Origin of the sequence: Dactylosporangium siamense (genome assembly GCF_016862795.1) — a bacterium.
Lineage (GTDB): Bacteria > Actinomycetota > Actinomycetes > Mycobacteriales > Micromonosporaceae > Dactylosporangium > Dactylosporangium siamense.
In genome coordinates this window covers 55,256-153,247 of sequence record NZ_BONQ01000047.1, presented here as the reverse complement: position 1 = coordinate 153,247, position 97,992 = coordinate 55,256, and the positions used below count along the sequence as shown (strand labels likewise).

Genomic DNA, 97,992 nt, shown 5'->3' with positions numbered 1-97,992 from the left:
AGTCCGGCGGCAAAATCGCGGTCCGCTACATGCCCACGAACTGCTCGACCACCAACCTGCCCGTCTCACCGCAGGCGAACACACTGCGGTGCATGCCGGTCAAGGGCGTCGACGAGGCCTACCCGAACCGCATCGACTGGTTCCACAAGTACGTGGTCGACCGGGTCACGCAGGCCGACGCGTACAGCGGCATGCAGCCGGTCGTCACCGACTACGAGTACGTCGGCGACGCCGCATGGCACTTCGACGAGATCGACGGCATCGTGCCGATCGAGGACAAGACGTGGTCGCAGTGGCGGGGCTACGGCACGGTCATCACCCGCACCGGCGACGGCACCGACGGCCTGCGCCGTAAGACCGAGACCCGGTTCTTCCGGGGCATGAACGGCGACCGCAACGGCTCCGGTGGCACGAAGACGGTCAACGTCCTCGACTCCCGCGGCGGTTCGGTGCCGGACGAGGAGCGGTTCGCGGGCATGACCCGTGAGTCGACCAGCTTCCTCGGCGAGACCACCCGGCTGAGCACGACGATCGACGACCCGTGGGTGTCGGCGGCGCAGGCGACGCAGACGAAGCCGTGGGGCACCACCAACGCCACGAAGGCCGACATCGAGGTCAGCCACGGCTACACGTACCTGACCCCGACGAACGTCCGGGAGACGAAGGTCGTCAAGTCCTTCGCCGCGGACGGCACGGTCACCCAGATCGAGAACCAGGGTGTGGTCGGCGACGGTAGCGACGACCAGTGCACGAAGTACACGTTCGCGTCGAACACCGGCAAGTACCTGATCAACCTGCCGATCCGGGTGCAGCAGCTGTCGGTGCTCTGCTCGGTGACCAACCCGGCCAAGGGCGACGTGCTGGCCGACGCCCGCAACTACTACCAGTCCGCGACCCTCGGCGTGATCGGTGACCGCGGGCTGGTCACCAAGGTCGAGGAGGTCAACGGCTACACGGGCGCGGCGGCGAGCACGGCGACGTACCAGACGAAGTCGACGGCCGTCTACGACGCGACGGGCCGGGTCACGGACTCGACCGATGTCAAGGGCAACCTCACCCATAGCGACTACGTGCGGACCGGCAACGGCCCGATCACGCGGGTGATCACCACCGACCCGATCGGGCACGTGACCTACACCGACAACGACCCGGCGTGGGGTGCGCCGGTGAAGATGGTCGACGACACGAACGACGACGTGACGACCGAGGCGGAGCTCGACGCGCTCGGCCGGGTCATCAACGTGTGGGGGCCGACCCGCAAGCGCGGCGTCGACTCGCCGAACAGCACGTATTCGTACGTGATCAGCCAGACCGGCTACTCCGTTGTCATGACGTCGACGCTCCAGTCGCCGTCGCCGTCGCAGGTGCCGGGGCAGCCGGTGGGCACGTTCGCGCCGCAGTACAGCTCGAAGTACGAGCTCTACGACGGCCTGTTGCGGCTGCGGCAGACGCAGATCGCCAGCCCCACCGGTGGTCGTTCGGTCAGCACCATCGAGTACGACACCCAGAACCGGATCGTGAAGCGGTCGGGTCCGATGACCAACGACGCCCCGCCCGGCTTCACATTCCTGCCGGTCAATGAGGCGTCGCTGCCCAACCAGGTCCGCACCGAATACGACGCGGCCGGCCGCACCACGGCGGAGATCCTGTACGGGCACACCGCCTCCGGGCTGGCCGAGAAATGGCGCACCACCACTGCGTATGACGGGGACCGGGTGACCGTGACCCCGCCGGCGGGCGGCACGACCACCACGGCGACCTACGACGCGCGGAGCCGGGTCTCGAAACTCTGGCAGTACAAGGCGCCCGGGGTCTACGACGAGACGAAGTTCAGCTACGCGAAGGACGGGCAGCAGAGCGTCGTCGAGGACTCGGCCGGCAACAAGTGGGAGTACTTCTACGACGACCTGCACCGGCCGAACCGGGTGAAGGAACCGGACCGGGGCGAGTCGACGCTCACCTACAACCAGTACGGCGAGGTCGCGACCACCACCGACGCCCGCGGCAACAAGCTCGGCATGTCGTATGACGCGATCGGCCGGCCGACCGAGGTCAAGGACATCACGACCACGCCGGAGAAGAAGCTGACGAGCTGGGTGTACGACACCCTGAAGCTCGGCCTGCCGACGTCGTCGTCGCGGTGGGTCGGCTCCGACGAGTACCGCACCTCGGTGGTCGAATACGACCTGCTCCAGCGGCCCACGACGACCCGAGTCTCGATCCCGATGATCGAGGGTGGGCTGGCCGGAAACTACGACTACTCGGCCACGTACAACTTCGACGGCACCCCCGACACCACCACGATGCCGGCGCTCGCCTCGCTGCCGGCGGAGACGCTGACCACCCGGTACAACGCGTGGGGTCTGCCGATCTCCACCGTGGGTGCGTCCAGCTACGTGCAGGCGTCGGCGTACAACTCGTTCGCCGAGCCGCTGAGCGTGACGGTCGGCGCGACCGGGTCGGGCAAGAAGTCGCTGCTGCTGCAGTTCACCTATGAGGAGGCGACCCGCCGCCTGGTGACGGCGAGCGCGAAGCCCAACGGCGGCGCGAGCGTCTACAACGCCACCTACACCTACGACGCCTCCGGCAACGTGGTCTCGGTCTTCGACCAGCCGACCGCGTCCGGGCAGGCGGCCGACTACCAGTGCTTCAGCCACGACTACCTGCGGCGGATGACCGAGGCGTGGACGCCGTCGACGGCGAGCTGTGCCGCCAGCGGTCGCACGGTCGCGAGCCTGGGCGGCCCGGCGAAGTACTGGAGCAGCTACACCTACGACAAGACCGGCAACCGGACCACCGAGCAGCGCCACGAGCTGCCCGGCGAGCCGACCACCACCTACAACTACGCCACCGCCGGGCACCGCCTCGACACCACCAGCGTCGGGGGCAGCACGCTCACCTCGTACCAGTACGACGCGAGCGGCAACACCACGCAGCGGGTCGTCGGCGGCGCCACGCAGGACCTGCAGTGGGACGCCGAAGGCAAGCTCAGCAAGGTCACCGAGGGTTCGAAGATCACCCGGTTCCTCAACGACGCCTCCGGCAACCGGCTGATCCGGCGCGACGACACCGGGACCACGCTGTACCTGCCCGGTCAGGAACTGCACCTCAGCACCGCCAACGTGAAGTCCGCGACGCGGTACTACAGCCACGGCGGGATGACGGTCGCCGTTCGCACGAACGACGGCAAGCTGACCTACCTGGCCTCGGACCCGCAGGGCACAGCGACGGTGGCGATGGACTCCGTCACCGGCACGGTGCAGAAGCGGCGCTCGACGCCGTTCGGTGAGGAGCGCGGCACGGCGGTCGTCGGCTGGCCCGGTGACAAGGGCTTTGTCGGCGGTACGAAGGACCAGTCGACGGGCCTCACGCATCTCGGTTCGCGGGAGTACGACCCGAAGCTGGGCCGGTTCGTCTCCGTGGACCCGTTGACGATCCCGGAGGATCCGCAGCGGCTCAACGGCTACGCGTATGGCAACAACGCGCCGGTCACCAACGCGGACCCGTCCGGTGAGGCGTTCCCGGCCGACCCGGACGCGTTCCCGCCGCCGCCGGCCCCGCCGGCGCCGCCGGGTGACCCGACCGGCAACCCCGGCGGGCTGTCCGACGAGGACCAGAAGGCGCGCCTGGAGGCCGAGGCGCTGAAGAAGAAGTCGATGATGGACATGCTGGTCGAACAGGGCCTGTCCTTCCTGCTCGACTTCCTCGGCATCACCGACATCGTCAACTGCATCACCAAGGGCGACGTCGGGGCCTGCGTGAACACCCTCATCGGAATGATCCCGTGGGGCAAGATCTTCAAAGCGGGCAAGGCGATCGTCAAGGGCATCAACAAAGCGTTCGTTGCATACAAGTCATGGCAACGGGCGATCAAGATCGCCGACGACGTCATCCGGCGCACCGACGACCTGATCGCCGCGGCCAGGAAGAAGGCCGACGAACTCGCCCAGAAGGCCGGCGCCGGGGCCAAGAAGGCCGACGACGCACCAGGTGGCCTGGCCGACGACGCGGCCGGCGCCGGGGGGAAGAAGGCCGACGAGGTCGCCGACGCCAAGAACGGCGGTCGTCCGTCCGAATCCACGGGATGTCCGACACACAGCTTCGACCCCGACACACCCGTGCGGATGGCGGACGGTTCGTCGAAGCCGATCCGGGATATCAAGGAAGGTGACGAGGTCGTCGCCACCGACCCCGAAACCGGCGAGACGACCGCGCGGGTGGTCACGCGCAAGCACGTCAATCTCGACACGGATCTGACGGATCTTGTCGTGGCCGACTCGGAAGGCGTCGAGTCGCTGCACACCACGCAACTCCATCCGTTCTGGTCGGACACCCGCCAGCAGTGGGTGCCCGCCTCGGAACTGTTCGTCGGCGAGCGGGTCAGGACGATCGGCGACGACATCCTGACGGTGCTGGAAAACCGTTCCTACGAATCCACCAAGGTCATGCAGGACCTCACCGTCGACGAGGTCCACACGTATTACGTGCTAGCCGGTGGTTCGCCGGTGCTGGTGCACAACTGCGACCTCGATCTCGGCGAGGTGGACGACTATCTCCACGAACAGATTCAAGCGGTGGTCGACCACTACGACGAGCACAGAAGGCCGCCGGAAGGCGTGCAGCAGGGCGGCAGGGCGGGGTACCCGCCGGGCACATACGGCGGCCACAACATTCCCAACGGCGGACATCTGCGGCCGATCGGATACTGGACCGAAATGGATGTATGGCCCACCGATCCGGGTGCCAGAAGCCGCGGAATGTCACGTATCGTGATCGGCCTCGGCGGCGAGGTCTATTACACGCCTCACTACAGGCCCGGTACCTGGTCCTTGCTGCGGGCCGGCTGGTGCACCTGCAGGAGGAGATGACCCGGTGAAGCCGGTCGGGCCCGTTCCCAGCGCTGGGAACGGGCCCGACCGGCTTCACCGCGAAGAATGCCGGCTCAGGTCGACCGCGTGCGGTCGTGCTGGAACCACTCGGCGTTGTCCCAGGTGACCGCGGTGGCGCCGACCGGCGGAAACGAAATGTCGGGATCATCTGATTGCAGGAGGCACAGGAGCCGGTTGCCGCACAGCATCGCGGCCCGGGCGCGCTGGGCGAGCTCTTCGATAATCTCCCAGGCCAATTGGGCGTCGACCTTGACAAATGAGTCGTATCCGGTCATGACGATCACCACGCCCGCCGCGTCGGGTCGGAAGATGTAGCCGTCGGCGACGGCATTGCGAAGGCTGTCGCCGAATGCCGGCACATTGGCGCCGTAATAGTCGGGGAAATCCAACGCCGGTGCGATGTCCTGATGGAAAGCCTCCTCGCTGTCCCAGCGGGTCGCGTCGAAGGTGAACACCTCGTAGTTGTGCGATGACAACCAGGCGGTATCGGCATCGAGTAGTGATCGTCTGTAGAAGATCCTCACGAACGAAGGGGCCATCAGTATGAGCGCGAGGTCTTCTTCATCGGATTGGTCGGCCATGACGGTCGAGTATACAGCGCGCCATTTCAGCGCCTGTGAATTTAGGTATCCATACGCATGAAGCAATACGGGAGGACGCGCCATGGCGCGGTCGATTCTGCGCGCTGTTTGAGATCCATTGCCGGACGTCCGAAGATGGCGGCGACGAGCGGTCGGAGCGACGGCCGTGACGGTGTCGTTGTCGCTGCTGGCCTCGGGGCTGGCGACGCTGCCCGCAGTGGCGGCGCCGGTGGATCCGCGTCCAGGGGTGTTGATGGCCGGACGGTTGGGGTAAACAACCAGGCGTCGCGGATCGGGAAGGGCTTCGAGTTCGCGCCCGGCCAGCTCGAGCGGCGCTACAAGCCGTGCGCCTCCGATGTGGAGGGTACGCGCCCCTGGCCGAGTTGCACGCCGACTGCGGTCGCATCGGCCGATCGGATGGGACCAGGCGATGATCGGCTATTTCCATGTGCGAAGGACCGTCCGTAACGCCTAGGAAAGAGCCATGGCCAACGAGGTAACCGTCCCCCTGCTGCCCTGCGCGTCGATCGACGACATCGTCACCTTCTACGGGGCTCTCGGCTTCAGCACGACGTACAAGCAGCGCAAGCCCAACCCCTGCGTGGGACTGCAACGTGAAGACCTGCACCTGCAGTTCTTCGAGATTGCCGGGTTCGACCCAGCGCAGTCCTACGGCTCCTGCCTCGTGATCACCTCGGACATCGCGGAGCTGCACCGGGCTTTCGCCGCCGGCATGCGGGCCGCGTACGGCAAGGTCCTGGTGTCCGGAATGCCGCGGATGACCCGGCCCAGGGCTCGGAAGAACGCCGACGGGCTGGGCGGATTCAGCGTCATCGACCCGGGCGGCAACTGGATCCGCGTCTTCCAGAACGCCGCCACGACGCCCACTCCAGCACCGGCACCCGCCGGACGACTCGCCAAGGCGCTGGCGAACGCCATCGTGCTGGCCGACTCCAAGGGTGACGTCGGCCAGGCAGTCCGCATCCTCGACAGCGCGTTGGCTCGCCCGCAGGCCGACGACGACCCCGTCACCCACGTGGAGGTTCTGGTGTACCGCGCAGAACTGGCGATGGCGCTGCATGACCGGGAAACCGCAACGGAGATGCTGGCCCGCATCGAGCGCATCGCGCTGAACGCGGACCAGACCGGAAGGGCGGCACCGACCTTCGAGATCGCTGCCGACCTCGCAGCGGCGCTGCGATGAGTTCGGGGGTACGGCGAAGATGTAGACGATGCCCTCTCATCGGCGAGAAGCGCGCGTCGACGTTCTGCTCCAACATCGCGATCGGCGTCTCCGCAGGGCGACAAAAGGGATCACCAACCTGCTCGGCGGCGTAGTCGCGCAGGTTGTCGCGGACCGCGCAGGCAACCGCCTCTGAGTGGTAGACCGCCGCCGGATCCCGGCCGGATCGCCTGGCTCGTGTCCGACGGGCCGGTCGGGAACCCTGCTGACATCAGGGTCAGCTCGGGGTCGCATCCCGGAGGTGCCCTGCTGGCACCGGTGGCACGATCTTGCTTCGTGAAGCGTCGTGATCTTCTTGCATTGTCGGGACTGGCCGCACTCGCCGGATGCGGCAGCCCTGGAGCGGGTCCGACGGGCAACGCCGGCCTGTCGTTCGTCAATCGACTGACCGTGCCCCCGCTGTTGGCGCCCACAGTCTCGGCGGACGGGACGAAGCAGTTCTCGCTGACCATGCAGGCGGGGCGGACCGCGATCCTCCCGGGAAAGCCGACAGCGACGTGGGGCTTCAACGGGGCTTTTCTCGGTCCGACGGTACGGGTGGCGCGCGGTGACCGGGTCGTCATGCGGGTGCAGAACAACCTCGGTGAGGCGAGCACCGTTCACTGGCACGGCATGCGGCTCCCCGCGGCGATGGACGGCGGACCGCACCAGATGATCGCGCCGGGAGCGTCCTGGACGCCCCACTGGACGATCGATCAGCCGGCGGCGACGTCCTGGTACCACCCACACCCGCACGGCAGCACCGCACTGCACGTGTATCGGGGCCTGGCCGGCCTCTTTCTCGTCGACGACCCGGAGACGACCGGCCTGGGCCTGCCGTCGACGTACGGCGTGGACGACGTCCCGCTCATCCTGCAGGACAAGATCCTCGACGCGGACGGTGCGCTGTCGGAGAACCCGAAGCCGACGTGGGGTCTCATCGGCAGTCAGATCCTGGTCAACGGTGTCTACGACCCGTACTTCGAGGTGACCACCACGTCGGTACGGCTGCGGATCCTCAACGGATCCAACGCCCGGATGTACAACGTTGAATTCGCCGACCGGCGCCGCTTCACCGTCATCGGCACCGATGCGGGGCTGCTGAGCGCACCCGCGGTGGTCGACCGGGTGCAGCTGAGCCCCGGCGAGCGGCTCGAGATCGTGGCCGAGTTCGCACCACGCGAGCAGGTCGTGCTGCGCAGCGTCGCCGGTGACAACGGGATCGACGAGGGCGAGCATCAGCTGCTGAAATTCGTCGCGGCGGAGCAGCTCAAGCCGGGCAAACCCGTCCCGCAGCGGCTCGCCGGCACACCGCGCATCGAGGCGACCGCGGGGGCACACGAGCGCCGGTTCCGGCTCAGCGGCAGCGACGAGATCAACGGTCGGGAGATGGACATGACCCGCATCGATGAGGTCGTCCCCGCCGGCGCCACCGAGATCTGGCACGTGCAGAACACGGTGTACGCCCACAACTTCCACATCCACGAGGTCGCATTCCGGGTCCTCGACGTCAACGGCAAACAACCGCCCGCATACCTGCAGGGCCCGAAGGACACGGTGTTCGTCCCGGGCAAGTCCACTGTGCGGCTCGCCGTGCAGTTCGGGCACCACACCGATCCGACGGCGCCGTACATGTACCACTGCCACATCCTCAGGCACGAGGACAAGGGCATGATGGGCCAGTTCGTCATCGTGGAGCCCGGGACCGAAGCGGCGGTGCCACGCACCCTGTCGAGCCACCACCATGGCTGAGCCCGACCGCCCTGACCTCGCCAGACCTTGCCTTGTCCGTGGGCACACGCAGCCGGTCGGCGACGACCCCGCGCAGCGGGGGCATTGTCGCGTCCGGGGCATCCCCGCCACATCAATCTCGTCGGTGGATCAGGGCTGAGCTCGCCACCGACGCCGCCATCACGACCGGCCTGTTCACGGAGCCAGGCTACTCAGGCGGAGATGGCGATCGGGCTGCCGTTCGGGCCGAGCACCACGCGACCGCCGAGCGGCTCGGTCAGGGTCACGTCGTAGTCGGTCAGGCGCAGCATGTCGTCGCCGGCGCAGTTGGCCCGTGTGGGTGCTGCGGTACGCGTCGGTTCGATGTGGACGGCCACCGCCTGCCGTGACGTCAGCGCGACGGCGTGGTAGGTCACCGCCGGGTCGTCGCAGGCGGTAGGTGCCTCGGGTAGGTGCAGGGTCAACGTCCGGCCGTCCGGCGAGACCCGGCCGGTGCGCCCCGAGTCGGCCAGCGCACCGAGGTGCCAGATCGCCTCGGGCGCCACAGCGGGCCACGCGATGCGGTCGAGCAGGCCCGGGCCGGAGAACAGCCAGGCCGGCAGCGTCGCCGCGCCGCGGTCGGTCCGGAACTCGGCCGTACCGAAGGAGACGCGGTCCAGGACGAGCGGCGGATACGTGCTCGAAGGCTTCGGCTCGCTGCCCGGCAGGAGGCCGGAGCGCGACAGCGCCGTGAACGCGTCGGCGGCGGCGACGATCGGGAGGTCGGCCGCGCCGTCGGGCAGTTGGACGCGGGCGGTGGGGTTCGGGGCGGCCGGGGCGGTGGCGGTCAGCGTGAAACTGCGCGCGGCGAAGGCCTCCTTGCCCGCCACGTCGGCGAAGCCCCGCCCCACCACTGCCGGGTCGCCCAGCAGCACCACCGGCCGCGGATGCCGGTCGGCCGGGAAGTCCCGCCAGGCGGCGAGTGCGTCGGCCGCGGAGTCCCCGACCGCCGGATTCGGTCCGCCGAAGCCGACGGTAGGGGGCTCCTGGGCATCGCAGCCGGTCGCCGTCAGTGCTGCGGCGAGCAGGATCGCGACGCCCAGGGCACGCATGGCGGGTCCTTTCAGCTGGTCAGCAGGTAACCGGGGAGCGTGGTGTACGGGTCGTAGATCGTGGCAGGGGTTGGCGGTCGCCGCTGTCGTGCCGCCGCTGTGGATGCCCTTCGCCGCGATGCCGCCGTCCGACCGTACGGTGTACACCGGAGCGCCGGAGTCACCTTCCAGTGTGCGGCTGCCGTTGCGGGTACCGTGCACCACGTTGTCGTCGACGGTGAAGTTTGTTGGCGGCACCCGGGTTCGTGATCGCCTGGATGCCGGTCAGGATGGAGTCGTGACGGAAACCGGTCGTCGGCGAGCCCGCTGACCGACCGGGCCATGATGCCCGCCGAGCGAGTCGTGGCGCGTCGACCGCGACCGGCCGGCGTAGGTCGTCAAGCAGACGAAGGCCGAACTGGAGGTGAACCTCGCGAAGGCGATCCGCACGGTCTGAACGCAGCCGAACGGCCCGGACCGGGCCGCCGCCGTGCTGCGGCCCGGTCCGTGGGTGGCGCGTCAGCGTGTCTTCGGCAGGTCGAACTGGTCGGCCCGTTGGCAGTCGCTCGAGCCTCCGATGCCGGAGGAGCCCACGCGGTCCAGGGCGTCACGAGCGTTTTCGCGGCCGAGGTTCCAGCCGTACCACGGGTCCGGCTCGTCCAGGTCGGCGACGATCCAGCTCAGCGTGCAGCGGCGGACCAGGTCCGGGAGGGTCGACAGGGCCGGGGTGGCGTCGGAGGACAGGGCGCGCAGGTACCAGGCGTCGATCTTGCCGGTCTCCTTGTAGCGCGCGATGTTGCGGCGGGCCGCGTAGTCCTCCGGGTTGAGCACCGCGAGGGTGAGCAGCATGACGACCGCGAGACCGACGCTCGTCGACGGGATCCAGGCGCCGCGCCACCGGATGCCGGCCACCATGATCATGATGAACACGGTGCCGAGGAGCAGCTCGAACGCCATCACGAAGATGCGCTCGCCGGTGAAGCTGTAGACCTTCTGGTAGGCGTACATGCGGGACAGTGCCGACACGACGATCACGATGCTCAGCGACGAGAGCAGGCCGAGCAGCGTGCGCAGCAGGATGCGGTCGACCCGGTCCTCGCGGCTGGCCCAGCGGGTCACGCCGCCCAGCACGGCGATCGTCAGTACCGTGACGGTCGCCAGCTGCCAGAAGCCGCTGCGGGCGTATTCGGCGTAGCTGAGGCCGGCGGTCTGCAGCACGTGGTGCTGGCCGCCGAACAGGACGGTGGCCTGCACGACGACGAATCCGCTGTACAGCAGGACCAGCGCCCCGATCGGCAGTCCCCACTCCAGGCGGCGCAGCCGCGCGGTGCCCGGCTTGTCGATGGTGGACAGGTCCGGCGGCGCGGCGACGGTGTAGACGGCCGCGACGGCGATCAGCGCGCACATGATGAACAGGAACACGCGGCCGACGCTGACCGTCGGCACGATGGCGGAGAGCACCTGCGAGAACGCGGCGTCGGCGGAGGAGAGCAGCGCGCCGAAGACCAGTACGAACAGGACCGTGATGATGGCCGACCAGACGACGCGCTGGGTGTGGCGGGGCGGCTCGCGCCGGTCGCCGGTGGCGCTGAGGTGCTTGGCCACCCACGGGATGCCGCGCAAGGCCGCGAACGGCGCCGCCACGAGGCTGAACAGTATGGAGCGGACGCGTTGGCCGCCGACGATGGCCAGGGCGGCGCAGCCGAGCGCGCCCAGCACGCAGAACGTGACGAGCCACCAGGCGTTGCGGAACGCCAGCACCGACAGCAGGACGACCGCGGAGCCGGCCCAGACGGCCCGCATCGCACGGTCGGCCTTCGGCAGTGCTGCGGCGGCCGGCCAGATGCCGGCGATGACGGCGGCGACGAGCGCGAACCCACCGAGGAACCAGCCGATGCCGACCCGCGTGCCGGGCAGGACGATCGCGGCGACGAGTCCGCCGACGAGCACGGCGACCGGCACGCGCCAGCCGCTCGCCGGCTTCGGCCCGGGCCAACGTGCTTCCAGGAACCCGGGCGCCAGCGGTCGCGGCGGCCCCATGACCCGCGGAACGGTCTGATAGGGCCGGTACGAGGGCGCCGCAGGCTGCCGCGGGAAGGGTGAGCCCGGCGGCGGGAGGGGCGCGCCAGACGGCGGTGCGACAGCCTCGTCGTCTTCGTCTTCGTCTTCGTCCTCGTCCTCTTCGAGCTCGTCGTCGGGCAGTTCCTCAACAGGCGCGGCGGCTGTGGCCACAACGGGCGTGACTGGCTTGGCCACAACGGGCGTGACTGGCTTGGCCACAACGGGCGTGACTGGCGCGGGCTCAACGGGCGCGGCCGTCATGCCGTCGACAGGCTTGGCCTGCGCACCCGGGACCAGGGGCACGAACACTGCGAATCCCGGGGTTCCCGCGGGAATCGTCACCGGAATCGCCCACGTCGTCTGCCCCTCGGCGGTGCCGGGCCAGGCGACCGGCTGCGGCTGTCCATCGCCGCCGGGCATGACCAGCAGATACGGTACGGCCACGGGCGGTTGGACGGTCGGATCGACTTCGTCGGGTAGGGCGTCGGTCATTGGGTAGCTCCACGTGTCGGTGGACAGTTGCCGGACCACACCCGTGCTCACCGTCCGTCGCCGTCCCGCCGATCAGCCCAGATCGGCGGGTCGTCACAAATAGTGACGGTGCGTAACACGGCAGTGTGGAGATGGCGGGGCGTGGCGCCAACTGGCGCTTTGGTCCGGACCGCATTTTCCCTGCACGGCCCGGCGGCAGGGAGCATGGCACGGCGGCCCGGCCGCGGACCAGCCCGTGGCGCACACCTGGGACGGTGGGACGTTGCACCACCGTCTACCTGCGAGGACGCGGCTTCCCGGGACGAGGGGCCGGGCAGTCCAACGCGCAGAACCGGCGGTGTCCGCCGGCAGGTTGCCGCCGTCACTACCGTGATCCTCTACGCCACCGTGGAATGACCGCCCCCGGCGGTCAGCACGCGCCGCGGGCGAACTTCCGGTACGCGGCCTTCGACATCTTCTCCGCCGTCTTGCCGGGCCGGGCGAGCACCTCGTCGGGCCCGAGCTCGCGCAACTGCGGCGCCGTGAACCGCACCCCGGCGACCGGCGGGTGTCCGCTGATCTCGCCCAGCACGGCGTACGAGGTGTCGTCCCGCAGCTCCCGCAGCTCACCGATCGTCTGCGTCCACCCGGCCGGGGTCGAGAACACCGGGAACTCCGCGTAGTCGACCCCGGCGTCGTTGGTCACCTCCCACGCCGACCCGGACTCCTCGTACAGCGCCACCTCGGTGACCTTGCTGCCCTTGCACGGCGCGAGGACCACGACCGGCTGCCCGTCGCTCCAGCCCGCGGCCGCCAGGAACACCTCGCGCGGCGTGCACCCGGCGACCGCGGCGAGCGCCGGGAGCAGCGCCACCGCGACCAGGAACCGGAGACCTCTCATCGACACCATCCTAGATGGGCACCGTGCCGCCGCCCGGCCCCGTTTGGTTGGGCGCGCAGTCGGGCTGGTTGAGCGGGCACGGCGCGAGGAACTGCCAGCCGCTCGAGGGGTCGTCGGTCAGCTGCGACGGGCAGCCGCCCGCGCCGAATCCCACCATGGCCCGGTGACGCTGCCGTCACGCTGAGCGCAGGACCTGCCACTGGCTCCAGGCGAGCTCCGGCTCGATGTCGGCGTAGCCGCGGGTGCGTTCGAGGTGCTGCGCGTCGCCGTACTGCATCGCCATGCAGGCGCCACCACTGGTGAGGCGTTCCACCTCATCGCGGTGCAGTGGGCGGCCGGCCTGCCGCTCGGCGGCGGTGAGCACGGCGACCAGCGCGGGGACGAACACCAGCCGAAGCTCGCGCCGCGGATCCGCCACGCCGCCCTCGGGGCCCAGCCGCCAGGCGCCGAACGGGTTGTGGCAGGCGTGGTCCTGCGGGTAGCCGGCGTCGGGCCAGCGTTCGAGGCGGCGGCGTGGGGTGTCCATGTCCGGCTGGAAGGTGTCGCCGGTGACCAGGACCGGGTCTTCGGCCAGCTGGTACACGTTGAACACCCCGAGGAGCCGGTTGGCCTCGGCGGGCGGCGCCTCGACCTCCGCGTCCGGCAACCCGAAAGCGTGCATGCCGCAGGAGCGCGACACTCCGCCGTCCTGCAGGACCACGACGGTGCTGCGGTACAGCAGCCACGGGTCGCCGCCCTGCAGTGCCTGCATCCAGCGCGGGACGGTCCAGCCGAGCTTCGACTGCTCCAGCCGCACGCCCAGCGCACCGGCGTCGCCCAGCGCGGCGATCAGCGCCGCCACCTGGTCCGCCGCCGCACCGAGGTACACCGGCAGATCCAGCACCAGCGCGCTGCCGGCACCGGCGATGGCGCGCTGCTCCTGCGGCGTCACCGTGCCGTAGCCGAACGAATCCCCGAACGAGCCGTCGTTGGCGACCCACTCCGCCAGCGCGCGGAAGCCAAGGTGCTGCGACGTGAGCGAGTCGCCGTCCAACGTCAGGCCGGACCGTCCCAGGGCGTCCTGCCATTGGGTCGGGTCGGCGGCGGTACCGGGGACGAACAGCCGCACCGCGTACACAAGATCGTCAGCCATTCCGCAGAGGGTAGTCAGCCCGTCCGGTCGGGCGCGGGGGAGTGGGGCCGGGATGTGCGCCGCGATCATCTGCTCGGCCGGGCCGGAGTGCTGCGCCGCACGCCGTGCCGAGGCAGAAGCAGCCTGGCCAGCATTGATTGATCATATTCGGCGGGCCACCAGCGAGTGAGCCATTCCAGCGCTGGGAACGCGCAGGTACTCGTGACGGACTGATCACGGGCTGATCGTCGTCCCGTGGTCGTCAGCGAGGTCCATGAGGAGAACACCGAGCAAGGACTCCTCGTGGACGGCCAGTCCACGAGCCTGCATGGCGGCGCTGAGCGCGGGTTCCCATGCGGTCGGAACGGGTTTGCCGGTCAGGGCGATCGCGTGGTCGGGGTCGAGCATCGCTGCCGCCGTTCGGTAGTCAGTGGCCGACATACGCCAAGGCGAGGCGCCGAGGCTGATGATGCGCCCGGCGATGGCGACGCCGGGCCAGTCGAAGTCTCCGTGGTACCGGACAGGGTTCCCGGCCGAGATCAGTGCTCGCAGCAGGCGCGTGCCGACGGTTGCGGGGTTGCCGGACAAGCAGATCAACGGCGCCTCGACGCCGGCGTGCGCGGCAGCCTGCAGCACTTGTGGGTTCTCGCAGACGGAGACGACCTGGCCGGGTCCGGCGTAGGACACCGCACCCGCCCTGTCGAGTTCGTGCAGGGTGAGATGGGTGATGAGGCCGAGGTTGGCCCGGTCCCGCATCATCCTCGACCAGCGGTCCTCACTGGGTGGTTGGAGCCGCCAGGTGAGGACCGTTCCGGAGACCGCGTCGGTGGCGACGCCGAGGAGCTGCCAGAGGTCCCGCCGTTGGGCGGCGGTTTCCGGCACCGGCCTGTCGTGTGCGAGTGCGGCGGCGCGCAGCAGCACCAGCGACGCCAGCGTCGTGTCGTCCAGCCCGTGGGCGTCACCAGTGACCCGGCTCGCCAGGGCGGCGAGTTCGACCGTCGGCCGGTCCGCGGGCGGCAGCAGGACGGCGAGGGCGGCAACCGCGTGGTCCAGCGCGCGGTCTGCGGCGTCGATCCCGGCCCGGGTGAGGACACCGGTGCTTCGCATGCCGGCGATCCAGGCGGGAACCCATGCCGCGTCGGCCAGTCCGGCGCCGGCCAGCGCCGCGTCGAGCCGGAGCCATACTGCGTCCCACTGTGTCTGCACGTCCCGGCGCGCCGCGCGATGGTCGGTCACCGGCCGGCCGTGGATGGCCTGCAATGCGGAAACGAGGCCAAGTTGGGCTGCGGAGCGGCGGAGCGCCTCATCGAGGTCGGCGAGCTTGACGGGTCGCCCCGGACCGGTTTGCAGCGGCCGGCTGAGCAGGCCGGACAGGCGGTCGGCCGCGGCGGCGTCGAGGTCGACACTGATCGTGCCGGTGATCTGGAGGCCGTTGCGCTCCAGCCGGGCGCGGGCGGTGGACCAGACACCCGCGAGCTCCGGGCCGGTCAGATATGCGCGGAGGCCGGGCGGCAGCGGTGGTCGGTGATCGCTCATGCGGTGTGCAGGAACTGTCGGTTACGACCGTCCCAACGGACGTGGGCGGTCGCGGCGGGGGTGCCTTCCTCGCGGCAGATCTCGTAGATGTCGAGGGCCGGGACCTGCGGCACGCAGCCCCACAGTGCGTGGCCGGTCATCGCGAAGTCGACGTCCAGCCGGACCAGCAGGCCGAGCAGTTCGGCGATGGTGGGTTCGTCGACCTTGGCGAACGCGTCGTCGAGGAGGATGAGCCGCAGTGATGTCGCCGGGTTCTCCAGGCCGGACAGGTAGGCGTCGATCGCGGCGAACAGCGTCACGTACGACACGAACCGTGTCTCGCCCTGGGACAACTTCGCCCGGCGGCTGATCCTTCGCTCGCGACCTGGTTCCGGGCCGGTGATGAAGACCTCGACGGTGTGCCAGGCCCGATAGTCCAGCGCACCACGGAGGTGAATGGCGTATCCCGCGGTCGGATCCTGCACGGCTTCGGCGGCGACCCGGGCGGACAGCAGCGCCGTGAGTTCCCGGTCCTGCATCGCTGTGCGGACCGCCGCGGCAGTCGTGATCAGCTCCTTGATCCGCGCGATGTCGCCGCTCGCGTCATCGGACAGCTTCCAGGTGAGGCGTACCCCGATGCCCTGGCTGGTGCGGATCGACCGGAGGCTGCCGTTCATGGCCGCGATCAGGTGCGTCGCCTGACCGAGCCGGCGCCGCAGTTCCTCACCGACCTCACCGAGGACGAAGTCGGTGAACACCTGCTGCTCCCGTGCCGTGAGCGCGGCGCGGCCGGCCTCGCACTGCTGCTCGACCTCGACGGCGGCCTGGGCGAGCGGCCGCCGGCCGTCGGCGTCGATCAGCTCGAACAGCCTGATGCCTGCCGAGACGGTGGCGGAAACGTCGTAGCTGCCGGAGATGGCCTGCTCGAACGCCTGTTGAGCACGGAGGAGGGCGTTCTCGTCGGCTTTCGCCCGTCGCAGGCCGGCCAGCAGCGTCGCCGCGCTGGTTTCGACGACTTCTGGTGCTGTGTCCGCGAACATGGACTCGGGTCGGGTCGTGAAGGCGGTTTCGATGACCCCGGGCTGGCTGAGCCTTTGCAGTACGGCTGCGGTGTCTTCGGCCAGCGCTTCCCTCAGTTCGCGGACGCGGCCGAGCGCGTGCCCCGCTTCGGCGGCGGCGGTGGCAGCCTCGCGCGTCAGGCGCTGGACCGTCTCGGTTGCGGCGCGCAGCTGGGTCCTGGCCTGTTTGAGGGCTGCTTCAGTCTGCGCCTCCTGCCGCTGGACGGTGTCGGCCTCGGCACCGACCGCGTCGCGTAAAACGTCGAGTCTCGTCGCCTCGCTGCGCCACGTCTCCCAGGCGTTCCCGGCGTCCTGCTCCGCATCGGTTCGGCGGGCGGCCGTGTCGGCGACAGCCTCGACGGCCGACGCGTACCGGCGCAGCACCTGGCGCACCCCGGCGGCGCCGGTGCCCACGTCGGCGCACCCGACGACCACCTTGTCTGCCCGGCGCCGCAGCTCGAGCAGCGGTTCCTCGTCGGCCGGCAGGGCGAACTCGGCGCAGACGCGCCGGTGCTCCCGGTCCTGTTCAGCCCAGGCGCGTACCAGCCGATCGGCCTCGGCCCGGAGCGTTCCCGCGCTGGCCGCCGATCGGCTGGCTTGTTTGACGGCCGCAGCATACTCGGCCCTTGCCTGGGCTAGCACCATAGACCGCGGCGCAGACCTGCGGAGGTCCCGCAGTGCCAGCCGTCGATGCCGCAGCTGCTCGCGATCCCGGTCGCGGAGCTCCCGGGCGGCCTCCAGGTCGGCGAGTTCGGTCGCGATCTGCGCCAGACGGGCGGCCCGTGCCGCGGCGCGTGCGGCGGCGCCGATGTGCCGGGCCGCCGGGACGGTGTGGCGGCCGCGGAGCGGGCCGTTGCCCCAGCGACCGTCGTCGCCGACCCAGGTTCCCGCACCCGGGTCGTTGAACGCGATCCGCTCGATGAGCGCGGCGACCGCGTTGGGCGCCACCGGACCGTCCGGGTCGGCGGTGAGCACTGCGGACAGCGGCCGCGTCGCCGGCCCTCCCGTCGGCGAGACGAGCAGCTGCCCGTCGGCGGTGGTGAGCCGGCCGTCCTCGTCGACTTCAGCGACGAGGAGACCGGAGGCCAGCAGCGCCGCCTCGATGCCGGCGCGGCGCTGGTCGTCGACGCCGTCCGCGAAGTCCAGGCATCGCCACAGCGCAGCGCCGCCGGACGGCCGCACCCAGCTCGGTGGCTGCGGCTCGGGATCCTGCGCCTCCAGGAGCTGCTTTCGCTCCGCGGTGAGTCGCCCGACGGTCTCGGCGTCGGCCCGGTCGGCGTCGTCGAGCCGTGACAGTGCGGCCGCCACGTCAGCTTCGGCCTCCGACACCGCGTCGTCGGCGGCGCGGTCCAGCTCGGGCAGCGTGACCGCTGGTCGCCCGTCACCGCACAGCGCCGTCCGGTCGGCGAGGATCGCGCCGAGGATCGGGTGTGCCGGCCAGTCGGTGGTGCCGAGCAGGTCCGTGGTGGCTCGGGCGGTGGTCCATGTGTGCCATGCGTCGGCCAGCGCGATCGCGGCGTCGTCGCGCTGCTCGGCGGCCTGTTCGGCGGCCTGCTCGTCCTCTACGGCTCGCTGCTCGGCGTCGCCGGCCTTGGTGGCGGCGGCGTCGACCCGCTGACGCTCGTGGCGCAGTCTCCGGGCGTCGGCCGCCCGGTTGGCGGCCTGCGCGGAACGCGCCTGTGCTGCGGGCTCGACCTGCCGGGCGGCCTCGACGATGTCGCCGACGTCAGCCGGCACGAGCGTGAGGGTGTCAGCGGCGGGACGGGCCAGACGCTCCGGGTCCTGTTCACGGGATGTCCGGACCAGATCGGTCGGCTGCGGTCCGGGCCCGCGATCCACCTGGACGGCGGTGGGCAGGCCGTGCGTCGCGATGCCGATGCTGGGCAGGAGCACCTGCAGCCGCTGTACGGTGTCCGACAGCGCCACGACGGCCGATGCGACGTCGTCGGCGACCGGCCCGGCCTCTCTGGCCCGCCTGGCTTCGTCGTCGCGCAGCTGGGCGGCGTGATCGAACGCCTTGTCCGCCGTCGAAGCGAGTGTCCGCACGACCGTCGTCAGTTGCAGCAGGTCGGACGCATTGCGGTAGGCGTCCGACTCGCGCAGCGCGGCCAGCGTCGCGTCCAGCTGCTGGACCTGCTCGTCGAGCGCGGTTGTGCGTTCCTGCGCGTCGGCGGCACCACGTTCCAGCTTTTCGGCGGCGGCGGCGAGCCGCGCCGCGTCCCCGGCGGACTGCCGCACCACGGCGGCCCGGTCCTTGACCGAGAGCAGCGAGGCGCTGAGCACGCCGGTCACGTACTTGCGGTAGACGTCGAGGAACGTCGTGATCTGCTCGCGGGCCGCCTCGAGGCGCTCCTGGTCCGCGCGGGTGCTGGTCAGACCGTCGAGCTGCTGCCCGGCGTCGGTCAGCGCGTCCTCGGACAACGGCGGCAGCGCGTCGGCGAGGATCGCCGGCAGCCGGCCCTCCTCGATCCGGTTGCCGACGTCGGGCGAGCGGAGCGTGTGCAGGAGCTTGAGCAGCCCGTCGAAGCGTTCCTTGCCGAGCTGCCCGGTGAGTCCGAACACCTCGGCGCGGACCCGCTCCCGGTGCTTTTCGGCGACGTCGGTGATGCGCTCCTCGGTGACCAGCTCCGCGAGGTCCCGCCGTGACAGCGGCTGCCGGTCCCGGCCGAGCAGCGGCAGTTCGTCACCGACCCGCAGGGGTGTGGTGAAGTACCAGACCTTGGCTTCCTTGGTGCTGATCGCGAAGCGGACCAGCGCACCGAGGGTGAGGTGCTGCGGCTCGCCGCCGCCGTCGAGGGCCGGGTCGGGGTCGCGGCGTAGCTCCAGCCACATGTAGCCGAGCCGGTTGCCTTGCTCGCCCGCCCCGGCGTTCATCAGGTCTTCCATCCGGACAGACGACCCGGTGCCCATGTTGCGGCGGTCGGCGTCCAGCAGGAACGGCAACAGCATCTCCAGCGCACGGGACTTGCCCGAGCCGTTGGTGCCGCGGAGGATGAGCCGCCCGCCGGAGATGTCGAAGGTGGTCTCGTAGTAGTGCCAGACGTTGACGAAACCGGCCCTGGACAGCCGCCATCGGTGCGGATGGTGCCGCAGCGGTGTCCCGTCGAACGTGTCGCTCATGCGAACTCCAGCTCGCCTTGGTCGGCCAGGCGCCTGGACGCTCTGGTCGGCGGCGCGGACAACGGCTGAGGACGATAGCGGGCGGCCGCCGGATGGATCAGCAGCCCCGCGTCGCCGGCGGTGGCCAGGCTCATGTCCACTAGCAGGGCGACGACCTCGTCGCGCATTCGGAGGGGTTGGTCGACCAGAGTCGAGCCCCAGGCGCGGCGATGCCGGTCGGTGAGCCTCGCCAGCGCTTCGTCGACCGTGTCCCAGCCAGCGACGACACCGGGCGTGGCCCTCGCGGCGTGGTCCGGCTGGCCCGAGTCGATCAGCTCGGCCAGCAGGAGCAGCGCGGCCTGCTTTACCGTGCCCGTTCCCGGGAACGTGATGTCGGTGAGACTGCCGCCGGCGTCGTAGGCCAGGACGCCTTCGGCGCGGACCTCGACGGTAAGGCCGAAGTGCTCATCGAGCATGCGGGTCAGTTCGCCACGCTCGCGGGACAGGACGTCGCGCTCGGCGTCGGTGAGGTCTTCGCGCCGCACGAGCGGGTTCTCGACGAGCTTGCGGCGCAGCGACCGGCGCGGCTGGTCGGCCACGGCAGGGTCGGTGGCCAGCAGGTCGTCCGGGTGCGACAGGCCTGACAGCGGTCGGGCCAGGAGGTGGGGCAGCACCGCGCGGTGGATGGTCAGCAGCGCCTCGTCGCGCCGCTCGCTCCAGCCTGCCGCCGTGCCGTCGGTCTCGGACAGCACCCCCCAGTCGATGAGGTGCCCGACGGCGGTCACCAGTGCGCGACGCTCTGGCAGCGTGTCGCCGATGCTGACCCCGATTGTCGCGGCGTCCGAGCGGACCTGGTCGATGAGGGCGGAGATGAGCGTCTGCTCGCCTGTTCCAGGAGCCAGCAGCGCGGCGCAGAGCAGTGCCAAGTGGGTGTACGTGATGGGCGTCCATGCGCTGTGGTCGGAGCGGCGCGCCGGTCTCGCGGGCGCGTCCTGGCTCAACGGGCCCTTGACCAGTCTTGCGAACGACGACTCGATGATCAAGTTGTACCCGAGCAGGGTCTGAAACGTGCCGCGCAGTGCGGGGGCGTGCAGCCGCACGAGGGCCAGCTCCTCCGCCTGCGCTGCGGTGAGCAGCGGGTTGGCCAGCAGGGCCCGCGCCGCGTCGACGCGTTCCCGCGCCGACTGGTTCGCGGTGGCGAGGTTGCGGCCGCTCACCCGGCTGCCGCCAGACGGTGCGCGGCGCCGGCGATGGGGACCGCGACGAGCTGAACGTCGTGGATGGTGATGGCGCCGTCGGCGCTGGTCACGATGGTGGCGTCGCCGTTGGCCGGGGTTGCTCGCAGCATCAGGCCGAGGTCGGCGTCCTGGTGCTCGATGGGGGTCGCCGAGGTGGACACGGCGGCGAAGACGGCGGACAGCTTTTCCAGCAGCAGGTCCCGGGCCGCCTTGCTGAGCCGGCTACGGTGCAGCGGACCGGCGGCCAGGAGCTCCGCCGCGGCCGCCCGCCTGGCCGCGTCGCGCTGGTGAGCCAAGCCCACCAACCGCTGCGCTTCGGTGCCCGGGTCGGGCACGCGTGAGCTGCGCCCGCGGGCGGCCCGGTCGCCCCGCTCACGCAGCGACACCGGCACGTTGACCGGGATCGACTCCCACCAGGACGTTCCGGGGCCGGTCGCCGTGTCCGGCTCGTCAGGCCCGAACAGCAGGTGCCGGGCGGGGTAGCAGCCGAACGCCGCGTCGTAGAGCCGGTGCGCGGAGTCGCTGTCGGCGCTGTGGAACCAGGCCGCGAGCTTGAGCAGGTCGGCACGCCGCGACAGCCCGGTGCCGGTCGCGGTGAGCATGCGACGGGCGTTGGCGATCAACTGGCCCAGCGCCTGCCGAGCGGCGGCCCGCAGCTGATCGGGGCCGGACCGGCTGCCGGACGCTCCGTACCAGGCGGCGAGCTGCTCCCAGTCGGACAGGGCCCGGCCCGGCAGCCGTTCGATCGTGAACGCCTCACCATCAACCGTGGGCACCGCAGGGAGGTGGTCGAGCACCCGGTCGATGAGCTGCAGCAGAATCCGCAGCCGCTCCAGGATCTCCGGCGCGTTGCGGTTCACGTCGGCGCCGATGAGGTCGACGTAATCCAGCAGGAGGCCTTTGAACTGGGTGTACTCCTCGCCGCCCAGGTCATATCGGGTCAGCACGCCGGACAGGTAGGCGTAGAAGTCGGTGACCGACTCGTGGAACATCTGGTGGTCGTTGAACACGCCGGTCACCGCCCCTGCAAGCGCCTCCACGTCGATGCGCCGGTTGACGTCCCCGACCTGCAGGAGGATGTGATCCAGGCTGTCGACGATGCGGGCGAGCAGCTCCCGAGCGACCTCGCGGGCACCGTCGACAGCCCGGAAGAGCTCTTCGGCCTCGCGATGGAGCCGGCCACCGAGCTTCGACACCTGATAGCGCGACCGTGATCGGTGGTACGCCGCCACGGTCGGCACCCGGGTCTCACGGACCGAGCGCACCAGATTGCCCCAGTCCACCAGCTGCCGGCAGCGACTCTCGACCGTGTCCGGGTCCAGGACGACGCCCCGCTCAGTGAGCTGACTGCCGACCTCCTCGGCCGACAGGTCAGCGAGCAACGTGCCGGCGAAGAGCCGCATGATCGCGATGTAGTCGTCCGCTGCGTCAGCGGTCAGATAGGAGAACAACGCGCGGTGGTCCGGAGCGGGGGAGCGCTGGTCCGCTGACAAATGGCCTCCTGTAGTGGGTCCAGGTCGGAGAGTAGTTGACAGTCGATGTCGAACGCGAGGATGGCCTTGCGGGTGCGGGTCATGGCGGTTTCCGTCCGTGACCTGCTCGCCACCGTCGACGTGGCACCCCGAACGGCAGCGTTCCACGAGGGTTCAACTGCGCCGGTCGATCTGCCCGGATGGCATCTTCGGCAGGCACAAGGTCGCCGGTGGCGCGCGGCCGTGGGCCCGGCCCGGGCGGCGCGGCACCCGGCGGTGGCCGCGTACCTCGCCGACCGCCTGCCGCCAGAGCCGGGTCCAGCCGGGTCAGGCGGTGTCGCGCACCACCGTCACGTCGTGCTCGCCGGAGCACAGCAGCCAGGTCGGCGGGATGGTCACCGTCTCGCGGTTCTCCCGGCTGGCGACGGACACCCAACGGTCGGCGCCGGTCCGCAGGTGGACACCGAAGCCGGTGCCGGCCAGCACCTCGCCGGCGGACACGGTGACCGCCTCGACCGGGGCGAACCGGGTGCGGTCGCGTAACGGCAGGCCGCAGGTGATCTCCGGCGACCGCCAGCTCGGGCTGGCGGCACCGGTCTCCAACCGGAGCACACCCGCGTTCTGCGAGGCGGCCAGCACGGTCGGGCCGTCGAAGGCCAGGTCCCAGCAGCTGCCGCCGCTCCAGCCGCTGGACACGGCCTGCCAGGTGACGGCGGCCTCGAAGAGCCGGGCCCGCTGCGCGCCCACCCCGGGACGGCGGGGGTCCGCCTCGGCGACGCCCGCCCACAGCACCGTGGCTGCTCCGTCCTGCTGCACAGCCAGTGTCCGCACGTCCACATTGGACAATCCGACCGGGGTGAAGGTACCGGCCCGGCCGCCCGCCGTCGACAGGTACACACCCTGACGCGCCTGCGCCGCGACGGCGACCCCGGTGACACCCCCGGCCGAGACGAACGCCGAGATGGCGTTGAAGCCACGGTCCGCGTCGGCCGGATCGACGAGCACCTGCACCGGAACCGCGCCCGGCTGCGGGGACAGTTCGTAGAGGCCCGTATCGGTGGCCAGCAGCAGCACGGCCGCCGCGCCGCGATCCACCCACGCCGCCGCGGTCACCGCGGCTTCCAGCTCGACCGGTTTCGTCCACCGTTCGCCGAGATCTGCTGACAGGTACACCCGAGCGTGCAGGTCGCCGGTGACGGTGACGACCGCGACCGACCGGTCCGCTGCCGGCACCACCCGACGTACCTCCTCGCCGGAGAACCGGCCGACCGCCTCCCACCCCGACCCGCCGTTGGTGGACCGGAACACCACCTCGCCGCTGCCGGTGAACCAGGCCCCGGGTTCGGCCGGGCAGCCGGCGAGGGTCCGGATCCGGCCGTCGGGTGCATCCAGCACCACGAACCGCAACTCCTCCACCCGCGACCCGACGGGCGCGGCCTCCGCCACGACACCGGCGACGGCGGACGCCCGCAACGGCTCGCCCAACGGCCAACCGTCGGGGCTACCCAGGGTCGGCAGCGGGCTGATCGCCTGGAACAGGTGCTCGTGGACGCGGGCACGGACCGCGTCCGGGTCCTCCCCGGCCGCGACGACCACCCGGCCACGGACCGACACCGGTTTGTACCGCGCCCAGCCGGTGTGCAGGCTCGTGGCCAGCGACCGCCGGCCGTCCAGGTCGCGCCGGGCCGCTTCGAGCACGTCGTCCGTCTCCCGGCCGGTGAGCACCTCGACCGGCAACCGCCAGCCCGGCCGGTCCTGCGGTGCCACGTCCGGCACGAGCACCGCCTCGATCCTGCCCGGCTGCCCGGCCGAGCAGGCGTCCGCCCGGCCGATGCCGTCCAAGCGGGCGGCGAGTGCCCGGAAGTCGCGGGCGGAGACGGCTCGCCGCGGTGCGAACGACTCGTACGGCGCCCGGCTCAGGGCCGCCGCCACGCTTTCCAGGCCCTGCCCGCCGCGGGCCGGCGCCGGGTTGGTGACGCGCACCCCGGGGATCCGGTCGCGTAGCGCGGTCAGGGTGTTGGCGGCGATGTTGCCGGCGAGCCCGCCCCCGGTCCAGTACCACATACGGATCTGGGCCCGTGCCGGTGGCACCGCGTCCGCCGCCGGGGCGAAGGTGACCGTGCCCGCGACCCGATCCAGCAGGTACTCCCGGCCGGTGCCGGTGAACGTCTCCACCGGCCGCCACAGCTCGTAGGTGACCCCGCGGAACTCGCGGACCGCCGGCCCGCGGACCGCCGCCGGCGGCACGGCAACACCGAGCAGGACGTCGTCGGGCGCGTAGGTGCGCACGATGGGCGCCCCCGCTGCCCGCAGGACCTGTCCGGGAACACCGGTGCCCTCGCCCACCAGGTCGCCGTCGACCGGTACCCCGTGCCAGGCGCGCACGGTGACCGCGGTCTGGCCCGGCTCGATCGTCGCTGGCGCGGCGGTGGCGAACACGACGGGTTCGCGGCCACCCGCCGCCCCCACCCGGGTACCGGCCGGGATCGTGACGCGTTCGTCGCCGGTACCGACCCGGGTGAACACGAGGTCGGCGGCGGCCGCGGCCGGCGGTCGCCGGGTGACTCCCAGCAGGGCAAGCAGATCCACGTACACCTTCTCCGGCAGCCGATCGGGATTCGGTAACGACGTGGTCAACACGCACCTCCTGTAGGCACCGGTGTTCGGACGGTCACTGCATTATCGGATCGGCGCCCGTCTCCGGACGCCCCCTGTTCGAACGACAAGACCGGGACGCCAGGACCGCACCCATCGACGAAGAGGCAACCGCGCGCTGGTGCATCTGTCGATCGGAGGGGGCCTCAACGAGGACGGGGTTCCGTGCCCGTCGCGGGTGGACCGGGGAACGCAACCCGCATCGCTCGGGTGCCGGGTGGGCGTTTGACGACGGTGCGGGCGGTGCTGGGCAACGCGAAGTACACACCGGCAGGCAGGTGTGGAACCGTCAGCCGGGGCGGTATACGCCGCCGCATCCGCCAGGCCCGTTCAAGGCGCAGCCGTGGGCCGGCACTGATCAGTGGGTGATCTCCAGGCAGCTGGCCCATCCGGCACTGGTGTCGGTGGTGGACTTCATCGACGCGCAGCACATCACCGCGCTTCCGGCGCCGCGCGATGCTGGAGCCCGGGACTACCGGCTGGAGGGTCCGCTGCACTGCCGATCGTGCCGGCACCGGCACGATTCGTGCTGGTCGCACGGCCGACCTGCGCACCACTGCCGTCAGGGCTGCGCCAAGGTCGTGAACCCGCTGGAGCCGATCCTTCCGGCGCGACCCCCTTGCGGAACTATGTCCGCTGGTGGGAATTAGTGTGTCGAAGGGGGGACATTAACCCCCACCCATAGCATCCCTGCCCGAAGCGGGGATTCATGTGTTGAGCCTATCGACGAAAGACTGCTTCTTCAAGTGGCTAACCCGTGACCCCGGTTGCGCTCCGAATAGCCCAAACGGCACCTTCCGCAGCCAACTTCCGCGCCGTGAGTGGGCTGCTCGGAGGGTGGCCGGCACCGACGGGACCAGGGAAGGTCCCGTCGGCGTTGCTCCGGATGGCTGTGCGATGCCGCGGATGCAGTCAGCGTCCGGGCGACGGTTGAAAGGCTTGGCTGCCTCTCTTCCGCTTAGCCTACGGCCCGCTCGTTTGGCGATTCGTTTGGTGCGGGGTGAAATCGCAGCGCGGTGCGCCGGTGCTATTCGGCCCGGTGTGGTGCGGGGAGTTCGGGTCGCATGCCGCCGTATTTGTGGAAGCGTCGCATGAATGCTTCTTCGCCGCCTTCGAGGACCTGCCGGATGTGGGTACGAATAGTCAAGTCATCGATGGAACCGTGACTGGTGACGACCATGCCCGCGTTGGTCGCGTCGAGGACGGCGACGAGTTCGGCGTCGCCCAGCATCGGGATGTTCGGGTTGTGCGTGGCGGCGATGATCTGGCGGTCGTGCCCGTCCGGCGTGAGCGCCTTCTGCTGGCGGATGATGGCGACGACGTCCTCGTAGGTGAAGCTGTTGTCGAGGTCGTCCTCCGGCTGGTCGAGCAGCATCGGCTTGCCGTCGACGGCGAAGATCAGCAGCAAGATGGCGGCGGCGCGTTGTCCCGTGGACAGTTGGTCCAGGTCGCGGCTGCCCTCTGCTTGGTGCGCAGGCGCACGACGACGCGGTCGCGAGGTGCCATCGCTTCGAGTTCGGCGAGTCGGTCGGCTTCGGGGTCGGTGAGCCAGTTGTAGATCTTGCCGGCCTGCGTCGTCGTCGGGCCGAACCTGGCCGCGACGGCGTCGGCTCCGCGTTCGGCCGTCGCGACAATCGCCGGCCCGTCGACGCCTTCGAGGGACGCGACGGCGGCGATCGCCGCCCCTTGGTCTTCTAACCCGGCGAGCAGGGGTACGAAGTTCTGCTGCGAATTTCTCGCGGTCGCCGAGCGGCTCCACGACCACCTCCAGCCGCTTCGACAGCCGGGCGCTGATGAGGTCGGCCGCGTCCTGATTCGGCGAAGATTCGCCTGTGGCCCAGGTCGGTCTCGGTGGTTTGCGCTGTTCAGGGCGATGGGTGCGGCCGGTGGGGATTTTGGCTGGCCGGAGTCGGCGCCCTCAGGCGACGCGGCAGCTTGAGGGTGCGTTTCTCCGCGAGGTCGCCGAGACCGGCAGTGGCAAGTCGCGTGCATCGCGATGGTCGGATCGGCACATCAGGGTGACGCGGCCGGCGTGGGTGGTGCACTGTGCCGATCTCGTGCAGCACCATGAGTGGTCGCTGGAGACCAAGCTCTTCGATGTTATTGAAGCCGCTGTGCACGTCGACGGCAGACAGCATGTGCTCCTGCTCGACAGCGTGGATGAGTGCAAGGCCAGGGCCGGAACGCTGGCGGGCATCCTCGAGGCCGGCTTCCGAAGCTGATCGGGGCAGGGCTGCGCGTTGTCGCGTCCTGCCGCAGCGGTGAGCTGTCCGCGGCTGTGCGGAACCTCTTTCAGAGGCTCGGCGGTGACCCGGCCCTGGTTGCTCGCCTGCACCGCCACTCGTCGCCTGGCTCTGTCCTGCCGGGTACGACCGGCTGACAGAACGGAGGGTCGTTTGGACCGAGGCGGTCGGGCAGACTGTCGCGAAGCACAATCGAGGAATGACCGAGCGGGAAGGCATGGATGCTGATCGCCGGACCGGCCTGGACAGCAAAGGCGGACAGCCCTCAGGACACCGGTCGGCAGCCGCTCGCGGTCGAAGCTGTGACCGCCGCGCACGCCGGTGAGCTGATTCCCGGAGTCATCACTACCACCCCGCACGCGCGGTATCTCTCCCTGCACGCGGCGGTGGCCGCGGAAGCCCGCCGGCTGGGCTGGGGCTCAGCGGATCAGCCGGCATTCCGCCGACTGCTCCGACGAGCCGAAGTGGTGCTTGCGGCAGTTTCAGCCCAGCACGCCGGGGCTGAACCCGCTCTCCATCGACGGCTCGGCGGTAAACAAGTACCGCACGGCATCAACGCGGTCAAACGCTGGAAGCTGGACAATAACGACTTCATGATCGACATCGCCGCTGTCGCGGACGAGTACAGCAACAGCTTGGACGGGTTCTACGGCACCTACAGCGGTATCGAAAGCGTGCTCGGTCTCGTCATACGCGACACGGTCCCAGCGCCCGGACCGGCGTCGGCGGCCGGCGAGCTCGCAGCCCTCAACGAGATCATCAAGCTCGCCAGCATGAGAGCGAAGTTGTCGACGAAGGAACTGAACGGACTTTCCCACCTTTGCCTGTGTCAGGTCGGATCTGCGCCGGACGGCCAAAATCTCCGCCGGGCGTTCTTCGGCTCGCTAGGTCAGTCCGATGAAGTCACCACCGTGCACCGGCTCAGCGCTGGCGTCGTGGTCGCGGCACTGGCCGGACAGCGTACGGACGATGAGGTCAGCCTGCTGATGGACCGGCTGTGCTGCTTTACTCCGGATCTCTCCGCCGTGCTGCCCGACGCGGGCCTGCGACTGCACGCGTTGCGATGGAGAGGCGCTCTCCTGCGGAACTGGTCGGTGTGGGCCTGGCGGATGCTGTGGGCGGCACTGGTCGACCCGCTGCAGAAGCCAGGCTCCCGCGCCATCGCGACCGCATCGTTCGTCGCAGGTCTGCCGGAAGCCACCGTCCAGTCCGTGCTCGTCGATGGGCTGCCGCCGCTGACAGACAGCCTCGGCAACCTCGAGCCGGCAGAGCACATGGTTCTCGCAGCAGTCCGCGGCCGATGGTCGGTGCTGCACATGCTGCAACTGCTCGCGATCGGGGCGCAGCGGGCTGACAACCTTGACGGTGTCAGCCGTGACGCGTTCCTGCGGTTCGATCAAACGGGCCTCGGCCCGTCATGGGTTCGCAAGTGGCTGGAGCAGGACGCCGACCGGCCCCTGCCGGACGCTGCGGCATCACTCGCCGGCGAGATGTTCACCAGGGCCGAGAAGGTCAGCCGTCAGAAGATGCAGTGGACACGGCGAGGACTTCGCATGCCCACGAGGCTGCGGACCATCGGCGATCAACTCCGCCTCGAAGGCGAGGAAGGTGACGGCCGGGCGTCACTGCGGCTCGAAACGTTCACGAGCGTGCTCCACCAACTCGGCATCCTCGGGGTCACCAAAAACGGCAGGCAATGGATGCGGGGACCTCACCAGCCGCAGGCGCACGCATGACAGCCCCGTTCGTAGAGACCACCGACTGGCAGGAGCTGGCCGGCGGCGCGCCCCCGCCCAAACTGCTCCACGCCAGACCGGTCCCGGACGCCGAAGAAGTCCTGGTCCTCACGTACACGTGCGATCTGTCGTTCGTCGAGGACGTCTGTGTCCCGCAGGCCAGAGCCACCGGCGCGCGGGTCACCGTCGTCTACGACGCCGACAAGGTCACCGGCGACGCCACACTGGCCGGTTCACCGGCCAGGGACTACATACCGGTGCCGGTGGTATGCCGGGCAAACGGGGCATTCCATCCGAAGCTCGTCGTGATCGCCTCGAGCACCGATGCCGTGATATCGATCGGTTCCGGAAACGCCACCACCTCCGGTTGGCACCACAACGCCGAGATCTGGACCCACCTGCGGGCCGACGGCCCCACCGTGCCGACCGTCGTCGGTGATCTCGCGGCATGGCTGCGCCGGCTCCCCGACATCCTGTGGGTTGACCGGCTCGGCGTCGAGCGGCTCAACGCGGTCGCCGACCTGCTCACGGTCCGCCCTATACAGCCGCAGGTCGGCGAACCACTGCTGCTGACCAACGACCGGATACCTATCATCGACCAGCTCCCGTTCCCCAACGATCCAGCTGATCTCCTCGTCGTCGCTGCACCGTTCTTCGACCCGGGGGCTGTCGCACTGACCGAGCTGATCCGGCGTACCCAGCCCGCCGAGGTAGACCTGCTGCTCACCCGCGACGTCCAATGCGACCCCGAAACCCTTGCGCAGGTGGTGTTCTCGGTCGACACCAGTGCGGTCTCGACTCCCGGCGGCACCAAGCGGTACCACCATGGCAAGGTCTTCGAATGGTGGACCGGCGGCAACGGTGTGATCGTCACAGGCAGCGCCAACTGCACCAGTGCGGCGCTGCTGGAGGCCACCTCTGCCGGTGGCAACTGCGAACTCGCTCTCCTGCAGGAAAGTGACGCGTCGACGCTCGCCGCGATGGAGTTCGAGCCCGTCGTCTTGGACGATCCCTCGCTGCCGATCCGGGACCCCGACGGCGAGCATCGGCCGCCGAGGGCGCCGATGCGGGTGCTCGCAGTCCGATGGTTCCGGACCCGCGTCGAAGTCGTCCTCTTCGTCCGGGACGAACCACCGGCCCACGTCGTCGTCGACTTCGCCGAAGAATTACACATGGTGCCACTCGTCAGCAGCGACGAACGTGTGCACACCTACGTCTTGAGCGCCGACCTGGGCCAGCCAGGACGCACCACGACCGTGCAGACCGTCGACGGCACCGTCGTCGCCGCCGCGCTCGTAACCGACGTCGATCACGCACTCACCAGGATTACCCGTCCGTCACCGCTGGAACAGACGACGCTAGCCGCGTTGCTCGGCGACGAGCATCAGGTGCGGGCCCTCTTCGACGCCCTAGACGAGCTCGCCGCTGTGCGCCCGGTCCCGACCAGTGCCGGTGGGACGGCTGCGGCGCGCCGCACCCGGCAGGAGGCGCAACTGCGCAGCGCCGCGGGGCCCGCGCTCGTGCATCTCGCACTGGGTCGTGACACCGGCCTAGCGCCGCAGCTGGCTGACGACGACGCCGCTGCTCCGGACGACCGGCGGCACGACGAGGCGGACGAGCGCAGCGGTGAGCTAGCCGCAGGCACTGAGACCGCCACGGCCGCGCACACGGTCGACAACCTGGACCGGCGTCAGCGAGAACAGCTGCAACGTCGGTTCGCGAGGCTGGTCGCCCGCAGTGCCGATTGGCCGTTGCCGGCGCAGCTCGCCGCGTTCCGAATCGTGCTCATCGTCGCCTCGGCGGGTCTGTGGCCGCACCCGGAACGCTGGACGCCGCTCATCGGTGAAAGCCTGTGGAACCTGTGGTCCGCACCTGAAGACGACGCCTTCACCAGCGAGCACGCCGCGCTCGTGACGGTCGGACTCGCCGCCTTCCGCCACGGTCAGCTCTCGTGCCCGGCGACGCCCGAACTCGCCGGTTGGTTCGAGGAGTTCCGCACAGCGTTCCGGGAGTATGAGTCGTGGCTGAAGGCGGCCTCGGATGAGCTGCTCGACCGGTACACCGCCAACCTCAGCGGTGCCACGTTCGGGTTCCGCTTCACGGGGCGCAACGTGCGGGAGGATTTCGACTGGCTCCTCGGCAGAGACCCGATTGACGAGGCGATCGCAGGGCTGGCGCTCGGCGACGATGCGATCGAACGTTCGCCGGACGGCATCGTAAGGGTCCGCTCGGCGAAGGATTCGCGCCGAGTAGCGGTGTTCGTCCTCGATGCACTTCGCGACCATCCGGGCACCCACGTCGTGGTCATCGGCCCGACCGGCGCGGAAACGCACGGTTGGTGGAATCCGCCATGCCTGCGGCTGTTCATCCCGGCTTCCGGCGGCATCTGGCAGTCGCTGACCTGGGCAAACCTGAAGACTGGCATTGCGAGCTACGCGCGAGTCCCGCTGCCGCCCTCGACCACTTGTGAGCGCGTTGCCCAGCTCCCCGATTGACTGCTGCGCCTGGAAGTGGGTCACTGGCTTGAGTGGACCAGCGATGCTGATCGGGCACGACCCAGTCAGCCATCGAGATCATTGCTTCAACTGCGTCAACAACTCTAGCAGCGTGTCGTTCACAGCGATCAGGGCAGCGACGTCACGGTTGCCAGCTGCTTGCTTCGCCAACACGCCCAGTCGCTGCCGCGCTATGACGGCGTCCTGCTGGTCGCAGCGCTCCGTGACAGCGGCGCGCGCTGATGCCGCCCACGGATCGACCATCTCCTCAGCGATTTGCAGCGCCTTCGGACGCCAACCGCGACTGCGGTCGGCTTCCTGCCGAGCTCGCTGTGCGCCGCGGTACTCCTGCCAGAACCCGAAGGCTGTTTCGCCGATTACGAGGGCTGGTCCGAGCGCGCGAGCTGCCTTCGCGGTGCCCTCGGCTGCTTTGACCGCTCCCCATGGCCCGAACTTGCGACCGACGCCGTGCCAGATCTGCTTGACGACTGTGTTGCCGACCCCGCCAGGCCGGGCTCCGGCCCCGCCGAAGTCACGGGCGATCGTCTGCAGACCGCCCAGGATCTGTTGTCGGATGACCGGCCATGCGGGAACGGCGGAAGGTTGCTCGGAGACAGCGAGCTCTTCGCTTCTGGGCTTCGGCACATACCATTCCAGAGCGCTACCCACGTTCTCGCTCGTCCGCTCCGCGTCGGCGTCCAGGACACTGTCGAACTGCTTCTGCGCCTCGGCGGCGACCGCGCTCAACTGGTCCTCGTCGATTTCGGGGCCCAGTTCCACGAGCTTCAACGCCACGAACGCCTTCGCCTCCTCCGCGGCGCGGGTGACAGATTCGGTCATCTGTTGCCGCTGTTCAGCGATGGCACCAGCGATCTCGTCGAGTTGGCTGAGGAGCGGGTCGCCGCCGGCTGCGACGGACATCGTGTCGATCGCGTCACGGCCGTAGGCGGCGAGCTCTCGCAGTGGTGTTGCAAGCCGCAGGTGTGCTCCGCGCGCGCGAACAGTCTCGTCAAGAGAGTCGGCCAGTTCGCGTATGCCTGACATCCGCCGCCGCTGCTCTGGCTGGGGGAAGTCCTCTGCCTGCAGCCAACTACGTGCGTCCGTCCGCACCACCGGTATCAGGTCGAAGACCTCACCGAGTACTTCTCGTAGGTGACCCTCAACCTGTGCCAGGTCTGACCCTTCTGCGGCGCTCTTATTGACGACCAGGAGCAGTTGACTGAGAGTCCGTAGCCGCTGCCGCAGGAGCGTGAAGTAGTCCGCGGCGACGTCATCGAACCCTTCTGCTGTGGCGACGAAAACCACTGCGTCGGCGCCGCGCAGCGCCTCCTCGGTAATCCGGTCATGCGCGTTGTGTTCCCTGGTCCTTACTCCCGGTGTGTCGACGATGAGATGGCCTTGCCATGGGTATGGCGTCGCTCGCGTCGTCGCGATGTCCGCGCCGATCTCAATGTCGAGACCGGTGAGGCACTTGATGAGCGACGACTTGCCGGCTGAGTACTGACCGACGAACACGACCGTGACCGCGTCGGCCGCATCGGCGGTCGGCACATCAGTGGCGAGCGCGCGGAGCTCGTCGTGCGCCGCGTTGGTGAGGACTGCGACAAGTCGGTCGCGGGCGTGGTGTGTCGCGCTGACGATGCCGGCAAGCGCAAGCAGGTTTGCCTGGCTGATTTGGCGATCAGTCATGTCTCAGTCCGTCCGTGATTCAGCTTCACTTGCGAGTTCCCTGACCAGGCGCGCGAGCTGAGCGGACCACATCGCGTACGTCTCGATGTGCAGAGCCCTCTCGTTGAGGACTGTATCAATGCTCCGGCGGATTGGCTCCCAGCTTGCGCTCACAGCGTCTTCGGCGCAGGTACGGGCCTGTGCCAGCGCGGTCATGTAAGCGGCCTGGGCCTTTTGCACTGAGGCTTCCCGTTTGATCAGCTCACGCTTGAGCGTCGGCGCAAGGTTCTTCCGGGTGTTGTCGACGGTTCGTTCGCTGACAAGGCCACTCACCAATGGGGCGACCAGTCCGTCGGTAAGTGCGATGGCGGCCACCGCGGCGGCTCCCTTCACCCCGCGAGCTACCCAGTTGGCAGCGCGCGCGTTGAGTGGGTCGCCATCGAGTGACGCTTCAGGCAGTTGCGGCTCCTCGACCTGCATCTGCAGGGTCGGCGGGTCGAGACCGTGGCCGTTGACGAGCTGGTGCAGGCATTTCTCGGCGGCACGCTCTGCGGCCTGCGCGAGACTCGCGTGTGCCTGCTTGCTCGCTGCGACCGCCTCGGACCGCATGTGCTCCTGCGCCTTCCCCCGGTGCGGCTCCTTCGCCGCGTAGCGCGCAGCTGCCACGACGCGTGTGTTGGCCGATGCGAATGCGTTCGCAGCTGCGTGCTTGACCTTATCCCCGTATTCGTCCGCGGCTGCCTGGGTGTCATCGCGCAGCTTCTTTCTGTCGGCGACGAGTTCCCTCTTGTGGGCCCGAAGCGTCGCTGCGACGACATGAGTTGCCTTCGCTGCATCAGCAGCGCGTGCGCGGAGAACCGCAGCGGCGGTTACGGGGCGACGTGTGTGTGCTTCCGCCGCGGCAACCGCCAGCGCCGCCTCTGCGGCCAGCACGCCAGACTGGCTCAAGAGCCGCTGGTCTTGGCCCTCGAGACCGCGCTGCGCAAGCCACAAGTTGACGTGCGCGATCGTCGGGTCGCTGACATCAACTTGTGCCAGCACAGTGCGAATCCGTGCTTCTTGCCCACTGATGTCGGAGAAGATCACTGCGGGCGACAGATCGCCGGCGAGTTCCTCGGCTGTGAATGCCTGCTTGTGGTTGACAAGGACGAAGACTGGGATGCCGGGAGCGATTGCTTGCAGCACCGGCGCCACCGTCGCCGGCTGCTGGCTGTCGGACCCCGCCACCCACACAACGAGGTCAGCATCTTTCGCGGCCGTCAAGGCGGACGCATCGTCGACGGCTCCCTGGTAGGCGCCGACGCCGGGCGTGTCGACAACGTCAATGCCCCGCCACCGGTAGGTGATCGGGATACTCGTCGTGCGTTGCCCGCCCTTTCCGATGCCGTCGACGCCTTCGCCCGTCAGCACGAAGCGAAGCGTCGACTTCCCCGCCTTCGTACGACCGATGCACACCACCCGCGCAGCATCGCCGCGCACTCGGATCAGCTCGGCCAGGAGGCCTTCGATGATCTCCCGTGCCTGGCCGATCTGCAGCCTCAGCGAGGTATCGCGAGCGGTGTCATTCTCTTGCTCGGTGGCGGCCCCGACCTCTTCGAGCATCGCCAAGAGCCGGCCAGCGACCTCGACGACCTTCGCGTTCCCGCCCCGCGCGTCCGCAGGCACTCTTGCCTCCTCCCTGTGCGGCCGACGCACCTCGAAAGGGACATTTACGTCATTGTGCCCCGTACAGCGGTGTCGCGTCATCATGATCGCACTCCCCTGCCAGTCGACCTGGGGGCGTCGCCGTGATCGAGTTCGCTGCGGCCTCGTCGTCGCCGTCCCGGAAGGCCGCAGTCGCTCTGGCCATCGCCGCCGTCGCGGTCAAGGAAGGCCACGAAGCCTGGCGCGGCGACGCCTGCTGCTCACCCGCTGCCGCGCTGCGCACACCTACCGTCGTAGTGCACAACATTGCTTTGCCCATGCGGGAGCGTTACGGATCTTCCGACATTGACCGGTGCAGTCCGAGTAGCTCAGTCGCTGTCCGAGACGACGAAGGTAGCTCGCTCACCGAGGATCATGCTGGCAGCTGATAGTTCGGCCAGACGCGCGGACAAGGTAGCTATGGCCAGCCGTTCCGGTAGGGCCGCGTTGAATTTGAGGCCTACGAGTGCCTTCGGGTCGACGTCCGGCAGGCAGAGCCGTTGGGGGGCGTCCGAGACCGCCGAGCGCCAGTCGTCCGGGGTGAGGTCTGTACGTAGTCGGATGTGCTGGTCGTCGAAGTATCCGGCGGGGTCGACCAGCTCATTGAGGGTGGTGGCGAGGGTGGCGTTCGCGCGGTAGCCGGCCCAGGTCCACCAGCGCAGCTGTCCACGGTTGCGGTGCACGACCGTGCCACCTGGATGCGCGTGCGAAGACAGGCGCAGCCGGGTCTCTTCGAGGCGGCTGCGAGCCCGGCGGGTCAGCCGTACCGGCGGGTCGGCGCCGAGGAGCACGCCCCGCATGGCTCGGACCAGTTCGAAGCTGAGCCCGGCGACGCCGCCACTGGTGTTCCAGCGTGCCTTTCCGCCGCTGTCGGCGGGTTCGACGAAGCAGCGTCGCCGGACCCAGTCAACATAGGTGACCCGCCAGCTGCGTCCGGCGAGCAGGAGGAGCCGTGGCCCGCGGACCTCTTCGGTGAGCAGTGCGGGGTCGGTCCGGCCGATCTCGGTGCGTCCGCTCAGGACAGTGAACTGTGGCGGTGCGGTGAAGACTGCGGTCATGTCCATGAAGTGGCGTCGGCCGAAGCGCAGCTCTGCTTCTGGGCCGATGTGGAGCATGCCGGCGTCCTGGTCCAGGTAGCCCTGTTCGACCAGGTACCGCTGGATGACCTCGGCGGTCTTGTCGAACGGTGGTAGCCCGTTCCAGGCGGCTGGCCAAAGGTTCTCGCCGACCTGGTGTTCCTGCAGACACAGCGCGAGGAGTTGTTGCGCGACGATGTGTCTCGGCTCGGGCGGTGGCGTGACGGGCTCGACCCATCCGCTGCCCCAGAGGCTCAGCAGCCCCGCAGCCTGCAGCAGGCCCGGTTCGTCGAGGGCGAGGAAGAGGCAGTTGCGTGCGCTGCCGGGCCGTCGTCCGCTGCGTCCGAGGCGTTGCAGGAAGGACGCGACAGTGCGTGGCGCGTTGATCTGCAGTACGCGGTCGAGGTCGCCGACGTCGATGCCGAGTTCCAGTGTGCTGGTGGAGACGATGACGCAGTCACGCGCTTCGGCGAACGCCTCCTCGGCGCGGCGGCGTTCGTCGACGGAGAGGGAGGCGTGTGACACGAATGTGGTGACGCCCCGGTCGCGCAGCGCCGCGCCGAGCTCTTCGACGAGTTGGCGGGAGTCGCAGAAGACGAGCCGTTTCTCTCCGGCGTGGAGGGCGGCGATGACGGTGGCGGCGTTCGGTACGGAGCCGACGTAGTCCAGTTCGATGTCGCCGGGAGGAACGCTGCCGCCGAAGACGACGGGTGTGGGGAGGTCGGGCGCGATGACCGACCCGGGTCGTTGCCCCCGTTGGGCGCCTTGCAGCCAGTGCAGCAGTTCGTCGGGGTTGCCGACGGTGGCGGAGAGCCCGACCCGTTGGATCGGATGCCCGGCGACCCGGCTCAGCCGCTCCAGCACCGCGAGGAGGTGCCAGCCGCGGTCGTCGCCGGCGAACGCGTGCACCTCGTCAACGACGACGGTTTGTACGCCGCCGAGGAACGACGCGTGGTCGACGTTGACGCTGACCAGCATCGCTTCCAGAGATTCCGGTGTGGTGAGCAGGACGTCGGGGCGGTTGCGCAGGATCTGCCGGCGCTGTGGCGTGTTGACGTCGCCGTGCCAGAGGGCCACGGTGTGTCCGATCCAGCCGGCGTACTGCTCGAGACGCGGGAGGAGGTTGTTCAGCAGCGCTTTCAGCGGGCACAGGTAGATCAGCGACGGTCCGCGCCACTGCTCGGCGGCCATCCGCGACAGCAGCGGCAGGGCGGCGGCCTCGGTCTTCCCGCCGGCCGTCGGGGCCAGGAGTAAGGCGTCGTCGCCGGCCATCAGCGGGGCGACCGCGGCCTCCTGCAATGGTCGCAGTGCCGACCAGCCCAGCGTGTTGGCGACGTGATGCTGGATGGACGGGTGCAGCGCCTCCAGGCTCACGGTACCTCGAGGTCGATGTCGTCGGCGTTGGCCGCGTTGCGTTCCACGTCGGACATTTCGGTGTCGGTCACGGTCAGGGCGTAGTGCCGGCGGGGGTCGAAATCCGTGTGGAGGTCGACGGGGTCGAGGACGCCGGCGACGAGTTTCTTCAGGAACAGCCGGGGTGCGATGCCGGCCTTTCCGCCGAGCCTGCCGGCGACGGCGTTGGCCAGGTCGTGCAGGTAGCGGTCGTCGACGGTGGTGGCGATGCGGGCTGGGTCGGTGGTGCCGGCGGCGAAGAGGTCGCGGACCTTGGTGCCGAGGTCGGCCAGCGCGTCGATGGTGAAGCCGGGCAGCCTGATCTGGACAGCTCGCGGGTTGTCCCAGCGGGGATCGGTGGGGAAGTCGGTGGCGAGCCGTTGGGCGAGTGGGGCGAGTCGTTGGGCGCCCTGCTGGCCGTCGAAGAACGGTGGTGTGCCGGTGATGACCAGGTACAGGCCGGGGAAGCGACCCGTGTACACCTCGTCGATGAGCTGCCGCAGAGCGTTGAGAGCTTTGTCGCGGGCGTCGGACCGGACTCGTTGCAGGGTTTCGACCTCGTCGAGGACGAGCAGGAGGCCGGGGTGGCCGGAGTCTCGCAGGACGGTCAGGAGCCCTTGGAGGAAGCCGAGCGCGCCGAAGTGGTCGAGGTCGCCGCGGACACCGGCGATGCGACGGGCCGCGGCGGCGACGTGCGGTTGCCCGCCGAGCCAGGCGAGGATCGCGGCTGCTGTGGTCGGGTCACCGCCGATCGTGGCGGCCCGGTAGGCGGCGAGGGCAGCAGCGAAGGTCGGCGCGGTCCGGCCCACTTCGGTGAGGCGTTGCTGCAGCAGGTCAGCGACGGTGTGTTCCAGTGCTGCGGCGTCGTCGGCGGGTGTACCGGCGGCGAGGGCGTCCTCTTCGAGGGCGTAGAACCACGAGTCGACCACGGGCCGCAGCGCGCTCGGCGGGAACGCTGATGTGGTCAGGCGTTCCGTGAGCCGCCGGTACACGGTTTCCAGCTTGTGCAGCGGCGTCTCGGTCTCGGAGATCTGCACCTCGGCGGTGGCGAAGTTCGCTCTTCGGGCCCGGTCGGCGAGCCAGCGGGCGAAGAAGGTCTTGCCGGCGCCGTACTCGCCGCGGACGGCCTTGAAGACCGCACCACCACCCGCGACCACGTCGAGGTCTTCCTCGACGCTGCCGGAGAAGCGGTCCAGGCCGACGGCGAGCAGGTCGAGCCCGGTTTCGGGGACGGCGCCGCGCCGCAGCGCGTCGATGACCTGCCGGCGCCGCGCGGCGCTCACCGCGGCGGTCATCGCACGTCGTCCGGGAGGCCGAACTGGGCGCGCAGCAGCGCGACGTTGAGCCGGACGGTCTGCCCGCCGTCGATCAGTTGCAGCACCTCGAAGTTGTCGACGTTGAGGATGCGGGCCAGGGTGGTAGCGAACCCGCTGGCCCGTGCCGGCACCTCACCGGCGCGCTGCGCGAAGACCGGCAACGGCAGCGTGTTGTTGGCCGCGAGGAGCGCGTCGAGGGCAGCTCTGATCTTCGGTTTCGGCATCCGTCGCGCGGTGGACGCCTGCTGCGCCTCGAACATCTCGCTGGCGAACAACGCGTCGAGCAGTCCGGGCGCGGGCGCATCCGCGACTGGCGTGTCGAGCACGATGTCGAGTGCTTCCTGCCCTTGCGGTACCGGACGACGGGTACCTTTCCGCGGGGGAACGGCCGGCGCGATCGTCGCGACAGGCGCTGCCGGTGTGGCCGGCGTGACCGGTTCCCACCAGGCCGGGCGTTGGTCGGACAACGCCCCCCAGCCGGCCGGGACCTCGGCGCCGCGGGACAGGAACGCCAGCAGTGGAATGGCGACCTCCGCGAGGGCCGCACCACCGTGGTAGCCAGCGTTCTTCGGCCCGTACCGCAGATCCGGATCCCAGAGCGCGACGATGCGGTGCTCATCGGCGACGACCCGGGGGCCGGACAGCAGCACCTCACCAGCGCCGACCGGTGTCGAGCCGGGACGTCGATGGCGCCCGGATTCGGCCGCGTCGACGGAGCGGTGTGTGCCGTCGCGGTGCAGTACGTGACCGTGGTCGCTGGTCAGGATCACCGCGCGGCCCGCGCTTCGGGCATGGTCGAGCAGCACCCGCAGCGGTCCGAGGTTGTTGAGCCGCCATGACGCGTCGGCGGATTCGCGGCCCCGGTCGAGCGCGTCGTCGACGGTGTTGATGACGACGGCGACGACCGTCTGCGCGTCGCCGAGCGCCTGCACCAGTTCCGCACCCAGGACTTCACCGGCCCCGCCGTGCAGCGATCCCTTGTGGAAGAGCCGTGCCGGGCGGCCGGCCCACAGCGGATGCGACTCGAAGGCGGTGCGCTCGTCGTCCTGGCCGCCGCTGAGTAATTTGCCGCTGAGCAGCGACGCCCGGGAGACGGTGGTGAGCGTGGGCAACGCGGCTACGACGCCGCGCCGCCGGGGCTGAGCGGCCGCCTTGTCGGCACCGGACAGCGGGTCGAACTCGACGAGGCCGTGGTCGGTGAGGTCCTGGGCCAGTTCGGCGGCGACGGCGGTGCTCATGCCGTCGAGGATGACGAGCAGCACCGGTGGTCCGGCATCGCGGATCAGCGGCGCGACCACCCGTTCGAGGACCTTCTCCACGACCAGGGTCGGCCCGGACAGCGGTCCGCCCGCGGCGGTCCACGTCGCCAACCGGCCGGCGAACGCCTCATCGAGTGCGCGCCTGCGGGCCGCCACCTGCTGGTAGAGGTCCCGGTACGCCGCCTGCAGCACCGGGTGCGCCTCCTCGCCCGCCCAGACGTGGGTGAGCGCCCAGTCCACCCAGCCCCACTGGGCGACCTGCTGGTCGATCGCCTCCCCGACGCCCTGCGGCGGCGTCGGATCTCCCAGCGCCAGCCAACGGGTCAGGCGCAGCGCCATCCGGGCCCGTTCGACCCGCTGCGGCTGCGCGGATGCCAGATGGTGCTTGCCGAGCGCGTCGACCGCGGTCTCGAGCGCCGGCAACGACAGCGGTCCGGGTTTGGCGAGCGTGCCGTGCAGGGCGCGGGCAACGGTCCCGACCAGGTGGTCGAAGCCCGACCGCAGAATCGGACTGGATGCGGCGGCGGCCTGTGCGCCGAGCTGGATGACGAGCTTTTCTGCCTGGTCGAGCACCTGCCGCAGGTGCAGCGCGACGGCAGCACCGTGCACACCGTCGCGTCCGGACTCCACCAGCATTTCGGCGACGACCTGTTCGGCCGTCCGGCCGAGCGCGACAAGTTCCTGGTCGCCGAGTGCGGCGTCGTTGAGGTACTGGTCGACCCGGCCCTTGGCGCGGGCAGCGTCAGCGCTGTCGTCGGACCAGAGGACCGCGCACACCAGCCCGAGCGGGAGGCTGTCCCCGACCCGTCCGGCCTTGATCAGGGCGAAGACGGGACGTGCCGAATTGCCGGTCCGTTCCACCAGCCAGTCCTGCAGGCCGGCGCGTTCGTCGGCTGGCAGGTCGGTCAGCGCGGCGGTGGCCTCGGGCCGCAGGGTCCACCTCAGCAGCGCGGCACCGTCGAGGTTCTCGGCGTCACCGTTGGTGGCGTTGAGGCCGAGCCGTGCCGCGGCGAGGCAGCTGAGCGCCACGTCGCGGGTGAGCACGGTGCCGGATAGTTTCGGCCATCCGGTGCTCGGCATCGCGTCGATCAGTGCCGTGCCGGCCCACCGCTGCTGCGCCAGCCGCGGATCGACCCGTTGGGCGCCGAAACAGTCCGCGATCAACGACCAGGGTTCGATGGTGATGACCTTGTTCCGGAACACGTCGCTGAGCACGCCGGGGCCGAGTTCGGTGTCGGTCAGGTCGGTCAGGACCACCAGCGGCTCGGGTGCGGCACCGGTGCGGTGTCCGACGAGGTGGTCCCACACCGCGAGCGTGGAGACCGCCGTGGTGACCCGGATCGGGGTTCCGTCCGTGAGCGTCAAGGTCGGCTCAGTAGCGGCCCATTGCGGTTCCGCGCGCAGCAGGATCACCGGGGCGGGCCCGTCCGCAGCCCGCCGGTGGCGGGCGAGTTGTTGCTCTATCTTGCGGGTCAGTGCCGCCGGCGTGATGCGTATGACCCGGGATCGCGTGGCGTCGGGAGCGGTCATCCGACTTCCCGCCACGAAACAGTGAATCGCTTGCCCGGCTTCGCGGTAACCGCCGCGCGCAGTGCTTCGACGACCTCCGCCAGGTTGGCTGCCGTGACATCCGGATGGGTGGTGACGTCCGGCAGGTCGACCACGACCGGCGGATCGACGACAACCACCCGATCACCCTTCGGCTTGATGATGGCCCGGTTCAGCAAGGTCGACGCCTTGGACCTGGCGGACGTGAGCGCCTGTGCCAGCTTCACCTTCGCGGTCAGCTCGTCCACACGCGCGACCGTTCGTAGTTCTTCCAGGATGTCGGCGCCCTCGCGGTCGAACGGCGCCGGGAGCTGCACGACGAGGTTCAGTGAGTTCCAGTCCATCTGGTCGAGGGCCTGGGCGTTCGTGGTGGCGGACTTGATGCTCGTACCGCACCGGTCCGCCGGTCCACCGAGATCCGCTGTCGCCAGGTGCTCGATGACGTCGACGGTGCTTGCCCGGGAGTGCAGCCCGTCGAGCAGATCGGCGGCGGCCTGAGCGGTGTGCAGCCGTCCGCTGTCGGGGGAGAGGTCGAGCTGCTCGGCATGGTTCTGCAGCTGGCGCAGCAGCCGATGGGCGTTGTCGCGGTGCCGGGCAGCCTCAGTCGAGATGTCACGTACGAGCAGCGCCACCAGCCGGCCGCGCCGCGGCCCGGGCGTCGTCACCCCGAACAGGTCCATCGACCGGCGGACCGCCGTCTGCCAGTGCTCCTCCGACGGCAGCGCCTGTTCCCGCAGCGTGTAGTGCTCGCGGATGGTCGTTAGGTCCGGCGGCGGGTTGAGCACCCCGCCCTGCTGCAGCCACGCCCGGTCGGTCTGCTCCGCGAAACACATCAGGACCAGACCGGCGACGTGACGGTCCAGGCCGTAGGGCTGCGGCTCGTCCAGCCAGCGCAGCAGGTCCTTCACCTTCAGGTCGTCGCTGATGCCTTCCTGCGCCGCCTTCTGGTGGAAGTGCTGCACCCAGTGCCGTCCCAGCACGAACGCCGACTCGTACATTTCGCCCAGCCGCAGCGGGTTGGCGATCCGCCGGACGGTGAGGCGATCCTTGCGCTCCACCTCGACCCGACCGTCGGGAGTGTCGATCGCCTGACGCACGACCTCGAGCACCAGCTTCAGGTCGGCTGGCTTGACGACGGTGCCGTTGCGGTCCGGGTCGAAGTCCGGATGCGCCGGGAACTGGTTGGCCAGCATCTGGTCGGCCAGCGCATGCAGGGCCTGCTTGAACGCCGCACCGACCGGCAACGTCGGCGTCAGCCCGGCGGCCAATGCCAGGACATGATCCTGGTACGAGGTGACGACGTCACCTGACTGCTTCGCCGCCAACCCGTACGCCTGCCGCAGCAGCGTCCGCATCCGGTTCATCAGAGCGTCCCGCTGGCTGCGCAGGGTGTCGAACGCCCGCCGCCGGTCGTCCTTGCTCAGATGCTGGGCGTGGCTGTCGAACCGCTGGCCGCTGAGCACGGCGTCGATGATGACTAGCCGGCCCAGGTCGTTGAGACGGTCGGTGGTGAACGCGGCCGGGATCCAGCACACGGTGCGCGGTGCGATGCGTTCACCGAGGCGGTGCACGCGGTCGCGGTCGTCGGCCGGGCTGTGGTTGCCCTCATCGAACGGGTAGTCCACTACCAACCGCCACGCGTTGGGGTCCAGCGGATGGAAGGCATCGTCGCGGATGTTGTTCTCGTCGCGCACGTTACCGAAGATCACTTCAAGCTGGCGGCGGCTGCCGCGCCAAGTCAGGTCCGCCGTGTCGACGTACTGACCGGACTCGGTGATGCCGAGCTCCTCCCAGAGCAGCCGCTTCACCATCGAACGCCGGTTGGCCGGTTTGTCGAAGTGGTGCGCGGACTGCAGCACGCTGTCCACGTCGACGCCGACGAGTTCCAGCGACACGACCGGGTCTTCGATGCCCAGTTTCTTGATCTCCCCGAACTGGCCCGCCCAGTCGTCGATCTTGCGCATGACCTGGCCGACCTCACCACCCGGAATCGGGCTGGTGATACTGCCGTGGTTCAGCGCCGACAGCCGCCGCGCGGTCAGGTTCCGCAGCGCCGGTACGGTCGGCGCCAATGCCGACAGCAGCAGCGTCTTGATGATCCGGTCGTCGCCGGTGAACACCCGGACCCGGCCGGCGAGGTCCGCCGGCACGTCCGCGCCGCGGCGGACCCGCTCCACGTCGTCCTCACCGATGCCGTAAACACTCAGCAGGTACGGGCGGAGCCGCCCCTGGTACAGCCGCTGCGCCGTCTCGAACTCGATCTTCAACTTCTCCGTGAACGGCTGGTCGCCACCCCGGCTGATCACCTCGTACAGTTCACCGAGCGGCACCAACTGCCCCAGCCGCAGGTCGTCACGACGCTCGACGAGAAGGTCCCGCATGAGCTTCAACGCCGTCCGGGACCGCTGCAGCGCGCTGGACACCTGCACCAGTGTGCTGATGAACGCCGGACTGAACGGATACGTGGCGCGGAACGAGGCGATGTCCGCGCCGTCAGCGCCCATGAGCGTGTCGAAGACGTCGCGGCGCACTTCCTTCGTGGTGCGCTCGAACGCGTCGGCGATCTGCTGACCGGCCTCGACCGACACCGGCTTGAGCAGACGCTGCCGGGCGATGTCCGGCAGGTTGCGGTCCTCGAGCGTGATCACCTCGAACCGGCCGCTGGCCAGGTTCAGCGTGTCCATGAACCCAAGCTCGGTCGCGCCGGTCACGTCCGTGCCGACCAGCTCCCGCAGGTCACGCTGCCGGGCAATGAAACTGACGATCGGGATCGGCCGCCGGGTGTCGCCACCTTCGACGAAGTTCGTGATCTTCTGGATCTCCCGCGCTACGAACTTCTCGTCCGCGATCGAGTTGGCCAGCCACAGGATCAGCTCGTCCAGGAACAGTACGAGACCGTCGTACCCCAGGCTCTTGGCGTGCCGGCTGATCTCGGTGAGGCCGCGGTCGAGGGAGACGAACCCCTCCGCGTCCTCCTGCGCGTTGGTGAAGAATCCCTGGTTCCAGGTCAGCAGTAGGTCGTTGACCAGCTTCTGGCGGTCCTCGTCGTCGGCCGGTGCGGCGAATGCCGCGTCGAGCCGCTGCGGCGTCCAGGACTCCTCGTCGCCCCACTCGTCGTCGCTGCCCGGCAGCCCGCCGATGAACGCCGCATCACCCATCGTCTTGCGCTGGTACCGCGCACTGTCCAGCAGCGCGTCGGTCCGATGCACCGCCGGAATCGGCGCGTCCGGGTGCAGCCGCCGGATGTGCTCGACGTAGCCGCCGAGGACCTTCTGCTCCAGCGACTTGGCGCCGATCAGATGGAACGGCACGAGCAGGAAGTTCTTCCCCGACAGCCACTCGTCGTGCTTGCCGAGCAGCCGCGCGAACTCGTCCCGCTCCCGCGCGACCTGCTCACCCCGCAGCAATGCGTGCAGCACCGCCATGAAGTGCGACTTACCGGCACCGAACGAGCCGTGCAGGTACGCCGCCTTCGACCCGCCGCTGAGCGCTCCGGCGATCAGGTTGAGCGCTTGGTCGAAGTTTTCGACCAGACGGTCCGTGATCACGTACTCCCGCAGCGTCTCCCGCGGATCGGTCACGCCCTCCACGAGCTTGAGCACGAAGTCGCTCTGGCTGGACCGCTCCGGAATACTGATCAGCTCACGGAGCAGCGGCGGGGTCGTCGGTGCCATGGGCGTCACCGTAGCGTGCCAGTCACCGTCGATACACGACCCCGGCCGACGCGCCATCGTATCGAGAAGATCACAACACGTCAGGAACCGTCGTCAACAGCCAGGCGAGCGGCCGACCGCCACCCGGGACGGGCTCGTACTCGCCGGTTTCCGGGTTGAGCACGTGCCGGTGCACCGTGGTGCCGCCGTCCCGCTCGACGAACCAGTAGTGCGGGATACCGGCCTTGGCGTACTCCGCCTTCTTGATGATCCGGTCGACCACCTCGGAACCTCTGGACACGACCTCGACGACGAGGAGCAACCTGGCCGTGCCCGCATAGCTCGACCGCGCCGAACGCGGCGGCCAGCCCTTCGCCCAAACGGTCAGATCCGGCACGCGGCCGCCGCCGACGTCGACACCGCCGTCCCTGCCTCTCCCTCCGCAGTACGCGATTCGAGGCTACAACGGCAGCAGCCTGCCCGAAGGCACTCACGTGGCACTCGCCGGCCGCCGGCCACGGGTGGCCTTCGGCGGACGCCAGCCGGTCATTGCCTGGTCGGTGACGTGCAGCCGGCCCGTGACCTCGGACAGGAACCCTTCGTAGAGCTCAGCGGGGGAGCCGCCGTAGAGCGGGTCGAAGTCGCCGTGCCACTGCCGCACCCACGGAAGCACCTCACGCAGACCAGCCAACAACGGCGTCAACCTGTCCGCGGACCACCCCTCGGCCTGCTCCCGCTCCACGATCAGGGTCGCGAGGGCCTGGGCCCGCTCGCGGTGATCCCAGCCCGCCCAGCCGAGCAGCAACGAGGGGTCACCGTCCGGACTCGCCAAGGGATAGGAGATGAACCGCTCCTTCGGTACGTCCAGCTTGCCCCGATTACGCCAATAGCTGCTCTTCAGGAAGTCACCCGAGCCGTACTTCGGCGGCACCGGAATCGCGTCCCGGATCTTCTTCTTCGCACGCTCGTCTGGGGCGGCGTCCTCGGCACGCTGCAGCTCCCAGACCGCTTCCCAGTCGGCATGCTTGTCCAGACCGCTGTCCTTGTACCGAAGCGCGGCCAGGTAAGGGACGTGCTCGTCGGTGATCAGCTCGGCGACGACCTTCGCGAAGTCCTTGCCCGGCGCGTATAGCTCGGCGACGGCGAGCACGTCCGCGTCGCGGCGAAGCTCATCGGCGAGCTGGCTCGCAGTCAGTGGACGGGGCTGCTCCATTCCGTCCACCGAATGGAACCACAGTTCACTGGCCTCGCACCGGTCGAGCAGCCAATTTCGCAGCGCGGCTTCCTCTTGGTCTGCCCAGGTCCACGATCTGTTGCCTATCGCGAGGTGCCAGCGACGCTTGCACTCCGGTCGCTCGATCAAACCGATGCTTCGATTTGATTCGATCACCGCTATACGTCGCTCGACAACCGTTCGATATTCCGCACTCCAGTGGCTGGGCAGCTCCGTGATCGGCATTGAACCATGCCGCGTGAACCAAAGTGTTTCCGCTTCGCCGGCGGCGACACGCCGCGCGAGTACGATCTCGAACGCCCGCTCGCCCAGCTGCAGTTCTGGCACCGAGCCTGCCGGTGCACGTAAGTCTTCGAGCAGGCCATAGAGCGAGTAGACCTGCCAGTCCAATTCTTCCTGCAGCGAGATCGTGTGCGCTCTGGTCAATTGCCACTCATCTCGCGCTTCGGTCAAACGTTCGCGAGTTGGCACCTCGTCAGTGGCGATTGTTGCAGGGCTTAACGCGGCTAACCGCTGTGCGTAAGCATCTAAGCGAGTAGCAAGTTCTGTAGGGTATTCGGAAGGAAGTGGGAATTCCTGCAACTTGGTTCCGGTGAATTCAAAGAATCGTTCCCACTCGTCAGTAGTAAACCCGCCAGTCCCCGACTGTCCGCCCTTGTCGTGGCTGACCTGTTTGAGCCAGAAGCACGCGGTGGAACTATTGAGCACCCCAAGCAGTCGGAGATGCTCCTCCTCGCTGGCCCCATCTGGCAACTTGATCACTGGCGCGGAACGATTGAAGACCTTCCCGCCACGATCCAGCACAAAGTGGTTATGCGTCGCCACGAAGGCGAAAGGAATTGTTGCCGGGGCCGTGAAGCGCTTGGCGAAAAACATGCTGTGGTCAAACCAGCGAAGGCCGCGCTGCTCTGGTGTTTGCCCGAAGTCGATGCGGTTTTGCAGCAAGATTCGGTTACGCCAATAAAACCGCTGCTCTTTAATGTCAATCGGTCTGGTTGACCCGCTCGCTGAATAGGGAAACATCGTTGTAGTGTCGGTGGTAATCGTGTAGTCGCGTACGTGTTCACCCAGCACGACGGGCACCGAAGGGATTGTGAAGCCTAAGGTTGCTACCGACTCGGATGGAAGGTAATATGCGTCGTCCAATCCGGTATGTGTAGTTCGACCGATACCTTCCGATGCTTGTGCGAGTGTCCGTTCGTGCCCGTTTAGGGTCTGGAGAAGGCGGTCTGCTCCCCCGCCAGAAAGGCTCCATGGAAAAGCTGAGAAAACCCTTCGTTCTGCATCTATAGAGCTGACCCACTCGCTGTGGGAGTCAGGCAGATTGATCTGTTCCATAATGGCTCGCCAGACGTGACCTTCTGCAGGTACTGCAGGTGCCGTCGGCTCGCCTCGAATGCCGAGAATGGTTCGGATGGCGCTCCTTGCGGACCCGACTCTCGGGTGCCCGATCAAGATTACCGTCGGTGTGCCGTGGCCGGGGATGTATGCACCAGACGTATCGATGATGTGCGTTAATTCCGTCCGAAGGGCAAAGAATTCTTGGATCAGTTTTCTGCCGAACTCGCGCTTCATGAATGAGTTCGACGTGATTTGCCCGACGAATCCGGCGCCTCGTCCGTCGGGTCGCGGATTCATGGCGAGTTCAAAGAATCGTTGAGCGAAGGGGACGGTAAGGGCGTACTGGCGATGGCAGGCGCTGTACATCCTTCGGTAATTCTGGTTGGCCTTCTCGTCGCTTGCCGTAATGTATGGTGGATTTCCTACGACGACGTGGTACTTTCCTTCTTCGAGAATGCCGGGGTGATCTTCAAGGTCTTCTGTCGCGTAATGGAAAAATGTTGCAGCATCCTCCTCTTCAAAAAAATGTGATGTTCCATCTTCCTGGTGGTCCTTCAGGAGCGAGTCGCCAATTGCAATGTGTACCGGGAGGGTGTGCTGGGCTGCCTGTTGGAATGAGTCAAAGCCCGCGCTTTGTAGACCTGAAATGATGAGGCGAAAACGGGCTATCGCCGCTGCGAAAGGGTTCATGTCTACGCCATGTATCGCGTCCAGCGTGAGTCGCACCTGCTCGTAAGGTTCCTTGCCGGCCCGCTCCCACTCCCTCAGTAACCGGTGGAACGCCCCGAGCAGGAAGTGCCCCGACCCGCATGTTGGGTCGATCACCTTGACGACGTCGTAGCCGAACTCTTCGATTGCTGGCGTGAGCGTCAGGTCGAGGATGAACTCCTCGACGAATTCGGGTGTCTGCAGCAGCGCATACGTCTTTCGCGCGCTCTCCGACAGGTCCTGGTAGAGGTCGCCGAGGAAGCGGGTGTCCCACTCCGGGTCGGTGAAGTCGTGGATCAGCACGCCGTCTTCACCTCGCTGACGCCAGAAGCCGATCAGAGCCTTCGCTGCGTCCGCCGAAACCGGGATCTGGTAAGCCGCGTTGTGGCGCTCGTCGAAGAGCAGCTTGCCGGCCTGAGCCGAGCCGATCGCGTCGAACGCCTCCAGGATCCAGGCCCGGTCGGTCTCCGCGGGCTTGAGGCGGAAGAAGTCCTCCTGGGCCTCTTCGGCGTGGGTCATCCGCTCGACCGTCGGTCCGGCCAGGTACGCCTGCTCCAGCAGCCCGTTGTCCTCGCAGAACCGGACGAATACCGTGCCGAGCACCCACGCGGCGGCGGCCTGCGTGACCCGTTCGTCCCGCCACGCCGCCCAGGTCGCTGCGGTCCGGCCCAGTTTGAATGCCCGCTGGTACTCGGCGTCGAGACGCTCGAAGACCGTCGGCACGGCCGTCACCTGGTCGCGCAAGTCGGTCTCCAGGAGTTTGACCTGCTTCTTGAGGTCGGCGAGCAGCAGTTGGCGGTCGATCACGAGGCGCGTGCTCCACTTCGGTGTTCGTTGGCCACCCAGGCGTCGGGCAGCGGGATCCACTGGTTGTCGGCGACCGGCACGACGGTGCTGTCGAGGCGGGGCAGAGCGCCCGGGTCTTCGACCGGGCAGAGCAGCCAGACTGCTCCGGCGCCGGCGTCGACCCGCGTGGTCAGCTCGTGCAGGAGGTCCATCGCGCCGTACCGGGCCAGCGGCGCGGCGTCGTGCAGCAGCAGAGGCTGGTCTGGGCTGAGCTGTTCGAAGAGGTGCGGCCGGACGGCGGTCCAGGCGCTTTTCACGTACTCGGAAAGTTTGATGGCGTCGCGTGAACCCGGCGGGGCTGTGTCGGCGCGTAACACGGTCTTCCAGGTGGGCTTCGGTTTGGCGGTGACGAGTTCCCGCAGCGAGGTGATGAACAGCGCTGCCACATTGACGGGGCGGGCGCCGAATCGGCCGGTCAGGTCGCGTTGCGCGGCGTCCGCGCGGTCGAACCGGACGGTGAGCGCGCGGAACACGCTGTCGCGGGCGCCGTGGAGCCGTTCCTCGGTGCGCAGGGCCGCGGCGAGTTCGGGGGAGTCCACGACGGTCCAGTGCGCGCCGGTGAGGCGTGTCGAGTGGCGGCGGTTGACCAGGGACGCGGACGAGGAGGCGGCGGAGCGTGGCGGCACGTACTGCCCGTCGCGCCACTGGAGCTGGAAGCCGGCGTCCGCGAGCAGCGTGTCGAGCTTCGGGTGCGGCGGAAGGGTTGGCAGGTCGGGGAACCGGGCGGACACCCGTTGCTGGATCTGCGCCGGTTTCAGCCCGACGGGCAGGTCGCCGTGGGGCGGCGGTACGACACCGGCCTGTGCCAGGCGTAGCGCGCGGACTGGGTCGAGAGTCTTGGAGTAGATCTCCAGGCGTGGGCTCGCCGCGGCGTCCTTGGACGCCACCGCGGCGAGCTGAACGAGGCGCCGCTCGTCCGGCGCGGCGCCGGCCGGTGGTGTGACGGCTGCGAGCTCCCGCAGCACGGTGGCAGGACTGGGCAGCACCTCGAGCGCGGCCAGCCGGTCGGCGACGGTGCCGAGCGCGTCGGCGTAGTCGAGCAGGGCCGGCGCGGACGGGGTGTCGGGGCTCTCGTCGACGCCGACCTCCAGCGCGACGAGCAGGGTGTCACCGTGGCGGCGGGTCTTCAGGCGGGGTTCGTCGACGATCGTGTCGATCTCGACGGCACCGCGCACTGCCGCGGCGGCCAGTGCCAGCCGCAGCTCGTCGCCGGTGCGGGCCGATCCGCGGCGGCTCAGCAGCACGGCTGCCAGCTCGGTGACGCCCATGACGCGGCCGTTGTCGGTGAGGATGCCGAGCAGTTCGGCACGCACGTCGGTGACCACCGGTTCGGCGAGCCAACGCTTCCGCTGTTTGATCAGGATCTGGGCGATCCGGCCGGGCGTGACCTGCACATGCTTGGCGACCAGCGGTTGTTGCGGCCACGCCGGCAGCGCCGGCAACACCCCCGCGGCGTCCGGGAGGCCCAGCAGCAGCCGGATCGCCTCGGCCTCCGTCGTGGGCTTTCCATTCTTCGGTACCGGCGGGAGCAGCAGCGTGGCGATCGTGTCGAGCCCGACTCGGGCGAGCTGGGCCTCGGCCGCACCGCCGGCGGTGGCCTCGTGCTTGGCGGCCTTGCGTTCGGTGGAGTCCTGCGGCGTCGGTTCCTGCTCGCCGAGCCGAGTCCGCCATTCCTTGATCCGCCGCTGCAGTTCCTGGCGGGTCTTGGCGCCCATGCCGGGAAGGTTGAACAGGACCTTGCCGGCGAGGCCGAGCAGCTGCCCGACCGTCGTGGCTTCGAGCCGGTGCGCGGCCGAGATCGCACGTGGGCTGAGACCGGCTGCTTCCAGCGACGTCGCCCGGGTAGCGGCGGCTGCGGCCGCGTCCCGGGTGCTGACCAGGATTTCGAGGTCGGCGGTGTCGTCGGTCTCCGGGTGGGCCGAACCGACCGGGATGGCAGCGTCGGCTTTGCGGAACACCTGCAGCCAGGCGTCGCGCATCTCCTTCAGTGTCTCGAACCGCCGCTTGGCGTCCCGGTCCAGCGCGCGGTTGAAGAACTCGACCAACCCGTCCCGGATCGCCGGGTCGAACGCCTCACTGGCGAGCGTGACCGGGCCTTCGGTGAACTGCGGCTCGGTGACGCCGTCGCCCCACACGGGTAGTTCACCTGAGGCCATCTCGTGGAGGGTGACCGCGACCGCGTAGCGTTCCGCGTGTGCGTCATACACCGGGCGGTGCACCGCACCGATGAACGGGTCCAGATAGCGGGGGGTGCCCGCCATGGTCTGCTTGACGTCGGTGGCGGCGAGCGAGAAGTCGAACAGGACGAGCTGCCGGGTGCGGTTGGGCCGGACCCGGATCGCGATGTTGTCCGGCTTGATGTCGCGGTGGTAGACACCCTCGCCGTCGAGGAAGTCGACCGCGCCGAACAGATAGTCGCTGAACGTCTCCAGCTCATCGACGGTGAGCCGGCCGTCTTCGCGGAGTTTGCGGGCGACGGTGAGGTCCCCGGCATGCTCCAGCACGAGCACGGTGCGTCGCCCGAGCGGGACCGGCTCCTGGCGGGCCAGGCGGATGATGCGGGAGTCGACAAGCCCGCGCAGCACCGCGGCCTCGTGGTCCAGGCGGGTGGCCTTCTCGTCGGACAGCGCCACCTTCAAGACCACCAACGTCTCGGCGGTCGAGCCGAGGTTGCGAGCCAGGAACGCCCGGCTCGTCGAACCGGTCCCCAGGCGTCGCTCGATCCGCCACTCGCCGAACACGTCGCCGCCGCGCGCTTCGAGCAGGTCGGCCTCGTCGACTGGCTCCACCGGGGGGTGGACCGACACCGAGACGGCCGGTGGTTCGGGTGCGGTCAGCTCGTCCTCGACGAGTTCCAGCATCTCGAGGAACTCCGCGACCGTGGCCAGACGCTGCGCCGGCTGCGGCGCCGTGGCGGCCTGGACCACCTCGTCCATGAACTCCGAGACCGAATCGGCGTCCGCCGACGGGCGCAGACCGTTGTCGCTGGCGAGCCGGGCCAGCAGCTCCGCGCGGGTGCCCGCGGGCGGCTTCCCCGCCAGCAGCAGGTACGTCACCGTGCCGAGCCCGAAGACGTCCAGTGCGACCGGATCGGCCTCCGGCGCGGCGAGCTCCGGAGCGAGGTACCCCTGCGCGGACTGCTCGATGTGCGCGTTGATGTGCGCGGTGGGGGAGACCAGCAGCGGGTTGGGCGCGGATGAGCCGGCGTTGGAGTCGGTGCTGCGGCTCGCGGTCTGCCAGTCGCTGATCTGCAGCTGCGGGCGCAGCCACGCCTCTTCCTCGATGCCCCGCCGCCGTGGCCCGGGCGTGACCAGCACGCTGCGCGCAGACAGGGCGCGGTGGTGCAGGTGACGGCCGTGAGCGTAGGCCAGTGTCTCACTGAGCTGGCGCACCATGCCGACACGGGTCGCGACGTCGAGCTTGGCGCCGTATTGCGTCATGTAGTGGTCCAGCCGCAGCGACCGCGGGTCGTAGCGGAACACCAGCGCCGGGCCCGCCTCGTGCTGTTCGAGTGCGTCGACCTGGACGATGCCGGGGTGGTTGATGCCGTGCAGCGCGAGCATCTCCCGTTTCGCGGCCCGGTCGATGCTGGCCCGCTCCGACTGCACGGCGTTGCGCTCAACGAGGTAGATCCGGATGCGCCGGTGTTCCTTGTCGAGCTGGTTGTGCCGGGCGAGGTGGTCCTGCCAGGTCGGGCCCTGGTCGATTGGCTTCGCGGCGAGCTGCCACGCGCCGATCTGGTAGTGCTTGCGGCTGCGGGCGATGCCGACCTTCTTGAGCAGCTCAGGCAGTGCCTTTGAAGTGGTTGGCGTGACGCGCCGGTACTCGTCCATCGGTGGACGCAGCAGCAGGTCGGAGCCGATATGTGGCAGTTGGTGCTGGGTCGGCCCCTCTGGTCCGTAGACCCAATGCAGTTGGTTGTCGGACAGGGCGATCTGTAGGCTCGGCACGGACAGGAACACCGCGGCCTGGATGAACGGCACCTTGACGTTGTTGCCGGCGGCCTTGTCCAGCAGCGAGCGCAGGCGCTTGGCTTTGGCGTCGGCGAGGTGCAGCGGGTTGTCGAACGTGCGGGTGCCCTCACCACCACCGAGCAGCCAGTTGGAGCCGCTGTTGGTCAACCGGCCACGGAGACTCTTGATCTCGATCAGGTAGAGCCCGCTCGGCGCGGCAACGAGAAGATCGACCTCGTACACGTGCCCGGTGTCGGCCGTGAACGTGAAGTTCGACCAGGCCCGGTACGGTTCCGCGTCCGGCAGGAGCTGCTGGACGTGGGCCAGCGCCTCCCGTTCATGGGTGAACTGCGAGGGGGTGACCGTCGTCCAACGACCCTCCTGCATCAGCAGAGCACCCTTCTTGACGGAGACACACTGTCAGTGACCAGGTCCGTGAGTGTAGTAGGTACGGAGCTCCTCCCCGATCAACCCACTGGACGAGATCGGTGCGATGCCGCGCCGTCCCATCGGTCCAGGCGAGTGCCCGGAGGATGCCGGTCGCCGCCACGCCAACGGCAGCGCAATTGCCGACCTTCGAGCTGCGGCACGCTCTGCCAGCTAGCGTTGGCCTCGAACCGGTAGCGCAGGCGGCTTTCAAATGCGCATATAGAGGCCTGTAGGTCAGCCCAATGGGTGACAGGCTGATTGCTCGGACTGTCTGTGCGTCATGGCGTGCGCTGGTGGGTTCTGAATCGGTCGTGCAGCATCTTTGCCCGTCGATCGGAGCGGCCGATGGCCGATCTTGCATTGCGCAGCGAGTCCGACCTATTGACCCACTGGGTGAGTCAGTCGCGGCCGGTGGGGCGGTCGCGTCGGCGACGGCCTGATGAGCTCGGGGTGTTGCGTTTCGCGTTCTACGGTCGGGTTTCCACGGCCGACTTCCAGGAGCGGGAATCGTCGCAGCGCTGGCAGCGGGATGTCGCAGAAGATCTCGTCGACGGTCATGGCCGGATCGTGGCTGAGTTCTTCGATGCTGATCGGAGTCGGCGGTTGCCGTGGCGGGATCGGCCGCAGGCGGCGTTGCTGCTGGCGGCGATCGCTGACCCGGATCGAAGCTTCGATGCGGTGGTGGTGGGGGAGTACGAGCGGGCGTTCTATGGCGATCAGGTGTTGTCGTTCTTGCCGTTCCTGCAACATCACGGCGTGCAGCTGTGGCTACCGGAGGCGCACGGCCCAATCGACCCGGCTGAACCAGCGCACCGAGCATTGCTGATGCTGCACGGGGCGCAGTCGAAGCGGGAGGTGTTGCGAGCTCGTTCGCGTGCCCTGGCAGCGATGCGGGCGCAGATCCGTGACGAGGGCCGGTTCCTCGGCGGCCGTCCGTTGTACGGGTACCGGCTCGTGGACGCGGGCCCGCATCCGAACCCGATGCACGCGAAGTGGGGCCGGCGGCTGCAGCAGTACGACGTCGACCCGGCGACGGCGCCGACGGTGCGGCGGATCTTCGCCGAGCGGCTGCGAGGCCGTAGCGTGTCGCGGATCGCTGCGATGCTGAACGCGGACGGGGTGCCGTGCCCGTCGCAGGCCGATCCAGGCCGCAACCGTCACCGGGCTGGGGATGGGTGGGCCTTGACGACGGTGCGGGCGATTCTGGCGAACGTGAAGTACACCGGGCGGCAGGTCTGGAACCGGCAGCCCGCACATCACACGCCGGCGCATCTGCCGGGACCGTTCAAGACGCAGCGGTGGGCCCAGACGGGCGAATGGGTGATGTCGAAGCAGCTGGCCCATCCGGCGCTGGTGTCCGAGGTCGACTTCATCGCGGCGCAGGAGATCACCGCGCTGCCCGCTCCCGCGTGTGGCGGTGTCCGGAGATATCAGCTGGTCGGCCTGCTGCGCTGCGGGCTGTGCCATCGCCGGATGGATTCCTGCTGGTCGCATGGGCGCCCGGCGTACCGCTGTCAGCACGGTCATTCCAGTGCGCGGCCACGCGGCGCCGCCCGGATGCGGAACCTCTACGTCCGTGAGGATCGGATGATCGTGGTGCTTCGGTCGCTGCTGCGCGAGGAGGGCAATGCCCTGGAAGAGCAACCAGTCTGGATGCTCGCTCGCTATCTCCGTGAGCACCAGCTCGTGGTGTCGTGCAGCGAGACGGGATGCCTGATTCAGGCGGAGTTTCCGAATTGAAACCCCTGCGCGGAATGTCCGCGCGGGGGTTAACGTGTCGAAGGGGGGACTTGAACCCCCACCCATAGCATCCCTGCCCGAAACAGGGATTCATGCGTTTATGCTATCGACACGGTTTCGTTCCTTCAAGTCCTCGGCGGATCTCGGCCGTTGCCGTTGTAGTTGGTCGAAAGCTGGTTGACAACGGTACAGGCATCGCCCCGTCGTGCTCGTTGGCGGCCGGCTTGCTCTGCCATGTCGAGGTGTTGGCTTGAGTTACGAGCGGGCGTTCAGGTGGCGCGAGGGTATTCAGTGGTCGCGCCTGACGATGTGCAGGGCCGCAACGCAACGGCGCCACCATCCATCCCGCCGCCGGTGGGTTCTCTCAAGGTCTCTCGTACCTGTGCGGCGTCTCGACCTGCTGCGTTGCCGTTGGTGACGAGCACCAGGACCGCGGCGGCGCGCAATGCCAGCGCGGCGTCGACGGGCCCAACATTGTCGGCGTAGCCGTGTGCAATAAGGTTCCGGAGGTTGGTGCCGTAGTTGAGCAGCAAGGTGCGTAGGAAGCGTTCCCAGTCGGGGTCGAAGTCGTTCTCAACCAGCAGCGGCAACAAACTTCCGAGGCCGGGAAACTGGCCAACCGAATCGCCGACGGCGGCCCGATACATAGGTTCGTTGAGTTCGAGTAGGAGCGCTCGCGTGGCGGCTTCGATCTTCGGCACGATGAGGTGGCAGCATGCATCGTATTCTTCGACCCAGTACAGCTGGAATGCCGTGGCCAATGCCTGAGCCAGATCCGGCGCGGCTCCTGATTGGAGCAGGAAAGCCTTGAGGTCGGCCCGGGACGGTATCCCGAACCGTTGTTGAAGTTGAACCAGCGCTCGGGCCAGGAAACGGCCGCGCATCTCCATTGTCTGTTGTTCGACCTGCACGAGCGCGTGCTCCAGGCGATCTGCGTCGCCGCCCAGCGCTCGGGCCGGAAGGTCGCCGTCGCGGAAGATCACCATGGAGGCGAGGCGGGTCATCACCGACGCCTGAAGGTTTCGGTTGGCTGCGCGTTCGTTGGCGGTGAAGCTGCCGCTGGGTGCCGTCGAGTGGAGCCAGATCGCAAGCGCTTGCCGCCACTCGGACGCCTGCGAGAAGCCGGGCAGGTAGACATGGAAGAATCGGGATGGCGTTGTGACCTGGTACTCGGAGATGGTCCAGGTGACCCTGGGCGCAGACTGCAAGCCTGCGACCGCCCTCTTCTCCAGATCGGCCAAGCCGTACGTATGGGCGGCCGCTGCGGCCTCGCTGTACCGATTCCTGATGACCATCGCATCGGTCGCTGCGACGGCCTCGGCGATCATCGCGTTCACCTCGTGCCTGCTCGCCTGTTCGGCCCGCTCGCTGCCATCGCCGGCGCGTCGCCGGATGAGGGTGGCGAATCCGCTGATGATGTGGACCTGCGAGTACGCAAGAAGTGCCCGGTCCAGCAAGGTATCCACCGCAGGGTCGACTGGTTCCGACCGCGTACGCCCAGGGCTGATCAAAGCCGCGAGGACTGTCATGGCGGGATACGGATCGCCTTGGTCGACGCTCTCCGCAGCCAGCGTCTTCATGGCCTCGTGGATCGCGTTGGAGGTCGTGGCGTCGTTCAGGCTGACCCGGCGGGCGAGGACCCATGCTCGTACGAGTCCGTCGCCTCGGTGGCGGAGTGTTATAGGTGGCTTGGATGCTTCGAGGTACGCGTCGATCGCTTGCTCGGCGGAGGCGCGACGGTTGCGCATCAGGGTGAGGGTGAAGACGATGTCCCAGCATCGTGCACGTGCCATGGGGTGCTGGACGTGGTCGGTCAGCCCGAGCCACAGCGTGCGCATCGCTTCCGTCGCGTCCCGCAATGCCACCGGCAGCAGCGACGGTCCGTCCAGCGGCTCCAGCCGCGCGTCGACTCGGGCCTGGTCCGGTGTCGTCACCTCCAGCAGGTACATGAACGTATGGAACAGCGCCATCTTCTCCGAACGGCTCGCCGGAGGATCGATCTGCGGCGAGAGTTCGTCGACTCGTAGCGCGGCGTCGTGCGGATCGGTAGCGCCATCGCAGATCGCGTCGACGAACTTTGCAAGCGCGGGCAGGCGGTCCGGATCGTAGGTGTATGGCGCGATGCGACCGGCAGCCGGCGCGTCGTCGTCTGCCGGAACGGAAGGAGCATCAACCTGTGGCTCGCTCACGATGCCTTCCTGTAGTACGTGGCGGGAGTCAAGTGAACCAGGTCATTTTGTAGGCACTCCATCGGTTGAGAGGTCGAGGCGTCGGCGCCCGCCGCCGGGGTAGACTGTGCTGATCTTGGACCAGGCCGCACATGAGCTTGGGGCGGCGTCTGGCATGCCTCGGCCCTGCGGCGAGAGCGCCCGATGCAGGACCCGACTGCCGTCACCGACGCGGGTACGGTCGAGCCCTACCTGCGTGTGCTCGCTGCTGGCCGGATGAGCCAACCCGCGCGAAGCTGCGCTGCTTCTCGTTCAATCACGCCCCACCGTCCGCCACACGGCAGGGCATCATCGGGGAACGGAACTGCGGCGAACGGGTTGTCGAACCTGACCAGCTGAGATTCGTACGGGCCGCCCGGAAACCAGTCATGGAGCGAGAAGACAGCAGACACTCGCTGGTGCTTGCCGGCCCGCCGGTGCGCACCGTGCCCAAAGAAGCCGTCGCCTTTGCGAACACCCTGACCGGTGGCGATCACGACAGCGGATGTCCCAGTCAGGGCTTGATGGACATCGCCCACATCGCACATCCCGTCGCGTACACCAACGACGATTGCGAAAGGCATGTCGCGTAGGTCGTACTTGACCGCCTTGTCGTCGAGCCGCTGCCGCAACCGCTCGGCAGAGTCGACGCAACCGCCGATCGAGCCGCCGCCCAGCACTGCGCGATCGTCTGCACCGACTACATACGACTCCGGCAGTTCGATGAACCGGAAAACGATCTCCACGGCCGGGTTGATGTAGACCTTCTCCGGACAGCCGAACTCGTCCCGCTGCAGCGCTTCCGGGTCGGCACGCAGCTCGCTGAGCGTGCGCTCGATCCACTTCACCATCGGCTGCAACCGTGGTGTGGCGTCCCAACGGAAGATCTCGAATTCCACCGAATGGGTGGTGAGCGGCAGCTGCTGGTTGAGTTGCCGCTTCAGGTCCGCGTTGCGACGTTCCTCCGCTGCCCAGTCATCGCGTAGGAACAGCGTGGCGACCTCTACCGCTCCGACATAGGCCGCGCCGGTGTAGACGCGGAAGTCAGGTCGGGTGCCTTCACCTTCCTCGTAGGTGACCCGGTATCGGCGGATCAGCTGGTCATGAACGAAGAGTTCATCCAGCGCGCCGAGCATGCGCCGGTCGTCGCTGCTGTGCAGATCCGCTCGCATGCGGCCGTCGTCATCAGGAAACCGCGAATACAGGTCGTTGACGATGCGCCGACCATCAACGGCCTCTAGGCGCGTCGACGCCCGGAACCAGTTGCTCGTCGGCTCTGTTCCGTCAAGCGGCTGTACACGAGGCGTCTTCGGCTCGTCGAACACCAACCTGCTCATGACCGAAAACGCTAATGAGCAGCAGCGTCCGCCGCCAGGGCATTTGATCGCGCGAGTTCCTCCAGACCGTCTGCCGTTGGCATGCTGACCGTGTCCGGTTCCTGACGTGCAGTCGTGGCCGGATGGCGCGGACGGCCTCTGTCGGTCAGTGGTTGTCAGTGTGTGCTGACGCGGTTCGACCAAGGCGGTCAGGGCATGGTGGAGCAGGTCGGCGAGGCGGTCGGCCCAGTCCGGGAGGCGGCTTCGTGCGGCGGCGACGAGCCGTAGGCCGAGGTCGATGCCGTAGGGCTCGACGTGACGGCCGCGTTCGGCGGACCACCGGTGCACCGACTCCATGAGCAGGCCGTTGGCGCATCTAACGTCGAGGAAGGTGTCGTCCCGGTCGATGCCGTCGACGATCATCTCCCGGCTGGCACGCCACTGCTCGGCGGTGCCGCCGAAGCTCGATCCGGCCTCGGCGGTGCCCGCTCGCAGTCATGGCCGCGCTGCGCTGGCGACACGACTGGAACCTGTTCCTGATCGCGACGGTCGCGTTCGGTTCGGCGCTGCTGGGCTGGTGGACGCGCCGTGGGCATCCCCGTCACGTGGCGCGCGCTGCGCCGCAACGGTGCCCTGCGCGCCCGTTGGCCGGCAATGCGCGCGCACGACTGAACGGGCGCGGGATCAGCCGATGGCGTCCACGGCGAGCAGGGCGGCGAGCTGGCGCATGATGCCGGGCTGGGCGCGGTAGTAGACCCAGGTGACCGGCCTGACCTTCGTCTTCGCCTTCCTGTTCACCCATCCCCGCTTCCAGCGAGCCGCCGTCGCTGCGTAGCGGGGCAGGGTTCCAAGGCGCCTTCGACGCGGCCCGGGTCTTGACGTCTTATTGAAAATGATTATCGTTACGGATAACACTCCCCAGGGCGGGGAGGTGAGGAGGATCGATATGCGGGTTCGTGTTCCCTTGCTGGGCGCCGCCGCGGCGGCGTTGACGGTCGCGGTGCTGGCCGTCGGCACCCCGGCGCAGGCGGCCGGTGTCGTGCTGTCGCAGGGCCACGTCGACGCCGTGGATGTGGCCTTCGAGGACGGAGGGTTCGAGGTCTCGGTGCATGACGAGACGGTCGATCCGGGCGTCGAGCGCGACCCGGCGTCCGTGGTGTTCAAGGTGCCGTCGCAGGCGGCGGTGACGGTGCCGGCCGATCCGGCGTACGCGTTCCTCGGCGCGCCGGGCTCGACCGTGTACGTGCTGCCCGAGGTGCAGGACCCGGCGCTGCTATGGGCGGGGCTGGCCACCGAGGAACTGGAGCCGGGCGTGTTCACCGGCGACAGCGTCCGGATCCGGTTCCGGCAGGTCCTCGGCCCGGACGGGTTCAGCCTGTTCGCCACTGACCCGGCCGGCGCGCCGCTGGTCGCGGTGGACAGCGAGAACGGCCTGCCCGACACGGTGACGCTGCCGGTGGCGACCCACGCGCACTACAACTGGGCGTTCGAGCGGCCCGGCACGTACCGGATCAAGGTCGACGTCACCGCGAAGCTCGCCGCCACCGGAGCGACGGTCACCTCCGACCCCGTGTGGCTGAAGTTCGTCGTCTGCGCGTGATTCCCGTCCATCGATCGAGAAGGAAGTCCATGAACCTGTTCCGCCGGTTTGCCGCTGTTGCCGCGTCCGCCGTGGTGCTGCTGGGCCTGACCGCGATGCCCGCGGCCGCCGCCACCATCCAGTCCGGGCACATCGACGGGCTCGACATCGACTACGCCAACGGCGTGCTGAGCCTCGACATCAAGACCTACAGCCCGGTCAACGACGACCTGGCCCCGTCCGGCACGACCCTGCGGCTGCTGTCGTCCTCGGCGATCACCGTGCCGTCCGGCACCGCCTGGTCGTGCCTCGGCGCGGCCGGCTCGACGGTGTACGTCGCGCCGCAGACGCAGAACGTGAACCTGCTCTACACGGGCTGGAACGCCGAGGACGTGCCGGCCGCGCAGGGCCCGGTGAAGCTCGAACTGGTGAGCTGGACCGCACCGGCCGGTGGGCGGTTCGCGCTGTACACCACCGCCGGGTTCCCGGCCGCGCCGACCTTCCGGCTCAACACCAACGCCGCCGCCGGCTGCCCGGTGACGGTGTGGCCCGGTGGCATCGCGGCCGGCTCGCACGCCCATGGCAACTGGGCGTTCTCGCAGCTCGGCACCTACACGCTCACGTTCAAGGCGACCGCGCAGAACGGCGCCGGCGCCACCTCGGGCAACGTCACCTACACGTTCCAGGTGGGCTGACCGGACCGGCCCGCCCGGCCGTTCCCCCGGGCCGGGCGGGCCGCTTCGCAACGGCACCCCACTGGACAGATCGGCTAATGAAAGTGAAAATCGTTTCCGTGTGGAACTCTGCCAAACCGTCGATGCCAACACCGGCGCGCCGCCGAAGTCTCGGCGGCGCGCTCGCCGCGGCCGGCGTCCTGGTGGCGCTGCTGGGCACAGCGGCGGTACCGGTGAGCGCGGCACCCGGGGTGCCCGCCCCGCCCAGCCGCGCGCGGACCGTGCTCAACGACGTGCACACCGACCTGCTGTTCGTCGACTACGCCGACGGCCACCTCGGCGTCCGCACCCGGATCGGCAACGGCGACGAGGCCACCTTCGCCGACCCCGCCGACGTGCTGGTGCAGCTGTTCGACACCGACACCTCACGCCTCGCCGTGCCGGACCTGCCGGACTACGCGTTCCTCGGCGCTCCGGGCGAGCCGATGTGGATGGCTCCGGAGATCCAGGATTACGCCCTCGTCTGGCCCGGCTGGTCCACCGAAGGCGTCACGCCCGGCACCGACGTCGGCTTCCAGCTCCGCGAGGTGCGTGGCCCGGGCCGGGTCGAGGTGTTCGCATCCGGTCCGGTGGGGGAGCCGCTGCGCTACTTCAGCTCGACGGACCCCGCGTACCGCGGCCGCGAGTGGCCGGCGATGACGCACGCCCACGCGAACTGGGTGTTCACCGCCCTCGGCCGGTACACGCTGACGTTCGAGGTCACCGCGACACCGCCCGGCGGTACGCCGGTCAGCTCCGGCCCGGTCGAGCTCACCTGGTACGTCGGCGGCACGTCAACAGCCGACATCCCGGCCGCGACGACGTCGACCATCCTGGCGCCCCCGCCGGCCACCTCGGCAGCGGGCACCCCGATCGCCCTCACCGCGACGGTCGCACCCGACGGCGCGGCCGGCTGGGTCGAGTTCCTCGACGGAGACACGGTCCTGGGCAGCGAGCCGGTCGCCGCAGGTGCCGCCGCGTTCACCGTCACCGGCCTCACCGCCGGCGAGCACCAGCTGTCGGCCCGGTTCGTCCCCACCTACACCACGGACTTCACGCCGTCGGCCGCCCCGGCCGCCGCCCACCGAGTCATCGGCGGCACGGCGTCCGCGCCGCCCAGCTCGTCGCCGAGTTCCAGCGCAGCACCGAGTTCCAGCGCAGCACCGAGTTCCAGCCCGACGCCGTCGCGCACGGCCTCGCCGGAAGCGACGACCACCCGGCCGGCGACGAGCGCCGCCGCGCCGCGAACCTCCTCGTGCGCGCCGACCACTCGCACCAGCGGGGTCGTCATCTCCGCCGGACACGCCGACCTCGCGGCCCGCATGGAGGGCGGCAGGCTGGTCACCCGCATCAAGGACGGCACCGGCGGCGGCGCACCCGTCTGGCGCGCCCCCGCGGACGTCGTGTTCCACCTCGGTGACGCCGCGACATCGACGGTACCGGTGGGACCGTTCGACTTCCTCGGCGGTCAGGGCGCCACCGTCTGGCAGGTGCCGCAGACCCAGAAGCCGGGCGTGCCCTGGCTCGGCTGGAACACCGAGGAGGCCGGGCAGAGCGGCGGCCCGGTCACCTGGAAGCTCACCGGCGTCGACGGCCCCGGCACGGTCGCGGTGTTCGAGTACGACGCGTTCGGCCAGCCGAAGATCGTGTTCAACAGCAAGGACGGCCTGCCCGACGGTCTCGACGTGCCGCTGGGCACCCACGCGCACGGCAACTGGGCGTTCACGAAGCCCGGCGCGTACCGGCTGTCGTTCAGCCACACCCTCGCCGGCGTGACCACGACCTCCGTGGTGACGTTCGCCGTCGGCGGCACCGACCCACGCTCGCTGCTGCCCCGCACGACGAGCACCGGCTGCACCGACGGGCGGCTGCCCCGCACCGGAACGGCGCTCGCGCCGCTGATCGCCACCGGGGCCGCCATGATCGCCGCCGGTGGGGTGCTGGTCGCGGTGACGTACCGGCGCCGGAGGACGACGTGAAACCCGGACGCGTCATCGCCGCCCTGACGGTGTTGGCCGCGCTCGCCGGTTGCGGTGCCGCCCCGACCGGCGACGGCGTTGTCAGGGTCGTCGCGACCACGGAGATCCTCGCCGACCTTGTGCGGGCCGTCGGCGGCGACCGGGTCACCGTCGACTCGGTGGTGCCGCCCGGCGGCGACCCGCACTCGTACGAGCCGACCCCCAGCGACGCGAAAACGATCGCGAAAGCGGACGTGACGTTCACCAACCACCTGCTCCTCGAGGAACACGCCCTGATCAAGGCGATCGACGCCAACGCGCCGAAGGACGCACCGAACGTCTCCCTCGCCGAGTCCGCGGAGGCGTACGGCGCGCAGGTGATCCCCCTCGTGGAGAACATCGCCCTCGACGTGCCCTGGGTCGGTCTCGCCGTGCGCGGCAGCGGCGCCGCCCGAGGCGCGACCCGGGCGTCGGAGATCCGGCTGACCGCGACCCGCCTGGACGGGCCGGGGCAGCTCGCGGTCTACCTCACCCACGCCCTCGGCCAGCCGGAGGTCTACGTCGACTCCGCCGACGGGCTGTCCACCGCCGACACCACGCTCCTGCCCCCGGACGCGCACACCCACGTCAACTGGGCGTTCAGCAAGCCGGGCGTCTACCGGCTGACCCTGTCCGCCACACTGTCCAATCTGGACGGTGCGGCACAACCCGTGGCGACCGGGACCTTCGCGTTCGCCGTCGGCGTCGACGCGCACACCGTGGCGGGCCCGGCGACCGTGCTGGACCGCGGCCACACCGACGTCGCCGTCGACCTCGACCGCGGCGAGCTCTACGCCTGGACCGACGCCGCGACGCCCGGCACCCAGCGGGCCGTACCCGCCGCGGACGTGGTCATCGACGTACCGAACCGGGCCCTGGACACCGTGCCGGCCGACCCGCGGTTCGCGTTCCTCGGCCCGGCCGGGCAGAGCATCCACCAGCTGCCGCAGGCGGTCCTCGGCAAGCACGTGCACGGCGAGATCGACCCGCACCTGTGGCAGAACGTCGCCAACGCCAAGGCGTACGTGCAGATCATCCGCGACACCCTCGTCACCCGCGACCCGGCCGGCAGGGACGGCTACCGGCGGCGCAGCACTGACTACCTCGCCGAGCTCGACCGGCTCGACCACGACGTCCGCGCCCGCATCGCCGGCATTCCCGCAGACCGGCGCCAGCTGGTCACCACCCACGACGGGTTCGGCTACCTCGCCAAGGCCTACGGGCTGACCGTCGCCGGGTTCGTCGTACCGAATCCCGCGCAGGAACCCAGCGCCGCGCAGGTCCGCAAGCTCACCGAGACGATCACCAACCTGCGGGTGCCGGCTGTGTTCATGGAACCCAACCTCTCCAAACGGGCAAGCGTGCTCACCCAGATCGCGAAGGACCAAGGCATCCGCATATGCAAGCTCTACGGGGACTCGTTCGACGAACAGGCCAGGCACTACGTGACGATGATGCGGCACAACGCCGACGAGCTGGCGTCCTGCCTCGGCGGCACACGATGACGGCGGCCCGCGCCGTGCTGAGGACCGTTGCCGTGCTGAGCCTGCTTGCCGGGACGTCCGGTCCAGCGGTGGCCGCGCCGACGCCGGCCGGCGGTGCGGTGATCCTCGCCGCGGGCCACGCCGACCTCGGCCCGCGCCTTGTGGACGGCGCCTGGCGGATCCAGGTCCGCGACGACACCGTGCGCCCACCGGCCTGGCGGGGCCTCGACGAGATCGTCGTGCACGCCGCGGACGCCACCCGCGCCCAGGTCCCCGCCACCGCCGAGTTCGCGTTCCTCGGCACCGCCGGCAGCGACGTGTGGATCCTGCCGCAGGTGCAACGCCCGGACGCGGTCTGGCTCGGCTGGAGCACCCAGGACCCGACCGTCGCCACGACGATCCAGCGGGAGATGACCTGGCGGGTCCATCAGGTCACCGGTCCCGGACGGTTCGCGCTGTTCCTCAACGGCAACTTCGGCGCGCCGCAGGTCGTCTTCGACAGCGGCAAGCCGATGCCCCAGGACAGCGGCGTGGAGGCCGACACCCACGTGCACGGCAACTGGGTGTTCACCGCACCCGGCGCATACCGCATCGACGTGGAGATGACCGCCGCCAGCAAGGCCGGGGAACGACTCAGCGGTCGCGGCACCCTCCGCGTCCACGTCGGCCCCGGAGACCCGGCAGCGGTCTTCCCGCCGGCGCCCTCACCCGCGACGAACGCCAGCACCGGGCCGGCAACCGCCGAAGGAACCCACAGCTCCGGCCCGGACCGGGCGTGGCTGTGGCCGGCCATCGGATCCGGGGTGCTGCTCGCCCTGCTGACGGTCTGGATCGTGCGCCGCCGGATCCGCAGGAGCGAGCCATGACCGACACCGCCCTGCTCGTCCGGGGCGTCGCGGCCCGCCTGGCCGGCCGTGACGTGCTCACCGACGTCGACCTGGCCGTGCACGCCGGTGAGATCGTCGCGCTGATCGGACCCAACGGCGCCGGGAAGACCACGCTGCTGCGGGTGATCCTGGGCCTGCTCGACCGGCACGCCGGCACCGTCACCGTCGCCGGGCAACCGGCGGAACGGGCCCGCGGCAGCATCGGCTACGTCCCGCAACGCCACGAGTTCGCGTGGGACTTCCCGATCACCGTCGAACAGGCCGTCCGTACCGGCCTCGCCCACCGCACCCGGTGGCTGCGCCGCCCGCCCCGCGAACACACCACCGCCGCCCGCGCTGCCCTCGACCGGGTCGGCATGACCGAGCTGCGGCACCGGCCCGTCGGCGAACTCTCCGGCGGGCAACGCCAGCGGGTCCTCGTCGCCCGGGCCCTCGTCCTGCAACCGGCGCTGCTGCTGCTCGACGAACCGTTCACCGGCCTCGACCAGCCCACCCAGACCGTGCTCACCGACCTGCTGCGCCGCCTCGCCGGCGACGGCACCGCGCTGCTGGTCACCACCCACGACCACACCGCCGCCAACCGGCTCTGCGACCGGATCTGCCTGCTCAACCGCACCGTCATCGCCGACGCCGCCCCCGACGAACTCCGCGACCCGGCTGTGTGGCTGCGGGCGTTCGGCGTCACCGGAGCCGCCTCGTGAACGTCGTCGACCTCATCGTCGAGCCGTGGGACCACGCGTTCATGCAGCGCGCCCTGCTCGTCGCCGCCATGTCCGGGATCGTCTGCGGCGTCGTCGGCAGCCACGTCGTGCTGCGCGGGATGGCGTTCATCGGCGACGCCGTCTCCCACGCCGTCTTCCCCGGCATCGCCGTCGCGTTCGTCCTCAAGGCCGACCTCGTCATCGGTGGCGCCGCCGCGGGCATCGGCACCGCCCTCGCCATCGCCGCCGTCGCGCAGAACCGGCGGCTCAAGGAGGACACCGTCATCGGGGTGTTCTTCGCCGCCGCGTTCGGCCTCGGCATCGTCATCCTCAGCAGCGCACCCGGCTACAGTGGCTCCCTCGAATCGTTCCTGTTCGGGCAGATCCTCGGCATCAGCGACCGCGACGTGCTCACCGTCGCCGGTACCGGCACCACGCTGCTCGCCGCCGCCGCGGTCCTGCACGGCCGGCTCGTCACCGTCACCCTCGACCGGGAGACCGCCCGCGCCAACGGCCTGCCGGTCGCCGTCCTGGACGTCGCCCTGTACGCGATGGTCGCCCTGGCTATCGTCATCTCCCTGCAGGCGGTCGGCAACATCCTCGTCCTCGCGCTGCTGGTCACCCCGGCGGCGTGTGCCCGGCTGCTCACCGACCGCCTGTTGACGATGATGCTCACCGCACCCGCGATCGGCTCGCTCGGCGCGGTCACCGGCCTGTACCTGTCCTACCACCTCGACCTTGCCGCCGGCGGCCTCATCGTGCTCGTGCTGACCGGTGTCTTCGTCGTCTGCTGGCTGCTGGCACCCCGGCACGGCGTGCTGGCCCGGGCCCGGCTGCGCCACCGGGACAGCACCCGATCCGACCCGATCAAGCCGGTCACCGGAGAAGGAGTACCACGGTGAAACCAAATGGACCGGTGGCCCGCGCCGACCGCCCCGGGAGCTTCACGTGACGTCCCCGCCCGCCGGCGGACCGATGGGCCGGCGATCCATGGTGGGACCGCCCGAGCGGCGTCATCACCGCACCCGGCAACGCCGGGAGGTGCTCGACCTGCTCGCCGCGACCGACGAGTTCATCAGCGCCAAGCAGGTGCACACCCGGCTGCGGGAACGGGGTTCGACGATCGGGCTCACCACCGTCTACCGCACCGTGCAGGCGCTCGCCGAGGCCGGTGAGGTCGACACGCTCCGGCTGGGCACCGGCGAGCAGCACTACCGGCGCTGCCGCGACGATCACCACCACCATCACCTGACCTGCCGGCACTGCGCCCGGACCGTCGAGGTGACCGGGCCGGCGGTGGAGGCGTGGGCGCGGCAGGTCGCGGCGGCGCACGGGTACGCCGAGGTCAACCACACCCTGGAGCTGTTCGGCACCTGCGCGGACTGCCGGCCGGCCGCCGGCTGACGCGCCGGCGCGCGGTATCTTCGCCAACTGTGACCCGTGGCTGGAGGCAGGTGTCGGCGCTCGTCGTGGCGGTGGCGTGTGCCGGCGTGCTGGTCGTGGCCGGCGGTGACCGCGACCGGCGGACCGGTCCGGATGCTGCGCCGGACGCGGGACCGCCTCCGTTGAGCAGCCGGTGGCCGGCCGCGCGGACGTCGACGACGGTCGGCCGCCTCGCGGACGGCATGTCGTACGTGCCGGCGCTGTACCTCGACGTCGCTGTCTCCATCGGTACGGCACCGACACCCGACCGCCTCGCCGAACGGCTGGTGCTCCGCGGTGAACTGGGTGCGGAGCGGGTACTGCGCCAGGTGCCGGCATCGGTGAGGCCGCAGTTCTTCGGCCTCACCGCGGACCGGGGGCACCTGTACTGGGTCGAGGTGGTGCAGTCCGCCGAGGGGACCGCGTCGTCGATCTGGCGGGCGCCGGTGACCGGTGGCGCGCCGGCGGCAATGGTGACCGCGGACGCCGGCGCCGGGCAGTTCTACGACCGGCAGGACGATCTGGTCGTCGCGGACGGTGCCGTGCACTGGGTTGCCCGTCGGGAGGGCGGTGACACCGCGATGACCGAACTGCGGTCCGTGCCGGTTGCCGGCGGGAAGGTCGACATCGTGACGCTCGACGGCGACCTGCTCCTGACGGGCTGGCCGTGGCTGACCAGCAGAGGGCGCGGCACCGCCGCGGTGGTGCTGGTGAACGCCGCCACCGGCCGGCGGGTCGCGGTGCCGAGCTCCGCCGCGGAACGGGTGACGTGCACACCGGTGTGGTGCCGCACGACGACCGCGTTGGGCGCCGACGTGGCACGGTTCGAGCTCATGCAGCCTGACGGGTCGCAACGCCGGCAGGTCGGTGCCGCCACCGTGCTGCCGGCGACGACCGAGGTCGCGCCGCTGGACCGGTTCGAGGTCGTCGCCGACCGTGGCGGCGGCACGGCCCGTCTGCTGCTGTACGGCATCGACTCCCGCACGTTCACCCTCATCGCCGTCGGTGTGGGGTCGGCGGTGACGCGGCAGGGGATGCTGTGGTGGTCGACCGGGGAGCAGGACGCGGCCGAGTGGCACGCTGTCGACCTGCGCACCCTGACACCCTGAACCGCCGCCGCGATGTCAGGACTCGTACTGCTCCGCGGGGGTGGCGACCGCCTTGGCTTCGACGACGCGCAGGTAGGGGATGCTCTCGGCGTTGACCGGGTCTTTCACGGTGCGGGCGTCGTACACGCCGACGACCTCGAACCACTGCTCCTCGTTCGGGTCGCCGGCGATGCCCGGGGGCAGGTCGCCGCCGAGGGCGACCTTGATCGGCCGCGCGTCGGCGGCGCAGCAGCTGACGATCATCCGGGTGAGGATCGTGGTGCCGTCCGGGCCGGGCATGACGAACCCGGTGAGCTGGACCCGCCGGTCACCGAGCGAGCGGCCCTGGTCGAAGATGGCGCGTGAGGCGTAGTCGAGCAGGCCGATGCGCACCGGATCCCCGGCGGGCAGCGGTGCGAAGTCCGACGGGGCGGTCAGCGCGGTCCCGGTCCGGCCCGCCGCGTAGGAACCCAGCGCCGGCGGTGCGACCAGCAGCAGCCCGAGCGCGGGCAGGAGCAGCAGCCACGCGACCCGGGGACTGTGATGGCCATGGCCGTCCTCGTCGTCGGCGTGCCCATGTTCATGGTCGTGGTCATGGTCATGTCCGTCGGGGGCCGGGCTGCCGGTTCGCATGCCCTGCCAGAGCGCGGCGGCGCCGGTGAGCAGCAGCAGGACGGCCGCGGCGATGAGGAAGCCGCGCAGACCCGGCTTGACGTAGTTGAGGTACTGGTCGGTCACGCTGGCGCGCAGCACCGCGCCGCCGAGGAGCAGCAGGATGACTGCCTGGGCCTGACGGTTCACCAGATCACCGTTCCTACGATCGCTGAGACGGTGACCGCCATGACGAACGTCGCCGGTGCGAACCGCAGGGCGAAGCCGCGGCCGAGGATGCCGGCCTGCATGGCGAACAGCTTGAGGTCGATCATCGGCCCGACGACGAGGAACGCCAGCCTGGCCGTCAGCGAGAACTGGGTCAGCGATGCCGCGACGAACGCGTCGGCCTCCGAGCAGATGGACAGGATGAACGCCAGCAGGCTCAGGGCCAGGATCGCCACGACCGGGTTCGTCGACAGCAGCTGCAGCCACGACTTGGGCACCACGACGGCGACGACGGCCGCGGCGGCGGCACCGACGACCAGGAACCCGCCGGCGTGCAGCACGTCGTGCCGCACCGACGCCCAGAACGCCGGCCACTTCGCGAGGCCGTCCAGGTGCGACCGGGACGGCATCCGCAGCCAGTCGCCCTTGCCGAACGCCTGCCACAGCCAACCCATGAGGCACGCGACGATCAGGGACGTCACCGCGCGGGCGACGACCATCTTCGGCTCGCCGGGAAACGCGACCGCGGTCGACACGAGCACGATCGGGTTGATCGCGGGGGAGGCGAGCAGGAACGCGAACGCGGCTCCCGGCACGACACCGCGGCGGATCAGCGCACCGGCGACCGGCACCGACGCGCACTCGCAGCCGGGCAGCACCACTCCGGCGGCGCCGGCCACAGGCACCGCCAGGGCGGGGTGTTTCGGCAGTGCGCGGGCGAAGAACGACGCCGGGACGAACACCGCGATGATCGCCGACAGCGCCACGCCGAACACCAGGAACGGGATCGCCTGGGTCATGATCGACACGAAGACGGTCATCCACGTCTGCAGCGCCGGCGCGGACAGTGCCCGGGTGATCGGCCCGCGCAGCAGCACCACGACGACGAGCAGGGCGGCGAGCACCTCGACCGACCCGACACGTGGCCTTCGACGAGATACGGGCGGGGTCGGGGTAGGTGGCTGGTCCGTCAACGTCACCAGGCGAGGCTACCGTCGTCCGGCACGACACGGGACCGTCCGATGTACGGCATGCCAGCCGGTGCGGGGCTGATCGGTTGGTACCGTCTGCCGCGTGGAAGCGGTCGGTCGAACCGGGCTCGTGCGTGCCGCCGCAACGGTGGTCGCGTTGCTGCTCGTCGGATGGCTGGTGGTCAGCGGACCACCCCGGCGGGCGCCGCAACCGCAGGCGGGTTCCGCGGCTTCCGCGCCGTCCTTGACGCAGGCATGGCCGAACGCCACCGTCGTCGACCTGCCGGGCGTGCTGCCGGACGGCGCCCCGTACACACCATGGCTGTTTCTGGACGCGTCCACCTCGATCGGCGTCGCGCCCACCCCGGACGGCGCCGCGCAACGCGTCGTCGCGCGCACCGCCGACGGCGTCCGTGAACTGCACCGCGTTGCGAAGGACCGGTACCCGAACTTCCTGGGCTTCACCGGTGCGGGTGACACGGTGTTCTGGGGCGAGTCGGTCGCCGACCCGGCCGAGACCCGGATCTGGCGGGCGTCCGTGCGCGGCGCCGCCCCGACGGCGTCGTTGACGGCTGACACCGGCGAGATCGTCTTCTTCAACTCCCAGTACGACCTCCTCATGCACGACGGCCGGCTGTACTGGGCAGCGGTCGGGGTGTCGGCGGAGCAGCCGGTCACCGAGATCCGGTCGGTGCCCATGTCGGGCGGGCCGACCACCGTCCGGCCGGTCGACGGCGCCTATCAGCTGCTGGTGTGGCCGTGGCTGCACAGCGCCGAGGGCACCGGCACCGGCGCCGGTCAGGGTGGACCGCTGGAGGTGCGCAACCTCGACACCGGCCGGCGCATCACCGTGCCGGCGTCACCGTCGGAGTACATCGGATGCAGCCCCACCTGGTGCCGGTCCATCGTCACCACGGGCACCGACGGCAGCACCCGCTACGACATGATCCGATCGGACGGCTCGGACCGGCGCAGGGTAGGCGGATCCGCCTTCAGCGCGGCCGTCGCCGACGTCGCGTTGCTGGACCGCTTCGAACCGGTCCTGCAGATGACGGGGTCGGCACCCGACACCCGGCAGCGGCTCGTCCTCTACGACCTGACCAACGCCCGGCTCGTCACCGTCGCCGAGAACGTCCGTCAGGTCCTTGCCCGCCAGCGCGTGCTGTGGTGGTCCACCGGCGACCAGCAGCACGAGACCTGGCACAGCCTCGACCTGGGCACACTGACCGGCTGAGCCACACCGCCTGCGCATTCACCATTGCGAATGTATGCACGTCACACCGCTGAAGCTGAATGCTGTCTAGCATCGAGATGGCACAACCTGGCGTCGTCGGTGTGGTGACGTCCGGGGTGGTGGAATTCGGGCGAATCGCTTGACGGTGAAAATGAAAACCGATACGACTAAGGACGTGAAGACTGCGTTCGTGGGCAAGGGCGGCAGCGGGAAGACCACACTCGCCGCGCTCTTCACCCGGTACCTTGCCGAAGACCGTTCGACGGGCGGATCCCCGCCCGCGCTCCTGGCGATCGACGCCGACATCAACCAGCACCTGGCCGTGGCGCTCGGCGCCGACCCGGACGAGGCGGCGATGCTGCCCGCCCTCGGGGACCGGCTGGACGAGATCAAGGAATACCTGCGCGGCGACAACCCGCGGATCCCTTCAGCGGCGGCGATGCTGAAGACCACCCCGCCCGGGGCCGGGTCACGGCTGGTCCGGGTCGAGGAGCACAACCCGCTCTACGCCGGCCTCGTGCACCGGATAGGCCCGGTACGGCTCGCGGTCACCGGACCGTTCGCCGCCGACGACCTCGGCGTCGCCTGCTACCACTCGAAGGTCGGTGCGGTCGAGCTGCTGCTCAACCACATGCTCGACGGCCCGGGGGAGTACGCGGTGGTGGACATGACCGCGGGCGCGGACTCGTTCGCGTCGGGGCTGTTCACCCGGTTCGACCTGACGTTCCTGGTGTGCGAGCCGACGGTGCGCAGCGTCGGCGTGTACCGGCAGTACGTCGGCTACGCCCGCGACCACGGGGTGCGGGTCGCGGTCGTGGGCAACAAGGTCGACGACGCCGACGACGTGACGTTCCTGCGCGAACAGGTCGGCGACGACCTGCTGTGCTGGATCGGCCGGTCCGGCTTCGTCAAGGCCGCCGAACGCGGCCGGCACCTGCAGATCGGCGACCTCGAGGCCGGCAACGCCGAGGCGCTGCGGGTCATGCGCGCGGCGCTGGACGGCTGCGTCAAAGACTGGCGTCGCTACGCGGCGCAAGCCGCTGAGTTCCACACCCGCAACGCTGTCGCGTGGGGCAACGCCCGTGCCGGCGAGGATCTCACCGCCCAGATCGACCCGGACTTCGTCCTGCAGCCGGCGACCGTCGCCGCGCGCTGATTCGTAGAGGAGCAACCGATGTCACTCGACGTCCCCACCGCCCTGCTGGAACGGGCCGAGGTCGGCCCCGTCGACGACGCCGAGTTCGTCGCCTGCGTGCGGGACTCGCTGCCGTATGCGTGGACCGTGATCAGCGGCGTCGTCGGCGACCTGCACGCGTCCGGCGGCGAGTTCGCCGACCACGAGGTACCGCCGCCGAGCGAGGCCGAGCGCGGGCAGCTGCTGCGGGCCCTGGCCAGCGACGCCATCCGCGGCGGCCTGGAGCGCCACTTCGAGGTGAAGCTGGCATTCCAGAACTGCCACCGCGTCGCCGCGTTCACCCCCGCCGCGGTCGGCGGCGAGCGCTACCAGGCGTTCGTGTCCCCGCGCGGTCAGCTGCTCAACCAGTCGCCGGAACTGCGTGACTGCTGAAACGGGCCCGGCCGGCGGGAAGGTGGTTGTCGGCGCCTTCTTGCTGGCCGGACAGTTTCCCGGCGTCGGGCACGGTGATACGCTCCGCACGGCGGTCGCCTACGCGCAGGCGGCGGAGCGGGCCGGCTTCGACGGCGTCTGGCTCGCCGAGCACCACTTCGTCACGTACGGCACCTGCCCGTCGGCCCTCGCCATGGCCGGGTTCATCCTCGGCGGGACGAGCCGACTGCGGGTCGGCACCGCCGCCGCCAACCTGTCCGTCCGGCACCCGGTAGCGCTCGCCGAGGAGGCGGCGCTGCTCGACGCCGTGTCCGGCGGCCGGTTCGACCTCGGTGTCGCCCGCGGCGGCCCGTGGGCCGACCTCGAGGTGTTCGGCACCGGGCTGGACCGCTACGCCCCGGACGCGTTCGCCGAGGCCGTCGACCTGCTGCTCGCCACCTTCACCGGTGCCGGGACCGTGTGCGGCGACGGGCCTAGGTTCCGGTTCCGCGACGTGCCGGTGGTACCGCGGCCGGAGCGCGCCCTGCCCGTCTGGATCGCGGCCACGTCGCCGTCGACCGTCGACCTCGCCGCCGCTCGTGGGCTGCCGCTGCTGCTCGGGATGCACGACACCGACGCCGGCAAGACTGACGTCATCCGCCGCCACGCCCAGGCCGGCGGCGCGCACGGGTCGGCGCACGTGTCGGCACACTTGGCGTACGTCGCGGACAGCACCGAGCGGGCCGAGGGGGTGCTGCGCGCGACGCTGCCCGGCTGGCTCGCCAGGGCGGGTGAACACGTCCGCATCGACGGCACCACCCTGACCAGGAACGTCGCGGACTACGTCGAGCACCTGCTGGCCGTCCACCCGGTCGGACCGCCCGGACGATGCGTCCAGCGGCTCGCCGGCACCCTGGCAGGCACCGGCGCGCGACGGCTGCTGCTGATGGTCGAGGCCGGCGGCACACCCGAACGCACGATCCGCAACATCGAACGCCTCGGCGCCGAGGTGCTCCCGGCCCTGCGCACCGCATGACCGCCTCCGCCGCGGGCATACACTGGACGCCGCCGTGCCGACCGGCTGATGCCGCCGGTCGGCACGGCCGGCACCGGGTTGAGGGGGCGCGCAGTGAGCGACATGTTGGCCGGCACGAGCAGGAACACCCGGCAGCGCAACGAGGTGCTCGCCCTGCTCGACGAGACGACCGACTTCCGCACCCCGCAGCAGCTGCACGCGCTGCTGGTCGAGCGCGGCGCGAAGGTCGGCCTCACCACCGTGTACCGGACGCTGCAACTGCTGCAGGAGGCCGGTGAGGTCGACGTCACCCGGCTGCCGGGCGGCGACCAGCTGTTCCGCAAGTGCGGTCGCGGCCGCCATCACCACCACCTGGTCTGCCGCCACTGCGGCGCCACCGTCGAGGTCGAGGGCCCCACCGTCGAGCGCTGGGCCGACCGGATGGCGGCCGAGCACGGCTTCACCGACGTCGGCCACACGCTGGAGATCTTCGGCACCTGCCGCGCCTGCGCCGCCTGACGGCTGCCGGTTCCACTGCGGCGCCACAGGTGCCGCGCACTCCACGTCCGCCTTGCGGAATGGAAACCATTACGGGTGCCTCGGTGCCTGTCGTGGCGCTGGAATGCGCACATTGCGATACGACGTCTCGTTATCGCAAATGAAAACGAGTACCGTCTGGCTCGTTCGGATCAGACGTGCACTCGAGGAGCAACCGATATGAAGCTGCGATCACTCGCGGTCGCCGCCGCACTCGCCGGCCTTACCGCCGGCCTCGCCGCGTGCGGCGACGGCGGCGGTGCGACCGCCCAACCGGCAAACGCCGCCGGCGCGAAGCTGGCCGTCGTGGCGACCACCACCCAGGTCGCCGACTTCGCCCGCAACATCGGCGGCGACCGGATCGCCGTCACCCAGATCATCAAGCCCAACATCGACCCGCACGACTACGAGCCGACCCCCGCCGACCTCACCGCCATCGGCGCCGCCAAGGTCCTCGTCAAGAACGGCGTCGGCCTGGAGGGCTGGCTCGACGCGACCATCAGCTCCGCCGGGTTCAAGGGCACCACCGTCGACGCCAGCGCCGGCATCAAGATCCGCAAGGGGGAGGGCGACGAGGCCGAGCACGGCGACCCGCACATCTGGCACGACCCGCGTAACGCCAAGCTGATGGTCCAGAGCATCGAGAAGGCGTTCACCGCCGCCGCGCCCGCCGACGCCGGCACGTTCGCGAAGAATCTCGCCGACTACAGCGCCAAGCTCGACCAGCTCGACACCGACATCGCCGCGAAGATCGCCAAACTGCCCGCCGGCGACCGCAAACTCGTCACCAACCACGACGCGTTCGGCTACTACATCGACCGATACCAGCTGCAGTTCGTCGGCTCGATCATCCCCAGCTTCGACACCTCCGCCGAACTGTCCGCCAAGGACGTCGACGACATCGTCGCGAAGATCAAGCAGACCGGCACGAAGGCGGTGTTCTCCGAGAGCTCGCTGCCGCCGAAGACCGCCGAGGCCATCGCCAAGCAGGCCGGCGTCAAGGTCGTCGCCGGCGAGGACGCCCTCTACGGCGACACCCTCGGCCCGGAAGGCTCCGCCGGCGACACCTACCTCAAGATGGAGACCCACAACACCGACACCATCGTGAAGGCCCTCGGTGGCTGACGCCGGCGCCGCGTTGCGCATCGACCGGGCCACCGTCGCCTACGACGGCACCCCCGTCCTCCAGGACGTCAACGCACAGGTGCAGCCCGGCGAGACCGTGGCCCTGATCGGCCCCAACGGCGCCGGCAAATCCACCCTCATCAAGGCCGTCCTGGGTCTGGTACCGGTAGCGTCCGGCACCATCACAGTGCTGGACCGGTCGCCGGTCGCAGCTCGCCGCGACGTCGCCTACGTCCCGCAGGCCGACACCCTCGACCCGGAGTTCCCCATCTCCGTCGCGCAGGTCGTGCTCATGGGCCGCTACCGCCGCGTCGGCTGGCTGCGCCGGCCCGGCCGCACCGACCGGCACATCGCCACCGAGGCCCTCGACCAGGTCGGCCTCGCCGACCGGGCCAAGGCCAGGTTCGGCACCCTCTCCGGTGGACAACGCCAGCGCGTCCTGCTCGCCCGCGCCATCGCCCAGCGACCCAGGCTGCTGCTGCTCGACGAACCGTTCAACGGCGTCGACGCCCTCAGCCAGGACGCGCTGCTGACCGCGATCGCCGCCCTGAAACAGCAGGGTGCCGCCGTCGTCATCAGCACCCACGACCTGACCCTGGCCCACCTGGCCTGCGACACCGCCTGCCTGCTCAACGGCCACATGTACGGGTTCGGGCCGGTCCACGACGTGCTCACCCCCGACCTGCTGCGCGCCACCTACGGCAGCCAGGCCCTGGAGCTGCGCGGTGACCGTGTGATCGTGGCCCGCCCATGAGGAGCCGCCATGCATGCCGTGCTCGTTGAGCCGTTCACCACGCCGTTCATGGGCCGCGCGCTCGTCGAACTGCTGCTGCTCGCCGCGCTCGCCGGCGTCGTGAGCACGTTCGTGCTGATCCGCCGGCTCGGGTTCGTCGCCGACACCATGACCCACACCGTCTTCCCCGGCGTGGTCATCGGGTTCCTCGCCGGCGGCACCGGCGGCGTGTTCCCCGGCGCGCTCGTCGCGGCCGCGGTCACCGCGGCCCTGCTGACGCTGCTCACCAGGTCCCGGCGGGTCACCGACGACACCGCCCTGGCCGTCCTGCTCGCCGCGATGTTCGCCGTCGGCGTCATCCTCGTCTCCCGGCGCAGTTCCTACAGCGCGGACCTCACCGCGTTCCTGTTCGGCCGGCTGCTCGCCGTCACCGCCACCCAGCTCGTCCAGACCGCCGTTGTCGGCGCCGTCGTGCTGCTCACCCTGGCGCTGCTGGCCAAGGAGCTGCGACTGCGCGCGTTCGACCCGCAGAGCGCCGCAGCCACGGGCTACCGCGTGTGGCTGCTGGACCTGCTGCTCAACATGAGCGTCGCGCTCGTCGTCGTCGCGGCGGCGCAGTCCGTCGGCACCATCCTCGTCGTCGCCCTACTCGTCGTCCCCGCCGCGACCGGCCGGCTGCTCTCCGACCGGCTCGCGGTGATCGCCGCCGTCGGTGTCGTCGCCGCAGCCGCCGCCGGCTACACCGGCCTCGTCGTCAGCTACCAGGCGTCCGTGACCTACGGGACGCGCCTGGCCAGCGGCGCCACGGTCGTGCTGGCCCTCGTCGGCCTGTACCTGCTCGCCCTGCTCGTGCCACCGTCGCGCCGACTCGTCGGCCGACTCACTCGCCGCCGGAGGCTCGCCGATGCCGTGGCTTGACGTCGCCTTCAACCGAGCCCTGATCGAGGCGGTCCTGATCGGTGTCGCCACCGGGATGCTCGGCGTCCAAGTCGTGCTGCGGCGCCTGGCGTTCTTCACCATGTCGATGACCCACGCCACCTTCCCCGGCGTCGTCATCGCCGCGGTCGTCGGCATCGACCTCTACCTCGGCGGCGCCACCGCCGGCATCCTCGCCGCGCTCGCCGTCGTCGCGCTGTCCCGCCGCCGCGGCCACGACCCGAGCACCGCGACCGCCGTGGCGCTCGCCGCCGGGTTCGCGCTCGGCGTGGTCCTGCTGTCCGCGCAGCGCGGGTTCACCAAGGACCTGACCGCGTACCTCGTCGGCTCGATCCTCACCGTCACCACCGAAGACCTCGCCGTCGCCGCCGCGGTCACGACCGTCGTCGCCGCAGCATTGAGCCTCGGCCACCGCGCGTTGCTGTTCACCGCGTTCGACCGCGACGGTGCCCGGGCCGCCGGCTACCGCACCACGGCCATCGACCTCGGCCTGCTGCTGCTCATCTCGGCCGTCGTCGTCACCGCCGTACCCGCCGTTGGCACCATCCTCACCCTCGCCCTGGTCGTCGCCCCGGCCGGCGCCGCCCGGCTCTGGACCGACCGGATCGCCACCATGACCGCCATCGCCGTCAGCGTCGCCGTCGCCAGCACCATCGGTGGGCTGCTGCTGTCACGCAGCTGGGACGTCGCCGCCGGCGCCGCGATCAGCCTGATCGCCACCGGCTGCTTCGCCGCCTCGATGCTCGTCGGCCCACGCCACAGCCTGCTCGCCCGATGGCTGCACCGCCGCCACCCCACACCGGACCGGGCGGCGACGTCACCTCAGGAAATCGGAGCGTCGGTTGTCACCCAACCTTGAGCAGACCGCCGACCAGCGCATCGACGGCGCCGCCGGCACAGCGACGCCGGCGCAGTACGACGCCGCGAGCGCACTGTTCCGCGCCCTCGCCGCGCCGCTCCGGCTCGCGATCGTCGAGCTGCTCACCCACCACGACCACCTGCACGTCCACCAGATCGTCGACGCCGTCGGCGCCACCCAGACCCTGGTCTCCCAGCACCTGCGCGTGCTGCGCCAGGCACACGTCGTCCAACGCATCCAGGTAGGACGCGACACCACATACCGGCTCTCGCACCCCGCCGCCCGGCCCATCATCGCCGCCGCCCTGGCCGTCCGCGGCAACTGAGCGTCGCCGGCCCGGATGGGATGCGCTTCCGCTGAAGCGGGTCAAACCGTACTGTGTCGGCAGGCCGAGTGGCGGCCGGTGCTCCTCGGCGGGAGCGTCGACGGCCGCGGCAGCGGGCCCGTGTCGAATAAGGTCGGGTGGTCACGGCGGACCGCCTCGATGGCAGCTGTCATCGTGAGCGAGGAGTCACCGCAGTGAGCAGCAAAACCAAGCGTCGCCCCGCCGTCCCGCAACGCCGGCGCAGCGGCCCGCCCTGGGTCTGGATCGTGCTGGCCCTGGCGGTCGGCGCGCTGCTCGGCGGCCCGATCGGCGCGGCAACCGCCGACCCGCGCTCCGACACGCAACAGGCGATCGACAAGCTCAAGGCCGCCGACGCCAAACGCGACGCCGAGCAGATCGTCGCCCTCACCGAACAGGCACGGCAGGTCCGCGACGCGCTCGCCCCAGTCCTCGAGCAGTTCGCCGCCGCAGTACCGCCCGGCGCCGCCACACCCGGACCCGACGCGACCGCCCAGCAGGTCACCGCGTGGCGCGCCGCCACCACCAAGGCCGTCGCCGGGTTCGACAACCCGCCATCCGCCGGGACCGGCGTCAACATCGCCCGTGGCGGCCTCACCGCCGCCACCCGCACCCTCCACGAGGCCGTCACCGCCTACGAACAGGCACTCACCGCCCCCGCACCCGCGAAAGCCGCCCAACTCGCCCACGCCGGCAAGCTCCGCGACATCGCCGTCGCCACCTGGGCCGTCGGCGGCACCCAGCTCGACCAGCTCAACATCGACGCCGGTCACGGCCACGCCCACGTTTTCCTCCCCGCCGCCCCAGGCCAGGGCGCCATGACCTCCGACGGCTCACCAGAAGGAAAGTAGACAGGACGGTCACCGGGTCGTCAGTGCACCTCACCGACACGGCTGGTCTGCTATCCGCCGGTGGCGCGATGCCACACCTTCAGCGCAGACAGCGACAGCAACAGTGCGAGGCCTGGGATAAGCACGGCATCCGGGACGGCGCCGAGGAGGAGCCCACCAAGGACGGTGCCGGTGATCGAACCGGCGGCCAGGACGGTGACGAGCCGGGCGTGGCGGCGCAGGACGGTGAAGCTACCGTCGCGGCTGTACCGAGCGAACGCGACGAGCATCGTAGGCAGCGACACGGCCAGAGAGAGGCTCCCGGCGGTCTTGATGTCGGCGCCGTACAGCAGCACGATCGTCGGAATGAGCAGCTCACCGCCGGCAACGCCCATGATCGCGGCGACCACGCCGATGCCGAACCCGGCGGTCACGCCAGCGGCGAGGACCGCAACGGGAGGCAGGGCGACATGGTGCAGTGTGCCGGTGTGGTTGCCAAGCAGCGCGGCGGCGATGAGGATGAGCAGCGCGGCCAAGACCCGGTAGAGGGTGGCGGTACGCATCCGGGTGGCCCACGTGGCTCCGGCCCAGGCGCCGGCGAGGCTGCCGAGCAGCAGGTTCGCCACGACGTCCCAGTACGGCAGCAGCGTGGCGGGCGGCACGGCGACCAGCCGGGTGGGCAGCGCAGTGACGACGACGACCAGGCTCAGCGCCTTGTTGACGATCACGGCCTGCAACGCGACGAACCCGAACACCGCGATCAGCAACGGCAGCCGGAACTCCGCACCACCGAGGCCGATCAACCCGCCGAGAACTCCGACCGCAGTGCCGGCGGCAAAGGCCAGCAGCAACGAAGACCGAACGGTCGGGCGGTCCGCCGCCTCGGAGGTCTGCACCGGATCGACCCTAGTTTCCCGGCCCGTTGATCGGCCAGCGCGCTCGTCCGGGAAGCTGCGAACCTGAAATCGCCGCCAACAGTCCAGCGTTACAACGAGTTCGGGCTTGCGGAGATCCGCAGGAGTGCGACGTGGGCGCGTCCAAACCGACGCTAGACCACCCGACGACCGTCGATGGGCTGTGCGAGCGGGTGCGGCCGGCCGGTCATCGCGGCGAGGGCGGTGGCGACGGCTTGGAGGTCGGCGCGGATGTACGTGGTGGTGGCCGGTCCGGTGGTGTCGGTGTGGCCGGCGTAGGCGCGGGCGACGCCATAGCCGAAATGCCGTTCGACCCAGGTCAGGGTGGTGTGGCGCAGCCAATGGGTCGAGATGCCCTGGGTGGCGACCCAGGGCAGGTGGGCGCCGATGCGGCGCCAGAGCTCGTCGTAGCGGCGGCCGGTCAAGGCGTTGCCGTTACGGTAGCGCAGCAGCGGATCGGTGGGCAGGACCGCGCCGCGGACGGCGGCGTGCTGGGTGAGGCTGGTGGCGAGGTCGAGGCTGATCGGTTGCCAGCGCATCGTGCCGCCCTTCTCGCGCAGCAGCCGCAGCAGGCCGTGGTCAGCGTGCAGGTCCTGCAGCCGCAACCCCAGGGCGCCGCCGCGCCGGCAGGCGGTTTCGGTGTGCAGTCGCAGCAGCAGCGCGTCCAGGATCGTGTCGTTGCCGGTGGTGCGGGCGACCAGATTGATCTCAGTCAGCTCGGCCGGTGTGAGCGCCCGCCGGGTGGTGGGGAGCCGTCAGGGTTTGCGGATCCGGTGGGCCGGACTGTCCGCGGCCTGAGCGGCTTCGGATGGTGGTTCGCCTCCGGCCAATTCCCTGCCGGCTGGGCGCTCGAACAGCTTCGAGCACTCCTGAGGAGCGGTGGTGCCGTGTCGAGCGCCGGCAGCCAAGTGGCGGAAAGGCTCGCGAACCTGTGCAGCGAAAACCTGGCTGAGGTTGTCGCGGTCACCGCTCAGCTCATTGACGCACCGAACGAGCCGTGGTTTCTCACGGGCTCGCGACAGGAACTCACCGACGTGCTGAGCGCAGGGGTTGCATCGACAGATGCGCACACAGGGATGCTGGCGACAGACACCGTGAACCGGCTGGTGGCGCGCGGATTCGGGACGTTCGAGAACCTGCTCAAGCCGAGTCTGCGGTTGACACCGCATCCGATGACGACTCCATTGGCAGTGACCTAGGTTGATGATCATGGCTCGCGGGCCATCGAGTCGTTGGCTACTCGTCCGCTAACCTGGTTTGGGTGATGCGGTGGCCGGTCGGCACAGCGAGGTTGGCGTCCGGTCCCTACTGGACCGGACGGCTGCGATCCGATCGTTCCACCGCCATCGAACTTGCAGCGGATGCTGATCGTTGATTCGCTTCACTCGCCACCGTTCGGTGGGCGCAGTGCGGAGTTCCGCTATGCCAGTGGCATGGAGGACGAAGCGCTGACCCGGCGCGACGTCCTCGGCCGGCTAGCAGTCGCTGGCCGCCGCGGCGGCGCGGTATCGGGGCGGGCGGCGACACTGGCCTGAGCGCCACCGCTGCCCCCGACCATGGCGAACCCAGTGACCTGCCAACGGAGGCGGCCGTCGCGGGTGCTGGTCTCCGCGGCCGTAGATTGGGTTGGGTGGGCAAGGGGTGTGCCGTAACTTGATGGCGGTCGTCGGGGGTTTGCCCATGGTCGGTGAGTGCGATCGACGGAGGTGTCCATGGCGGATGGCTGGGAGCATCTGCTGCGAGATGCCGCGCTGGCCGCAGGTGGTGTCACGAGGTATCAGCCAGCGACGCGGAGCGGTGGGCAGTGAGCGCGATTCGCTGGGATCGGCTGGACCCGGCCACCATCGAACATGCCATCCAGATGTTGCTCGTCGACCTGTACGACGGGGCCCGGCCGATCGACGGCCGCGGTGGCGACGGCGGCCGTGACGTGCGGTGGGACAGCACGGACGGCCTCGTCATCTTTGAGATCAAGTCGTTCGCGGTCCGGCTCACGAAAACGCAGCGCCGCGAGGTGGAACGATCGCTCGCGCAAGCCATCAATCACAGCCCGGCGTGCTGGGTGCTGGTGCTGCCGCTGGACCACTCGCCAGCAGAGGAAACCTGGTTCGACGACCTGCAGCGCGACCACCCAGACGTCAAGCTGGTCTGGCGCGGGCTGCAGTGGCTCAACGGCCACCTCGGCACTCGGGAGCATCTGCGCCGTTTCGTTGAAGGCGAAAGCTACGAACTGCTCACCCTGGCCCAGCAGTTCGGCATGGAACAGGCCGTTATCACCACCGTCGATGACCTCGTCGAGCGAGTTGCTCGGCTGCGCGACCGCGGCCAAGCCCTCACCCCGCACCGGCTCGACTTCGCGACCACCGCTGACGGCGTCATGCTCAACCTGACGTCCCAGTTGCCCACCGATCAACTCGACCCTGACTCGCTCGACGAACTCTTCACGTTCCCTGCAGACGACCCGTCAGCGACGGCGGTCCGACAGCAACTGACCGATGTCCTCGACTACGGCGGCGACATCACCGTTGACGGCAGATACCTGCGGCCGGACGCGGACCTGCGGGCCTCCAGCATCGGCGAGCTGTTTCAGCTCAGCGGCCCCACCGGACAGCTGCAGATCACCACCCGCACCGTAATGACCGGGCCGCCGCCGACGTACCAGCTAGTGCTTGTCGCGGCCACCGGGACGGTCAAGCACCGCCTCGGCATGTTCCCCCAGCAACCCCCGACGATCGGACGGCGTGGGCTGCGAGTCACAGTGGGCGACCCTGCCGCGTTGTTCACCGCTGTTCTGCAGGCCGACCGACCGGAGCTCGGTGGTGCTGTCCGTGCCCACCTGACCGGTAGGGCAGCCGGCAAGTATCCGTACGCCATCAGTGGCGCCTACGAGGTCTTCCGTCAAGCCGAGTCGACTGACCGGCTCGAACTGCGGGTCAACGACCGCCGGCTTGGCAGTCCGTTCGTCGTCACCGAAGCGCGTATGGTGGACCTCATCGCCAGCGCCCGACATGCCGCCGACATCATCGCTGCACTCGAACGGGTCCAGGCGCATACCGGACAGCAGTTCCCGATCCCAGACGAGATCCCGCCGGACGAAGCGGCAGACCTCCTCGACGCGGTCCGCCTCCTCGATGGTGAAGAGATCCGGACCGACAAGAACGCGGTGCTGCTCACCGTGCGCAGCGACAGGCTCGCCGATTTTGTCGCCATGCACGAAACGCTGCCGCCTGGCGGAATGCTGATGGAACCTGCCAATTACATCGTGTACTGCGGCGGGCGCACCCTCGACCTCGGCAACGTCACGATCCGTGCCCCACGCCTTAGCCTGGCCAACCTGCCGGAGCTCCGCGCTGCAGTCGGCGGTACCGACGACGCCGTCGCGCGGTATGTCTGCACCGACGACGAAGGCATCTACGCCGGTCGGCCCGCCAATACCTGACGCGCACGACGCCGAACCCAATGTCCGCGCACGTCCGGAGTTCGGTGGGCCGAGGACGGCGACGGCGAATTCGTCCCCGCCGAGCCGACCGCCGGTGTCGCAAGGTGTACCTGATCTACATCACAAGGTAGGACCTCGGGCATGCCCTCCGAGCCGGAGCTGCCGTTGTTGGGCAGCAGCTCCGGCTCAGTGCTTTCGTCGATCCACCGGCGACGGGCGCGCCCCACGCTGTGCCAGGCCGGACCCGTTCGTTGAAGTCGAGCTGATCCGGCAGCGGGCTACGGCGCGGCTCTGGGTGGCTGCCGGAGTCGAAGGCCCGGCTTTCGACGGTGCCGATGGCCGGCTACAGCTGATAGCGCCGAGGCTGTATCAGACCGGCCAACGGAGATTCGATCAGGCAGCGACTGGTTGCGCCGCGACCGTGGGGGCGGGACGCTGGCTGCGTTCGGTGAGGTAGCCGAACAGCAGGCCGAGGGTGGCCCAGGTGACCGCTTGTGTGCCGAGTGAGGCGAGCCGGAACTGCCACAGCAGGATCGGGGAGAAGCTCTCCGGCACCTCGTTGATCGAGGGCAGCAGCGCTATCGCGGTGCCGACCACCACGGCGGCGCCGACGGTAGCGGCGATCGTCGCGTTCCAGGTGCCGAGCCGCGGCTGCAGCGACCGGGCGACGACGACCACGCCGATGACGGCGGCGACGCCGATGACGAGCATCAGGAAGTACAGGCCGGTCCGCTGCCCGAGAGTGTCGGGGTTACCGGTCGCCGGCGGGTTCGCCGGGTACTTCAGAAACGGCACCAGCGCCACCCCGACGAAACCGGCGACGGCGACGAGCCCGGCGGTGGCGCGGGCGCTGAGTCTGCCGATGCGGCCGGCGGCGATCGCGACGGTGATGGCGAACAGGCCGCCGAGCGCGATGCCGTAGACGACCGAGGCGGTGAGCAGGCCGATGGTGCTCTGCACGCCGCGGCTGACGAGCTCGTGCTCGTGCTCACCGGCGGGCAGCGGAGTGGCGTGCGCCTCCTCGAAGGCGATCGCGTCGCCGATCGGGCCCTCACCGAAGAAATACGCGAACACGAACGCAGCGATACCGGCGACGACGCCGACGAACATGCCGCGGATGAGCAGGGTACGGGCGTTCAACATGATCGGCGTCCCTCTCAGTGGCAGAGGAAGCCGAGCAGGTGCCGGCCGTCGTGGACGAACTCGTGCACGGTCTCGCCGGCGAACACGGCGGTGATGCCCTGCTCGGCGCCGACGAAGTACAGCAGTACGACGGCGATGACGGCGCCGAAGAGTGCCCACGGCAGGATCTGCCGGAACGGGATCGGGGCGGGTGCGGTGCCCGGAGCGGGCAGCGCGGAAATGGTTGCCATGAGGCAGCCTCCTGCGGGATTACGCGTCCCATCGAGTGGTGTCGTGACGGTCGCCGGGTCTGACTTCCACCGCTCGCGGTGGTCACAGTGGCGCGACCGTGCCGGGCTTGCACCGGCTTCCGTTTGACCGTCACGTGTCGCCGGGGACGCTACGGTCGGCGTACCGGCGTGTCAATCAATGTGCCGAGCGGCACTCGAGTCGCGATGGGCGGCGTCAGGATGCCGCGGTGACCGGTGCCGTGTCGGGTGTGCGGGCGAGGCGACGCACGTACCACAACGAGAACCCGGTCAGGCCCAGCGCGCCGGCGAACGAGGCGAGGTGGATCCATGGGGTGGAGATCGGGACGAAGCCGATGACCGCCACCGGGATCTGTACGACCGCGACGAGGGCCAGCAGGAGCCGTTTGTGGGCCGCGCCCCACAGCATCGCCGTCCACAGCGGGGCGGTGACGACCGCGAGGGTCAGGCCGTCGAGGAGCGTGTGCAGCCACACGTTGTGGACCGCGTTGTGGGCGAACGCCGATGCTGGGGTGGCGATCAGCACCAGGCCGGTCGAAGCCACCAGGAGGAACAGGGCACGTCGCATGACGACCTCCTACCGAGCAATTGGTAGTCGAGTCTTCACGGTACGCAGCCGAAAGGGCGGGTGGGAACCCCCATGAGCGTGAATGAAACAGCTGCGCTGGCATCGACGGTCGTTCAATGGTCCGCGTCCCTTTGGGTCCCCGGCGAGGACGGCGAAGTTGCGGCCTCGCCGGGAACCAGGGGGTTACGCGCCGGCGGGTGCCGGTGAGGTGGGGACCGGGGTGTTGCGGCGGCGGCGCCGGATCAGGCCGGCGACGAGGTCGATGATGAGGAACGCGACGAGGGTGACGCCGAAGGCGGGCAGTGCCCAGCCAAGGGCGGCGGTGACGAGGATGCCGATGATGAGCAGCGGCCAGCGGAGTTTGCGCCAGGCGCCGCGGGCGGGTGGGGCGCCGACGGGGGCCTGCCGGGTGCCGCGGGTGGGGCGGCGCTGCCACCACATGCGGTAGCCCCAGAAGATGACGCAGAGCAGGCCGATGGCGAGCGCGGCGAGCAGCAGCTGGTTGGCCAGGCCGAACAGGTAGCCCATGTGGGCCTGGATGCCGAGCGCGGACAGTTTGGCGAGGAACGGCCAGTCGGCGTAGTTCACGCGGTGCAGGACGGTGCCGGCGACCGGGTCGACGGCGATCTTGTCGAAGTGGACGGGCCAGACGTTGTCGTTCTGCACGACCGACCAGGCGGCGCCTTCTTCGGCGGGGGCGCTGATCTCGATCGGGCCGGTGATGCCGTTGGTGCGGGCGATGTGCAGGACGTTGTCGACCTGGGCGGGGTCGCCGGCGGCTGCTGCGCCGCCTTCGCTGTGGTGTCCGCCGCCGGTGGCGGGTGCGGCGCCGGCGGGCGCGCCGCTGGTGTCGAGCGCGGGTCGTTCGGACTTGAGGGAGGCGAGGGCCTTGTCGAAGTTGGCGCCGGCGTGGTCGGACCAGGTGAGGCCGGTCGCGGAGAGGAAGAGCAGGCCGACGATGAGCCAGACGCCGGTGGCGCCGTGCATGCCGCGGGTGCGGCGTACGCCCTTGGCGGCGGCGGTGTCATAGAGCAGGGTGGCCTCGACGCGGCTGCGGCGCTTCTCACCGCGGATGCGCCACTGCCGGTTGCACCACAGGATCAGCCCGCCGAGGGCGACGATCCACAGCCAGCTGGCGGCGGTCTCGGAGTAGAGCACGCCGATGTCGTCGAGGTGCAGATGCCGGTGGAAGTCGTCGAGCCAGGTCGTCAGTGGGGTGGACCCCCACCAGGTGACCAGGGTGCCGCGGATTTCCCCGGTGTACGGGTCGACGTACACCGTCTCCTGCTTCTCGCCGAGTTCGGGCACCATGAACACGACCTTGGTGGTCGCGTCGGGTGCCCCGGCGGGGATGACGGAGGAGAACGTGCCGGTCGGGTGGGCAGCGATTGCGGCGTTCACCTGCTCGGACAGCGGCTTCGGCAGACCCGGGCCGACCTTGGCGACGTGCAGTTCCTTGTCGTAGACGATACCGTCGAGCTGGGGGGTGAACACGAACAGCAGCCCGGTGAGCGCGGCGATCACGAGCAGCGGCGCGACGAGGACACCGGCGTAGAAGTGCAGCCGCAGCAGCAGCGGCACCACCGAGAGCGACCGGGCCGGCTGGGTGCCGGGCCGCGCGCCGGGTTGTGCGGCGGGCTCCTCGGTCGGGGGTGATACGTCGGTGGCGATGGACATCGGGAACCTCCGGGGCGGACGACGGTTCAGGGCGAAACGGACGTGTGGCACCCGCAGACGTCCTTGGCTGACGCGCCCACGAGCATGTAGTCGTCCGGAACGGCCGCCGAGTTCCCGGCAGTTCGAAGATTCTTCAGCGCTGCTCCGCAGCCTCGGCGGCGCGGCGCAGAAAGTCGTTGTACCGGGCGTGTTCCTCGTCCCCGTTGCGGTCGGCCCGGCGTTGCTCGCGTTCGTCGGCGCGGATCCACCGCACGACGAGCAGGATGAGGATGGCGACGGCGGGGATCTCGCCGAAAGCCCACGCGAGGCCGGCGCCGACGCGCTGGTCGGCGAGGAGACCGCCAGCCCATGCGGGGTGCACGGCGGTGTACCAGTCGGCGGCGATGACCGTGCGGGACTGCATGAGCGCGACGCCGAGGAACGCGTGGAACGCCATCCCGGCGAGGTGTGCCAGGACCAGGACGGGTGGTGGGACCGGTCGGCGGCCGGGGTCGACGCCGATGAGGACCCAGAAGAACAGGTATCCGGTCAGCACGAAGTGGGTCAGCATGGCGAGGTGCCCGAGGTGGTACCGCATGACCACGCCGAGCAGGTCGCTGAAGTACAGCCCGTACAGGCTCACGACGTAGAGGGCGAGCGCGACGACGGGATGTGAGAGCAGGCGGAGGATGCGGCTGTGCAGGGCGAGCAGCAGCCAGTCGCGGGCGCCGCGGACCGCCGGGTCGGCCGGTGGGCGCAGGGTGCGTAGTGCAAGGGTGGCCGGGGCGCCGCCGACGAGCAGGATCGGCACCACCATCGCGAGGACCAGGTGCTGGGCCATGTGCGCGCTGAACAGCACGTAGGCGTAACGGGCGAACCCGCCGACGGTGAAGAACGCCAGCAGCACCACCCCGCCGAGCCAGCTCACCGTGCGGCTCACCGGCCAGTGGTGCCCGGCGCGGCGCAGCCGCCACACCCCGACCAGGTAGCCGGCGGCTGCCAGTACCGACACCGCGATGAAGAACCCGTCCAGCAGCGGCGGCCAGAAAACCCGGGCGGCGCTGATCGGCGCCGGGGCGGTGAAGCCGAGCAGGTCGGTGACGGCGTCGGTGTCGACCGGGTCGGTCGGCACGGGCGTCGGCGTGCGGGACAGCGCAACGGCGAGGCCGACGGTGGCGGCGAAGACGAGCAGCTCACCCGCCGCGAGCCGGCGGAAGGAGAAGAAGGCGCGGCGGCGCTGCACCGCACCGAACACCCCGACGACCAGCAGCGCGGCGACCTTGCCGAGGAGCAGCAGGCCGTAGCGGGAGCGCCACAGCTCGTCGAGGGCGCCGAGGCGGACGGCGGCGTTGGCGAGGCCGCTCACCGCGACCGCTATCCAGCAGCCGAGGGCGAGCCGGCTGTACCCGCGCACGGCGATGCTCAGGACAGGGTCGGAGCGGAGGGTGAGCAGGGCGCCGAGCCCACCGACCCACAGCGCGGCGGCGAGCATGTGCACCGCGAGGCTCGTCACGGCGAGCTGGTGATCGCCGGCACCGGCCGAGTGCCCGGTCAACGCGGGCGGGACCGCTGCGGCGCAGGCGATGATGGCAATCACTGCGGCGCCGGTACGGGTGAGCACGAGCCGTCCTCCGACGGCCACGATTGCGGCCAGGACGGCCTGGGTGAGGGCGGACTGGCCGAGGTTCACCGACCACGCGAGGCTGCGGACACCGTCGAACGTCAGGTCCGACACCGGCCGGCCGAGCAGGTCCGAGAGGGTGAGCGGCAGCGTGAGCAGGGCGGCGACGGCCCACCCGGCGGCCCACCAGGAGGCGCGGCGCAGCATCCGGTAGCCGGCCGGGCCGAGCAGCTGGCCGGCGCCGTGCCGGCCGCCGCCGTCTGGGCCGGCTTTGAGGCTGGGCAGCAGGAACGCGGCGGTCACGCACCAGCCGACGGTCGCGACGCAGCCGATGTCGACGGCCGTGCGGATCAGCGGCAGGCCCCATGTGGTGAGTGCGCCCGCGTCGGGCAGCCCGGCGATGCTGCGGCCGGTGATCCCACCGCCCCACCGCAGCGCGACGACGAGGGTAGCCAGCAGCGCGATCACGCTGCTGGCGAGGATCAGGGGCTTGCGGACCTTTCGGGTCAGGTCGATATAAGTCATAGTTTTCGGTGCACTACCGTGAGCATCAACCAGGTAGTCGGTCCGAGAACCTCGAAAGTTCCCGCCATTGCTGAGAGGACCCACCCGTCATGCGTCTCGCCCACCTGGCCCGCGCCGGTGCTGCCCTGACCGCGCTCGCCGTCGCGGTTTTCGCGTTCCCCGCTGCGGCGTCTGCGCACGTGACCGTCAACCCGAACACCGCGACCCAGGGCGGCTACACGAAGGTCACCTTCCGGGTCCCGAACGAGAAGGACGACGCGAGCACCACGAAGCTGGAGATCGCGATCCCGACCGACAAGCCGATCGCGTCGGTGTCGCTCAAGCCCGTCGCGGGCTGGACCGCCGTCACCGAGAACAGCAAGCTCGCCACGCCGATCAAAACCGACGACGGTGAGATCACCGAGGCGATCTCGAAGATCACGTGGACGGCGTCGGCGGGTTCGGAGATCAAACCGCACACGTTCCAGGAGTTCGACGTCTCGCTCGGCCCGCTGCCGACCGCGGACCAGATCGTGTTCAAGGCGCTGCAGACGTACTCCAACGGTGAGGTCGTGCGCTGGATCGACGAGCCCGCCGCGGGCGCGGAGGCCGAGCACCCCGCCCCGGTGCTGAAGCTCACGAAGAAGACCGACGCCGCCGCCACCGCGACCGCCGGCGCGAACACGGCGGCGCAGGACGCGGCCGCCACCGCCAACGACGACGACGCGACCGACGGCACCGCGATCACCCTAGGTGTGATCGGGCTGCTCCTCGGCGCTGCCGCGCTGTTCGTCGGCATCCTCGCCTACCGCCGGGCGGGCCGCACCACCTGATCTGCCGGGAACTTCGGCACGGGCGGCACCGACTACCTGGTGTGCTGCCGCATGAGGACCGATGCCGGGTGCGCCGCCGTTCGCCGCGGCGGACACCCGCCGGTCACCGCTGCGGGCCTGCCGTCCGACATGCCGAGGGTACGGCGGTCCACGTGATGGCGCTCCGGACCCGGAGCGCGCCGGTCACCCGGCGTTCCCACCGCGTGCTGGTGCTGCTCGCGGCGGTCGTCGTCGCGCTGGGTGCGGTCCTCGCGGTGTCCCGGACCCACGCCGCGGCCGCCTGCCCCACGCGGGCGGCCGTGACGATGCAGGACGACGGCCACGTGCTGCGGGTCCGTCTGGAGCAGCAGGGGCCGGGCCGCGTCTTCGCCCGCCTGTGCACCACGGAGCCCGTGCAGGCCTGGACGGCGACGGCCACGCGGGCGGGGGAGAGCGTCACGTTCGCGGTGCTGGCCGTCGGCGAACACACCGCGGGTGGCCGCCACCGTCCTGCCGCCTGGCTTCGCCTGGACGCTCACGTTCCGGCTGCGGACCCGGACCAGCGCGGCGCCGGTGATGACGACGCCGCTGCGCACATGACGTCAGGCCGCCTCGTACAGGTCCGCCGTGCTCGCGGTCGCGTGGCCCTGGATCAGCCGCAGCTTCGGTGGCGCGACGGGATCCGGGAGCGGCTGCTGGGCGAGGCGCCAGCGCGGCTTCAGTCCGCTGCTGGGCGGGGTGCCCGGGTCGAGGCGCGGGTGGCACAGTGCCAGGACGATCAGGTAGCCGGCGAGGACGAAGCCGTGGCTGGCGAGCCGGATCTGCTGCACCTGACCGGCGATCATGTCGTTGACGCTGAGCAGCGCGAGGAGCGCGACGAACGCGGACAGGATCGGCAGCGCCCCGGTCGGCCGGCGGCGGCTCCAGGCGCTGAACGCGAACCCGGCGCCGACCGCGACGTTCCAGGCTGCCGACTCGTGCCACAGGTGCCCGGCCGTCGCACCCGCCGCGGCGGCAGCGTGGACGTGGTCGGCCGCGGCGTTGCGGGCCACCTGGGCCATGCCGAGCAGGAACTGCGCGGCGCCGAGCGTGCCCAGCGCCACCCGCAGGACGTTGCGGACCCTCGGCAGGACCGGCCGGAACCGGTCCAGCAGCGCCGCGACGTCGAGCTTCGAGGTCGCCGTGACCGGCTGGACCCGGACCATCCGGGTCACCGCCAGGGCGTCGCGCTGCCACGTCTGGCAGGCGTTGCACCGGCGCAGGTGCGCGTCGGTCTCGGCGGCCGGGACCGGTTCGTCCTCGCCGTCGAGCCGGGCCGACAGTGCTTCCTGGTACTGGTCGCATCCCACACACCGATAGTCGTCCTGGAACCCCGGATGGTTCCACCGGAAAGTGGCTGCGGGTACGGTGACTCGCTATGAGCGCCGCGAGCCCGGACGAACCGGACGAACTGACCGCGTGCCTGCTTGCCGCGCGTGCCGGTGACCGGGCGGCCGCGGCGGCGTTCGTCCGCGCGACGCAGCCCGAGATCCGCCGGCTCGCCGGGGCGGTCGTCGGTCCGGAGCACGCGGACGACGTCACGCAGGACGTGTTTCTGCGTGCGTTCCGGTCGCTGCCGCAGTTCGCCGCTCGGTCAGCGGCCCGGACCTGGCTGCTGACCATCGCCCGGCGCGCCTGCGTCGACCACATCCGCGCGCTGGTGCGCAGCCGGCGGGTGGACGCGGTGGTTGACCTCGAGCTGCGGCCGGCGCCGGTGCCCGACCCCGGCAGCGCCCACGCGACGAACGACCTCGTGCGGCGGCTGCCGCACGATCAGCGGGTCGCGTTCACGCTGACCCAGGTCCTCGGCCTGTCCTACGCGGAGGCCGCCGAGGTCGAGGGCGTGCCGATCGGCACCATCCGGTCCAGGGTGGCCCGGGCGCGGGCCGACCTGGTGGCCGCGCACCGCGCCGCGCAGGCGAGCTGACTCCGGTTCAGCGCACGACGAGCTGGACCAGCAGCAGGTGCGCGCCGTGCGTCTCGATCTCGAACACACCCGTGGTGTCGGCGCGGAACTCCAGCGTCGCCGCCTGGCCCGGGTTCAGGGTGAGCTTGCGGTCATAGCCGTGCACGTGCAGTTCGTCCGGTACGTCGGATGTCACGGTGAGGGTGATCGCGCTGCCCTTGCCGACCTCCACCCGCTGCACCGGCGGGTCGGCCTTGCCGGCGGTGACCCTTGCGGTGATCGTCCGGTCCTGCACGGCGGCGCCGTCGTCGGTGCCGCCTCCCCGGTACAGCAGGGCGACGACGACACCGGCGACGAGGAGGACGGCGACGGCGGCGATCCGGGTGACGGTGTCCCGGGAACGGGCGGGTGCGGCGGTAGCGGGCACGGCGGGTTCCTCACGCGAGCACGGCAAAGGACTGCGGCTCCGAGGTGCGCCGACACCACTGAGCTGCTTGTCCGTGCAGGCCGCCGCGCCGGGTTACGGACGCGGCCAGCGTACCGGCGTCGCGTCCCCGGCGGCAGTGCCCGTTTCGCTCAGGCGGTCCCGCTGCGGCGACGCCACCAGACGGCGCCGCCGGCCAGTACCGACGCGACAACGACGACACCGAGCACGATCCAGATCACACCGCTGGAACCGCTGTCGCTCGATGCCGGCTCGGCCGCGACGGTCGGTGCGGCCGCGCTCGTCGCCGGCGCCGCGCTGGTGGCCGGGGGTTCGCTGGACGGGGCTGCGGTGGTGGGGGCCGGTGCGGCGTTGGTGAAGGTGAGCTGGCCCTCGATCGGGTGGCCGTCGACCGAGACGGTCCGCCAAGCCACCTTGATCGCGCCGGGTGGGAGCGGCTTGATGGGCTGGGTGAGGGTCTTGTCGACCGACTTCGGCGTGCCGTCGCTGTAGGAGACACCGTCGGGTCCGGTGACGACCACCGTGCTGAATTGCTGCTTCACCATCTCGTTGAAGGTGAACGCGACGCCCGTCAGCGGGGTCGACACCGTGGCGCCGTTGGCAGGGTCGCTCTTGACGAGCTTGGCGTGCGCCCATGCCGGCTGCGGCGGGGCGAGCAGCACAAGCAGTGCCACAGCGGCGGCGGCGAGGATCGCGCGGAGAGTCACGTGCAGTCGCATGCGTCCATCCTGACCCTCCTGAACCGCTGGACGGCGCACCGGGGTCGACAGAAATCCGTCGGGAACTTTCCCGGCGCGGACCCCGACTACCTCCATGCAGTGTTTCCGCCGAGATTTCCGAGCTGAAGGACATTCGATGTCGTTGCGCAAACGCGGTCTGCTCGCCGCCACCGTGCTGGTGCTGGCCCTGACCGGTTGCGGGTCCGAGAAGTCGCCCGGTGCCGAGGCCGCGCCGGCCGCCACCAGCGCGAGCCCGCAGCAGGCCCTCGTGGTGAAGGACCCGTGGGTGAAGACGGCGAAGTCCGGGATGTCGGCGGCGTACGGCACGGTCATGAACACCACCGGCAAGGACATCGTGCTCGTCTCGGCGTCGTCGTCGGTGTCGCCGATGATGGAGCTGCACGAGACGACCACTGTGGACGGCAAGATGGCGATGCGGCCGAAGGACGGCGGGTTCGTCATCCCCGCCAACGGGTCGCACGAGTTCAAGCCCGGCGGCGACCACTTCATGCTCATGGACGTCAAGACCGAGGTGAAGACCGGCGACCAGGTGACGTTCACGCTGACGACGAAGGACGGCGGCACGTTCCAGTTCACCGCGCTGGGCAAGGATTTCGCGGCGGGCAACGAGTCGTACATGCCTGGCATGGGTGGCAGCCCGAGTGCCAGCGGCATGTCGATGGGCTGACGGTGACCGATCGTGAGCGGGGGCCGGTCAGCAGGCGTGCCCTGCTGGCCGGCGGTGCCCTGTCCGTGGGCGGGGCGATCGCCGTCGGCGCGGCGGCCGTCCGGACCGGCGGCGACCATGCCGCACCCACCCCGGCGCCGGCAGCGGCGGGTGGGCAGACGATCGCGTTCCACGGGGCGCATCAGGCCGGTGTCGAGACGCCGGCGCAGGCGCATGCTTCGTTCGTGGCCCTCGACCTGGCCGCCGTCGCCGACCGTGCGGCGCTGCGCCGGATGATGCTCGTGCTCACCGACGACGCGGCGCGGCTGACGCAGGGCGTCGCGCCGCTCGCCGACGGGCAGCCGGAGCTGGCGCGGATGCCGGCGCGGCTCACGGTGACGTTCGGGTTCGGGCCGCGGCTGTTCGACGTCGCCGGGCTCACCGCGCAGCGGCCATCGTCGTTGCAGCAGCTGCCCGCCTTCGGCATCGACAAACTGCAGCAGGGGTGGAGCGGCGGCGACGTGCTGCTGCAGATCTGCGCCGACGACCCGGTCACCGTCGCCCACGCCCAGCGGATGCTGGTCAAGGACTCGCGGTCCTTCGCCACCGTACGGTGGGTGCAGCGCGGATTCCGCAACGCCCGCGGCACGCAGGACGACGGGGTGACCCAGCGCAACGTCCTCGGACAGCTCGACGGCACCCGCAACCCGGCACCCGGCAGCGACGTGTTCGCCAGCGCGGTCTGGACCGACAGCGGCCCCGCGTGGCTGCACGGCGGGACCACCGTCGTGATCCGCCGGATCCATGCCGAGCTGGAAAAGTGGGACGCCGCCGACACCGTCGGCAAGGAGTTCGCGGTCGGTCGCAGGCTGTCCGACGGCGCGCCGCTCACCGGCCGCCTAGAGCTGGACGAGCCCGACTTCAATGCCAAGAACGAGCTCGGGTTCCCGGTCATCTCGGAGTTCTCGCACGTCTCGCGGGCACAGGTGGGCTCGGACCGGCTGCGGATCTTCCGCCGCCCGTACAACTACGACGAGCCGCCCGGCGCGGACGGCACCGCGGACAGCGGGCTCGTCTTCGCGTCGTACCAGCGTGACATCGGCGAGCAGTTCATCCCGATCCAGCGCAAGCTCGACGACGCCGACCTGATGAACGAGTGGATCACGCCGATCGGCTCCGCCGTCTTCGCGGTCCCGCCCGGCTGCGAGCCCGGCGGCTGGATCGGCCAGAGCCTGCTCGGATGACCGCTCCGCGCGGTTGATCGTATCGACAAGTAAGGAACAGCGAACGATGACCGAGGCTGCGACGACGTCGCCGGCACTGCCGGACCTGTCGGCCTACACCCTGCACCGGACCGTCGCGGCAGCGAACCTTGACGGCGCCGCGGTCCCGCGGCTGTCCGCGGAGTTCCTGCACCGGCCGGTGGGGGAGCGGACGGCCTCGATCGGCCGGTACCGCTACGGCGACGCGTACGTCCTGCTGGCCTGGGGCTGGACCGACGAGGAGCACTGCAGCTTCTCGTCCGTGCTCGGCGGCGACGGGGCGTGGTCGGCGCCGCAGCCCGGATGCCCGCAGTTCAGTCTCCTGCGCGCCGGCGACGAGGTGACCGGCGTCCAACTGCACGACGGTACGGGCGGCGTTGTTGAGTGCCGCGACGGCGTCGTGTCGCGGCAGCGCCCGGACTGCCGGTAAGCGCACGGAACCATTCACGGCGATGCGACGACTATCTGTTTGCCGGTCGAGCGGACTTGCCCGGTGCTCACCGACACCAGGAGGACGCATTGCCACCCCGTACTTCCAGGTTCGTTGCTTCCCGTGCGGCGCTGGCCGTGTGCGTCATGCTGGCGCTTGGCGCGTGCTCCGGGACGAAGGTGCCGGAGGCGTCGGCCGGGGCGCCGGGCGGGTCCGCGGCCGCCGGGCCGCGGACCACGTATCCGCTGACGATCGACAACTGCGGCCGGAAGGTCACGTTCACGCAGGCGCCGCGCCGGGTGGTGCTGCTCAACGGGGCGTCGGTCGCGGAGGTCGAGTCGATGATCGCGCTCGGCGTACAGGGCAGCATCGTGGCGAACAGCCAGAGCTACGGCGTGTCCGATGACCCGGCAATGGTCGAAAAGATCAAGGCCGTCCCGACCGGCGGGGTGAAGCTCAACCAGAACTTCGAGATCCCCCGCGAGCAGATACTGGCCCAGTCTCCGGACCTGGTGATCTCGACCTGGGCGGGCGGATTCGACGACAAGATCGGCTCGATCGGTCAGGACGAGCTGGCCAAGGCCGGCATCAACAGCTTCGTGACCCCGTCCAACTGCGCCAACGGCGCGACCTCGCCCCGGCCGCAGGACGTGACGACGTACGCGAACCGGACCGTTGAGTCGTCGTTCGACCTGCTGACCCAGCTCGGGGTGATCTTCGACGTGCAGGGCCGGGCGGCCGAGGTCGTGCAGCAGGCCCGCACCTCGCTGGCCGCGCTCCCCTCGCCGACCGGCGCCCGCAAGCGCGTGCTGGTCGCCTACCCGAGCATGTCGATGATGACCACCAACGGGGTACCGGCGGTGTTCGGCGGCGGGATCTTCGACGACATCATCAACCGGGCCGGCGGCGTGAACCCGTTCGGCGGGCTCACCGATCAGCAGCTCACCGGGATCAACGTCGAGGCCCTCGCCACGTCGAACCCGGACGTCCTGGTGATCGGCCTGTACCAGCCGGACGACGACGCGAAGAAGTTCGCCGAGCAGCTGTTCGCAAAGTTCCCGCAGTGGCCCGCCTCGAAGACGAAGACGTACACGTCGGTGTCGGACAGTTTCTATCTCGGGCCGCTGAACGCGGTCGCGGTCAAGCGGATCAGCGATGCCGTCCACGCTGCCGGCTGAACGGTCGAAGCGCACGGCCGCGCACCGTGCCCACCTCGTGCCGGATCGCGCCTACTCGCTACTGGTCGTGCTCCTGGCAGCCGCGACGGTGGTGTCGGCGGCGGTCGCGATCGCCGTCGGCACCGTGCCGGTGCCGCTCGGGGACGTGGTCGCGGTGACGTGGGCGCACCTCACGCCGGGGGACACCGAGCGCAGCCTGCTGTACGACCAGATCGTGTGGGACTTCCGCACACCCCGGGTGCTGCTGGCCGGGGTGAGCGGCGCCGGCCTGAGCATCGCCGGGGTGTGCCTGCAGGCCCTCGTCCGTAACCCGCTCGCCGACCCGTACCTGCTCGGCATCTCCTCGGGCGCCTCGGTCGGAGCGGTCCTTGCCTTGACGTTCGCCTCCGCGGTCACCGCCGGACTGGGCGTGACCGGGGCCGCGTTCGCCGGCGCCTTGATGAGCGTGGTGCTGGTGGTCGGGCTGGCGCAGCGCGCCGGTCAGGTCGCTCCCGGGCGGCTGATCCTGGCCGGTGTGGCGGTCGGCTACCTGGGCTCCGCCGTGACCAGCTACATCCAGCTGCAGGCCAACCCGACCGAGCTGCGCGGCATCATGTTCTGGCTGCTCGGCTCGGTCTCCGGGGCGTCATGGTCCGACCTGCCGGCACCGGCCGTCGCCCTGCTGTGCTGCATGCTGTGGCTGCTGGTCGACGGCCGCCGGCTCAA

General features: G+C 69.9%; 72 protein-coding genes and 1 pseudogene (1 of these 73 running past the window's edge). 38 read left to right on the top strand and 35 right to left on the bottom strand.

The features are described 5' to 3' along the window. Window positions 1–92: 92 nt before the first annotated feature. Complete coding sequence (locus Dsi01nite_RS15225) at window positions 93–4,868, top strand: polymorphic toxin-type HINT domain-containing protein (RefSeq protein WP_203846780.1); 4,776 nt, start codon at window positions 93–95, stop codon at window positions 4,866–4,868. A gap of 74 nt (window positions 4,869–4,942) precedes the next feature. Here Dsi01nite_RS15225 and Dsi01nite_RS15220 read toward each other — a convergent pair whose 3' ends face one another. Further along, window positions 4,943–5,470 carry a barstar family protein gene (locus Dsi01nite_RS15220; protein ID WP_203846779.1) on the bottom strand — a complete coding sequence of 176 codons (528 nt, stop codon included), beginning with the start codon at window positions 5,468–5,470 and terminating at the stop codon, window positions 4,943–4,945. Window positions 5,471–5,954: 484 nt separating this feature from the next. On the opposite strand from Dsi01nite_RS15220, the gene Dsi01nite_RS15215 reads away from it, so the two are divergent. Next, window positions 5,955–6,674 (top strand): DUF8817 family protein, encoded by a 720-nt coding sequence (locus Dsi01nite_RS15215; protein WP_203846778.1) that lies wholly within the window; start codon window positions 5,955–5,957, stop codon window positions 6,672–6,674. Between the two features lie 429 nt (window positions 6,675–7,103). Next, window positions 7,104–8,444 carry a multicopper oxidase family protein gene (locus Dsi01nite_RS15210; RefSeq protein ID WP_203846777.1) on the top strand — a complete coding sequence of 447 codons (1,341 nt, stop codon included), beginning with the start codon at window positions 7,104–7,106 and terminating at the stop codon, window positions 8,442–8,444. Between the two features lie 191 nt (window positions 8,445–8,635). Here the strand turns inward: Dsi01nite_RS15210 and Dsi01nite_RS15205 are convergent, their stop codons facing one another. The 11 genes from Dsi01nite_RS15205 to Dsi01nite_RS15155 form a co-directional block, all read right to left on the bottom strand. Continuing rightward, the gene (locus Dsi01nite_RS15205) at window positions 8,636–9,514 is read right to left on the bottom strand and encodes a hypothetical protein (RefSeq protein WP_203846776.1); all 879 of its coding nucleotides are present in this window, start codon (window positions 9,512–9,514) and stop codon (window positions 8,636–8,638) included. Between the two features lie 498 nt (window positions 9,515–10,012). Beyond that, window positions 10,013–11,533, bottom strand: a complete 1,521-nt coding sequence (locus Dsi01nite_RS15200) for a DUF4153 domain-containing protein (RefSeq protein ID WP_239135907.1) — start codon at window positions 11,531–11,533, stop codon at window positions 10,013–10,015. 922 nt (window positions 11,534–12,455) lie between these two features. Continuing rightward, complete coding sequence (locus Dsi01nite_RS15195) at window positions 12,456–12,926, bottom strand: hypothetical protein (RefSeq protein ID WP_203846774.1); 471 nt, start codon at window positions 12,924–12,926, stop codon at window positions 12,456–12,458. 10 nt (window positions 12,927–12,936) lie between these two features. Next, window positions 12,937–13,083, bottom strand: coding sequence for a hypothetical protein (locus tag Dsi01nite_RS15190; RefSeq protein WP_203846773.1), 147 nt, complete (start codon window positions 13,081–13,083; stop codon window positions 12,937–12,939). An 18-nt stretch (window positions 13,084–13,101) separates the two neighbouring features. After that, on the bottom strand, window positions 13,102–14,058 hold the full coding sequence (locus Dsi01nite_RS15185; RefSeq protein WP_203846772.1) for a DUF4261 domain-containing protein: 957 nt from the start codon (window positions 14,056–14,058) through the stop codon (window positions 13,102–13,104). A gap of 213 nt (window positions 14,059–14,271) precedes the next feature. After that, window positions 14,272–15,573 carry a TIGR02679 family protein gene (locus Dsi01nite_RS15180; RefSeq protein ID WP_203846771.1) on the bottom strand — a complete coding sequence of 434 codons (1,302 nt, stop codon included), beginning with the start codon at window positions 15,571–15,573 and terminating at the stop codon, window positions 14,272–14,274. Beyond that, window positions 15,570–19,730: a TIGR02680 family protein gene (locus tag Dsi01nite_RS15175; RefSeq protein WP_203846770.1), complete on the bottom strand. Its 4,161-nt coding sequence runs from the start codon at window positions 19,728–19,730 to the stop codon at window positions 15,570–15,572. The genes Dsi01nite_RS15180 and Dsi01nite_RS15175 overlap by 4 nt, the downstream gene beginning before the upstream one ends. After that, window positions 19,727–20,926, bottom strand: coding sequence for a TIGR02678 family protein (locus tag Dsi01nite_RS15170; RefSeq protein ID WP_203846769.1), 1,200 nt, complete (start codon window positions 20,924–20,926; stop codon window positions 19,727–19,729). The genes Dsi01nite_RS15175 and Dsi01nite_RS15170 overlap by 4 nt, the downstream gene beginning before the upstream one ends. Next, window positions 20,923–22,440: a DUF2397 domain-containing protein gene (locus Dsi01nite_RS15165; RefSeq protein WP_203846768.1), complete on the bottom strand. Its 1,518-nt coding sequence runs from the start codon at window positions 22,438–22,440 to the stop codon at window positions 20,923–20,925. Before Dsi01nite_RS15165 ends, Dsi01nite_RS15170 begins: the two co-directional genes overlap by 4 nt. Window positions 22,441–22,746: 306 nt before the next feature. After that, window positions 22,747–25,008 carry a baseplate J/gp47 family protein gene (locus tag Dsi01nite_RS15160; RefSeq protein ID WP_203846767.1) on the bottom strand — a complete coding sequence of 754 codons (2,262 nt, stop codon included), beginning with the start codon at window positions 25,006–25,008 and terminating at the stop codon, window positions 22,747–22,749. Window positions 25,009–26,101: 1,093 nt separating this feature from the next. Continuing rightward, window positions 26,102–26,482 (bottom strand): hypothetical protein, encoded by a 381-nt coding sequence (locus tag Dsi01nite_RS15155; RefSeq protein ID WP_203846766.1) that lies wholly within the window; start codon window positions 26,480–26,482, stop codon window positions 26,102–26,104. A 478-nt stretch (window positions 26,483–26,960) separates the two neighbouring features. On the opposite strand from Dsi01nite_RS15155, the gene Dsi01nite_RS15150 reads away from it, so the two are divergent. The 3 genes from Dsi01nite_RS15150 (at window position 26,961) to Dsi01nite_RS15140 (ending at window position 31,548) form a co-directional block, all read left to right on the top strand. Then, window positions 26,961–27,296 carry a hypothetical protein gene (locus Dsi01nite_RS15150; RefSeq protein ID WP_203846765.1) on the top strand — a complete coding sequence of 112 codons (336 nt, stop codon included), beginning with the start codon at window positions 26,961–26,963 and terminating at the stop codon, window positions 27,294–27,296. 242 nt (window positions 27,297–27,538) lie between these two features. Further along, window positions 27,539–29,053, top strand: a complete 1,515-nt coding sequence (locus Dsi01nite_RS15145; RefSeq protein WP_203846764.1) for a hypothetical protein — start codon at window positions 27,539–27,541, stop codon at window positions 29,051–29,053. Then, complete coding sequence (locus Dsi01nite_RS15140) at window positions 29,050–31,548, top strand: phospholipase D-like domain-containing protein (RefSeq protein ID WP_203846763.1); 2,499 nt, start codon at window positions 29,050–29,052, stop codon at window positions 31,546–31,548. The genes Dsi01nite_RS15145 and Dsi01nite_RS15140 overlap by 4 nt, the downstream gene beginning before the upstream one ends. 78 nt (window positions 31,549–31,626) lie before the next feature. Here Dsi01nite_RS15140 and Dsi01nite_RS15135 read toward each other — a convergent pair whose 3' ends face one another. Further along, on the bottom strand, window positions 31,627–33,237 hold the full coding sequence (locus tag Dsi01nite_RS15135) for a GTPase (protein WP_203846762.1): 1,611 nt from the start codon (window positions 33,235–33,237) through the stop codon (window positions 31,627–31,629). 3 nt (window positions 33,238–33,240) lie between these two features. Continuing rightward, window positions 33,241–34,881 carry a GTPase gene (locus Dsi01nite_RS15130; RefSeq protein WP_203846761.1) on the bottom strand — a complete coding sequence of 547 codons (1,641 nt, stop codon included), beginning with the start codon at window positions 34,879–34,881 and terminating at the stop codon, window positions 33,241–33,243. A 173-nt stretch (window positions 34,882–35,054) separates the two neighbouring features. On the opposite strand from Dsi01nite_RS15130, the pseudogene Dsi01nite_RS57310 reads away from it, so the two are divergent. Next, window positions 35,055–35,153 (top strand): annotated as a pseudogene (locus Dsi01nite_RS57310) (cation transporter); the annotation flags it as partial. Window positions 35,154–35,228: 75 nt separating this feature from the next. Here Dsi01nite_RS57310 and Dsi01nite_RS15125 read toward each other — a convergent pair. From Dsi01nite_RS15125 to pglW, 7 genes are all read right to left on the bottom strand, one after another. After that, on the bottom strand, window positions 35,229–37,349 hold the full coding sequence (locus tag Dsi01nite_RS15125) for a DEAD/DEAH box helicase (RefSeq protein ID WP_203846760.1): 2,121 nt from the start codon (window positions 37,347–37,349) through the stop codon (window positions 35,229–35,231). After that, window positions 37,346–38,662: a BREX system ATP-binding protein BrxD gene (gene brxD, locus Dsi01nite_RS15120; protein ID WP_203846759.1), complete on the bottom strand. Its 1,317-nt coding sequence runs from the start codon at window positions 38,660–38,662 to the stop codon at window positions 37,346–37,348. The genes Dsi01nite_RS15125 and brxD overlap by 4 nt, the downstream gene beginning before the upstream one ends. Next, window positions 38,659–41,472 (bottom strand): BREX-2 system phosphatase PglZ, encoded by a 2,814-nt coding sequence (gene pglZ / locus Dsi01nite_RS15115; RefSeq protein WP_203846758.1) that lies wholly within the window; start codon window positions 41,470–41,472, stop codon window positions 38,659–38,661. Before pglZ ends, brxD begins: the two co-directional genes overlap by 4 nt. Further along, complete coding sequence (locus Dsi01nite_RS15110; protein ID WP_203846757.1) at window positions 41,469–45,164, bottom strand: DUF6079 family protein; 3,696 nt, start codon at window positions 45,162–45,164, stop codon at window positions 41,469–41,471. The genes pglZ and Dsi01nite_RS15110 overlap by 4 nt, the downstream gene beginning before the upstream one ends. A gap of 70 nt (window positions 45,165–45,234) precedes the next feature. Then, the gene (locus Dsi01nite_RS15105) at window positions 45,235–45,540 is read right to left on the bottom strand and encodes a Uma2 family endonuclease (protein WP_203846756.1); all 306 of its coding nucleotides are present in this window, start codon (window positions 45,538–45,540) and stop codon (window positions 45,235–45,237) included. Between the two features lie 93 nt (window positions 45,541–45,633). Then, on the bottom strand, window positions 45,634–49,233 hold the full coding sequence (gene pglX / locus Dsi01nite_RS15100) for a BREX-2 system adenine-specific DNA-methyltransferase PglX (RefSeq protein ID WP_203846755.1): 3,600 nt from the start codon (window positions 49,231–49,233) through the stop codon (window positions 45,634–45,636). Continuing rightward, window positions 49,230–53,612 (bottom strand): BREX system serine/threonine kinase PglW, encoded by a 4,383-nt coding sequence (gene pglW, locus Dsi01nite_RS15095; RefSeq protein WP_203846754.1) that lies wholly within the window; start codon window positions 53,610–53,612, stop codon window positions 49,230–49,232. Before pglW ends, pglX begins: the two co-directional genes overlap by 4 nt. A 387-nt stretch (window positions 53,613–53,999) precedes the next feature. On the opposite strand from pglW, the gene Dsi01nite_RS15090 reads away from it, so the two are divergent. After that, the gene (locus Dsi01nite_RS15090; RefSeq protein WP_203846753.1) at window positions 54,000–55,394 is read left to right on the top strand and encodes a recombinase family protein; all 1,395 of its coding nucleotides are present in this window, start codon (window positions 54,000–54,002) and stop codon (window positions 55,392–55,394) included. Window positions 55,395–55,663: 269 nt separating this feature from the next. Here the strand turns inward: Dsi01nite_RS15090 and Dsi01nite_RS57305 are convergent, their stop codons facing one another. Then, a complete protein-coding gene (locus tag Dsi01nite_RS57305; RefSeq protein ID WP_239135906.1) occupies window positions 55,664–57,583 on the bottom strand; it encodes a hypothetical protein in 1,920 nt (639 codons plus the stop codon). A gap of 227 nt (window positions 57,584–57,810) precedes the next feature. Beyond that, window positions 57,811–59,340: a hypothetical protein gene (locus Dsi01nite_RS15080; RefSeq protein WP_203846752.1), complete on the bottom strand. Its 1,530-nt coding sequence runs from the start codon at window positions 59,338–59,340 to the stop codon at window positions 57,811–57,813. Between the two features lie 523 nt (window positions 59,341–59,863). Between Dsi01nite_RS15080 and Dsi01nite_RS15075 the strand changes: the two genes are divergently transcribed. The 9 genes from Dsi01nite_RS15075 to Dsi01nite_RS15040 all read left to right on the top strand — a co-directional run bounded on the left by Dsi01nite_RS15075 (window position 59,864) and on the right by Dsi01nite_RS15040 (window position 68,809). Then, window positions 59,864–60,517: a choice-of-anchor M domain-containing protein gene (locus Dsi01nite_RS15075; protein WP_203846751.1), complete on the top strand. Its 654-nt coding sequence runs from the start codon at window positions 59,864–59,866 to the stop codon at window positions 60,515–60,517. Window positions 60,518–60,546: 29 nt separating this feature from the next. Further along, complete coding sequence (locus tag Dsi01nite_RS15070) at window positions 60,547–61,191, top strand: choice-of-anchor M domain-containing protein (protein WP_203846750.1); 645 nt, start codon at window positions 60,547–60,549, stop codon at window positions 61,189–61,191. A gap of 122 nt (window positions 61,192–61,313) precedes the next feature. Next, a complete protein-coding gene (locus Dsi01nite_RS57300; RefSeq protein WP_239135905.1) occupies window positions 61,314–63,188 on the top strand; it encodes a TIGR03773 family transporter-associated surface protein in 1,875 nt (624 codons plus the stop codon). Next, window positions 63,185–64,711, top strand: a complete 1,527-nt coding sequence (locus tag Dsi01nite_RS15065) for an anchored repeat ABC transporter, substrate-binding protein (RefSeq protein WP_239135904.1) — start codon at window positions 63,185–63,187, stop codon at window positions 64,709–64,711. Before Dsi01nite_RS57300 ends, Dsi01nite_RS15065 begins: the two co-directional genes overlap by 4 nt. Before the next feature lie 32 nt (window positions 64,712–64,743). After that, window positions 64,744–65,556: a choice-of-anchor M domain-containing protein gene (locus Dsi01nite_RS15060; protein ID WP_203846749.1), complete on the top strand. Its 813-nt coding sequence runs from the start codon at window positions 64,744–64,746 to the stop codon at window positions 65,554–65,556. Further along, window positions 65,553–66,278 carry an anchored repeat-type ABC transporter ATP-binding subunit gene (locus tag Dsi01nite_RS15055; protein ID WP_203846748.1) on the top strand — a complete coding sequence of 242 codons (726 nt, stop codon included), beginning with the start codon at window positions 65,553–65,555 and terminating at the stop codon, window positions 66,276–66,278. Before Dsi01nite_RS15060 ends, Dsi01nite_RS15055 begins: the two co-directional genes overlap by 4 nt. After that, window positions 66,275–67,180, top strand: a complete 906-nt coding sequence (locus Dsi01nite_RS15050; RefSeq protein WP_239135903.1) for an anchored repeat-type ABC transporter permease subunit — start codon at window positions 66,275–66,277, stop codon at window positions 67,178–67,180. The genes Dsi01nite_RS15055 and Dsi01nite_RS15050 overlap by 4 nt, the downstream gene beginning before the upstream one ends. 73 nt (window positions 67,181–67,253) lie before the next feature. Then, window positions 67,254–67,682 carry a Fur family transcriptional regulator gene (locus tag Dsi01nite_RS15045; protein ID WP_275423370.1) on the top strand — a complete coding sequence of 143 codons (429 nt, stop codon included), beginning with the start codon at window positions 67,254–67,256 and terminating at the stop codon, window positions 67,680–67,682. Window positions 67,683–67,711: 29 nt separating this feature from the next. After that, window positions 67,712–68,809 carry a hypothetical protein gene (locus Dsi01nite_RS15040; protein ID WP_203846747.1) on the top strand — a complete coding sequence of 366 codons (1,098 nt, stop codon included), beginning with the start codon at window positions 67,712–67,714 and terminating at the stop codon, window positions 68,807–68,809. A 15-nt stretch (window positions 68,810–68,824) separates the two neighbouring features. On the opposite strand, the gene Dsi01nite_RS15035 is transcribed toward Dsi01nite_RS15040, so the two are convergent. Next, on the bottom strand, window positions 68,825–69,589 hold the full coding sequence (locus Dsi01nite_RS15035) for a TIGR03943 family putative permease subunit (protein ID WP_203846746.1): 765 nt from the start codon (window positions 69,587–69,589) through the stop codon (window positions 68,825–68,827). Continuing rightward, complete coding sequence (locus tag Dsi01nite_RS15030) at window positions 69,586–70,587, bottom strand: permease (RefSeq protein WP_203846745.1); 1,002 nt, start codon at window positions 70,585–70,587, stop codon at window positions 69,586–69,588. Before Dsi01nite_RS15030 ends, Dsi01nite_RS15035 begins: the two co-directional genes overlap by 4 nt. A gap of 94 nt (window positions 70,588–70,681) precedes the next feature. Between Dsi01nite_RS15030 and Dsi01nite_RS15025 the strand changes: the two genes are divergently transcribed. The 11 genes from Dsi01nite_RS15025 to Dsi01nite_RS14975 all read left to right on the top strand — a co-directional run bounded on the left by Dsi01nite_RS15025 (window position 70,682) and on the right by Dsi01nite_RS14975 (window position 79,757). After that, on the top strand, window positions 70,682–71,812 hold the full coding sequence (locus tag Dsi01nite_RS15025; protein WP_203846744.1) for a hypothetical protein: 1,131 nt from the start codon (window positions 70,682–70,684) through the stop codon (window positions 71,810–71,812). 175 nt (window positions 71,813–71,987) lie between these two features. After that, entirely contained in the window at window positions 71,988–72,968 is a 981-nt protein-coding gene (locus Dsi01nite_RS15020; protein WP_203846743.1) for an ATP-binding protein, read from the top strand. An 18-nt stretch (window positions 72,969–72,986) separates the two neighbouring features. Then, window positions 72,987–73,379, top strand: a complete 393-nt coding sequence (locus tag Dsi01nite_RS15015; protein WP_203846742.1) for an SCO5389 family protein — start codon at window positions 72,987–72,989, stop codon at window positions 73,377–73,379. Then, window positions 73,369–74,394, top strand: coding sequence for an LLM class flavin-dependent oxidoreductase (locus Dsi01nite_RS15010; RefSeq protein ID WP_239135902.1), 1,026 nt, complete (start codon window positions 73,369–73,371; stop codon window positions 74,392–74,394). Before Dsi01nite_RS15015 ends, Dsi01nite_RS15010 begins: the two co-directional genes overlap by 11 nt. A 102-nt stretch (window positions 74,395–74,496) precedes the next feature. Beyond that, on the top strand, window positions 74,497–74,892 hold the full coding sequence (locus tag Dsi01nite_RS15005; protein WP_203846790.1) for a Fur family transcriptional regulator: 396 nt from the start codon (window positions 74,497–74,499) through the stop codon (window positions 74,890–74,892). 198 nt (window positions 74,893–75,090) lie between these two features. Further along, the gene (locus Dsi01nite_RS15000) at window positions 75,091–76,035 is read left to right on the top strand and encodes a metal ABC transporter substrate-binding protein (protein ID WP_203846741.1); all 945 of its coding nucleotides are present in this window, start codon (window positions 75,091–75,093) and stop codon (window positions 76,033–76,035) included. Then, window positions 76,028–76,789: a metal ABC transporter ATP-binding protein gene (locus tag Dsi01nite_RS14995; protein ID WP_239135901.1), complete on the top strand. Its 762-nt coding sequence runs from the start codon at window positions 76,028–76,030 to the stop codon at window positions 76,787–76,789. The genes Dsi01nite_RS15000 and Dsi01nite_RS14995 overlap by 8 nt, the downstream gene beginning before the upstream one ends. 9 nt (window positions 76,790–76,798) lie before the next feature. After that, window positions 76,799–77,686 carry a metal ABC transporter permease gene (locus Dsi01nite_RS14990; RefSeq protein WP_203846740.1) on the top strand — a complete coding sequence of 296 codons (888 nt, stop codon included), beginning with the start codon at window positions 76,799–76,801 and terminating at the stop codon, window positions 77,684–77,686. Further along, window positions 77,673–78,563, top strand: a complete 891-nt coding sequence (locus Dsi01nite_RS14985) for a metal ABC transporter permease (RefSeq protein ID WP_203846739.1) — start codon at window positions 77,673–77,675, stop codon at window positions 78,561–78,563. The genes Dsi01nite_RS14990 and Dsi01nite_RS14985 overlap by 14 nt, the downstream gene beginning before the upstream one ends. Continuing rightward, complete coding sequence (locus Dsi01nite_RS14980) at window positions 78,547–78,888, top strand: ArsR/SmtB family transcription factor (protein ID WP_203846738.1); 342 nt, start codon at window positions 78,547–78,549, stop codon at window positions 78,886–78,888. Before Dsi01nite_RS14985 ends, Dsi01nite_RS14980 begins: the two co-directional genes overlap by 17 nt. A gap of 194 nt (window positions 78,889–79,082) precedes the next feature. Beyond that, a complete protein-coding gene (locus Dsi01nite_RS14975; RefSeq protein WP_203846737.1) occupies window positions 79,083–79,757 on the top strand; it encodes a hypothetical protein in 675 nt (224 codons plus the stop codon). Between the two features lie 50 nt (window positions 79,758–79,807). Here Dsi01nite_RS14975 and Dsi01nite_RS14970 read toward each other — a convergent pair whose 3' ends face one another. Beyond that, window positions 79,808–80,632, bottom strand: coding sequence for a TSUP family transporter (locus tag Dsi01nite_RS14970; RefSeq protein WP_203846736.1), 825 nt, complete (start codon window positions 80,630–80,632; stop codon window positions 79,808–79,810). Between the two features lie 152 nt (window positions 80,633–80,784). Then, the gene (locus Dsi01nite_RS57295) at window positions 80,785–81,321 is read right to left on the bottom strand and encodes a tyrosine-type recombinase/integrase (protein ID WP_239135908.1); all 537 of its coding nucleotides are present in this window, start codon (window positions 81,319–81,321) and stop codon (window positions 80,785–80,787) included. Here Dsi01nite_RS57295 and Dsi01nite_RS57290 point away from each other — a divergent pair. From Dsi01nite_RS57290 to Dsi01nite_RS14955, 3 genes are all read left to right on the top strand, one after another. Next, complete coding sequence (locus tag Dsi01nite_RS57290; RefSeq protein ID WP_239135900.1) at window positions 81,235–81,849, top strand: hypothetical protein; 615 nt, start codon at window positions 81,235–81,237, stop codon at window positions 81,847–81,849. The genes Dsi01nite_RS57295 and Dsi01nite_RS57290 overlap by 87 nt on opposite strands. Before the next feature lie 162 nt (window positions 81,850–82,011). Further along, entirely contained in the window at window positions 82,012–82,185 is a 174-nt protein-coding gene (locus Dsi01nite_RS14960) for a hypothetical protein (protein ID WP_203846735.1), read from the top strand. A 269-nt stretch (window positions 82,186–82,454) separates the two neighbouring features. Continuing rightward, the gene (locus Dsi01nite_RS14955) at window positions 82,455–84,089 is read left to right on the top strand and encodes a hypothetical protein (protein ID WP_203846734.1); all 1,635 of its coding nucleotides are present in this window, start codon (window positions 82,455–82,457) and stop codon (window positions 84,087–84,089) included. Between the two features lie 393 nt (window positions 84,090–84,482). On the opposite strand, the gene Dsi01nite_RS14950 is transcribed toward Dsi01nite_RS14955, so the two are convergent. The 5 genes from Dsi01nite_RS14950 to Dsi01nite_RS14930 all read right to left on the bottom strand — a co-directional run bounded on the left by Dsi01nite_RS14950 (window position 84,483) and on the right by Dsi01nite_RS14930 (window position 89,850). Then, entirely contained in the window at window positions 84,483–85,232 is a 750-nt protein-coding gene (locus Dsi01nite_RS14950) for a CbtA family protein (protein ID WP_203846733.1), read from the bottom strand. Between the two features lie 14 nt (window positions 85,233–85,246). Continuing rightward, window positions 85,247–85,462, bottom strand: a complete 216-nt coding sequence (locus Dsi01nite_RS14945) for a CbtB-domain containing protein (protein ID WP_203846732.1) — start codon at window positions 85,460–85,462, stop codon at window positions 85,247–85,249. 214 nt (window positions 85,463–85,676) lie between these two features. Further along, the gene (locus tag Dsi01nite_RS14940; protein WP_203846731.1) at window positions 85,677–86,048 is read right to left on the bottom strand and encodes a hypothetical protein; all 372 of its coding nucleotides are present in this window, start codon (window positions 86,046–86,048) and stop codon (window positions 85,677–85,679) included. Between the two features lie 183 nt (window positions 86,049–86,231). Continuing rightward, window positions 86,232–87,725, bottom strand: a complete 1,494-nt coding sequence (locus tag Dsi01nite_RS14935) for a PepSY-associated TM helix domain-containing protein (RefSeq protein WP_203846730.1) — start codon at window positions 87,723–87,725, stop codon at window positions 86,232–86,234. Between the two features lie 133 nt (window positions 87,726–87,858). Continuing rightward, window positions 87,859–89,850, bottom strand: coding sequence for a bifunctional copper resistance protein CopD/cytochrome c oxidase assembly protein (locus tag Dsi01nite_RS14930; RefSeq protein WP_203846729.1), 1,992 nt, complete (start codon window positions 89,848–89,850; stop codon window positions 87,859–87,861). A gap of 89 nt (window positions 89,851–89,939) precedes the next feature. Here Dsi01nite_RS14930 and Dsi01nite_RS14925 point away from each other — a divergent pair, with 89 nt between their 5' ends. Then, the gene (locus Dsi01nite_RS14925; RefSeq protein ID WP_203846728.1) at window positions 89,940–90,662 is read left to right on the top strand and encodes a YcnI family protein; all 723 of its coding nucleotides are present in this window, start codon (window positions 89,940–89,942) and stop codon (window positions 90,660–90,662) included. 581 nt (window positions 90,663–91,243) lie between these two features. Here Dsi01nite_RS14925 and Dsi01nite_RS14920 read toward each other — a convergent pair. Continuing rightward, entirely contained in the window at window positions 91,244–91,990 is a 747-nt protein-coding gene (locus Dsi01nite_RS14920) for a zf-HC2 domain-containing protein (protein ID WP_203846727.1), read from the bottom strand. A gap of 68 nt (window positions 91,991–92,058) precedes the next feature. On the opposite strand from Dsi01nite_RS14920, the gene Dsi01nite_RS14915 reads away from it, so the two are divergent. Next, window positions 92,059–92,607, top strand: coding sequence for a sigma-70 family RNA polymerase sigma factor (locus Dsi01nite_RS14915; protein ID WP_203846726.1), 549 nt, complete (start codon window positions 92,059–92,061; stop codon window positions 92,605–92,607). A 7-nt stretch (window positions 92,608–92,614) separates the two neighbouring features. Here Dsi01nite_RS14915 and Dsi01nite_RS14910 read toward each other — a convergent pair whose 3' ends face one another. Then, window positions 92,615–93,013, bottom strand: a complete 399-nt coding sequence (locus Dsi01nite_RS14910) for a cupredoxin domain-containing protein (protein WP_203846725.1) — start codon at window positions 93,011–93,013, stop codon at window positions 92,615–92,617. Window positions 93,014–93,162: 149 nt separating this feature from the next. Next, complete coding sequence (locus tag Dsi01nite_RS14905; protein WP_203846724.1) at window positions 93,163–93,750, bottom strand: copper resistance CopC family protein; 588 nt, start codon at window positions 93,748–93,750, stop codon at window positions 93,163–93,165. A gap of 136 nt (window positions 93,751–93,886) precedes the next feature. Between Dsi01nite_RS14905 and Dsi01nite_RS14900 the strand changes: the two genes are divergently transcribed. The 5 genes from Dsi01nite_RS14900 to Dsi01nite_RS14880 form a co-directional block, all read left to right on the top strand. Next, the gene (locus Dsi01nite_RS14900) at window positions 93,887–94,438 is read left to right on the top strand and encodes a copper chaperone PCu(A)C (protein WP_203846723.1); all 552 of its coding nucleotides are present in this window, start codon (window positions 93,887–93,889) and stop codon (window positions 94,436–94,438) included. A 2-nt stretch (window positions 94,439–94,440) separates the two neighbouring features. Beyond that, window positions 94,441–95,661 (top strand): Dyp-type peroxidase, encoded by a 1,221-nt coding sequence (locus Dsi01nite_RS14895; RefSeq protein WP_203846722.1) that lies wholly within the window; start codon window positions 94,441–94,443, stop codon window positions 95,659–95,661. 46 nt (window positions 95,662–95,707) lie between these two features. Further along, window positions 95,708–96,109 (top strand): hypothetical protein, encoded by a 402-nt coding sequence (locus Dsi01nite_RS14890; RefSeq protein WP_203846721.1) that lies wholly within the window; start codon window positions 95,708–95,710, stop codon window positions 96,107–96,109. A 146-nt stretch (window positions 96,110–96,255) separates the two neighbouring features. Next, window positions 96,256–97,287 (top strand): ABC transporter substrate-binding protein, encoded by a 1,032-nt coding sequence (locus Dsi01nite_RS14885; RefSeq protein WP_203846720.1) that lies wholly within the window; start codon window positions 96,256–96,258, stop codon window positions 97,285–97,287. Then, window positions 97,265–97,992, top strand: the 5' portion of a protein-coding gene (locus tag Dsi01nite_RS14880; protein ID WP_203846719.1) for a FecCD family ABC transporter permease. The gene runs 355 nt beyond the window's last position; 728 of the gene's 1,083 nt are visible here — the first part of the coding sequence; the start codon lies at window positions 97,265–97,267; its stop codon lies off the right edge, out of view. Before Dsi01nite_RS14885 ends, Dsi01nite_RS14880 begins: the two co-directional genes overlap by 23 nt.

Coding starts and splice junctions, on each gene's coding strand:
- Dsi01nite_RS15185 (WP_203846772.1), bottom strand. CDS start 14,058: ATGGCTGACGATCTTGTGTACGCGGTGCGGCTGTTCGTCCCCGGTACC.
- Dsi01nite_RS15055 (WP_203846748.1), top strand. CDS start 65,553: ATGACCGACACCGCCCTGCTCGTCCGGGGCGTCGCGGCCCGCCTGGCC.
- Dsi01nite_RS14990 (WP_203846740.1), top strand. CDS start 76,799: ATGCATGCCGTGCTCGTTGAGCCGTTCACCACGCCGTTCATGGGCCGC.
- Dsi01nite_RS14935 (WP_203846730.1), bottom strand. CDS start 87,725: ATGTCCATCGCCACCGACGTATCACCCCCGACCGAGGAGCCCGCCGCA.
- Dsi01nite_RS14945 (WP_203846732.1), bottom strand. CDS start 85,462: ATGGCAACCATTTCCGCGCTGCCCGCTCCGGGCACCGCACCCGCCCCG.
- Dsi01nite_RS14885 (WP_203846720.1), top strand. CDS start 96,256: ATGCTGGCGCTTGGCGCGTGCTCCGGGACGAAGGTGCCGGAGGCGTCG.
- Dsi01nite_RS14915 (WP_203846726.1), top strand. CDS start 92,059: ATGAGCGCCGCGAGCCCGGACGAACCGGACGAACTGACCGCGTGCCTG.
- Dsi01nite_RS14905 (WP_203846724.1), bottom strand. CDS start 93,750: ATGCGACTGCACGTGACTCTCCGCGCGATCCTCGCCGCCGCCGCTGTG.
- Dsi01nite_RS15175 (WP_203846770.1), bottom strand. CDS start 19,730: ATGAGCGACACGTTCGACGGGACACCGCTGCGGCACCATCCGCACCGA.
- Dsi01nite_RS14940 (WP_203846731.1), bottom strand. CDS start 86,048: ATGCGACGTGCCCTGTTCCTCCTGGTGGCTTCGACCGGCCTGGTGCTG.
- Dsi01nite_RS14985 (WP_203846739.1), top strand. CDS start 77,673: ATGCCGTGGCTTGACGTCGCCTTCAACCGAGCCCTGATCGAGGCGGTC.
- Dsi01nite_RS14950 (WP_203846733.1), bottom strand. CDS start 85,232: ATGTTGAACGCCCGTACCCTGCTCATCCGCGGCATGTTCGTCGGCGTC.
- Dsi01nite_RS14900 (WP_203846723.1), top strand. CDS start 93,887: ATGTCGTTGCGCAAACGCGGTCTGCTCGCCGCCACCGTGCTGGTGCTG.
- Dsi01nite_RS14930 (WP_203846729.1), bottom strand. CDS start 89,850: ATGACTTATATCGACCTGACCCGAAAGGTCCGCAAGCCCCTGATCCTC.
- Dsi01nite_RS15215 (WP_203846778.1), top strand. CDS start 5,955: ATGGCCAACGAGGTAACCGTCCCCCTGCTGCCCTGCGCGTCGATCGAC.
- Dsi01nite_RS14890 (WP_203846721.1), top strand. CDS start 95,708: ATGACCGAGGCTGCGACGACGTCGCCGGCACTGCCGGACCTGTCGGCC.
- Dsi01nite_RS15190 (WP_203846773.1), bottom strand. CDS start 13,083: ATGGTGGGATTCGGCGCGGGCGGCTGCCCGTCGCAGCTGACCGACGAC.
- Dsi01nite_RS15205 (WP_203846776.1), bottom strand. CDS start 9,514: ATGCGTGCCCTGGGCGTCGCGATCCTGCTCGCCGCAGCACTGACGGCG.
- Dsi01nite_RS15140 (WP_203846763.1), top strand. CDS start 29,050: ATGACAGCCCCGTTCGTAGAGACCACCGACTGGCAGGAGCTGGCCGGC.
- brxD (WP_203846759.1), bottom strand. CDS start 38,662: ATGACCGCCGCGGTGAGCGCCGCGCGGCGCCGGCAGGTCATCGACGCG.
- Dsi01nite_RS14960 (WP_203846735.1), top strand. CDS start 82,012: ATGCTGATCGTTGATTCGCTTCACTCGCCACCGTTCGGTGGGCGCAGT.
- Dsi01nite_RS15225 (WP_203846780.1), top strand. CDS start 93: ATGCCGGTCAAGGGCGTCGACGAGGCCTACCCGAACCGCATCGACTGG.
- pglW (WP_203846754.1), bottom strand. CDS start 53,612: ATGCAGGAGGGTCGTTGGACGACGGTCACCCCCTCGCAGTTCACCCAT.
- Dsi01nite_RS15220 (WP_203846779.1), bottom strand. CDS start 5,470: ATGGCCGACCAATCCGATGAAGAAGACCTCGCGCTCATACTGATGGCC.
- Dsi01nite_RS15135 (WP_203846762.1), bottom strand. CDS start 33,237: ATGACTGATCGCCAAATCAGCCAGGCAAACCTGCTTGCGCTTGCCGGC.
- Dsi01nite_RS15145 (WP_203846764.1), top strand. CDS start 27,539: ATGCTGATCGCCGGACCGGCCTGGACAGCAAAGGCGGACAGCCCTCAG.
- Dsi01nite_RS15195 (WP_203846774.1), bottom strand. CDS start 12,926: ATGAGAGGTCTCCGGTTCCTGGTCGCGGTGGCGCTGCTCCCGGCGCTC.
- Dsi01nite_RS57300 (WP_239135905.1), top strand. CDS start 61,314: ATGCCAACACCGGCGCGCCGCCGAAGTCTCGGCGGCGCGCTCGCCGCG.
- Dsi01nite_RS15005 (WP_203846790.1), top strand. CDS start 74,497: ATGTTGGCCGGCACGAGCAGGAACACCCGGCAGCGCAACGAGGTGCTC.
- Dsi01nite_RS15045 (WP_275423370.1), top strand. CDS start 67,254: ATGGGCCGGCGATCCATGGTGGGACCGCCCGAGCGGCGTCATCACCGC.
- Dsi01nite_RS15015 (WP_203846742.1), top strand. CDS start 72,987: ATGTCACTCGACGTCCCCACCGCCCTGCTGGAACGGGCCGAGGTCGGC.
- Dsi01nite_RS15110 (WP_203846757.1), bottom strand. CDS start 45,164: ATGGCACCGACGACCCCGCCGCTGCTCCGTGAGCTGATCAGTATTCCG.
- Dsi01nite_RS15080 (WP_203846752.1), bottom strand. CDS start 59,340: ATGATCGTCGACGGCATCGACCGGGACGACACCTTCCTCGACGTTAGA.
- Dsi01nite_RS15200 (WP_239135907.1), bottom strand. CDS start 11,533: ATGGGGCCGCCGCGACCGCTGGCGCCCGGGTTCCTGGAAGCACGTTGG.
- Dsi01nite_RS15180 (WP_203846771.1), bottom strand. CDS start 15,573: ATGAGCGATCACCGACCACCGCTGCCGCCCGGCCTCCGCGCATATCTG.
- Dsi01nite_RS15090 (WP_203846753.1), top strand. CDS start 54,000: ATGGCCGATCTTGCATTGCGCAGCGAGTCCGACCTATTGACCCACTGG.
- Dsi01nite_RS15075 (WP_203846751.1), top strand. CDS start 59,864: ATGCGGGTTCGTGTTCCCTTGCTGGGCGCCGCCGCGGCGGCGTTGACG.
- Dsi01nite_RS14925 (WP_203846728.1), top strand. CDS start 89,940: ATGCGTCTCGCCCACCTGGCCCGCGCCGGTGCTGCCCTGACCGCGCTC.
- Dsi01nite_RS15000 (WP_203846741.1), top strand. CDS start 75,091: ATGAAGCTGCGATCACTCGCGGTCGCCGCCGCACTCGCCGGCCTTACC.
- pglZ (WP_203846758.1), bottom strand. CDS start 41,472: ATGACCGCTCCCGACGCCACGCGATCCCGGGTCATACGCATCACGCCG.
- Dsi01nite_RS15070 (WP_203846750.1), top strand. CDS start 60,547: ATGAACCTGTTCCGCCGGTTTGCCGCTGTTGCCGCGTCCGCCGTGGTG.